Source organism: Mesorhizobium sp. M00.F.Ca.ET.216.01.1.1 (assembly GCF_004010325.2).
Taxonomy (GTDB): domain Bacteria; phylum Pseudomonadota; class Alphaproteobacteria; order Rhizobiales; family Rhizobiaceae; genus Mesorhizobium.
The window spans coordinates 56615-171957 of sequence record NZ_SADR02000004.1 but is presented as its reverse complement, the minus strand read 5'-3'; the positions used below and the strand labels follow the sequence as shown (position 1 = coordinate 171957).

Here is a 115343-nt window from a genome sequence, read left to right as displayed (position 1 = left end):
TGGCCTGGAACTCGTCGATGAACACAGTCGAGACGATGGCGATGCTGGCCGACGTTGATGACGCCGGAAACTACAAGATCCCCTTCATCATCTATTCCGACGCCTATTATTCCGAGACGGTGCCGTTCGCCGATCTCGTGCTGCCGGACACCACCTATCTCGAGCGGCATGACTGCATCAGCCTGCTCGACCGGCCGATCAGCCATGCCGACGGACCGGGCGACGCCATCCGCCATCCCGTCGTCGAGCCGGACCGCGATGTCCGGCCGTTCCAGTCGGTGCTGATCGAGCTCGGGGCGCGGCTCGGCCTGCCAGGCTTCGTCGACGACGACGGCTCTGCCAAGTACCGCGACTACGCCGACTACATCGTCAATCATGAGCGCACGCCGGGCGTCGGCCCGCTTGCCGGCTGGCGCGGCAAGGACGGAGCCTCGATCGGCAAGGGCGAGGTCAATCCCGACCAGCTACAGCGCTACATCGACAATGGCGGCTTCTGGCACCACGATTTCGCCGACGACCAGCGCTACTACAAGATGGCCAACCGCTCTTATCTCGACTTCGCCGAGAGCATGGGCTTCATTCCGAAAGCCGAGCCGATCGTCTTCCAGCTCTATTCTGAGCCGATCCAGCGCTTTCGCCTCGCGGCGCGCGGCCACGGCCGGGTGCTGCCGCCGGAAGCCGAGCGCAGCCGCATCGAGACCTATATGGACCCGCTGCCGTTCTGGTACGCGCCGTTCGAAGAGGCCGCTGTCGACCTCCATAAGTATCCGCTGCATGCGCTGACGCAGCGGCCGATGCACATGTATCATTCCTGGGGCTCGCAGAACGCCTGGCTGAGGCAGATCACCAGCCAGAACCGGCTGTTCGTGCACCACCAGACCGCCACCAGCCTCGGGCTCGTCGACGACGACTGGGTGTGGATCGAAAGCATCAACGGAAGGGTCAAGGGGCAGATCAAACTGGTCGACGGGGTCAACCCGGATACGGTGTGGACCTGGAACGCTATCGGCAAGCGACGCGGCAGCTGGGGGCTGAAGGACGACGCCGCCGAATCCAACCGCAGCTTCCTGCTCAACCATATCATCGGCGACCAGACCTCTGCCGATGCCAATGGCAAGCGCTATTCGAATTCTGATCCGGTGACCGGCCAGGCGGCATGGTTCGACCTGCGCGTCCGCATCGTCAAATGCGCGCCCGAGGAAGCCGGCTTCACCGAGCCGCAGTTCGAGCGCTTTCAGCAGCCGCCGCATTTCGAGCCGTCGCCCGGCAAGCTCAGCTTCGGCGCGGAATTTCGCCGCGAAAGAGAAGCCGCTGAATGACGTGTATCCCAGCCCAAACCGACAAGAAGCTCGGCCTGGTCATCGATCTCGACACCTGCGTCGGCTGCCAGGCTTGCGTCACCGCCTGCAAGGAATGGAACACCGGCGGCCATATGGCGCCGCTGACCGACATCGACCCCTATGGCGGCGATGTCGACGGGGTCTGGTTCAACCGCGTGCACAGCTACGAGCATATAACGGAGATGGGCGGACGCACCGTGAACTTCCCGCGTTCCTGCCTGCATTGCGAACAGCCGGCCTGTGTCACCGTCTGCCCGACCGGCGCCTCCTACAAGCGGGCCTCGGACGGCATCGTGCTGGTCGACGAGGACAAGTGCATCGGCTGCAAATTATGCAGCTGGGCCTGTCCTTATGGGGCGCGTGAGTTCGACACCGATGTCGGCGTGATGAAGAAATGCACGCTGTGCGTCGACCGCATCTATAACGACAATCTGGTTGGGGAAGACCGGGTGCCGGCCTGCGTCGCCGCCTGTCCGACCAGTGCGCGGCATTTCGGCGATCTTGGCGACCCGGCATCGGCGGTCTCGCAACTGGTGGCAAGCCGCGGCGGCGTCGACCTGATGCCAGAACTCGGCTATCAACCGACCAACAAATATCTACCACCACGCGCCCACACCACGCGCGCCGCATCGGTGCCGGCGCCGGCGCTTGAGCCGGTGCGGGCCGAAGGCGGCTTTCTTGGCTGGGTCGACCGCATGCTTTCGAACTGATCCGCACATCCATGCATCCAGCCTTCTCGGTCGTCTTTTTCACCACCGCCACGGGCGCCGGTTACGGTCTGCTGGCTCTGCTTGGCGTGCTCGCCGGACAGGGATTTGTTCCGCCAGATTTCTGGCTCGGGCTTGTCGGCACGGGATTGGCGCTTGGCCTGATCACGGCTGGACTCCTGTCGTCGGCCGGCCATCTCGGCCGACCCGAACGCGCCTGGCGCGCGTTCTCGCAATGGCGAAGCTCATGGCTGTCGCGTGAAGGCGTTGCGTCGGTCGCCACCTTCGTGCCGGCGGGGCTGTTCGCCATCGGCTGGGTGCTGCTTGGCCGCACGGACGGCTGGGTGGCCATCGCCGGGCTGTTTGCCGCCGTTGCCGCAATCGTCACCGTCTGCACCACAGGCATGATCTATGTGTCGCTGAAGCCGATCGCGCAATGGCACAGCCGCTTCACCTTGCCCGGCTACCTGATCTTTTCGGCGATGACCGGCAGCGTGCTTTTGAACGCTCTGCTGCAGGGTTTTGGCATCGGCTCGAACATTGTCCTGGCAGGCTGCGTGCTGCTGACCTTGCTCGGCTGGGGCTGGAAGCTGGCGACATGGCGGTACAACGACCGGCTGGAAATTCCGACAACCGCCAATACCGCGACCGGGCTTGCCGGCGGCACGGTGCGGTCGTTGGAATGGCCACATACCGAGGAAAATTTCCTCCTCAAGGAAATGGGCTTTCGCGTCGCCCGCAAGCACAGAGTGCGGTTGCGCCAAATCGCGCAGGCGCTGGCCTTCGCACTGCCCCTCGCGCTGCTGCTTGCTGCGTTCGCCTTGCCACGGCCCTTTGCGGCGGTGCTGTCGGCACTCGCCGCAATCGCCCAGTTCGCCGGCATGCTGGTCGAGCGTTGGCTGTTCTTCGCAGAGGCGAAGCACACCGTCACTCTTTACTACGGCAGATAGGTTTCAGCCCGGCCTCAGCATCGAGTGGGAAATGGCGAAGATGCGGTGAGTGCCAAGCATGTAGGCCATCAACGTTTCGCGGCGGAACAGTCCGGCATAGGCGCGGTCGAGCACGTTGAGCGAGCCGGTATAGGCACCAAAGGCCGGCATGATCATGCGGCCGCCGTCGCCGGCAAAGCAGCGCCGCCGCACCGAGCGACCGCGCTGCACGATGCGCGCACATGGGTGCAGATGGCCAGATATCTCGCCTTCGACGCGCACCTTCGACGGCTCGTGCCGGAACAGCAGGGAGCCAATGGCAAGTTCGCGAACCGTCTCGCCGGGCAGGTCGGCCGGCGCGTCCGGGTCATGATTGCCTGCGACCCAGAACCAGTCGCGGCCGGCCATCAGCCCTTCCAACCGCTCGCGAAAACTTGAGTGCATGCGCTCGGCACCACCGCCATCGTGAAAGCTGTCGCCGAGGCTGATGACGATCGCCGGCTGGTAGTCGGCTATTACCGCCTGCAGCCGCAGCAACGTCGCACCAGTATCGTATGGTGGGATCAGCGCGCCGCGCCTTGCCAGCGACGAGCCCTTTTCCAGATGCAGGTCGGACACCGTCAGAAGCCGAAGCTCGGGGAAATAGAGCACGCCACGCGGATCGCAGACGGCACGCTCGCCGGCAATGCCGACCGGATCGGCCTCGGCAATCAGTGATGTGCGCGCCAGCGAGAAGCTCATCGCAAACTAAAACTCATCTGTGGCCCATGGCCTCCTCGACCAGATCGGCGGCTTCCATCAGCAGCGTCTCGTTGGCGCCGCCATTCACCGATTCCTTGCCGATCTCCAGCATCACCGGCACGGCAAGCGGCGAAATCTGCTCAAGCTGCTTATGCATGATTCGACCGCGGACACGCGAGAGCATCTCGGCAAGTCTGCTGACATCGAGCAGGCCGGCCGAAGCATCCGTGCGCGTCGCCTGCAGCAGGATATGGTCAGGCTCGTGGCTGCGCAGCACGTCGTAGATCAGGTCGGCCGACACCGTCACCTGCCGGCCGCTCTTCTCCTGTCCGGGAAAGCGCTTTTCGATCAGCCCGGCGATCACCGCGCAGGTGCGGAAGGTGCGCTTCAGCATCCAGCTGTCGTTCAGCCAGGCTTCGAGATCGTCGCCCAGCATGTCCTCGTCGAACAACTCGCTGAGCGAAGGCTTCCCCGCCTTGAACAGCGCACCCATGTCGTCCAGCGCCCAGACCGCTAGCGAGTAGTCGGTGGCGACAAAGCCGAGCGGCCGGGCGCCCACCCGCTCCAGCCGCCGCGTCAGCAGCATGCCGAGCGTCTGATGCGCCAGCCTGCCCTCGAACGGATAGGCGACCATGTAATGCCGGTTGCCGCGCGGAAAGGTCTCGACCAGAAGGTCGCCGCGCTTTGGCAGCACTGATTTCTCCTTCTGCAGCCTCAGCCAGTCGGCCACCTGTTCGGGCAGCGCCTGCCAGCGGCTGGAATCGGCAAGCATGCCGCGCACCTGGTCGGCGAGATAGGTCGACAGCGGAAACTTGCCACCGGCGTAGGACGGCACGATGATGCGAGCGCCGGCGCCATTGGAGACGATGCACTCGTTCTCACGGATGCCCTCGAAGCGCAGGATCTTGCCGCCGAACATGAAATTGTCGCCGGGGCGCAGCGTCTCGGCGAAATACTCCTCGATCTTGCCGAGCACCGGCCCGCCGCGCCCGGCAAGACCGCGTCCCTGCCTGACATAGCGCACGTTGAGTTCCGGCATCTCGACGATCGTGCCGACATTCAGCCGATATTGCTGGGCGACGCGCGGATGCGAGACGCGCCAAAGCCCTTCCTTGGTTTTTCGGATGCGGGCATAGCGCTCGTAATTCTTCAGCGCGTAGCCGCCGGTGGCAACGAAATCAACGACGCGATCAAAGGTCTCGCGGGCCAGCCCGGCATAGGGTGCTGCGCCGCGCACCTCCTCGAACAGAAGGTCGGCATCGAAAGGCGCGCCGCAGGCCACGCCTAGCACATGTTGCGATAGTACATCGAGCGCGCCGTCGATCAGCGGCGGCGTGTCCTGCGCGCCGAGATAATTGGCGTCGAGTGCTGCCCGACATTCGAGCACCTCGAAGCGGTTGGCCGGGATCAGGATCGCCTTCGATGGCTCGTCCATGCGGTGATTGGCGCGGCCGATGCGCTGTGCCAGCCGGCTCGCACCCTTCGGCGCGCCAACATGCACGACCAGATCGACGTCGCCCCAGTCGATGCCAAGATCGAGCGTCGAGGTGGCGACGATGGCGCGCAGCGCATTCTCGCCCATCGCCTTCTCGACGCGCCGGCGCTGGCCGACATCGAGCGAACCGTGGTGGAGGGCAATCGGCAGCGAGTCCTCGTTTGCCCGCCACAGTTCCTGGAACAGAAGCTCGGCCTGACTGCGGGTGTTGACGAACAGAAGCGTCATGCGATGGCGCTTGATCGCCTCGTAGATTTCGGGAATGGCGTAGCGGGCCGAATGGCCGGACCATGGCACATGCTGTTCCGAATCGAGGATGGAGATGTCTGGCTTGGCTCCGCCGGCGACGGTGATCAGTCCCGCCATGGCCGGGCCTTTCGAACCTTTGGGTGGATTCTGGCCGACCAGCCAGCGCCGCAACTCGTCCGGTTCCGCCACTGTGGCGGAAAGCCCGATCGTCTGCAGGCCAGGTACAAGACTGCGCAGCCGCGCCAAGCCTAGCGCCAGCAAGTGTCCACGCTTGGAGATCACCAGCGAATGCAGTTCGTCGAGCACGACGTAGCGCAAATCCTCGAAGAAACGCCGGGCGTCGCTTGCCGCAATCAGCAGCGCCAGTTGCTCGGGCGTGGTCAGCAAGATATCAGGCGGCACCAGTTTCTGCCGCTGGCGCTTGTGCGAGGGCGTGTCGCCGGTGCGTGTCTCGATGGTGACAGGCAACCCGATCTCTTGCACCGGCTTGCCGAGATTGCGCTCGATGTCGACGGCAAGTGCCTTCAACGGCGAGATGTAGAGCGTGTGGATGCCGCGATGCGCCTGCCCCGGCCTTCTCCTGGGCCGGCCGGCCAGCTCGGTCAACGAGGGCAAAAAACCGGCCAGCGTCTTGCCGGCGCCGGTCGGCGCGATCAGCAGCAGCGACTGCCCGGCCTGCGCCCTTGCCAGCAGCTCGATCTGATGCGAGCGCGGCGACCAGCCTTTTTCCGCAAACCATTTGAGAAATGGCTCGGGCAGGACGACGGCGGCATTCTGTTCGGCAAGGCGCGGCTGCTCTGTCACGCGCCAGAGGTAGCGCGACGGCGCGCCATCGCCAAGAAGAATCAGAACAAAAGGTGATCGTTTTCTTCCTTCCCCCTTTTGTGGGGGAAGGGCTGGCGCTAAGGCCGGCGAAACCTTGTCGGGCCGCCATAGAGATAGCCGATGCGGGCGACGGCGTCCTTGAACCCTTCGCGCGACACCAGCATGGTGTGGCCGTTGGCGTGGATCATCGTCTCCGCATCGATCATGATCGCGACATGGCCTTTCCAGAACACCAGGTCGCTGCGCCCCAGCCCGGCAAAATCCGGCCCCGGATCGAGCGGCTCGCCGATGGTCGCCGCCTGCATGTCGGAATCGCGCAGAACGTTCTTGCCGGCCATGCGCATCGCCAGTTGCACGAGGCCGGAACAGTCGATGCCAAAGCCGGAGGCACCGCCCCACAGATAGGGTGTGCCGAGAAAGCTTTCTGCGACGGAAACGTAGTCGGCGGCCACCTCGCCGACAGGCCTGAGATGGCCTGCGATGATCGCCTGCCCGGACGGCAGCAGCGCATAATGCGTGCCGCGCGTTTCGGCTGAGCCCGTCACCGTCACTGCCGATCCCATCGACAGTTGACCGCTCACCGGGAAGCGCAGGTCAGGCCCCGGATAAAGGAAGGTGCGCGGCGCCGTGACCATATGAGTGGGCGCATGGTCCCGCGCTCCGAGCACCGTGTCGGCGACATAGCCGACATAGCCGTCGCGCTCGGCCTGGATCCAGGCCCAGCCTTCAGTATGCTCGAAGACGAGAATGTCGTCGCCGAACAGAAGCTGCGTGTTGACGCCGGCATCCGTGCGCGGCGCCTTGCGCACGTCGGCCACGGAGGCTGAAATCCGCGCCGGCCGGCCGGCGACAAAACGATCGGCCGCAACCTCACCCTTCAGCCGTGCATCGGCGAGATCGGAACGGAAGGCGTGAAGGCGGGCATCTCTGGCGGTCAAATCGGCAACTCGGTCAAATGGGCAATTCCTGGGCTTGAGCGATGATAACATCGCCGAAGCGCTCGACAAAGAGCGCGCCCTCGACGGTACGCCTGATCAGCACGTTGCGCTTGTCCAGTTCGTCGCGATGACGCGACACCAGCTTCAGTGCACCCATCGTGTCGAGCGCGCGCGTGATGACCGGCTTGGTGACATTGAGCCGGCCGGCGAGTCCACGCACCGTGTGCGGCGGCGGATCGAGATAGATGGTGAACAGAATCGCCGTCTGGCGCATAGTGAGGTCGGGCACGCCCTCGCGCACCTGAGACAGCATCACCTGCTGCCACAGTCGCAAAGCCTGGCTCGGGCGCAAGACAATCGACATCCAGCCAGAATGACCGCAAATTGTTTCGGTTCCGTTTCAGTCGCGGACCTTCGCAAAGTACCGGAAGCATCAGCCGTAACGTTTCGAGATGACCCGTTCCAGCGCGCGGATGCCTTGCGCCTCACCGCCGATGAGACCGTGCGGGCGGTCGGAAGGGTTCCAGGCGAAGATGTCGAGATGCGCCCAGCCGGTGGTCTTTTCGACGAAGCGCTTGAGGAACAGAGCCGCCGTGATCGAGCCGGCGAACCCATCCGACGTGACATTGTTGATGTCGGCGACCTTCGACGACAGCTTGGCGTCGTAGGGCCGCCACAGCGGCATGCGCCACAGCGGATCCTCGACCGCGACGGAAGCCGCCGCCAGTTCGGACGCCAGCGCTTCATTGCCGGTATAGAAGGGCGGCAGGTCGGGGCCGAGCGCGACACGCGCCGCTCCTGTCAGCGTCGCCATGTCGATCAGCAACTGCGGCTCCTCGTCGTCGGCCAGCGCCAAGGCGTCCGCCAGCACAAGCCGCCCCTCGGCGTCGGTGTTACCGATCTCGACGGTGATGCCCTTGCGGCTCACCAGCACGTCGCCGGGCCGGAAGGCGTTGCCGGCAATCGAATTCTCGACCGCCGGGATCAACACGCGCAGCCGGATCCTCAGCCCAGCGGCCATGATCATCGAAGCAAGGCCCAAGGTGTTGGCGGCGCCGCCCATGTCCTTCTTCATCAAGAGCATGCCCGACGACGGTTTGATGTCGAGACCGCCAGTGTCGAAGCAGACGCCCTTGCCGACCAGCGTCACCTTCGGAGCGTTATTCGGTCCCCATGTCATGTCGATCAGGCGCGGCGCGCCGGCCGATGCGCGGCCGACTGCATGGATCATCGGGAAATTCTGCTTCAGCAGATCGTCGCCCTTGATCACAGACACTTCGGCCTTGTGCGCCCCAGCCAAGGTTCGCGCCGCCTTTTCCAGCTCGTCTGGCCCCATATCGCTGGTCGGCGTGTTGACCAGATCGCGCGTCAGGAAGACGCCATCGGCAATACGGCGAACATAGGACGCATCGGCTTCGGACGGCAGTGCGAAGCGCAGCGTCTTGCTGGGCTTCTTGCCATAGCGGGTGAAGACATAGCCGCCGAGCGCCAGCGCAATGGCAGCGAGTTCCGGCTCGGCGGGTGCGGAGGCGAAATGCCAGTCGCCTTCCGGCAGAGATCTCGCTAGGGCTCCCACGGCAAGCATGCCCTCGCCGTCGCCGATGCCAAACAGCGCTCCAGCGAGCACTCCGTTTTCACCGGGTACGATCAGCGTCCTGCCGGCTTCACCGGAGAAGCCGTTGGCCCTGGCCCAGGCGATCGAGGATGGCGCTAGGCCCGCCACCTCCAGGCGACCTTTGGCGACCAAATGAACCGGCAAGGCTGTCTTCTGTTTTTTCTCGACGAGTTCGACGGGCATTCGATGGTCTCCGGCGGCTTCTGAGTCGGCGTTTCTTAACTGTCCGTTAGGGTTAACAGAATATTTCTGCGGGAGGGAAGACGGCCACGCAATGGCCGCGCGCAGACTGGAGGCTTGGGCCGATGCCGACCAACCGCACGATGGACGCCACGGGAAGACGGCTGATCACCACGGCGTTGATGGTGGCGCTCGCGGCCAGCGTCGCCGGTTGCGGAACCAGCAAGTTCACGACCAGTTCGATCTCCCGCTCAAGCAGCAAACCGCTGGAAACCATGTCGGCCGGCGAATTGCACAACGCGACCGCCGCGCTCGGCCAATCCTACGCCCGAAACCCCAACGACAAGCGAATCGCGACAAAATTTGCGGCAGCACTTCAGATGGATGGCGACGCCGACCAGTCGTTGGCGGTGATGCGCAAGCTGGCAATCGCTTTCCCCAAGGATCGCGACGTGCTCGCCGCCTACGGCAAGGCGCTCGCCGCCAACGGGCAATTTGAGCCGGCGCTCGATGCCGTACGCCGCGCGCAAACGCCGGAATATCCGGACTGGAGGCTGGTGTCGGCGGAAGCCGCCATTCTCGATCAACTCGGCCAAAAGGATGAAGCGCGCCAGGATTACCGCAAGGCGCTGGACCTCAAGCCGAACGAACCTTCGATCCTTTCCAATCTCGGCATGTCCTACGTGCTGGAAGGCGACCTGCGCACCGCCGAGACCTATATGCGCTCGGCCGCCCAGCAGCCGAATGCCGACAGCCGCGTCCGCCAGAACCTGGCGCTGGTCGTCGGCCTGCAGGGCCGCTTCGACGAAGCCGAGAAGATCGCCTCACAAGAGCTCTCGCCCGAGCAGGCGCAAGCAAACGTGGCCTACCTTCGTCAGATGCTCGCCCAGCAGAACGCCTGGAGCCAGCTGAAGGACCAGGACAAGGCGAAGCCTGCGACCAACTGACCGCACTACCTCGACCTCCAATCCAAGCCGCACTGCATCAGCAGTGCGGCTTTCGCATATCTGATTTTGCTGCGCTGACCTTCGGTTCGGAAAGGATCATGCACAGATCAAAAAGTGCTGCAGCGTCCCTTGAGCGTCCAAGGACGCGCGCCGCTGTAACTATAACGCTACTGACTACTGGACGAAGGCTGGTCGCCGAAGATGCCGCGCTGGCTAACCTGGATGCCGGCGGGTCCCAGAATGATGGCGAACAGCACCGGCAGGAAGAACAGGATCATCGGCACGGTGAGCTTCGGCGGCAAGGCCGCAGCCTTCTTCTCGGCAGCGTTCATGCGCATGTCGCGGCTTTCGCTGGCGAGCACGCGCAGCGCGTGCGCCACCGGCGTGCCGTAGCGCTCGGCCTGGACCAGTGCCTGGGTTACCGATTTGACCGATTCCAGGCCGGTGCGGCTGGCGAGATTCTCATAGGCAACCTTGCGTTCCTGCAAATAGGAGAGCTCGGCATTGGTCAGGACGAATTCTTCCGCCAGCGCCACCGATTGCGAGCCGATCTCGTCGGCAACTTTGCGAAGTGCCGCCTCCACCGACATGCCGGATTCGACGCAGATCAGCAGCAGGTCGAGCGCGTCGGGCCATGCCATCTGGATCGACTGCTTGCGCTTGGTGGCGCGGTTGTTGACATACAGTATCGGCGCGTAGAAGCCGGCATAGGCGACAAGAACGCAGACGAACAGCTTTATGAAAGGCGGCTGCTCCGGCAGCCCACCAAGCACAAACACGTATACGGCGGCCAGCGCGAAACCGACAAAAGGCAGGATCAGGCGGAAGAAAAGGAAGCGCGTTAGCGGATTCTGCCCGCGAAAGCCCGCCACCTTGAGCTTCTGCAACGTCCCCTCATCGGCCAGCGCGCGCCTCAGATCCAGCCGTTCGACGATGTTGCGCATGCCGATCGACTGTTCTTCGCGCAGGCCTTTGCGGCGGCGATCGGCCTCGCTGGCAAGCCGCGCGCGCTGTTTTGCGCGCAACTCGTCACGCTCCAGCGCCACGGATTTCATGCGCGCCTTGAGCTGGTTGCCGCCAAGGGCGGGCAGGAGCGTGAAGACAGTCGCAAACACTGCGATGCCGACCAGCAATGCGATCAGGAAGGCGGGATCGGTCAGGGATTTGACGACTTGGTCGGTCATGCGGAGATCCTGGAGCCTCTAGACATCGAAGTTCATCATCTTGCGCATCACCATGATGCCGATCGACATCCAGACTGCCGAACAGCCCAGGATCAGATTGCCGGTGCTGGTGGTGAACAGTGGCATGATGTAGTTCGGGCTGGACAGATAGACGAGAAAGGCGACGACGACAGGCAAGGAACCGATGATGACGGCGGACGCCTTTGCTTCCATGGACAGCGCCTGGACCTTGGCCTTCATTTTCTTGCGGTCGCGAAGCACGCGCGACAGATTGCCCAGCGCCTCGGAAAGATTGCCGCCGGCCTGGGATTGTATCTGGATGACAATGCCGAAGAAGCCTGCTTCGGTGCACGGCATGGTTTCGGACATGCGCATGGCGGCGTCGGGGATCGACAGGCCCATCTGCTGCGAGTCGACGATGCGGCGGAATTCGGTCTTGACCGGTTCCGGAGATTCGTTGGCGATCAGCCGGATAGCATCGTTCAGCGGCAGGCCGGATTTGACCGCCCGCACGATAATGTCGAGGGCGTTCGGAAATTCGTTGAGGAACGCCTTGACCCGGCGACCGCGGCGAAACGAAACGAACCAGCGCGGCAGTCCGAGGACGCCGGCCAGCAATGCCCCCGGCAGGATCAGCAATGGAGCGCCGGCAAGATATGCAAGAACCGTCAGGGCGATGCCGCAGACGGCCGAATAGAGATAGAAACGCTGCATGGAAACCTGCATGCCGGCCTGACGGATTTGGGCCTTCAGCGGCGGCTTCTTGACCATGCGATCGTTGGACTTCTGCTTTTCGTCGAGCGCCTTCAACGAATCCTGGACGGATTTGCGCCGCTTGACCGCTTCGGCGACACGATCGCGTGAGGCGTTGACGACGGAACGATCGGTTTCAGCGGTCTTAATGGTTTCGAGCCGCTTGCCGACCTGCTTGTCGCTGCTGATCCTGGTGAACAGAAAAGCATAGGCAACCGCGCCGGCGCTAAAGCCAGCGAGCACGACGAACGCCAGTACGGTGGTGTCAATTCCGAACATTGACCAGAACCCCCACGCCTCCATTTGCGTCAGTCAGCGCGTTTCTCCATCGACTCGAGCGCATTGGCGAGGCGCTGCTCCTCGCCATAGTAGCGGGCACGATCCCAGAAGTGCGGGCGGCCAATACCAGTCGAGACGTGCTCGCCCAGCAGCCTGCCGTTCGCGTCCTCGCCCTTGATGTTGTAGAGGACGATATCCTGAGTGATGATGACGTCGCCCTCCATTCCGATGACCTCGGTGATGTGAGTGATACGCCGCGACCCATCGCGCAGGCGGGCGGCCTGTATGATCACGTCGATGGAACCGACGACGATCTCGCGCACAGTTCTCTGTGGCAGCGAATAGCCGCCCATGGCGATCATCGACTCGATGCGGTTCAGGCATTCGCGCGGGCTGTTCGAGTGGATGGTTCCCATCGAGCCGTCGTGACCGGTGTTCATCGCCTGCAGCAGGTCGAAGACTTCCGGTCCGCGCACCTCGCCGACGATGATGCGCTCGGGCCGCATGCGCAGGCAGTTCTTGACCAGGTCGCGCATGGTGACCTCGCCCTCTCCCTCGAGATTGGGCGGGCGGGTTTCGAGGCGAACGACATGGGGTTGCTGCAGTTGCAACTCGGCGGAATCCTCGCAAGTGATGACGCGTTCCTCGCGATCGATATAGTTGGTCAGGCAATTGAGCAGCGTCGTCTTGCCCGAGCCAGTACCGCCCGAGATGACGATGTTGCAGCGGACACGGCCGATGATCTTGAGGATCTCGGCCCCTTGTGGCGAAATGGCGCCGAACTTGACCAGCTGGTCGAGCGTCAGCTTGTCCTTCTTGAACTTTCGGATGGTGAGTGCGGTGCCGTCGATGGAGAGTGGCGGCGCGATGACGTTGACACGCGAGCCGTCAGGAAGACGGGCGTCGCAGATCGGACTCGATTCATCGACGCGGCGGCCGACCTGGCTGACGATGCGCTGACAGATGTTGAGCAGCTGCTGGTTGTCGCGGAAGCGGATGCCGGTCTGCTCGACCTTGCCGTTGACTTCGATGTAGACGTTCTTGGAACCGTTGACCATGATGTCGGCGATATCGTCGCGGGCGAGCAATGGCTCCAGCGGCCCGTAGCCCAGCACGTCATTGCAGATGTCCTCGAGCAGTTCTTCCTGCTCGGCGATCGACATCGCGAAATTCTTGATCGCGATGATATCGTTGACGATATCGCGGATTTCCTCGCGCGCGCTCTCGGGATCGAGCTTGGCAAGCTGCGACAGATCGATCGTGTCGATAAGCGCGGAAAAGACCTGGCTCTTGGTGTCGTAATAGGCTTCGCTGCGCTCGCGCTGGACCCTTTTCGGCTCCGGCGCCAGTAGCGGCGCTTCGACCGCACGGCGGGCGGGCATTGCCGGAGCACCGGGCGGCGGCGGGATTGGCGTCGGCCGGCCAGGGACCGCCGTTTCCACGGTGTTTGCAGCCGGCGCTGAAGGTGCCGGTGCCGGCTGGCGGTACTCCGGGGTGAACCGGCTGCCGTCGTCGCTGCCTCTTTTACCAAACATGGTCGACTACCAATTCCGCTGCTGGAGCGTCACTTCTTGTTGCGCGAGAGCTTGCCGAGGAGGTTGCCGAGGCCTGCTTTCTTCTTCGCCTTGATTTCGCTGCGCCCGGTCAGCACATGTGCGATTTCGTTGATCGTGCCGACGACCGGGCTCTTGGCGTCCATCTCGCCAAGCATGCGGCCATTGTTGGCCGCGTTTCCGAACAGCAGCGGCTCGAAAGGGATGACCGACATCGGCGTAATGCCGAGCGGCTCGGCGAAGTCCGACGAAGCAATCTCGGGACGCTTTGGCACGCCCGCCTGATTGATGATCAGCTTCGGCGGCGGGTCGTTCGGGCGCAGCCTTTTCAGCATGTCGACCATGTTCTTGGTGTTACGCAGATTGGCCAGTTCCGGCGTCGCCGTGATCACGATGTCGTCGGCCCTGATCAGGGTGTTCTTGGTCCAGCCCGTCCAGACATGGGGGACATCGAGCACCAACAGCGGCACACTGCGCTGCGCCGTCTCGATAAGCTGCGCGAAGGCGTCGGGATCAAAATCGTAGACCCGTTCGAGCGTGGAGGGTGCCGCAAGCAGCGACAGGTGCTGGGCGCACTGGGCGAGCAGCCGGTCAAGATAGACCTCATCGACGCGTTCGGGCGAAAAGACTGCCTCGGCGATGCCCTGCGCCGGATCCTGATCGAAATTGATGTTGGCCGTACCGAAAGCGAGGTCGAGATCGGCGACGACCACTTCCGACTTGAACAGCGACGACATCGCCCAGGCCACATTGTGGGCAATGGTCGAGGAGCCGACACCGCCCTTGGCACCGATGAAGGCGATCGAGCGGCCGATCGGCTCGGCTTCCGGATCAACGAAGATCGAAGAAATCACGCTGACGATATCGGCCATCGACACCGGCGCAATGACATATTCGGAAATGCCGGAACGGATGAGCTCGCGATAAAGGCCGACATCGTTGTAGTGACCGATCACCACCACCTTCGATGTCGGATCGCAATATTCGGAGAGCTGAGCGAGTTGCTCCAGCAATTGTTTCGGCTCGCTTCGCGATTCGAGCAGGATCAGGTTCGGCGTTGGCGCCGACTGGTAGAATTCGATCGCGGTGGCGATACCCCCCATATGGACTTTCAGGTGAGCCTTTGCCATGCGGCGATCCTCACCCGCGCGCTCGACGGGATTGGCGACGCCTTCGGTCTCACAGAAAGCCTGGATCGAGATGCGCGGGATCGGCCGCAATGCCTGCATCGCGGCGATATCCTGCTGCGAAGTATCGCCATCTACAGGAGAGTCGTAGGCAAGATTGCTCATCGTCATGCTCTTTCCGTGACTGGCGGCTCAGTACGTCACTTCCGAATTGCCGAGGAACTCGTCCGAAATGCCTCTCTGGCGGTAGACGTCGATCACCGCGCCGCGATTTTCCGCGTCGATGTCGGAAGGCTTGCGCGGCCCGATCAGATCGGCCGGATTGGCCATCTGGGCGGCAAGGTTGTTCTGATACGAGCAGCCAAAATCGGCATAGTGCTTGTTTTCCGACGTCTCCAGCAGGTCTTCCGGCCAGCGTCCGCATTTGTCGGTCTGGGCTTTCACCGAAATGTACGCAACGCGGACAGGAGCCGAAGCTTCAGGAAAAGCCGACTGATAGGAGGTCATGGCGATCCGGTTCCGACTGATCCCGCTGGCGACTGCAAGTCGGGCGAAATCGCGCCCCGCCGCTGCCGCGGCGATCTCGTTGGCCGAGCCAACCGGGATTGCGATGGTCAGCACCGGGGCGGCGCTCTTGTCGTAGCCGTCCAGGAAACCCAGCAACGTGGCACGCTGGGACCTGGTCATGCCGCGATCGCCGGCACCGACCGGAAGGTCGATCTTCTCGTTCTTCTCTGCAATGACGATCGGATGCGTGGTGCGATAGTCGTCCGGGATCGCACCGACCGTGATGCTGTCCCGCTTGAGGTTGGCGCAACCGGCCAGCGACGCTGCGACCGCGATCGCGAGAATTGAAACCGCCGGCCGGCAAGTGCGCTCGCGGCTGGCGATCGTTATTGCCTTCGATGATGACTGAGACATATCCGCTTCCCCGCTCACTTGTAGATGAAGCCGACAACGCCGTGATAGCGGCCGTTGGGCCTGTCGGTCTGCATGGTGCCGTAGACGCGATTGACACGGCCAAGAAACATGCCGGCGCCGTCGCTGGGGGCATTGAAATTGTCGTCCGGCTTGGCCAGGTCGTTGCGCGCCACGGGCTTCACCAGGTAGGGCGTGATAATGATGACCAGCTCGGTCTCGTTGCGCACGAAATCCCTGCTGCGGAAAAGCGCGCCGAGCACCGGAATCTTTGTCAGCCCTGGCAAGCCGTTTACCGCCTGCCGGAGGTCGTCGCGGACAAGGCCGGCGATCATCATGGAGCCGCCGGAGGGCAGTTCCACCGTCGTGTCAGCCAGGCGCTTGCGGAGCGACAGGGCATTCATGCCGAGGCTATTTCCGCCGTTGGAAAAAGACGCGGACCCCTCCGTTGTCGGCTCCGAAACCGACGTCCTGACCTTCAGGCTGATGCGGCCGGGGGACAGCACCACCGGCTGGAACTCCAGGCCAATGCCGTATTCGATTTTCTCGACTGAGTAAGTTCTCAAACCGGTCTGGTTATCGCTGGATACGGCTGAGGAGACGCCGCTCACCATATTGTATTCGCCGCCGACCCTGAAGGTCGCCTTCTCGCCGGAGACGGCTGTCAGTGTTGGCTCGGCCAACGTTTTCATGACGCCGGTCTGCTCCATGGCGTTGATGTAGGCTTGCAGCGCCGAGGTGCCGATATTGAGGCCCGAGTTCGACAGCGGCTTGCCGAGGCCTGTAAAGTTGTCGCTCACCGCGCTCCAGCTGATGCCGTTGCTGCTGCCGTTACCCACCATGTTGACGCCGAGCTGCTTCATGACCGAGCGGCTCACCTCCGCCACCGTCACTTTCAGCGTCACCTGGTCGTCACCGATGATCTGCAGCAGGTTGACGATCTTGCTTGTACGGCGCTCGGAATCGGGATTGTCGATGTCGACCCCGCCGTTGGCCGAACCGCCGGCGGCGGTCTGCGAATATTGTCCGGTCGTCGCTTCACCGCCGGACACGAAGATGGTCGCCAGATCGACTGCGCGCTTGGCATCGAGCGGAGTGTCAACGGTCCCAGTGAGAACGACATTGTCGTTCAGCAATTCGACCTTGATGTCCGCTGTCGGGATGAACCGCCCGATATAGTCCTCCAGTCCGGCTACGTCGCGCTCGACTGCCAGATCCAGGCTGACGATCTGTTCGCCATTGGGCCCGAAGACAAAGATGTTGGTTTCGCCGACCGCCTTGCCGAACAGATAGATGCGCCTTGCGGTGCGAGTGACGGCATCGGCGACCGCCGGGTTGGCGACCAGGATGTCATAGGCGTCACTCGGCAGGTCGATGACCACCGATTTGTTGAGGCCCAGCTTGACACGCTGGGTGGCGGCTGAAGCCGTCACCTCGGCATTCCTGCCTGCGGCATTCGCCTCGACGACACCTTGCGCATTCGTTCCGAAGAAAAACAGGCCGATTGCCGTGATCATCGTGACCGGCAGTTTACCGTTTAGCCTCATTTCCTTGACCCCACTTCGGAAACTTCGCCCGACTTGATCAATCGTACCGTTCCGCGCCGCCCATTGCCGGAAACGAGATAGTCGGCCTCGCCAGAATTCTTTTCCTGGGCGTCCGCGATCGGACGCAGCGCCAGCGTCAGGCGATCCGCCATCTGCTGGGCGACCGTGATGATCTCGGCCTGCTGCGGCGTCAACTCGAGCGTGGCGGTCTGACCGACCCTGGTCTTCTTGCCTTCCTCGTCCTCCTGGATGGTCTGATCGATTGCCAGGACGCGGATGTTCTTAAGGATGGTCTCTGTAGTGAAACCGCTGCCGCCGCTTCCGGTGTCGGAACGGCGGGTCATGATGACGTCGACGAAATCATTGGGAAGAATGAAGCCGCCTGCCGACGTGTCGGCCGATATTGCGGTGGCGACGGCACGCATGCCAGACGGCAGGATCGACGACATGAAGCTCTGCCCCTCGCCAATCAGCTTGGAGCGCCGCAGTGGCTCGCCGGTGTACATCGCCACACGGGCGATGGAGCCCTTCAGCTTTTCCAGCGCTTCGGGTTCGGCGACGCGGGTGATGAAATTCGCATTGATGCCTTCGGCCGGCCAGGACTCCCAACTGATGTTGTTCTCAAGCGGGCTGCCCATCGGGACGTCGCCGGAGAGGACAAGCACATCCTGAAGCGCGATCGCCGGCGCCTGGGGAGAATCGATCGCGACCTGAGGCGGCGGAGTCGCCACCATGTTCTTCGCAACGTATCCTGCGCCACCTGCCGCGGCCACCGCCACGCTCAGAATGATCAATCGGGATGCTGGCATCTGTCCGAACCCTCGCCCTTTAGGCAAACCACCTAGCCAGGCCGGACTTTGCAGCGGCAATCGTCAAAACAAGGTTAATGTAATGCTTACGATCGTGATTAATTTAAGGTTTACATAAATTAGAGGGATCGGCTTCGGCAGCGCAAAAGCTGGCTGAGTCGTCTCATCCAAAGCCAAGCTGAAAAGCCAAATCAGGGAATGGAATCAGGCCGCCAACCTTGCAAGTGCCCACACCATCAGCGGCGAATCCGGATAGGTGAGCAACCCGCCAATGCCAAGCGCGATGCCGTAGGGAACGCCGGTCGCTTCGTCGGCGAAATGACGCAGGAACCGGTTGTGGCTCGTATAGGCGGCCAGCGATGATTTGCGATAGACGAGGATGGCGAGCGTCAGCAGGCCGCCGATGAGCGTAGAGGCCACGAAGTATTCGACAAGGTGAACATTGAGCCCCATCCAGATGGCAGTTGCAGCCAGCAGCTTGGCATCGCCGCCACCCATGCCGCCGAGCGCGAACAGGCCGAAGGTCACAGCCAGTACCAGGCCGCCGGCAGCGAAATGCCCGCCATAGGCTCCCCAGTCCATACCCGTCAACGGCGCTACCAGAGCGAAGACAGCAACAAGCAGCACAGGCACGCGGTTGGCGATCGTCATCGACAGCATATCGGAGATCGCGGCGAAGAGCATGCAGAACGGGAATACGACGAAGATCAGCGCCTCAAGCATTGGTCTCACGCATGTTCAAGAAGATCAATCGTGTCAGGCTAGGCTCATTCCGTTAAAGATCAGTGTGCCTTGTTTGTGCTCGGCCGTTACAAACGACAGGAGGGCCGCCAATCCAATGGCGGCCCTCCTGAGTCCGAGATTGCAACGATAACGCCAGATATCAGCTGGCGTTAACCGTGCTGGCGATGACGTTGAACTTCGAGCCCAGGCCTTTGCCGAGCGAGCCGGCGCCGGCAATGATGGCAAGCGCAATGAGAGCGGCGATCAGACCATATTCGATAGCGGTCGCGCCGGATTCGTCCTTCACAAAACGTGCAATGAGATTAGACATTCGAGAGCTCCTACTCCACGTGTTACAGCACTTCCGTCAACTTCTCTTGGCGGCTGATCGGATGCGACCAATCTAGAGAGAAGCCGTTTCGATCGGCTTAACAAATAGCCTTACCGATTCCTTTCCGGCATCGAACAGCTTGCGTAGTTAACCGCGAGCTAAAGTGCCGAATGCGGCTTGACCGCCTGAAAAGGGCTGGGAAAGGCATACTTCGGCGATCTCTCGAAGGATGCGGACTGAGTCGGACAGCGAGCAAGTCGATCTGATGATCATCGCGATGGCGATCGGCTTAACCGTTGGTTCACCAATCTCGTTCATGTTCCGTTGAACAGTTTGCTGTGGTGGAGCGCCTCGATGACCGGGTCGAAATCGTCATTTCTACTTGCCGCGCTTTTCGCAGCCACGGCTTTCGTCCTGCCGGCCGGAGCTGGAGCCGGCATCGAAGTCACCATGAACCAGGCGAAGATTGTCAAATTGTCGCGCGCCGCAGACACCATCGTCGTCGGCAATCCGGCGATCGCCGACGCTGCTGTCCAGGATGCATCGACAATCGTGCTAACCGGCAAGGGGTTCGGCGTCACCAACCTCGTTGTCCTCGACCAGGAGGGCAGCCCGATCGTCGACGAGCAGGTCACGGTCGTACGGCAGGATGCGTCATCGGTGCGCATCTACAGGCGCGCCGAAATACAAACCATGTCCTGCACGCCCTATTGCGAAAGCTCATACAAGAGCGATGCGGAAAAAGCCTCCGAAGCCGAGATGAGCGCCGGCCAGTAAGCCTTCCCTTGCCCTCCTCCCGAAAACCCAGCTTCCGTTAACGGCCGTTTAAAGCAATTCCGCCGAATTTAATGGTCATCCAAACCGGACCTCAATGGGTTTCCGCTAATATTCCTGCCGACACCGCATCAGGATCGGCAGGCATGAGCAAGGACCCCGAAACCGGCAAGGGCAAGGCAGGGCGGGCAAGATTTCCCCATTGCTTCCTCGGCGACCGGCGCGGCAGCACGGCGATCGAATTCGCCATGCTTGCCTGGCCGTTTGCACTCCTCGTCTTCGCCATCCTCGAGAGCTGCATTTCATTTGCCGGACAAGAAGTGATGGCCAACATCACGGACGATATCGCCCGTCAGTTGCGTACTGGCCAGCTAAGGCCGGCCGATGTGGCCGGGACCAAACTGCGGGACAGGATCTGCAGCAAATTGGAAATCATGGTCGCCAAGGAATGCCCCGGCCTGATGGTGGACCTTCGCGCGTTCACGACCTTTACCGATGCGGCCTCGGCGGGCTTCAAGATCGTGAACGGTGACATCGTGCTGACACAAGGCGCGAACTCACAGAGCTTTGCGGTGTCTCCGGGCCTGGCGGAGTCAAGGAACATGCTGCGGGTTTTCTACAAATGGCCCGTCATGACCGATTTCCTGGCCAAGTATATGGCCAATGTAGGTGGCGACACGCTGCATTTTGCGACGGTGACATGGCAGAACGAGCCGTTCGACAACTGAAATTTCATCTTCGCCTGAGCAAAAGGGATACGGGCATGTTGCGTGCGGGGCACATTCGATGATTTCAGCACTCTGGACGAGAGCGATGCGGTTTTGCTCCGATCGCCGCGGTGTTGCGGCCGTCGAGTTTGCCCTGATCGTGCCTCTCCTGCTGGTCATGTACTTCATCACCATGGAGGCTTCACAGGCCATCGAGACCAGCAAGAAGGTCGGCCGTGTCGCCAGCATGGTGGCGGACCTCGTCACGCAGCAGCCGATGGTCGTCAGGGCCGATCTCGAGGACATCATGAGGATCGGCAGCTCCACCCTTCGACCCTATAACCGTTCAGCCCCTGATATCATCGTTACCGCAATCCAGGTTACGAAAGACACGCCGCCCAAGGCGCTGGTGGCGTGGTCGTGGAAAATGGTCAATGGGGCCTATAGCGCCGACGCCGTCAAGGACAGCATCACGACGGTTCCTGCTACACTCAAGGTTGCGGACACTTTCCTCATTCGCGTCGAAACCAACCTCAAATACCGGCCGATCATCACTTGGTCGGCGGACGGCGCAAACCGCCTTGGACTGACCACGGCCTTCAACAACATAACGATGGACGAAACCTACTATCTCAGGCCCCGCCGCAGCCTGACAATCCCCTGCACAGGTTGCTGAAAACATTCAGCCGTGTTCGATGCCAACTATTGCCGATCGCTGTTGTCCGAGACCAGGCGCACGATGGCGACGGCCGTCGCATAATCCTTCGGACCGGCGATGGTGAAACCGCCGGAATGTCGTTTGGTTTCCGAATTGCCAATGGCGGTGCAGAACCCTATGTCTGGGCGGCACAGCAACAGTGAACCCCTTTGATGGCACGCGCTTTCCTCTTCGTTCTCGATTCCTTCGGCATCGGCGGCGCGGCCGATGCCGAACGCTATGGCGATGCCGGCGCCAACACGTTCGCACATGTCGCCCTGGCCTGCGCCGAAGGCCGTGGCGATCGCGACGGCCTGCGCAGCGGACCGCTTTTTGTGCCCAACATGCTCTCGCTGGGCCTCGGCCGCGCGGCAGAGACCGCGACCGGATTCCACTTCGACGGCAAGATTCCTCTCGTCTCGGCTTTTTATGGCGCGGCACAGGAGGTTTCGAGCGGCAAGGACACACCATCGGGTCACTGGGAAATAGCCGCCTTGCCGGTGCGTTTCGACTGGGGTTATTTCCCGAACACGGTGCCTGCCTTTCCGGCGGAGCTGACCGAAGCGATCATCCGTGAAGGAAAGGTGCCTGGCATTCTCGGCAACTGCCACGCGCCGGGGACCGAGATCATCGAACGGTTCGGCGAGGAGCACATCCGTACCGGCAAGCCGATCTGCTATACTTCGGTCGACTCTGTCCTGCAGGTCGCAGCTCATGAGGGTCTTTTCGGCCTGGAGCGGCTTTACGAATTCTGCAAGACGGTGCGCAGGCTGGTCGATCCGCTGAATATCGGACGCGTCATCGCACGGCCTTTCGTCGGGGAAACCGCTGCCACGTTCGAGCGGACGCACAACCGCCGTGACTATGCCGTACCGCCGCCGGAGCCGACGCTGCTCGACCGGCTGACAGAGCGCGGACGCCGGGTGATCGCCATCGGCAAGATCGGCGACATCTTTGCCCATCGTGGAATCTCGGAAGTGCGCAAGGCCGCCGGCAACATGGCAATGTTCGACAAGGCGCTGGGGGCAATGGACGACGCCGGCGACGGTGATCTGGTGTTCGCCAATTTCGTCGATTTCGACACCGAGTTCGGCCATCGGCGCGACGTTGCCGGCTACGCGGCGGCACTCGAAGCCTTCGACCTGCGCTTGCCCGAGGCACTTGCCAAACTGAAGCAAGGCGACCTTCTCGTTCTTACCGCGGACCATGGCAACGATCCGACCTGGCCTGGCACCGATCACACGCGCGAACGCATTCCGGTGATAGGCACCGGGCCAGGTTTCAGTGGCGGCGGCATTGGACTGAGAACGACCTTCGCCGACATCGGCGAAACCGTCGCCGAACATCTCGGGCTGTCGCGCGGTCGTCACGGCACGTCCTTCCATGCGGCGATAGGCGGCCATGCCCGAGTTGCCTGAGGTCGAAACGGTCCGGCGCGGGCTGCAACCGGTCCTGGAAGGGGCCCGCCTCGTCAGAGTCGAAGCACGGCGACCTGATCTGCGGTTTCCGTTTCCCGAAAAATTTTCGGAGAGGCTGACCGGCAAGACGATCACGGCGCTAGGCCGCCGGGCCAAGTATCTCACGATGTATCTGGAAGGCGGTCCGGTGCTGATCTGCCATCTCGGCATGTCGGGTTCGTTCCGCATCGAAACGTCTGACAGCAACGCTGTGCCGGGTGCATTCCATCACGAGCGCCCGAAGAGTTCCGCGCACGATCATGTCGTGTTCCACGTTATCTCTGCCGGAGGCTCCCGGTCCCGAGTGATCTTCAACGACCCACGCCGCTTCGGTTTCATGCTGTTTTCGGAGGGGGTGCCCGACACGCATCCGATGCTGGCCGGTCTGGGCGTCGAGCCGACAGGCAATGCACTGGACGGCGTCCTGCTGGCCTCGCTGCTGAAGGGCCGGAGGTCGCCGCTGAAGGCAGCGCTTCTCGACCAGCGGCTGATTGCCGGGCTTGGCAACATCTACGTGTCGGAGGCCCTGTGGCGCGCCGGCCTGTCGCCGTTGCGCGAGGCGGGCACGATCGCGAAGCCCGGCAAGAACGCGAAGGCGCAGAGCGAACGCCTGGCGGAGGCCATCCGTTCAGTCATTGCCGATGCGATCACCGCCGGCGGATCATCGTTACGCGACTATGTACAGACCGACGGATCGCTGGGCTATTTTCAGCATTCCTTCGCGGTTTACGACCGCGAAGGCGAGCCCTGCGCCAAGCCCGGCTGCAGCAGCCACATCGAGCGCGTCGTGCAAAGCGGGCGGTCGACCTTCTTTTGCCGGACCTGTCAGGTGTGAGGAGAAACAATCATGACCTATGAAACCATCATCGTGGAAACGCGCGGCAAGGTCGGGCTGATCACACTGAACCGGCCAAAAGCGCTCAACGCGCTGAATTCCCAGGTCCTGGCGGAGCTTGTCGCGGCCGTTCGCGGATTTGAAGCCGATGCCGAAATCGGCGCCATGGTCGTTACCGGTTCCGAAAAGGCCTTCGCGGCCGGCGCCGACATCAAGGAAATGCAGGCGATTTCCTTCGTCGATGCCTATGTGCAGGACTTCTTCGTCGGCTGGGAAGAGTTCACGCGCACGCGAAAGCCGATCGTGGCGGCGGTCGCTGGCTACGCGCTCGGCGGCGGCTGCGAACTGGCGATGATGTGCGATTTCATCATCGCCGCCGATACTGCCAGGTTTGGCCAGCCCGAGATCACACTCGGCGTCATGCCCGGTATGGGCGGATCGCAACGGCTCACCCGCTTCGTCGGCAAGTCGAAGGCGATGGACATGTGCCTGACCGGACGGATGATGGATGCGGCGGAGGCGGAGCGTTCCGGCCTGGTGTCGCGTGTCGTACCTGCCGGCGAGCTTCTAGAAGAAGCGCTGAAGGCAGCGGCCAAGATCGCTGATTTTTCGCTGCCGTCAGTGATGATGGCAAAAGAAGCCGTCAACCGCGCCTACGAGACGACCCTTGCCGAAGGGCTGCGCTTCGAACGTCGGCTGTTCCACTCGCTGTTTGCGCTCGACGATCAGAAGGAGGGCATGGCGGCCTTTGCCGAAAAGCGGAAGCCGAATTTCACCAACCGTTAGGATCAATGGACCTGCGTCGATCGGATGCTGACAGCGCTGGCCAAAAAGAAGGCGAAGCGGCGTTGACGCGCCGGAAAAGCTGAACTATAAGCCGCTCCAACCGAGGCGGCCCTGTGGCTGCCCGTTTGTTTTTTGCGCCCTGCGGCATCCCGCATGCGCCCACCAGATCAGAAGAGAGGCACCATGGCCAATACCTCCTCGGCCAAAAAGGCAACGCGCAAGATCGCCCGCCGTGCGGCGATCAACAAGAACCGTCGCTCGCGCGTCCGTACCTACGTCCGCCAGGTCGAAGAGGCGCTGGCCGCCGGCGACAAGGCAGCCGCGCAGGCTGCCTTCAAGGCCGCCGAGCCGGAATTGATGCGTGCCGCAACTAAGGGCGTGCTGCACAAGAATACGGCATCGCGCAAGGTGTCGCGGCTGGCCCACCGCCTCAAGGTACTGTCTGCCTGATATACCTTTGCTGAACTTGCGTTCTTCAAACCCGGCGAACCACGCCGGGTTTTTTCGTTTGCCGGCAAGTACTTAAAAAGGAACGCCCGCAAACAGCGCCTAGCCTGGATTTCAAAGTTCGGAATGCTTTGCCGGCATATACAAGCGCACTGATATTTGCGTCTGCATCAAGGGCCTGCACTCCAAATATTCTCTGCCACAAATTACCTAGATTTTTCATATACTTACAGACAGTGATCCACAGCTTGTTCACATGGCACGCAAGCGATGGGGGACAAGTAGCTGTCAAGCAAATTATTTCAGAAAATTTCGCGCCCGGCGGCCTTTTTCATATTCGCCGGAAAAGGGTTTGAATCACAATGGCTTTGTCAAAATATGCCGTTGCAGCATGAGGTCCGAACCCGCCTCCGCTAACCAGATTCCTTAAAAATCAGTTAGTCGTGGCCTTGCCCTATCCACAGCGATTTCGGTAATGTCTGTCCATCGAAGGGACGGGCTCTCAGCCCTCGACCAGCCTGAATCGGCCAGCAAAAAATGGCAGAATTCATGACGTGGATCAATTCCGCGAACGGGTTTGGTTTGTCTTTTCGGGGCGGTAGGGGACTGGCGTAATTGTACATGGCAAGTCAGCGGCGCGCCGGCGTTTACGCCGGATGGAGCTGTATTGTCCTGACGTGATCAGACGGACCGGCTTGCAAGAGCCGGTGCCAGTCCCTTGGTGACGAGGCGATACCATCTGCCGGCGGCGGCGATGGTGTCGCAGCAAAGACACGGTCGCCGGAAACATGGATGCAGGAGGCGCATCCCCGGCGGAAAACGAGTACAAAAAGACAAGGAACTCATTCATGCAGAGCGGCATCGAAAGGGAGCTAACAAGCGAACTCCCATTTCCAGGAACTCTTGTCGGAGGGGACGACATGGCGGCTTCCAACGACGCGGAGCAGAAGTTCGACCGGGTCAAGACCAAATTGAAGGCGCGTCTGGGGGCTGAGGTCTATTCGAGCTGGTTCGCCCGGATGAAGGTTGCCGAGGCATCCCGGGGCATTGTCCGCATCTCCGTACCCACCGCATTCCTGCGGTCGTGGATCAACGGCCATTATCTCGATCTCATCGCCGAGTTGTGGAAGCACGAGGATCCCGAAATCCTCAAGATCGAGATCGTCGTACGCACTGCTACACGCCAGGGGCGCAACAACGTTGAGCCCGAAGTTGCCCCTGCCCGTAAGATGACCAGACAGACGCAAACGGCGCTTGCCGCCGGCACTGCCGGGCCCGGCAGGGTGGAGCGGGCTCCGGCACCCCGCCCAGGCATGCCGATCGAAAGCGAATTCCGGCACAATGTCCTCGGTTCGCCGCTTGATCCGCGTTACACATTCGGATCCTTCATCGAGGGCCCGTCCAACCGGGTGGCATTCGCTGCGGCCAAGGCAGTGGCGGAATCGCAGTCGAGCGCGGTGCGTTTCAATCCGCTTTTTCTCCATGCGACCGTCGGACTCGGCAAGACGCACCTGTTGCAGGCGATCGCAGCCGAATCCCTGAAGCAAAATCCGAAGTCGCGCGTCGTCTATCTGACGGCGGAATATTTCATGTGGCGTTTCGCCACCGCCATCCGCGACAACAACGCACTGACGCTCAAAGAGCAGTTGCGCGACATCGACCTGTTGATCATCGACGACATGCAATTCCTGCAGGGCAAGTCGATCCAGCATGAATTCTGCCACCTGATCAACATGCTGCTCGACAGCGCCAAGCAAGTGGTGGTCGCCGCCGACCGGCCGCCGTCGGAGTTGGAATCGCTGGAGCCGCGTGTCCGCTCACGCCTGAACGGCGGCGTCGCGCTCGAGATGTCGGCGCCGGATTTCGCCATGCGCATCGGCATGCTTAAGCTGCGCCTCGCCACAGCCAAGATCGACGACGCGTCGCTCGATATTTCGGACGAGATCCTCAACCATGTCGCCCGCACGGTGACCGGCAGCGGGCGCGAACTCGAAGGCGCGTTCAATCAGCTTCTATTCCGCCACTCCTTCGAGCCGCAGATCAGCATCGACCGCATCGATGAGATCCTCGGTCATATCTATCGTTCGGGCGAACCGAAGCGGGTGCGCATTGAGGACATCCAGCGCATCGTCGCGCGTCACTACAACGTGTCGAAGACCGAGCTTTTGTCCAACCGGCGCACGCGCACCATCGTCAAGCCGCGGCAGGTCGCCATGTATCTGTCGAAGGTGATGACGCCACGCTCCCTGCCGGAGATCGGTCGGCGTTTCGGCGGCCGCGACCACACCACGGTGCTGCATGCGGTGCGCAAGATCGAGGATCTTTCCGGGGCCGACAACACGCTGGCGCAGGAACTCGAATTGCTGAGAAGGCTGATCAACGACCAGGCCTGACCGACACGAAAAACACCTGCTTGCAGACTTCGCCACCTTTATCCCCAGAAAGCCCGCGTAACCGACTCGAACCGGTGGCGCGGGCTTGCGCTTGCGGGCTTTTTCCTATCAGTTTATGCAGATTCTGAGCCTGTTCAGACCTTTCGCGGGGACGCCGCTTGCCGGGGACCCGCTCATTCATTCAAGCGAGCCTGTTTCGTCATGCGTGCTATCCTGGAACGGTCAAATCTCCTGAAGTCGCTCAACCATGTTCATCGCGTGGTCGAGCGGCGCAATACCATACCGATCCTGTCGAACGTGCTGCTCAGCGCCGAAGGCGCCAGCCTAGAAATGAAGGCGACCGACCTCGATCTGGAGGTGACCGAAGCCACGCCGGCGAAGGTCGAGCGCGGCGGAGCGACGACGGTGCCCGCGCATCTGCTCTACGACATCGTGCGCAAGCTCGCCGACGGGGCGGAGGTGATGCTGAAGACCGATGAGGACGGCAACGCCATGACGGTGACATCGGGCCGTTCGAGCTTCCGCCTCCAGTGCCTGCCGCAGTCCGATTTCCCGGAGCTTTCGGCCGGGTCCTTCTCGCATATCTTCCGGCTCGATTCGGTGGCGCTGAAGGGCCTGATCGAGAAAACGCAGTTCGCCATCTCGACCGAAGAGACACGCTACTACCTGAACGGCATCTACCTGCACACGCATGAAGCCGGCGGCAAGCTGAAGCTGCGCTCGGTCGCGACCGACGGCCATCGGCTGGCGCGTGCCGAGATCGATGCACCGGCCGGGTCCGAGGGCATGCCGGGCATCATCATCCCGCGCAAGACGGTGAGCGAGTTGCAGAAGCTGGTCGACGACCCGGACGTGGCGGTGACCACCGAACTGTCGGACACCAAGATCCGCTTCACCATCGGCAGCGTCATTTTGACCTCGAAGCTGATCGACGGCACCTTCCCGGACTATCAGCGGGTCATTCCGACCGGCAACGACAAGAAGCTGATCATCGACCGCCAGACTTTCGCTGCCGCCGTCGACCGCGTCTCGACCATCTCCTCCGAACGCGGCCGGGCGGTGAAGCTTTCGATCTCCGAGGGCCAGGTCACGCTGGCTGTCAACAATCCGGATTCGGGCAGCGCCACCGAAGAGCTGGCCGCGGACTACTCGTCCGACCCGATCGAGATCGGCTTCAATGCCAAATATCTGCTCGATGTTGCCGCCCAACTGACCGGCACAGAGGCAAAATTCATGCTGGCGGATGCTGGCTCGCCGACGCTGATCCACGACATGGCCGACGAAACCGCACTCTATGTGCTGATGCCGATGAGGGTGTAGGCCTCGAACGAGGCCAATGCTGTCGTGACCGCAGCTGCAAATCAGCAACAAACCTACATAAGTAAGCTTACACTTACGAATTTCCGTAACTATGCGGGGCTGTCGATCGACCTTGACCCTGGCGGGGTGGTCCTCTCCGGCGACAACGGCGCCGGCAAGACCAACCTCCTGGAGGCAATTTCCCTGCTGACGCCCGGTCGCGGCCTGCGCCGCGCGCCCTATGCCGACGTGGCGCGCGAAGGCGGTGACGGCGGCTTTGCACTGCACGCCCGGATCGAGGGGCCGGACGGCCAGGTCGAAATCGGCACTGGCATTGCGGGTGGCGAGGCCGCCGGCGAGGGTGGCAGGCGGGTACGGATCAACGGTGCGGCGGCGCGGTCGGCCGAGGATATGCTGGAATGGCTCAGAGTCGTCTGGCTGACGCCGGCGATGGACGGCCTGTTTCCTGGGCCAGCCGCCGACCGCCGCCGCTTTCTCGACCGGCTGGTGCTGGCGATCGATCCCGGCCACGGCCAGCGCGCGCTCGACTATGAAAAGGCGATGCGCGGACGCAACCGGCTGCTTGTCGAAGGGTCACGCGACGGGGCTTGGTTCGATGCCATCGAGACGCAGATGGCGGAAACAGGCGTGGCGATTGCCGCAGCACGTGCCGAACTGGTGCGCCTGCTCGCGGCGATGATCGACAGGCTGCCCGGCAGCGGTCCGTTTCCGCAAGCCGACATCAGCCTGTCAGGCGAACTGGAAGCCGAAGTCGCCAGCTTGCCGGCGGTCGATGTCGAGGAACGTTTCCGCCGCGCGCTTGCCGATGGCCGCGACCGCGACCGCGCCGCCGGACGCACGCTGGAGGGCCCGCACCGTTCGGATCTCCTGGTGCAGCACCGGCCCAAGGCAATGCCGGCTGAACTTTGCTCGACCGGAGAGCAGAAGGCGCTGCTGGTCGGCATCGTCCTGTCACATGCCAGGCTGACTGGCGAGATGTGCGGCATGACGCCGATCCTGCTGCTCGACGAGATCGCTGCGCACCTCGACAGCGGCCGGCGCGCTGCGTTGTTCTCCATCCTGGAGGAACTGAACTGTCAAGCGTTCATGACTGGAACCGATGCGGCGCTGTTCTCCAGTCTCCGGGGACGCGCGCAGTTCCTGACGGTCGATCACGGTACGGTTGGGCCAACCGAAGACCCCTGACAAGGCTTTTGAGCCGCTATAAGGTTCACCCGATGACCACTCTCACCGACGAAGAGCTCGAGCGCTATGCCCGCCACATCGTGCTGCCTGAAATCGGCGGCGCCGGCCAGCAGAGACTGAAGCGCGCGCGGGTCCTGATCATCGGCGCCGGCGGACTTGGAGCGCCTGTGCTCGAATATCTCGCCGCCGCTGGCGTCGGCACGCTCGGCATCGTCGACGACGACAACGTCTCGCTGTCCAACCTGCAAAGGCAGGTGATCCACGGCACCGATACTGTCGGCATGGCGAAAACCGACAGCGCCAGGGACGCGATCGCGCGCATCAATCCCAATGTTGCCGTGGAACTGCACAAGTTCAGGCTGACGGCAGACAACGCCCCTGCCCTCATTACCTGCTATGACATCGTCGTCGATGGCTCCGACAATTTCGAGACACGCTATGCGGTCGCCGATGCCTGCGCCGCGGGAAAGCGGCCGCTCGTGCACGCGGCCGTCGGCCGCTTCGACGGTTCTGTAACGGTGCTGAAGCCGTTCGAAACCGGCGCTGACGGCAAGCCGAACCCGAGCTATCGAGATCTCTTTCCCGAGGCGCCACCGCCGGGACTGGTGCCGTCCTGCGCCGTCGCCGGCATTGTCGGCGCGATCACCGGTGTCATCGGCACGCTGCAGGCGATGGAGACCATCAAGCTGATCACCGGCATCGGCGAACCGCTCATCGGCCGATTGCTGCTCTATGATGCGCTGGCCGCTCGCTTCGACATCATCCGCTACAAGAGAAACTGAACTCATGAACCAGTCCACGGGTGTTTCCATCATGCAGCTTCCGCTCGATTTCGAGCGCTGGGACGATGTGCTGGCGCTGATCAGGCGCGCCTTTGCCTCGATGGACGGCATCATCGACCCGCCGTCCTCGGCGCATCTTCTCACCGTCGAAAGCCTCAGGGACAAGGCCCGGCAAGAAACCGGATTCCTGGCAATGAAGGATGGCCGCATAGTCGGCTGCGTTTTCGTCCTGGAGAGGGCTGACGACCTCTATGTCGGAAAGCTTGCCGTTGAACCGGACTTTCAGGGGCAAGGCATCGGCAGGCGGCTCATGTGGGCTACCGAAAATTCGGCCCACAGCCGCAACAAGGCCGCCATCGAACTTCAGATGCGGATCGAACTGACCGGAAATCATGCGGCCTTTGCCCGTCTCGGCTTTCGCGAAGCCGAACGGACAGCGCACAAGGGCTATGACCGGCCGACCTCGATCACCATGCGCAAGGTGCTTTCGTGAGTCTCGCCCTCAGTCCCGAGGAACGTGCTATCGCCTCCGGCCGAGATGGTCCTGCGATGGCGATGCGCATTGTCGCCGAAAGCGCCCGCCTGCTTGGCGCGCCGCGGCTGATCCCGATCGCCTCGGCACATATCGACGGAGGGCTCTACCACGGCGATTCCGGTACGCTCTTTGCCGAGAGACTGGTCGAGGGCGGCGCCCAGGTCGCAGTGCGCTCGACGCTCAATGTCGGGGCGCTCGACCTCATGGGCTGCTCGCGCATCCGCCTCGAGGAGCCGGCGCGCGGCATGGCGCGGCGGATGATGGAGGCCTATCGCAAGCTTGGCTGCGAACAGAGCTGGACCTGCGCGCCCTATCAGGCCGGCCACCGGCCCGATCAAGGAAGCGATGTCGCCTGGGGCGAATCCAACGCCGTGGTGTTCTGCAATTCGGTGCTGGGCGCGCGCACCAACCGCTATGGCGATTTCCTCGACATCGCTTGCGCCGTCACCGGCCGCGCGCCGGACTACGGCTTGCATCGCGCCGAGAACCGTCGGGCGCGCCTGGTGTTCGATGTCTCCGGGCTCTCCGCACCATTTCTTGCTTCCGAGATCGCATGGCCGGTGCTGGGCAGTCTTTATGGCCGCGAGGTCGGCAACGCGGTCGGCGTGGTCACCGGCATGCCACGCCATCCCGGCGAGGATGCGCTGAAGGCCTTCGGTGCCGCGGCAGCATCGTCGGGAGCGGTCGGCCTGTTCCATATTGCGGGCGTAACGCGTGAGGCGCCCGACGCCGAGACCGTTCTGGCCGGCGCCGCGCCGGAGGCGGTCACCCGCGTCTCGCCTGAGATGATCGCATCGGCTCGCGCCGGTCTTTCGACGGCAGCCGCGCCAAAAGTCATCGATGCGGTTGCGATCGGCAGCCCGCATCTGTCGCCAGCCGAGTTCGACACGCTGGAGCGGCTGATTGCCGGGCGGCGGCTCGGCGTGCCGATCTACGCCTGCACCGGACGCCATGTGCTTGCGGGCCTCGAACAGAGCGGCCGACGAAAGGCGCTGGAAGCAACCGGCGTCGTCATCGTTGCTGACACCTGCGTGGTTGTGACGCCGATCCTGCCGGAGCTTGCCGGCGGCGTCCTGATGACGAACTCCGGGAAATTCGCCCATTACGCGCCAGGCAATACCGGCTATTCCGTGCTCTACGGATCACTAGCCGACTGCGTGGAAAGCGCTGTACTTGGTAAGCCAAGCTTTACAGATATTGCGGCATGAGCGCCGCTCCCGAAATCCTGGTGCCCGGCAGAGGCAGCGAAGGCGAGGCGCTGGTGCTGACCGCGCCGATCAGCTTCTGGGGCGGCGTCGACCCGAAGACGGGCCGCATCGCCGATGTCCGGCATCCGCAACACGGCGAAAACCTTTCCGGGCGTGTGCTGTTCCTGCCAGGCACGATCGGCTCATCCTCGGCGTCCGCAGTGCTGCTCGAACTCGTCCGCAACGGTCACGCGCCGGCGGCGCTCGTGCTGGATGAGCCGGATGCGATCCTGCTGCTCGGGCTGATCGTCGCCAGGGAAATGGGCTGGGAGACACCGATGGCGCTCAGGCTCGGACGTGATGTTTTTGCGAGCTATCGCGGGACCATCGTCAACGTAGCGGATGACGGCGCCCTGACAATCGCCGCCTGAGCAACTGACGACTAACTACGTCCGTAGCGGCAGCACGCGATCCGGCGGGCGATGGCCATCGAAGAAGGCGCGGATGTTGATGATCACCTTCTCGCCCATGTCGATGCGACCTTCGAGCGTTGCCGAACCCATATGCGGCAACAGCACGACCTTGCCCTTGTGGGCAAGCTTCAGCAATTTGCTGTTCAGCGCCGGCTCGTGCTCGTAGACGTCGAGGGCGGCGCCGGCGATCTTGCCGTCCTGGATGAGCTTGACCAGCGAATCCTCGTCGATGATGTCGCCGCGCGCCGTGTTGACGATGTAGGCGGACGGCTGCATCAGCGCCAGTCGCCGCGCTGACAGCAAATGGAAGGTTGCCGGTGTCGACGGGCAGTTGACCGAGATGATGTCCATGCGGGCCAGCATCTGGTCGAGGCTCTCCCAATAAGTCGCTTCCAGCTCATCCTCGACCGCCGGCAGCACACGGTGGCGATTATGGTAGTGGATCGAAAGACCAAAGGCCTTAGCCCGCCTGGCGACGGCAGTGCCTATGCGGCCCATGCCGACGATGCCGAGCCGTTTGCCCCAGATACGCCGGCCGAGCATCCAGGTCGGCGACCAGCCGGCCCATTTCTTGTCGCCAGTCAGCACATTGGCGCCTTCCGCCAGACGCCGCGGCACCGCCAGCATCAGCGCCATGGTCATGTCGGCAGTATCCTCGGTCAGCACGTTCGGCGTGTTGGTGACGGTGATGCCCTTCTTCGCGGCCGCAGCCACGTCGATCTTGTCGACGCCATTGCCGAAATTGGCGATCAGCTTGAAGTTGTCTCCGGCCTGGGCGATCAGCGCCGCGTCGATGTGGTCGGTGATGGTCGGCACCAGAACGTCGGCTTCCTTGACCGCCGCGACCAGTTCGGGCTGCGTCATCGGCCTGTCCTCGACATTCAGCCGGGCATCGAACAGTTCGCGCATGCGGGTCTCGACCAGATCGGGCAGCTTGCGCGTGATGACGACGAGAGGCCTTTTTTTGCCTGCCATTGTTTCCTCGTATCCGAGCTCGTTGAGACCTCTTTAACCAAGACAGGCGAAACTGGACGCCGGTCGCGGTGCCACTCACTCTGTAACAAGCGGTGCCGCCGAAGACAAAGAAAAAGGGGCGCGGTGCCGACGGGCAAGCGCCGAAAGGAAATGAAAGTGTCTGGTTTCGCGTCGCTTCGCCTGACCCTCAGCGCAGCACTTGTCGGCGCTCTCCTTTATTCCCCGCAAGCAGCGGCGCAAAGTGCGGCGGCACCGGCGCAGCATGTCACGCTCGGGCCGAGCGGCCTGCCGCTGCCGCGTTTCGTCAGCCTGAAATCGGGCCGCGTCAATTCCCGCGTCGGACCAGGGGTCAACTACTCCGTCGACTGGATGTACATGAAGGCCGGGCTGCCGATGGAAATTGTCCAGGAATTCGACACCTGGCGCCGCGTACGTGATGCCGACGGCTCCGAAGGCTGGATCAACCAGTCGCTGCTTTCAGGCCGCCGCACGGCGATCGTTGCCCCATGGCAGCGCGGCAAGGGCGGCCGAATCAACCTTCTCGACGATCCGGACAAGGATGCGAGCGTGATTGCCATCGTCGAGCCGGGGGTCATGGGCACGATCAAGTCCTGCGACGGGCAATGGTGCGAAATGACCTTCGACGGCCATACCGGCTGGCTCGCCCAGCCTCTGGTCTGGGGCGCCTATCCGGGCGAACGGGTCAAGAACTGAGCTCTTGTTTGACCACTAACGGCCGATGCGGCCGAGGTGGGTGTCCTGAAAACTGCTCGACAGCTTCAGTCCATAACCCAGGGCGCGATCAACGGCGATGTGGGCGATCCAGATCAGCGCGACCGCTGTCGCCGTTGCATCGCCGAAGACGCTTCCGGCAAGCATCAGGAGCAGCGGGAAGATCAGCATGTGCAGGGCGTTATAGGCGATGGCGCCGACGCGCGGCCCCGCGAGATAGGCCAGCATTGACAGGTCCGGCGCCAGGATGAGCAACGCGAACAGCCACCAGGAAACACCGGCCATTGCGTAAAAGACTACAGCCGCCACCGCAACAGCGGCCCATTCGAGTCGGATTGCCAGATCCAGGAATTTCATGCAGGGGCCGATCAAGCGCGGCGTTTCGGGCGCAGCCTCACCACGATGTCGACGTTTGCGACTTCCATGCCTTCCGGCGGCTCCGGCAGGTTGGAAACCGTCACCGGACCGCTGGCGATATCGAAGATCCTGTTTTCGCCTTCGATATAGAAATGATGGTGGTCGGAGGTGTTGGTATCGAAATAGGTCTTCGAGCCCTCGACAGCCAGGATGCGCAGAAGACCTGCCTGGGTGAACTGGTGAAGGGCGTTGTAGACGGTGGCCAGCGACACCGGCACGCCCGCGGCGATCGCCTCCTCATGCAGTTCCTCGGCCGAAAGATGGCGGTCGCCCTTGGCGAAAAGCAGGTCGGCCAGCGCAATGCGCTGGCGTGTCGGCCTCAGGCCGGCCTCGCGAACCCGCTTGTCCACAGCGACATTTTCCTTCCGGCTGCCCAAATCCATCTTTCGTCGAAGCTCACAGTTCCGCCTCAAGACGCGCCCAGAATGGCAAAAAACGCATATCGGCCTAAGCTGGACGCTCCCCGACATATATTCTGTCGGCCGAATACGATCAATAGCGCGCATTGACCCAGGCAGACGGGCAGGTTAAGCGCAAACGCCGGTTTCCGGCCTTAAACGGATTGTGTTAGGAAACCAACGACAAGGGCGCCCTACCGCCCGGGACGATTTACGGGGACGAGATTGATGGCGGGTTCGAAGTCCAGCTATGATTACGAGGAACTGCTTGCCTGCGCCCGCGGCGAGCTGTTCGGACCTGGAAACGCCCAGTTGCCCTATCCGCCGATGCTGATGTTCGACCGCATCACCGAGATCAGCGAAACCGGCGGCGCGTTCGACAAGGGCTTCATCCGCGCGGAATTCGACATCAAGCCGGACCTGTGGTTTTTCGCCTGCCATTTCATCGGCAATCCGATCATGCCCGGCTGCCTTGGCCTCGACGCCATGTGGCAGTTGACGGGCTTTTACCTCGGCTGGCTCGGTGAGCCGGGCAAGGGGATGGCGCTTTCGACCGGCGAGGTGAAGTTCAAGGGCATGGTGACGCCTTCGGTCAAGAAGGTGGAGTACGGCGTGGACTTCAAGCGCGTGATGCGCGGGCGGCTGGTGCTCGGCATCGCCGATGGCTGGCTGAAAGCGGACGGCGAGCCCATATACGCGGCAACGGATCTCAAGGTGGGTCTGTCAAAGCAATCGGCGGTCGCCTGATCGTCACCGGACACTCTGGAAGGAGCAGCCCATGAGACGGGTCGTAGTCACAGGCCTCGGCATCGTGTCGTCGATCGGCAACAATGCCAATGAGGTGCAGACCTCGCTGCATGATGCCAAATCCGGCATCAGCTTCTCGGATTCCTTCGCCGAGCACGGCTTCCGTTGCCAGGTCTGGGGAGCGCCGACGCTCGACCCGTCCGCCATGATAGACCGGCGCGCGATGCGTTTCCTGTCGCAGGGCGCGGCCTGGAACCATGTCGCCATGGAGCAGGCAATCGCGGATGCCGGCCTTGGCGAGAACGACATCACCAATGAGCGCACGGGCATCATCATGGGCTCGGGCGGACCATCCACCCGAACCATCGTCGAGGCGGCGGAAATAACGCTCAAGAACGGCAGCCCCAAGCGCATCGGTCCATTCGCGGTGCCGAAGGCGATGTCGTCGACCGCTTCGGCAACGCTCGCCACCTGGTTCAAGATCCACGGCGTCAACTATTCGATCTCTTCGGCCTGCTCGACCTCGGCCCATTGCATCGGCAATGGCTACGAACTGATCCAGTGGGGCAAGCAGGACATGGTCTTTGCCGGCGGCCACGAGGATCTCGACTGGACAATGTCGGACTTGTTCGACGCCATGGGCGCCATGTCCTCCAAGTTCAACGACAAGGCATCGATCGCCTCGCGCGCCTATGACGCCGATCGCGACGGGTTCGTCATCGCCGGCGGCGCCGGTGTGCTGGTCCTTGAAGAGCTCGAGCACGCCAAGGCGCGCGGCGCCAATATCTATGCCGAGATCGTCGGCTATGGCGCGACCTCCGACGGCTACGACATGGTGGCGCCCTCGGGCGAAGGCGCGATCCGCTGCATGCGGCAGGCGCTCGCGAGCATCTCTTCGCCGGTCGACTACATCAACACGCATGGCACCTCGACGCCGGTCGGCGACTCCCGGGAAATGGGCGCTATCCGCGAAGTGTTCGGCGAGAAATTGCCTTTCATCACCTCGACAAAATCGCTGACCGGCCATTCGCTGGGCGCCGCCGGCGTGCAGGAATCGATCTACTCGATCCTGATGATGCAAGGCGGCTTCATCGGCGAGAGCGCCCATATCGAACAACTTGATCCGGAATTCGAGGGCATGCCAATCGTACGAGAGCGCATCGACAACGCCAGGATCGACACTGTTTTGTCCAATTCGTTCGGCTTCGGTGGCACCAACGCAACGCTGATTTTCCAGCGCTATTCCGCATAAGGATTTGCCAGCCATGGACGGACTGATGAAGGGCAAGCGCGGGCTTGTCATGGGTGTTGCCAACGATCATTCGATCGCCTGGGGCATCGCCCGGAAGCTGTCCGAACATGGGGCGGAACTCGCCTTCACCTACCAGGGCGAGGCCTTCGGCCGGCGGGTCAAGCCGCTTGCCGACAAGCTTGGCGCTTCGCTGGTCGTTCCTTGCGATGTCGAGGACAGCGCGTCGGTCAGCGCCACCTTCGAGACCTTGGGCAAGGCCTGGGGCGGACTGGACTTCGTCGTCCATGCCATCGGCTTTTCGGACAAGAACGAGTTGAAAGGGCTTTACGCCGATACCAGCCGCGACAATTTCGTCCGCACCATGGTCATCTCCTGCTATTCCTTCACCGAAATCGCCCGCAACGCCGCCGCACTGATGAAGGACGGCGGCTCGATGATCACGCTGACCTATGCCGGTTCCGTCCGCGTCATGCCTAACTACAACGTCATGGGTGTCGCCAAGGCCGGGCTCGAGGCAAGCGTGCGCTACCTCGCCAACGACTACGGTCCTCGCGGCATCAGGGTGAACGGCATATCGGCGGGACCGGTGCGGACGCTGGCCGGCGCCGGGATTTCGGACGCCCGCCATATGTTTTCCTACCAGCAGCGCAACGCGCCGCTGCGCCGTACCGTCACCATCGACGAGGTCGGCGGTTCGGCGCTCTATCTCCTGTCCGACCTCTCGTCCGGTGTCACCGGCGAGATACACTACGTCGATTCCGGCTATCACATCGTTTCGATGCCGACGCTCGAGGAATTGAAGCAGACCGACAACGGACGCGATTAGTCCGGTCCAGTAAAACGAGATCGTTCGGTCCAGTAAAATTAGATGCATCGGCGGAAACTCATTTTAAGGAGATGTCCGCTAGAAGGTCCCTACCTTGGGGACTCCGCAATGCCCGTCGTCAGCAACCCGAAGCGAACGCCGATGTTCCGGCTGCTCACCGTCGCCAGCTCGGGCATGGGCAGTTTCATTCTTGGGCTCTGGGGCCTGAAGTCCGGTTTAGGCGACGGCTTTGCCGGGACGCCGGCCGAGGTGATGGTCGGCATCATGGCCGCACTTTGCGCGCTGGCTGCCGCGGGAGCCGCCCTGTCCTTCTTCGCCGGCGTCGATGAATCGGCGGAGTACGTCTTCGAAGAAACCCATTTCGACAAGCTGACTGGCCTGCTGGCACGCCCGGCCATGGTCGGCAAGATCGCCGACGCGGCGTCCGCAACGATCAGGACCGGCGAGCCGATGTTTCTGATCGACATCGACATCGACCGCTTCAAGCAGATCAACGATGCCATCGGCTATAGCCATGGCGACGAGCTGATCCGCGCCTTCACCAAGCGGTTGAAGACCTGCCTGCCCGAGCGCACAGTGATAGGGCGCATCGGCGCCGGTGAATTCGCGGTGCTGCTCCCGGACCATGAGATGGGAGGATCGGTTGAAAGGATCGTCGAGAAGCTCATAGACGAGATGATGGAACCCTACCAGCTCAGTTCGCACCTGCAATCGGTCAGCCTGTCGGTGGGCATCGTGGCGATGCCCAAGGATGGCGTCGATCCCGTCCTCATCTTGCGCCGTTCCAACTTGGCGCTGCAGAATGCGCGCGCCGGTGGGGTCGGCAACTGGTCGGTCTTTCATTCCGACATGGGCCGGGTCGCCGACTATCGCCAATGGGTTGAGTCCGAACTGCACATTGCATTCGAGCGCGGTGATTTCGACCTCCATTACCAGCCGCAACTCGACCTGCCGAGCGGCCGCATCATCGGCTACGAAGCGCTCATTCGCTGGAAGCACCCGGAACGCGGCATGATCCCGCCGATGGAATTCATTCCGATCGCGGAAGAAACCGGCATGATCGGACCGATTGGCCAATGGGTACTGCGCAAGGCCTGCAGCGATGCCCGCCATCTGCCCGATGACTGCTTCGTTGCCGTCAACATCTCGCCCGTGCAGTTCATGACCAAGGATTTCATTGGCATCGTGCGCGATACGATGGCTAGCACTGGCATCAAGCCGTCGCGGCTGGAACTGGAAGTGACCGAAACGGCGATGATGCAGGACCGTGACCGCGCCGCCGCAATCCTGCAGCAGCTTGCCGACATGGGCATCTCGGTGGCCGTCGATGATTTCGGCACCGGCTACTCAAATCTGAGCTATCTGATCGATTTTTCCTTCGGCAAGCTGAAGATCGACCGTTCTTTCGTCAGCCGCATCGACACCGATACCAGCTCCGGCGCGATGATCTCGACAATCGTCGGGTTATCTCACGCGCTCGGCGTCAGCATCATCGCCGAAGGCGTCGAAACCGAAAACCAGGCGACGCTGCTCAGGGCTGCCGGTTGTGAGGTGGTGCAAGGCTACCTGTTCGGCCGGCCGGCGCCGCTCAAGATCAAGCCCGGCGAAATCCGCGCAGCCGCCGGCATTCGCGAGCCGCTGGTCGCCAATCTGCACTGACGCCGGACAGCCGTCCTTCGCTTCAGCGCCGCGCCGCGAAAATCTTGAACATGCCGTCGCGGGCGATCTCGGCATGGCTGGAAAAGGCGGCCGCCAGCACCGCCTCATAGGGAAGCTGGCGGTTCGCCACCATGACCAGCCGCCCGCCCGGCTTCAGTGCCCTGGCTGCGGCGCGGATCATGCCCGCGCCGATCTCCGGTTCAGCCGCCCGGCTGCGGTGAAAGGGCGGATTCATGACGACCGTGTCATAGCGCCGCTCGACCGGCTCGTTCAGCAGATCCGTCCAGAAGAAACGCGGTTCCGCCGCCGCGTTGCCGATATTGCCCTTCGCCGCCTCGAGCGCGTCGAACTGCGCCTCGTAGAGATCGATGCCCGAAATGCCGGGGGAACGCGCTGCGACCTCGGCCGCGACATAGCCCCAGCCGGCGCAGAAATCGGCAACGCTGCCGCGCAGGTCGCCTGGCAGGTTTTCCACCAGCAATTTCGAACCCGCATCGACCTTGTCGAAGGAGAACATGCCCGGCGCGGTATGGAAACGGCCCTCGACCACAATGCCGGGGTTCGCGGCGCGAAGCGCTGCCGCAGCCCCGGTATCGTCCGGGCGGCGAAACCAGAAGGCGATGCCGTGATGTTTCGGCAGATGGCCGTCGAGCGGCACAAGCTCATCGATATGCTTGCGCAGGCTGGCGATGCCATCGTCCTTGTCGCCGGCAACGACGATCAATCCTCCCGGCGCCACACGCTCGACCGCCTCGGCGATGCGCAGTTCGTTTCGTCCGCGATGACGGCCGGCAAGCACAAGTGCGGCATCAAACCCGGCGTCTTCCGCTTGCGCTCTAACAGTGAAGCCCGCTGCCTGCAGCGCGCGAAAATGCGGCCGGAAGCCTTGCACGAGGTGAAGCGCGGCGCCGAAGCCTTCCGGCAGACGGAAACCCGGCTCGGCGCCGAGAAAGAGGACGCGCTCGCCTTTTCGCGGCAGGGAGAGAGCCTCTGCTTCGAACGGATGGAAAAGCGTTTTCAAAGGCTCGGCGAACATTCTTCTCGATCATGTCTGAAAATGAAACGGGCGCGACCTTCCGGCGCGCCCGCTTCGATTGCGTTGCGAACATTCAAAGCCTTGGAGCGCCGTGCGTCCAGTTGGACCGCACGTCGCTCCAAAAACCGTTCAGGCGGCGTCTTCTTCGCCTTCGGACTTCTTGTCGCGAGCGATTTCCTTGCCGGTGGCCTGGTCGACGACCTTCATCGACAGGCGAACCTTGCCGCGCTCGTCGAAGCCCATCAGCTTGACCCAGACCTTGTCGCCTTCCTTGACGACGTCGGAGGTCTTGGCGACGCGATCGTTGGCGAGTTGCGAGATGTGGACGAGGCCGTCACGTGGACCGAAGAAGTTGACGAAAGCGCCGAAGTCGGCGGTCTTGACGACCGTGCCTTCGTAGATCTCGCCGACTTCCGGCTCGGCAACGATGGTGTGGATCCACTTCTTGGCCGCCTCGATCTCCTTGGCGTTGGACGAAGCGATCTTGACCGTGCCGTCATCCTCGATGTTGATCTTGGCGCCGGTCTTTTCGACGATCTCGCGGATGACCTTGCCGCCCGAACCGATAACGTCGCGGATCTTGTCGGTCGGGATGTGCATGACCTCGATGCGCGGCGCAAACTCGCCGAGCTCGGCACGCGCGCCGGAGAGCGCATGGGCCATTTCGCCGAGGATATGCTGGCGGCCGTCCTTGGCCTGGTCGAGCGCGACCTTCATGATCTCCTCGGTGATGCCCTCGATCTTGATGTCCATCTGCAGCGAGGTGATGCCGTTGGCGGTGCCGGCAACCTTGAAGTCCATGTCGCCGAGGTGATCCTCGTCGCCAAGGATGTCGGAGAGCACCGCGAAGCGCTCGCCTTCCTTGATCAGGCCCATGGCAATGCCGGCCACCGGCTTGGCCAGCGGCACGCCGGCATCCATCAGCGCCAGCGAGGTGCCGCAGACCGTGGCCATCGACGACGAGCCGTTGGACTCGGTGATCTCCGACACGACGCGCAGCGTGTAGGGGAACTGGTCGGCGGTCGGCAGCATCGGGCGAATGGCGCGCCAGGCGAGCTTGCCGTGGCCGATTTCGCGGCGGCCTGGCGAACCCATGCGGCCGGTTTCACCGACCGAATAGGGCGGGAAGTTGTAGTGCAGGAGGAACTTCTCCTTGTACATGCCGGTCAGCGAATCGACATACTGCTCGTCCTCGCCGGTGCCGAGCGTGGCAACGACCAGCGCCTGGGTCTCGCCGCGGGTGAACAGCGCCGAGCCGTGCGTGCGCGGCAGGACGCCGACTTCGGAAACGATGTTGCGGACCGTCTTCAGGTCGCGGCCGTCGATGCGCGAGCCGGTGTCGAGGATATTCCAGCGCACGACCTTGGCCTGGAGCTCCTTGAAGACGGCGCCGATCTGCTCGGACGTGTACTTGGGCTCTTCGCCTTCGGCAGGCACGAACGCTGCCTTGACCTTGGCCTTGACGGCGTCGACGGCGGCATAGCGCTTCTGCTTGTCGGTGATCTTGTAGGCCTCGCGAAGGTCGCCTTCGACGATCTTCAGCATCTCGGCTTCAAGGGCGGAATAATCCGGCGGGGTGAAGTCGCGCGGATCCTTGGCGGCGACTTCGGCCAGCTTGATGATCGCATCGATCACCGGCTGGAAGCCCTTGTGGCCAAACATGACGGCGCCGAGCATCAAATCCTCGCCGAGTTCCTTGGCTTCGGACTCGACCATCAGCACGGCGTCGGCGGTGCCGGCGACGACGAGGTCAAGCTTCGATTCCTGCATCTCGTCGACATGCGGGTTGAGTACGTATTCGCCGTTGATGTAGCCGACGCGGGCGCCGCCGATCGGGCCCATGAAGGGAACACCGGACAGCGTCAGCGCCGCCGAGGTTGCGACGATCGAGAGGATGTCCGGATCGTTCTCGAGATCGTGCTGGACGACCGTGACGACGATCTGCGTGTCGTTCTTGTAGCCTTCGGCAAAGAGCGGGCGGATCGGGCGGTCGATCAGGCGGGAAACCAGCGTTTCCTTTTCGCTCGGACGGCCTTCGCGCTTGAAATAGCCACCCGGGATCTTGCCGGCGGCATAGGTCTTTTCCTGATAGTTGACGGTCAGCGGGAAGAAATCGAGGCCTGGCTTCGGCTCCTTCATCGAAACGACGGTGGCGAGAACCTTGGTCTCGCCGTAGGTGGCCAGCACAGCGCCGTCAGCCTGACGCGCGATCTTGCCGGTTTCCAGAACGAGCGGACGACCGCCCCATTCGATTTCCACTTTGTGGTGATTGAACATATCTTGTCCTTTGTATGCGGAAAGGGCCGCGCCGTTTCACCGTGCGCGGATGCCCCTTTCCCTGGCTTCATTTCTCGGGCAGCCACGGGCAAGACAGCGGGAAGCTCGGGTCGATCCGGCATAGTTGCCGCACGAGCGTCCTGCAATCCTGCCCCATGACCGTCCATGGGCGGCTCCGAGGGCCTTTTTGCACTCTCGAAACCGGTTCTGGCCAATCGATCCGACCGGCCTTGCGCACAACCCCGAAAACCACTGCTTCCCGGAAAGCGTCACGCGCAAATTCAAACTTTCAGAGCGTCCTTTGCGCGTCCAGGGGGACACACGGCGCTCTACTTCCTTCGCTGAAGCACCGGATTGATCCGATGCTCCAATGCGCGACCGGCGGGCCCTCCGAAGAAAGCCCGCCGGTCAATTCGTCAACGACGCAGACCGAGCTTCTCGATCAGCGTCTGATAGCGCGCGTCGTCCTTGCGCTTGAGATAATCAAGCAGGCTGCGGCGCTGGGAGACGAGAGCGAGCAGACCACGGCGGGAATGGTTATCCTTCTTGTGGTCCTTGAAGTGGTCGGTCAGGTTCTTGATGCGCTCGGAAAGGATGGCCACCTGGACTTCCGGAGACCCGGTATCGCCCTTGGCGGTTGCGAATTCACCCATCAATTCCTTTTTGCGCTCGGCAGTAATCGACATCGTGTTTTTCCTTATCTGTTTGAGGAAACGGGACGCCCTCAGCCGGGATGTCGTCCAGCAGGGGCCGGTGCAAGCGACGCGTCAGGGCGCGAAGCTGCGGCGCATATAGTGCAATTCCAGCAAAAACACCAGCCCAATTCACAAGCCGGCTTTTTGCGGCACGAATGAAGACTTATACCGCCAGAGCGGTGGAAGTCGAATCATGCCGTCGCTCTATCTTTTTGTTTGAGCACCGGATTTTCCCAACCCTTCTCCACTTTGGGTCCGATGCTCTAAAGCCACTTCTTCCATTTGAAGAAGACAACCAGGCCGACCGCGACAACAGCCATGAACAAAAGTGACAGGGGATAGCCGTAATAGGCTTTTAGCTCCGGCATGTTCCAAGGCGAGGTTTCGGGATCGAAGTTCATGCCCCAGACGCCGACGAGGAAGGTGAGCGGCATGAAGATCACCGAGACGATGGTCAGGTAGCTGATGACATCGTTGGTTCGCGCCTGGCTCAGCGACAGATGCATCTCGATCAGGCCGGTCAGCATGTCGCGCTGGGTTTCGACCAGTTCGATCAGCCTGAGCGAATGATCGAGCGTATCGTTCAGGAAAACCTTGGTCTCGGCCTTCACATAAGGCACGTCGTTGCGGATCAGCGTCGCCAGCGCATCGCGCATCGGCCAAAGCACGCCCTTTAGCACGTTGGCATCGCGCCGCAACTCGTGGAGCTGCCGCGTCTGATGTTTTTGCGGCGTGTGCAGCATCTCGTCCTCGATGCTGTCGACCAGTTCGCCGGCAATCTCGACCGATGGGAAATAGCTGTCGACGATGGCATCGATGAGTGCGTAAGCGAGGTAATCGGCGCCGCGTGCGCGCAACCGGTTGGGCATCGAGCTTGCGATGCGCTTGCGCACGGGATCGAATGGATCGCCTTCGCGCTCCTGGAAGGTGACGACGAAGTTGCTGCCGAAGAAGACCGAAATCTGCTCGTAGCGGTGGGCCGTGATGTCGTCGATCATCCTGAGGACGACGAAAGCATGATCCTCGAAGAAATCCACCTTCGGTCGCTGGCCGGTATTGACGACATCTTCCAACGCCAATGGATGCAGGCCGAAAATGCGGCCGATCTCCTCGATCAGCGGGATGTTGGCAAGGCCGGTGCAATCGAGCCAGATGACTGGCCATCTGTCGCAATGGGCATTGACGTCGTTGATACTGGCATTTTCGATGGTCTTGAACTTTTCGGGCGAGATCAACGTCAGCCGCAGTTCGGACCAACGCGCCGCTGGATCGGCGATCAGCGTTCCCGGCGAAGCGCCAACCGGCGGCCGCCGAATTTTCACGGACGCCCGCTTCTTGACCGTCTCAGCCTTTGCCATATGCCCCTCGGGTGTAAACGTCGAGCTGAGACTAGATGAGAGCCGTCACCCGGCAAAGACCCGCTTCGGCTTGAACATGCCCTGCTCGATGGCGCCGATGGCGACCAGCTTGCCGCGCGCCGTGGCGCAGGCTTCCTCGGCTTCCACCGGCGCGTCGCGGCCGCGGATGATGACTGGATTGCCGAGCCGGATCTTGGTCGCCGCATCGTCGCTGATCGCGATCTGCGGCAGGCAATCGAGCGCCACGGCGGTGTCGACCAGAAGCGCGTCGATCGCATCGAAATCGATCGGGGCATCGGCTGAGCCAGCGTCCGCCTGCTCGCCGAAGCGGGCGGCTTCCAGTTCGGCAATGGTGACAAAGTCTTCCTGCGTGAACGGCTCGACCTCGATCCTGCGAAGCTCGGCAATGTGGCCGAAACAGCCGAGATCGCGGCCCATGTCGCGGGCCAGCGAACGCACATAGGTGCCCTTGCCGCATTCGACCTCGAAGATGGTGCAATCGGCGGTGTGCTCGACCAGATCGAGACGGCCGATCTCGACCTCGCGCGCCGGAATGTCGACCGTGGCGCCGTCGCGAGCCAGGTCGTAGGCGCGCTCGCCTGATATCTTGATGGCCGAAAACTGCGGCGGCGTCTGCATGATGACGCCGGTGTATTTGGGCAGCAGCGCCAGCACATCGGCCTCGGCCGGACGCTGGTCTGAACTTTTGCTCACCGGGCCTTCGAGGTCGTCGGTCGAACGCTCCTCACCCCAGGCCACGGTGAAGCGGTAGATCTTGGCGCCGTCCTGCACGTAAGGCACGGTCTTTGTCGCCTCGCCGAGCGCGATCGGCAGCATGCCGGAGGCGAGCGGGTCGAGCGTGCCGGCATGACCGGCCTTCTCCGCCTGGAACAGCCACTTGACCTTGGAGACGGCTTCGGTCGAGCCCATGCCGACGGGCTTGTCCAGCACCAGCCAGCCGGAGACCGGCCGGCCCTTCTTCTTGCCGCGACGCGCCACTATTCGGTATCCTTGTCATAGTCGCTATCATTGTCGCTGCCGAGGTCGCGCGCCACTTCGGGCGATTTCAGCAGATCGTTGATCCTGGCGAAATTGTCGAAGGACGTGTCGAGCCGGAAGCGGAATTCCGGCATGTACTTCATCTGCCGGAGCGCGCCGGAGACACGGCCACGCACGAATTTCGCGTGCTTGTTGAGCGCCTCGACCACGGCAGCGGCGTCCGCGGCGCCGAGCGGCGAGACGAAGGCTGTGGCGATCTTCAGATCGGGCGACATGCGCACTTCGGACACCGAAACCACCGTGTTTTCGATCAGCGGATCGATGATCTCGCCGCGCTGCAAGGTTTCGGACAGCGCATGGCGCACCTGCTCGCCGACGCGAAGCATGCGCTGGGATGGGCCTGACGTGGTTGATCGGGGCATTTTCCTTGGTCCTGAAATCGTGTAGCGCGGGATGGGACCGCGCCGCATGTCTCATATGCTTTGGGCGGCGGCCTTTCGACCACCGCCCGGTTTTCGACGACGGAATGCTCGAACTCAGAGCGTCCTGGTCACCATCTCGACGCGGAAGCACTCGATGATGTCGCCGACGCGCATGTCCTCGTAGTTCTGGAAAGCCATGCCGCATTCCTGGCCGCCCGGAACTTCCGCAACTTCGTCCTTGAAGCGCTTCAGCGTCTTCAGCGTGCCTTCGTGGATGACGACGTTGTCGCGAATCAGGCGCACGCCCGCCCCACGCTCGACCTTGCCCTCGGTGACACGGCAGCCGGCGATCTTGCCGACCTTGGTGATGTCGAAGATCTCGAGGATCTCCGCGTTGCCGATGAAGGTCTCGCGACGCTCCGGCGACAGCAGGCCAGAGAGCGCCGCCTTCACGTCATCCACGAGATTGTAAATGATCGAGTAGTAGCGGATCTCGATGCCCGCGGCCGCGGCGGCGGCGCGCGCCTGCGCGTTGGCGCGGACGTTGAAGCCGATGATCGCGGCACCAGAGGTCTCAGCCAGCGATACGTCGCTTTCGGTGATGCCGCCGGCGCCGGCATGGACGATGCGCGCACGCACCTCGTCGGTGCCGAGCTTGTCGAGCGCCGCGTTGATCGCCTCGATCGAGCCTTGCACGTCGCCCTTGATGACCAGCGGGAATTCCTTCAGCCCGCTCGTCTGCAACTGCGACATCATCTGTTCGAGCGAGCCGCGCTGGCCGGCATGCCTGGCCACTGCCTTCTCGCGCGCCAGGCGCTGGCGATATTCGGTGATCTCGCGGGCGCGGGCCTCGTTGTTGACCACGGCGAAGCGGTCGCCGGCCAGCGGCGTGCCCTGAAGGCCAAGCACCTCGACCGGCATTGCCGGCGGCGCTTCCTTGACCTGCTCGCCGCGATCGTTGACCAGCGCGCGCACCCGGCCCCATTCGTTGCCGGCGACGAGGATGTCGCCCGGCATCAGTGTGCCGGTCTGCACCAGCACGGTGGCTACCGGGCCGCGGCCCTTGTCGAGCTGGGCCTCGATGACGACGCCTTCGGCGGTGCGATCCGGATTGGCCTTCAGGTCGAGGATTTCGGCCTGGAGCAGGATCGCTTCGAGCAGCTTGTCGAGATTGGTGCCCTTGGTCGCCGACACTTCGACGTCCAGCACCTCGCCGCCCATCGATTCGACGAAGACCTCATGACGCAGCAGCTCCGAGCGCACCTTCTGCGGGTCGGCATCATGTTTGTCGATCTTGTTGATCGCCACGATGATCGGAACGCCGGCCGCCTTGGCGTGGTTGATCGATTCGATCGTCTGCGGCATCACGCTGTCGTCGGCTGCCACCACGAGGATGGCAATATCGGTCGCCTGGGCGCCGCGTGCACGCATCGCCGTGAAGGCGGCGTGGCCAGGTGTGTCGATGAAGGTGATCTTTTGACCGTTCTTCTCGACCTGATAGGCGCCGATGTGCTGGGTGATGCCGCCGGCTTCGCCGGAGACGACATTGGCGTTGCGGATGGCGTCGAGCAGCGAGGTCTTGCCGTGATCGACATGGCCCATGATGGTCACCACCGGCGGACGCGACCGGAGGTCTTCCGGACGGTCGGCGATGTTGAACAGGCCTTCCTCGATATCGGACTCAGCGACGCGGCGGACGGTGTGGCCAAATTCGGTGGCGACCAGCTCCGCCGTGTCGGCGTCGATGACGTCGCCCGGCTTCAGGATCTGGCCCTGCTTCATGAAGAACTTGACCACGTCGACCGCACGCTCGGACATGCGCTGCGCCAGTTCCTGGATGGTGATGGTTTCGGGCAGGATCACTTCACGCATGACTTTCTCGCGCGGCTCGTTATGCAGCGCGCGCTTGAACTTCTCTTGACGGCGACGCATCGACGACAGCGAGCGGGCACGCGCATCTTCATCGGAGAGCGCAGAATTCAGCGTCAGCTTGCCGCGGCGGCGGTCTTCCTCGCCCTTGGTCGGCTTGGCCGGACGCGCCACTTCGGGCGTGGCCAGGCGGCGCACGGGCGCGCCGGCTCCGGCACGCTTCGGCTTGGTGTCTTCTTCGTCATCGACCGTCGCAAGCTCAGCGGCCAGCGGCGCGCGACGGCGCGCCTCTTCCTCGGCACGGCGGCGGGACTCGGCCTCGGCCTGCAGCCGCGCTTCTTCCTCGGCCTGGCGGCGCGCGGATTCCTCGCGCTCGCGGCGGCGGCGCTCTTCATCCTCGGCACGGCGCTTGGCCTCTTCGATGGCGCGCTGGCGATCCTCGACGTCGCGCACCTTCGAACCCTCGAGGGCCCGGCGGCGCGCCTCCATTTCATTGCGCGACAATTCGTTCAGCACCATGCCGCCGCGTTCGGCCGGCGGCGGCGGCGCCTTGGGCGCTTCCTGCACAACAGATGCTGCCGCCACAGGCGGCTTCGGCGTGAACACGGGAGCGGCAGCCGGCTCCGGCTTGTCGCCGGGCAGCGAGAACTTGCGCTTCTTGGTCTCGACCACGACCGCCTTGGTGCGGCCATGCGAGAAGTTCTGGCGCACCGTGCCCTGTTCCATGCCAGGGCGCTTCAGCGTCAAAGTCTTCTTCGGCGTCACACTCAACGTCTTGTCGTCGCCTGATTTCGTATCGCTCATTCCATATCCTCTGCGGCATCATCTTCGTCAGCAACGGCCGCAAGCATTGCCAGATCGTCCGGGGAACCGCCCCGATACCGGTCGAGCGCAACCATGCGCTTCTGGACCGCCCTGCCCGCGTCTTCCGCGAGAACGGCAGCATGTATCACATTTGTACCCCCCAATGCCAAGCTCAACTCGGCCTCGGAGAAAAGTTTGTAGGCAGGGATGGCGGGGCCGCCGAGATGGACGGTCGCCCGCCGCGCCTGGCTGATCTTGCGCACGCCATCATCCGACGCTTGGGTCGCATGCAGCACGAAAAGCGCCAGTCCGCTACGCACCGCGCTCTCGACCTTGGTGGCGCCAAGAGCGATCACGCCAGCCTTGCGGGCAAGACCCAGCATGCCCAGAGCGGATCTGGAAAGCAGCCCCTCGACCATGCCACCGAGATCGGGCGGTACGGTCACCTTTGCCTCAAACGCGCGGGCAAACAGGTTCTTCGCCGCCGCCTTGTCAACATGTAGGCGGTCGGCGGTCACCCAGCAACCACGGCCGGGCAAGTTTCTCTTGATATCCGGAACGACGGCCGAATCCGGGCCGACGACGAAACGGATCAGTTCACCCGGTTCGGCCTGTCTGCGCGTGACGATGCAGGTGCGATCGTTCATCTCGTCCAAGGGCAGGTTCGGTGCGATGCGGTTTCACCTCACGCACCAACGGTTTCATCAGCCGGCGCTTCCTGCGCCGCAAGCTCGTCTTCGGTGATCCAGCCGGCCTTGAGGCGGGCAGCCAGAACCATCTGCTCGGCATCGGCGCGCGAAACGCCGTGATTGGCAAGCACCCCGGGGAACACCTTGGTTTCGCCCTCCTTGCGTTCCTTCCAGCCGGTCAGGTCGTCGGCGGCATAACCTGCAAAATCCTCGATCGTCTTCACGCCATCTTCGCCGAGCGTCACCATCATGGCGGTGGTGATGCCGGGAATCTCGCGCAATTCGTCCTTCACGCCCAGCGCCTTGCGCTTCTCGTCGTGCTCGGCTTCGACCTTCTCCAGATATTCGCGAGCGCGGGCCTGGATTTCCGAAGCGGTGTCCTCGTCGAAGCCGTCGATCGAAGCGATCTCGTCGGCATCGACATAGGCGACTTCCTCGACGCTGGTGAAGCCTTCGGAGGCAAGCACCTGGCCGACCATCTCGTCGACGTTCAGCGCATCCATGAACAGCGCCGAGCGCTCGACAAACTCCTTCTGGCGGCGCTCGCTCTCTTCCTGCTCGGTCAGGATATCGATATCCCAGCCGGTGAGCTGCGAGGCAAGCCGGACGTTCTGGCCGCGACGGCCGATGGCCAGCGACAGCTGGTCGTCCGGCACCACGACTTCGATGCGCTCGGCATCCTCGTCGAGCACCACCTTGGCGACTTCCGCCGGCTGCAACGCATTAACGATGAATGACGCGGCCGAAGGCGACCACGGAATGATATCGATCTTCTCGCCTTGCAACTCGCCGACGACCGCCTGGACGCGGCTGCCGCGCATACCGACGCAGGCGCCGACCGGATCGATGGAACTGTCACGCGAGATGACGGCGATCTTGGCGCGCGAGCCCGGATCGCGGGCGACCGACTTGATCTCGATGATGCCGTCATAGATTTCCGGCACTTCCATGGTGAACAGTTTCGCCATGAACTGCGGATGGGTGCGCGACAGGAAGATCTGCGGGCCGCGCTGCTCGCGGCGCACGTCGTAGACATAGGCGCGGACGCGATCGCCATATTTGTAGTTCTCGCGTGGGATCAACTCGTCACGACGGATGATCGCCTCGCCGCGGCCGAGATCGACGATGACGTTGCCATATTCGACGCGCTTGACAGTGCCGTTGACGATTTCGCCGATGCGGTCCTTGTATTCGTCATACTGGCGATCGCGCTCGGCCTCGCGCACCTTCTGCACGATGACCTGCTTGGCCGACTGGGCAGCGATGCGGCCGAAATCCATCGGCGGCAGCTGTTCGGCGATGAAGTCGCCGAGCTGAGCGTCGGGATTCCGCTCACGCGCCGAGGAAATGGCGATCTGCGTCGCATAATCGTCGACCTTCTCGACCACTTCCATCAGCCGCTGCAGCTTCATCTCGCCGGTGTTGGGATTGATGTCGGCGCGGATGTTGGTCTCCTGGCCGTAGCGCGAGCGCGCCGCCTTCTGGATCGCATCGGCCATGGCGGCGATGACGATCGACTTGTCGATCGACTTTTCACGCGCTACCGCGTCGGCGATCTGCAGCAGTTCAAGTCTGTTGGCGCTTACAACCATCTTTTTTCTCCCGAGCCTGTCGCCGAGCCTTTTGCGCCCGGCAGCTCAATCACATTTCCTGTTTGGTTTCGTTTTCCGCGTCTTCGGGCGCATCGTCCGGTTCGCCGCGGCGTTTCTTCGCTTCCTTGCGCGCCCTATTGTCCTTCGACAACGCGTCGCGGATGAGGTCGTCAGTCAGGATCAGCCGCGCGTCGGCAATCGCGTCATAGGGAATGCGCACCGTCGGCTCCTCGCCATAGGCCGCCTTGTCGCGCTCGATCAGCACGCCGTCCGCATCGCTCTCGGCGATCGTGCCCTTGAAGCGCTTGCGGTCGGCGACGAGGACCGACGTCTCCATCTTGATCAGATGGCCTGTCCACGCCGCGAAGTCCGATTTGCGGACCAGCGGCCGATCGATGCCCGGCGACGACACTTCGAGATGATACGCCTTCTCGATCGGATCATCGACATCGAGGGCAGGCGACACCGCCCGGCTGACCTCTTCGCAATCCTCGACGGTCATGGTGCCGTCCTCGCGCTCGGCCATGATCTGCAGCGTGAGCCCGTTCTGGCCCGACAGATGCACCCGCACGAGGCGGAAGCCGATGGCCCGCAGCACCGGCTGCACGATCAGCGCGATGCGCGCATCGATACCGCTTTCGCGGATGATACGATCGTCGGCTTCGCTTGCCGTCACTGTCATTCGATCCCTGTCGCTGGTTTCGTGGCTGGCCGGCAGGAAATAAAAAAGAGCGGGACCGGGTGGACCCACTCTTCGTCATACCGACCAAGAATTTGAGCTTTATATAGACGATCCGGACCAGCGTTTCAAGTCTGGCGTGCCGCTGTGTCGTAAGCAGATGAGTTGTCCGTTTTTCTCAGCGCCAGCCTTGCGTCAGGCGCATGGCGCCTATGCGGCAAGCTGCTGTGATATCAGGCGATGCGCGCCTATCTATGTTGCATTGCACAAGCAGGATTGCGCTTGGGTAGGATCACGCATCGCATGAAAGGTCAAAACCATGAGCAGCCGTAGGTTATTTTCTGCTATCGGCGATATCTTCACCACGTTCGGCAGCGCCGTGGCCGTATCGCGGGCCGTCGAAATCGGCCGCAAGCCACGTGCGAGCGACCTGCGCAAGCTCGGCATCGAACCGACCGCCTTCGACAAGATCGGCCGCTTCTGAAAACAGATGACCGCCTGGCGCGCGGAGCTTCGGTTCCCGCCAGCGCTTATTTCCGGACGAAGGTTAGATAGGCCGGCCGCCGGCCCTCGCGAATGGCCTTCGCCTCGTAGCGCGTGCCCGGCCAGCCGTCATAGGGCCGATGCCAGTCCGCTGCCTCACTTGCCTGCCACGCGAGCGCGCCATGCGCCCGGCAGTGCAAGAGCGTCCAATTCACATAGCTATCGATGTCGGACGCGAAGCGGAATTTTCCGCCGGGCTTCAAGACGCGGGCGAAGCGGTCGAGATTGACCGGGCTGACGAAGCGCCGCTTCCAGTGTTTCTTCTTCGGCCAGGGGTCGGGATAGAGAAGGTCGATGCCATCGAGCGAGGCTTGCGGAAGCCAGTCGAGCAGGCGCGTGGCGTCGTCATCATAGACCCGAAGATTGGCGAGCGGCCGTTCCCGGATCGCCATCATCAACTTGGCCATGCCGTTGACGAACGGCTCGACGCCGATAAAGCCGGTCGCGGGAGCCGTCGTCGCCCGATGCAGCAGGTGCTCGCCGCCGCCGAAGCCGATTTCCAGGCAGATCGCTGAAACGTTCGCCTTGAACAGGGCGCGCAAATCAGCCGGCGCCTCAGTCGTCAAGTCGAGCTTGTATGCCCTGAGGCCGCTTTCCAGCGCCGCCGCCTGCTGCGGGCGAACAGTCTTGCCGCGCCGCCGGCCGAAAAACGCTTCGGTCGCGCGGCTTGGCCTGTCTTCAGCGTTCATGGTCAGGCGGCGACCGCGTCCTTGGCCGCGAGGGCGTCCCTGAGCGCCTTGGCGAGATCGGTCCTCTCCCAGGAGAAGGAACCGTCGCGGCCGGCCTTGCGGCCGAAATGGCCGTAGGACGACGTCTTGGCGTAGATCGGCCGGTTGAGGTCGAGGTGACGGCGAATGCCGGATGGCGACAGGTCCATCACGGTGCGCAGCGCATCTTCGAGCTTGGCCTCGTCGACCTTGCCGGTGCCGTGCAGGTCGACATAGACCGACAGCGGCTGAGCGACGCCGATGGCATAGGAAAGCTGGATGGTGCAGCGGTCGGCGAGCTTCGCCGCCACCACGTTCTTGGCGAGGTAACGCGCCGCGTAGGCCGCGGAACGGTCGACCTTGGTGGTGTCCTTGCCGGAGAAGGCGCCGCCGCCATGGGGTGCTGCACCACCATAGGTATCGACGATGATCTTGCGGCCGGTCAGACCGGCGTCGCCGTCCGGACCGCCGATGACGAACTTGCCGGTCGGGTTGATGTACCAGTTGCAGTTGTCGGCGATCTTCAAGTCGCCAAGCGCTTCACGAATGTAGGGTTCGACGACCTTGCGGACCTTCTTCGAATCCCAACTCGCATCAAGATGCTGGGTCGACAGCACGATCTGCGTCGCCTCCGCAGCCTTGCCGTCGATGTAGCGGACGGTGACCTGGCTCTTGGCATCCGGCCCGAGCTTAGCGGCTTCGCCGATGCCCTGGTGGCGCGCGGCGGCCAGCAGTTCGAGAATCTTGTGGCTGTAGTAGATCGGCGCCGGCATCAGGTCAGGCGTTTCGCGGCAGGCGTAGCCGAACATTATGCCCTGGTCGCCGGCGCCTTCCTCGCCCTGCCGGTCGGAGGCGCTGTCGACGCCTTGGCCGATGTCTGGCGACTGGCCGTGCAGCAGAACCTCGATCTTTGCCGTCTTCCAATGGAAGCCGGCCTGCTCGTAGCCGATTTCGCGGATCGCCTTTCGGGCAACCGACTTGAACTTTGCCGGGTTGACGACCGGATGACCGGCGCCGTCCATCAGGATGTTGCCAGCCTTGTCCTTTTTCAGCAGCGTCTCGGGGACGCGAACCTCGCCGGCAATGACGACGCGATTCGTGGTCGCCAGCGTCTCGCAGGCGACACGAACCTTCCAGGGATCCATGCCGGTCTTCCTGGCCTCGCGATAGACCAGGTCGACGATCTCGTCGGAGATACGATCACAAACCTTGTCGGGGTGACCCTCGGCAACAGATTCCGAGGTGAAGAAGTAGTTCTGCCGCGTCACGGGTGTCCCCTCTTGAAAAAACGATCGGCAGGCTGCCGATTTTGGCGCGCCACGTGTTAGCGGTGCCGGGCGCCGTTCGTCAAGCGGTGCAGCAGGTTTGGCATGAATGTCAGCACAGTTGCCTTGTGCCACCGGCGGCAAGACGCCACCGCTGGCCCATGATTTTGGATCAGTCGGCATCGTCCGTCGAAAGGGTTTTCACGAGTTCTATGATCTTGCGGCGCACCTTCACGTCGGCGATCTTGACGAAGGCGCGATTGAGCTGAAGCCCTTCCGGGCTGCCGCAGAATTCGATGGCGAAGGCCATCGACGCATCCTCGGCAAATCCGCGATTGCCCGCGGCCTCCTGACCCGGCGCATCCTCGAAAAAGAAGGCGACGGGTACACTGAGTATCGAGGCTATCGCCTGCAGGCGGCTGGCGCCGACGCGATTCGTACCCTTTTCATACTTCTGGATCTGTTGAAACGTGATACCGAGATTCTCACCCAGCTTTTCCTGGCTCATTCCAAGCATATTGCGACGAAGCCTGATGCGACTCCCGACATGGATGTCGATCGGATTCGGCTTTTTCTTGTTTTCTTCTGTCATTGTTTCCTCGCCGAATTTTTCCGGCTTTTTTCTATTTTTCTTGCCCAAACGAAGCCGGAGCCCACGGCCCCAACCCAAAACGACGACCGACTTCGAGAAATTTTAGGCGCTTACAGTATGAGTTTCTAATGTGTCGACTGTCAATTCGCCGGTAGCCGTTGCCTTACATTCAATGTGAAGGCGGCCAGGGCAAACAGGAACATAATCAGCATTCCGTTAATGCGCCGTTGGCCGGCGGAGACAAGGGCGTGCCCGGAAACAGGCACCCGTACATCGATGGCTCCGCGTGCGTCGACCGCAAGAGCGTCGACAACATGTCCGCGCGGGTCGACAACGGCGGAGATGCCATTGTTGGCCGCACGCAACAAAGGCAATCCGTTCTCCACCGCGCGAATCTGAGCCTGCCTGAAATGCTGGTACGGACCTGGCGTGTCGCCGAACCACGCATCGTTCGTGACGTTCACAATAAGCTCGGCTGACGCAACGTCAACTGCCGCCAGATCAGGAAAGATGACTTCATAGCAAATGAACGGAAGGGCGCGGACGCCGCCCGCCACCGTGATCGGATGCCGTTCATTGCCTGCCGTAAAGGTCATCGGGCCGGCGACGAGCTGTTCGATCCCGAAGCGGCCGAGCAGGTCGGCGAAAGGCAGGTATTCGCCAAAAGGCACCAGATGAACCTTGTCGACGGCATCGACCATTTCACCTTTGTCGTCGATTGCGACCACGGAATTGTAGTACCGGCTGCCGGCATTGGCTGCCGAACCGCCTTCCTCCCTCACGACGCCGGCGATCAGCATCTGGCCAGGCCCAAGCATGTCGCCCAATGCGGTCAACGCATCCGGGCGCTCGGTAAAGAGAAACGGCACCGACGTCTCCGGCCACAGAATCAGTTGCGGCTTGTCTTGGCCGGGGTCTGGCGCCTTGGCCGACAGCCCCATCATGGTGGCGAAGATGCGGTCGCGCACCGCGGCATCCCACTTCTCGCTGAGATCGACGGCCGGCTGAACGATACGGACATTGATTGCGCGGCTTGCCGACTCGACCGGAGCGGTAAGCCTGACATAGCCGAAGCCGACATGGGCGGCGACGAGTACGGCAAGTAAGGCCCCACCGAGGCTGACATGCCGGCGCGCCGCAACGAGAGCCGGCAGCGCGAAGACGAAGACCGCCAGCGTGTTCATGCCGATCATGCCGGTCACCGACACGCTCTGCATCAGCAAGGGCACCGGCATTGCCGCGTAACCGACGGCATTCCAGGGAAAGCCGGTGAACAGGAAGCCGCGCAGCCATTCCGCCAGGCCAAAACCGAAGGCTAGTGCGGCGATGCGGCCGATGTCGTTGCTCCACAGCAGCCGGGCGACGAGCGTGGCGAAACCGTAGAAGAAGGCGAGCGCGAAGGGGATTCCGATCACGGCGAACGGCAAGGCCCAGGCGAAACTGTCGGCCTCGACCAGGAGCGCTGAACCGATCCACCACAGGCCGGCAAGAAAATAGCCGAAGCCGAACCACCAGCCGACGGCGAAGGCCGGCCGCAAACGCCTGAGCCAGCCATCGGAGGCTTCGCCGGTCGCGCCGTCGAGAAGCCAGACGAGCAGCGGAAACGAGACAAAACAGACAGCGAAGAAATCGTAAGGCGCCTGGGCAAGAACCGCCAGCGCCCCAGCAAGAAACGCCACCAGCGCGCGCCGCCAGCCCCAAAGCAGAATTATCCGGCCGGTAAGGCGCTGCATCGATGCTTCCGACTCGTGCGAATCACGGCAGCAGATTTATCAGGCTGCGGTTCGCGTTCCAAACCCGATCCCAGCGCTATCGGTGCCAGCCGTCAATCCGCAGGCCGCTCAGTTGCTCAGCCTCCTCGCGTGAGGCGGGGCGCAGGGTCTGCGTGAAGGTCCAGACATGGCCTTCGGGATGGCGCGCCCGGTACAGCCGTTCGCCGTAGAACTGGTCGGCAGGTTGCTGGACGATCTCGGCTCCCGCCGCCCTGGCATGCTCGCAATGGGCGTCCAGGCCGTCCTTGAGGCGCACATAGGCCGATTGCGTGTTCTTGCCGCCGAGCGAGGCCGGGCTGGCGACATGGTCGGCCCATTCGGAATCGACGATGATATAGGCATCACCGAACCGCATCTCGGAATGGACGAGCCTGCCATCGGCGTCGCTGACCACCATGCTCGGCTCGAAGCCGAACGCCGCCTCAAGCCAGGCCAACGCAGCCCGCGGATCCTTGTAGAAAATACCGGAGCCCAGGGTCGAGTGCTTGAACGGGTCGTCGATCGGCATCGGTCTGGCTGCGGCTCTCAAGCCTGCTCGGTGCGGGCGGCGCGCCGGCGGCGTTCGCCCTTCAGGATCTGCACGATGCGCACGCGCTTGACCCGGCGCGGATCGGCGTCGAGCACGTGGAACTCGAAGCCGGGTATCGCCTGCACCACTTCGCCGCGGGCCGGAACACGGCCAAGCGTGTTGAAGATCATGCCACCGATCGTATCGACATACTCGCCATGTTCACCGGCGGCAAAGTCGCCGCCGATCATCTTGGCAACGTCGTCGATCTCGGCCTTGCCGTCGACGAGGAAGACACCGTCGCCGGTCTGCGTGACCAACGGCTCGTCGTCATCATGCTCGTCCTCGATGTCGCCGACCACCATCTCGACGATGTCTTCCAGCGAGACCAGGCCATCGGTGCCGCCATATTCGTCGATGACCAGCGCCATCTGAGTGCGTGTCGTCTGCATCCGCCCCATGAGATCGGAGGCGAGCATCGACGGCGGCACGAAAAGCACCGGTCGGATCAGGCTCAACTCGCCGATGGTGCGCGCAAGATCGACCTTGGCAAGATCGAGCAGTGTGCTGACGGGTGCCTTTCTGCTCGTCCTGCCCTTCCTGACGCGGGCGATCTTGGTAATGTGAGCCAGCACATCGCGGATGTGGACCATGCCGCGCGGGTCGTCGAGCGTCTCGGAATAGACCGGCATGCGGGAATGGCCGGCCTGCTCGAACAGGCCGAGAAGATCGCCCAGCGTCGTCGTGATCTCGACAGCCTCGATGTCGGCACGCGGCACCATGACGTCCTCTACGCGCACCTCGCGCAGCCGCAGGATGTTGTTGAGCATGGCCCGCTCGCCGGGCGAGAAGGATTCGGCATCGCTGGCCGCTTCGGCCAGCGCGCCGGCGATCTCCTCGCGCAGGCTGGTGCCGTTGCGCTGCCTGAACAGGCCGAGCACACGATCGAACAGGGAAGGACCGGCAGGCGATGGCTCGCTGGCGATGCTGCCGGTCGTGGTACTCGGACTTGAGCCCTCTTCCGTCTTTTCGGAAGGCTTGGTCGCACTGCCGGCGTCGGGGCGGGCGGCAGTCTCTGGTTTGTCGTTCATTGTCGTCCGGTCAATTGATCTTTTGTAGTTACGCGTAGGGATCGGGAATGGCAAGCCTCGCAAGCGCGGCGCGCTCGATCGCTTCCATCGCCTCTGCCTCGGCGTCGGTCTCGTGATCGTAGCCCAGCAAATGCAGCAGGCCGTGGATGACGAGATGGATGATATGGTTCTCGACGGGCTTGTCTTCCAGTGCCGCTTCGCGCGCGATCGTCTCGGCGGCCAGCACGATGTCGCCCAGCATCGGCGGCAGCGGGCCGCCCTTGGCGAGCGGAAAAGCTGGGAAAGACAGGACGTTGGTCGGCTTGTCCTTGCCGCGCCAGCCGGCATTGAGGGTGCGGATATGGACATCGTCGGAAAAAACGACGCTGAGCTCGGAACGGCCGGCCATGCCGGTTTCGGCAAAGGCGGCCGAGACGGCACGGTCGACAAGGCGCGTCAGCGCTGCCTCGTCAGGCCAGTCGCCCGCCTCGACCGATATATCGATATCGACGGACGGAGCGGCGCCGACAGGCTTCCTGCCTTCAGCCATGAGGCCGCATCGTCAGATCAGCTTTCGGCACCCAAACCCCTGGCCAGCTTGCCGTCGCGATCGTAGGCCTTGACGATCTCGGCGACCAGCGGGTGCCTGACGACGTCGCCTTCGTTGAAGCGGACCGTCACCATGCCGGTGACGCCATCGAGGATCCTGAGCGCCTCGACCAGGCCGGACTTGGTGTTCGGCGGCAGGTCGATCTGGCTCGGATCGCCGGTGACGATCATGCGCGAGTTCTCGCCAAGACGGGTCAGGAACATCTTCATCTGCATCGGCGTGGTGTTCTGCGCCTCATCGAGGATGACGGCGGCATGCGCCAGCGTGCGGCCGCGCATGAAGGCCAGTGGCGCGATCTCGATCACCTCGGCGGCAATGGCGCGTTCGACCTTGTCGGCCGGCATCATGTCGTAAAGCGCGTCATAGAGCGGCCGCAGATAGGGATCGACCTTCTCCTTCATGTCGCCAGGCAGGAAGCCGAGGCGCTCGCCGGCCTCGACAGCGGGCCGCGACAGCACGATGCGCTCGACCATGCCACGTTCGAGCAGCATTGCCGCATGCGCCACCGCCAGGAAGGTTTTTCCCGTGCCGGCGGGGCCGATGCCGAAGACGAGTTCGGACCGCTCCAGCGCACGCATATAGGCGTCCTGGTTGAGCGAACGGGCATAGATCGTCTTCTTGCGCGTGGCGATCTGGGCGGCGGACACCTTGCCCTTGCGCTCCAGCGTCGGCAGCGTCAGCTGGTCGTCGGCGGCGATCGCCATGCGCACGGCGCCGTCGACGTCCGACTGGCTGATGTCGGTGCCTTTCTGAAGAATGCCGTAGAGATTATCGAGGGCGCGCCGCGCCTGCTCGGCTGCCGAGGCGGTGCCCTTGATGGTCAGCTGATTGCCGCGCGAGCGGATGTCGACGCCGAGCTTCTGCTCGAGCCGGGCCAGATTTTCGTCGAACTGGCCGTAAAGGGCGCTGGCAAGCTTGTTGTTGTCGAAAGTCAGAACGATGTGCGCCATATCCGAGGCCCCGGATGATTGGTTCGGGGGCAGGTTCTTCAGTTCCGCAGCGCTCAACCGTCTCTCCTCATCTGCCGAGGCCTTCAGGCCAATTCGGCGAACAGGCTATTGTAGCCTGTCTTCGTGATTCGTACCTGGATAATGTCACCGATTTCGCCGGCCTTTTCATCAACAATAACCGGTTGCAGCCACGGCGAGCGACCAACCTTCTGGCCAGCCTGGCGGCCCGGCTTCTCGATCAGCGTATCGATGGTGCTGCCGACCAGGCTCGCGCCGAAATCCTGCTGCTGCTTCAGCAACAGGGCCTGCAGCCGCTGCAGGCGCTCGTCCTTGGCGGCTTCCGGCACCTGATCGGTCATCTCGGCGCCCGGCGTGCCGGGACGCGGCGAATATTTGAACGAGAAGGCCGAGGCATAGTTTACCTGCCGGATCAGCTGCATCGTCGCCTCGAAATCCGCTTCCGTCTCGCCGGGGAAGCCGACGATGAAGTCGCCCGAGAGCGCGATGTCGCTCCGCGCGGCGCGGATACGCTCGATCAATGTCAAATAATCCCTTGCCGTATGCCTGCGGTTCATCGCCTTGAGAATGCGGTCGGAGCCGGATTGCACAGGCAAATGCAGATAGGGCATCAGCGCTCCCAGGTCACGGTGCGCGGCGATCAACTCGTCGTCCATGTCGCGCGGATGGCTGGTGGTGTAGCGCAGCCGCGCCAGCCCGGGAATCTCGGCCAGCCGGGTGAGCAGGCGACCAAGGCCCCATTCCTCGGTCTCACCCCCCTTGGTCTCGCCCTTGCCATGCCAGGCGTTGACGTTCTGGCCCAGCAGCGTCACCTCGCGCACGCCGGCATCCGCCAGGCGCTCGGCTTCGGCGACTATCTGCGCCACCGGCCGCGAAACTTCCGAGCCGCGCGTATAGGGCACGACGCAGAAGGTGCAGAACTTGTCGCAGCCTTCCTGCACGGTCAGGAACGCGGTCACGCCGCGCTTGATGAGCTCGGCGCGCTTCGGCTGCGGCAGATGCTCGAACTTGTCCTCGATGGCGTAGTCGGTCTCGACGATCTTCTCGCCGCCGCGCACCCTTGCCAGGACGTCGGGCAGCCGGTGATAGGTCTGCGGGCCGATGACCAGATCGACGGCCGGCGAGCGGCGGATGATCTCCGCCCCTTCGGCCTGCGCCACGCAACCGGCGACGCCGATCAGCATTTCGCGGCCGGCTTCGGCTCGTTCGGCCTTCATCTCGCGGATGCGGCCGAGCTCGGAATAGACCTTCTCCGCCGCTTTTTCGCGGATATGGCAGGTATTGAGCAGCACCAGATCGGCCTCGCCGATGGCATCGGTCGCCACATAGCCATCCGCGGCCAGCGCATCGGTCATACGCTGTGAATCGTAGACGTTCATCTGGCAGCCATAGGTCTTGACGAAGACCTTCTTGGCTGCGGCGGACGGCACAGCGGCGTTTTCGGCCGCAATGTCGATGTCGTCGCGCTCTATCGTATTCAGTTCCATCTGGCGGCTTCTAACGCCTTTCGATGACAAAAAACAGGGCGTTTTTATCGGCTCGGGCGCGGATCGGCGAGCGCCGTTCGCACCATCTCGCGCACCTGGGTTTCCATCAATCTTGCCGTTTCCTTGCGGTTCGAGCCCTTGGAGAAGGCAATCGGCTCGCCGAAGTGCACCTCGACATCGAGGGCGCCGTCCGCCAGCAAGACCTTGAGATGCGGCATCAAATCCTCGTCGCCGATCCAGGCAGCAATCGGCCGGTGCCGGCGGCCGAGCGGCACGCCATGCAGGCGGGTATAGACGATCGCCACTGGCTGGATGAACACTTGCTCCGCCGCCCCTTCGGAGATCGCCATCGAGGCGGCGCCGAACAGCGTGCTCTTGAACGGCAGGATCATGTTGCCGTCACCCGTCGAGCCCTCAGCAAACAGCACCATGGCGTCGCCCTTGGCCATCCGGCTGGCGATCTCACTCGCCTGGTGGCCCGACGAGCGCTTGCGCTCGCGCTCGATGAAGACGGTGCGCTGCAGCTTCGACAGCATGCCGATCAGCGGCCAGTTTGCCATATCGGCACGGGCGATGAACGTCACGTCGACCATGGAGCCCAGCACCATAATGTCGGTCCAGGAGACATGATTGGATGCAACCAGCAATGGCCGCTCGCTGGACAGCGTTCCCTTGACGTGGATGCGCATGCCCAGCGCCCTGACGATAAGCCGATGCCAGAGCTTGAGGATGAACGTCTCGGGCCAGAGTCTGGTCTTCATCGACAGTATCTGCAGCGGCACAAGGACCAGCGAGCCGACGGCAACGAAGCCCAGCGCCAGGAAAGTCCTGATTTTTCCGATCATCGCTGCACCCCGAGTTTGGCTAGCGGAGATCGCGGCGCATGACGAGCGCGCCGGTCGGGCCGTGTTCCGGCGATCTGTAGTAGTTGGCGCGCTTGCCGACTTCGCGGAAGCCGAGCCGCCGGTAGAGCGCGATCGCGGCGACATTGGTCTCGTCGACCTCGAGGAAAAGTGCTTCAGCGCGCTGCGCGTGCAGCTCGCGCAAGACAGCATCCATCAATTGCCAGCCGAGCCCCTGACGGCGATGTGAACGCGCCACCGCGACGGTCAGGATCTCGCCTTCCCCTGCCGCCAGGCGCGCCAGCACGAAGCCGACCGGGGGCTTGGCGCCCTGTCCGGTCTCGCGCGCGGCAAAACCGAAAACCGTGTCCTGCTCAAGCAGTGCGGCAAATTCGCCGTCGGTCCACGGCCGCACGAAATCCTCGCGATGCAGCGTCGAAATGGCCGGACTGTCGGCAATCGTCAGCGGCTCGAGCGCGTAGTCCCTGCGGCGCGGCTTGAGGAAGGGAATGCGCATCAGGACTTGTTTTCCTTCGGACCATGATCTTTACCGGAAACCAGTTCCCGCTTTGCGGGATCATGGTCTTGCCTCGATAGGATAAAGCCCGCCTGCGGCTTTGCGTCGGCGCTGCGCAGGTAGAGCGGCTTCGGCTTTTCGCCGGCGCCCTTGGTGGCGGCCAGCCGGGCGTAGACGGCGATGTCGGCGGTGGCCGTTGTCGGGCCGATGTCGAAGGCGCGCCCGGCCGACGCGGCGATTTGCATGGCCGCGGTGCCGGCAATGACGGCAGAGATGTCCGCAGCCATGGCGGCGGCCTCAGAAAGCGTGGTCACGGCCGGACCATAAATCAACACCGAGGTTTCATCGTAAAGTGCGGCATGGATCTCCTCGCGGCCGGCGTCGAGCGCGGCCAGCACGGCGCGGCCGGGAAATGTTGCTGTCGCCCCTGCCGCCAGCGCTTCCAGCGTCGTCACCCCGATCGCCGGGATTTTTAACGCCAGCGCCAGTCCACGCGCCGCCGAGACGCCGACGCGCAGACCAGTGAAGGAGCCCGGACCGGTGGAGACAGCAATGGCGCCGAGGCCGGCATAGTCGGTTGCACCGGCTTTCAAGGCCCCATCGATGACGGCCATCAGATGCTCGGCATGGCCTTTGCCGAGATCGAGCACCGAGCGGCCAAGCTCTTTCCCGGCCGCCGTGTCATAGACGCAAGCGGCGCAGAGATTGGCGACACAGTCGATGGCGAGCAACTTCATGAGGCGGCCGGTTGGAGCACAGGGTTCGAGAAACAGTTCCCTGTGCCTGCCACGGCTCGTCGCCGCAAGAGGATAATGCATAAATTGTCAGGCGGCTTTGCTTCGACTTGGTCGCAACACCCTGATTTTTTGAAGCAACTTGCCGGAGGCGTCGCCTGAAGCACGTCACGTTCAAAGGGATTCATGCGGCGCGCTTCAAGCCTCTGTCTTTGTGCATGTCGTGTCCCAAAACCGCTGCGCACTTCTGGGCGACATGCATTATCTAACCTGTTCGATGCGCAGCATGTGATTGTCCCAGACATAGTCCGGCTCGGAACGTGTCGCGCCACCCGCCTCGACGATTTCGCCGGCACCCGTCGTCACCATGAAGCTGGTTCCGTCGGGCGCCACGCCGCAGACCTCGACCAGCGCCTTGGTGGTGACGACGCGGCCGCTGGCCGCGTCGATCACGGCAAGCGAATTGCCCTCCGGCGAGGACACGGCGATGGTGCCGGCGGCGGGGTTGGCGGCGACCGAGCCGATATAGTTCCTGAAGCCGGAGAGCACATCCTGCGGCATATCAAGCAGGTACAGATCCTTGCCGCGCGCGGCGCGGCCGACCAGCAGCGGACGATCGCTGCCCGGCCCTCGGTACTGGCAGCCGAACCAGACCGTGCCGGATCGATCGGCGTCCATGTGACGGATCGACAGCTGGTGCAGCGCCGGCGGCAATTCATGCTTTTCGATGAGATCGCCAGTAAGGCGGTCGACCAGCACGTAGGACGGCTTCATCGTCGCGATGTTGAGCTCGGCGCGGCCGAAATCCGGATGCGTCTCGATGCCGCCATTGGCTACGGCAATCGTCCTGTTGTCGGAGAGCAACAGAAGCTCGTGCGGACCCGTGCCGTAGGTCGGGAATTCGCCGACCCGGTTGAACTTGGCGCGCGCGTCATAGATGCCGACGACGCCGGCGGCATTGTCGAAATCGTTCTCGGTGGCATAGAGCAGCGCACCGTCGGCCGAAAACACGCCATGGCCGAAGAAATGCCGGCCGGTGATGCTGGCGATGGCCAGCGGCTCATCGCGGCCGGTGTGGTCGAAGACGACGGCGAAGGTGCCGGGCTGCCTGGCGAAGACCACCGAGCGCCTTGATACCGGATCGAAGGTGACGTCGTGGCCGCGATCAGGCAGATCGATCGCGTGCAGCAGCTTGCCGGCCTCGGACAGGATGGCAGCGCCATAGCTGCCGTCGCGCTTGACGAAAGCGGTGGCAAAGACAGCGTCGGCATCAAGCGTCTTCGCCCAGGCAGACGGCGCCATTGCCGCCAGGAAGCCGGCCCCGGCAGCCCGGAGGAAATGGCGACGGTCGATCAGCGGCGTGCGCATGATTAGTCGCCGTCCAATGACGAAAAGCCGGCGCTCAGGCCGAATTCGGCCGTCAGCCTGGTGCCGATCAGGGTCGTCAGGCTGGACGTCACCAACGAGAAATAGTCGAGCTTCTGGCGCAGCGCCGGATCGGCAAGCGCCTTGTCGATCGGGCCTCTGATGGCCTTGGCGGCTTCAGCTCCGTTGGCGAACTGGATGTGGGCCGACTCCGCCATCCAGCGCGCATCGGGCGACAGCGCATCGCCAAGTTGCGAGGCCTGGAACAGCGCATCCATGCCGGAAAGGTTCCCGGTCAGCGAGCGCGCCGTGTTTTGCGAACGCCAATAGATCGCCTGCTTCGGCTTGTCCGCCCCAGGGCTGGCGCCCAGGAATCCCTTCAGGCGCACGTCGCGGACCATTTCCAACTCGTTGATCAAAACACCCACCAGTTCGGTCACTGCTTCGGTGCCGTCGCGGTAGAGCGCGTTCTGCGGCCCAGGATTGGCCCAGAGCGCGGCAAACCCGCCGGGCTTGTTCCAGGCGTCGCTGACATCGGCGGCAATCGCCTCAACATTGCCGGCGATGGCTGCGCCATAGGCGCAGCGATAGGGATCATCCTTGCCGGCCAGCGTTTCGGCACCATCGCCATAAAGCACGAATTCCAGTGCACCGAGGCCTTGCATGGCGACGCTTTTTCCCGCCAGCTGGACGGGATTGGCGGCGGCCGGATCCTTGTTGGCCAGCGCCGCCTGCACCTGTTTCAGGCCGATGCTCTTGCGGTCCGGCCAGAACAGCATGCGCTCCAGCCGGTTTTCCTCGGCGATCGGCCCGAAGCGGATGATTTCGGCGACCGACCAGGCATCCACTGTGGCGGAGAATTCGGCACGCGCCGCATCGAGATCCTCTTGCGAGGGGGATTGGCAAAGCGCGTGCATTGCCTCGGTCAAGCTGTCGGCATGATCATGCAGCCTGGCATAGGCCGGGCGGACAAAGCCGTCGATCGCACGCTGGATCACGTCCGAGGCCTTCACCACCGCGGATGCCGGCAACGCAGCGGCGAGGACCAGCGGCAGGGCGAGCGCAAATGCAGAACGCTTCGGCATCAAAGCGACTCCAGAAACTTGACCAGCGCGTCGCGATCGGCCGCGTCGGCGGCGGCGAAGCGGTCGCGCGCCTTCTGTCCCTCGCCGCCATGCCACAGGATCGCCTCGGTCAGGGTGCGCGCCCGCCCGTCATGCAGGAAGAAGGTGTTGCCGTTGACGGTCTGGGTAAGACCGACGCCCCACAGCGGCTGCGTGCGCCATTCGTTGCCGGTGGCCTCGCCCACGGCTTGTCCATCGGATAGGTCTGGCCCCATGTCGTGCAGCAGGAAGTCGGAATAGGGCCAGATCAGCTGGAAGGCCTGCGCCTTGTTGGGCGTGCCGCGGCGGGTGACGAATTTCGGGGTGTGGCAGGAAATGCAGCCCATGTCGTAAAATAGCTTCTTGCCGGCAAGCACGTCCGGCTTGTCGAGGTCGCGCCGTGCCGGCACGGCAAGGTTTTGCGAATAGAAGGTGACAAGGTCCATGACCGGCGGCGGCGCCTCGACCGGGCCAAGCCGCTGCTGCACGCCGTTAGGCATGGCAAGGCATGTCTTTTCGACCGCGGAGCAATCCCCCCAATGTTTCGGCACCTCCGGTGTCGAGATGCCGATGTCGCCGGCGAAAGCGTCGGCCGCCTGCTCGCGGATCGACGGTGTCTGCGCCTTCCAGCCCAGGCGGCCAAGCGTCAGATCGCCGCTCTGGCCGTCGCGCACGATGTTCGGCCTGCCGGAAATGCCGTCGCCATCACGGTCGTCCGGATCGGCATGGGCGAGGATGTCGGCCGGTGCGATCTGCTCGACAAGGCCGAGGCCGATCATCGGCGGCGTCATGCGCGGCGAAAGTGTGGTGTGCGGATCGAGTGGTCCGTAAGCAAGGTTATCGACCGAATAGCTGGGTTTGCGCAGCGAAACCACGGTGCCGTCGCCGAGCGTTACCTTCTGCTCCTGATAGTCGACATGCATCCGGCCTTCGCCCTGCAGGCCGGGAACGGCCAGATCCTGCAGCTGCGAGCCGTAGACCGGATCGGGGAAATTGAGCGCCTTGTGCTCGGCGATCGCGGCCTTTTCTTCCTCGGTGCTCGCCTGCCGCGCCAACCGCAGGAACATCGAGGTGGTGCCGGTGTCGCCTTGCGGCGGATGGCCGCGACCGTCCTTCAAATGGCAATTTTGGCAGGCCCGCTCGTTGAACAGCGGACCAAGCCCGTCCGATGCTTGCGTCGAGGATGGCGCCGACACCCAGTTCTTGCGGAAAATGGCATTGCCGAGCTTGAAGGTGCTCTCTTCCTCGAAGGTGATGTTGGCCGAGGATTGCGAGAAGGAGTCGTGGTTGACGTCCTTCTTCGAGGTGCCTGCGCCGCCCTGCATCAGCTCGAATTGCTCGGGCTTGGAAAAATCGCTGGTCGGCCGGGTGACGGCGATGACGCGTGCCAGATCCTTCGGCGTCAGATCGGTGCGGCTGGTGGCAAGGCCCGCCGGCTCCGGCGTACCGGCCAGCGACGAGGCCGCAAGCGCGACCAAGGCGGCAAGTGAAACGCCGCGAAGCGGCAATCTCCGTCGCGGCTGTTCGTCTGACGGCAGGCCGTGCTTCTCGGCCCGCCGCGCGCGGCGCAAGAAATCTAAGAGGCGCCGCATTCCCGCATATCCTTTATTCCGTCTCGTTGGCCGATGCCGCGTTGAGCTGGCCATACTTTTCCTCGCCGATCGAGGCCAGCAGGTCGAGTTGCGTTTCGAGGAAGTCGATGTGACCTTCCTCGTCAGACAGCAGATCCTCGAACAGTTTCATCGTCACGTAGTCGCCTGCTTCTTCGCAAATCTCGCGCGAACGCTTGTAGGCGGTGCGCGCGTCGTATTCGCCTGCAAGATCGGATTCGAGCACTTCCTTCACATTCTGACCGATGCGCAGCGGCGCCACCGACTGCAGGTTCGGATGCCCCTCAAGGAAGATGATGCGGGCCACGAGCCGGTCGGCGTGGTGCATTTCCTCGATCGATTCCGCGCGTTCCTTCTTTGCCAGCTTGGCGTATCCCCAGTCCTCCAGCAGCCGGAAATGCACCCAGTATTGATTGACCGCTCCGAGCTCCAGAAACAGCGCCTCGTTAAGCCGCTCGATGATCTGCGTTTCGCCTTTCATGGGTTCTGCTCCCGTATTGGACGCGCAGGCCTCTGACGCGATCCAGGTGTGAAACGATGTCCACGCCGCTCGCCTCCGAACGGTCATGATAATTTTCGGTGACCCGAATGATCGTTTCCACCACATTTGGGAAGCAGCCGCAACAGCGACCGCGTTTCTGCATGGCATGATAGACTTTGGCCGGCACGATGAGTTGCCAGGGATCCTCATCCAGCAGCCCGACGATCGTCTGCTCTATCTCCTTCTCGGTGATGATGTTGCAATGGCAGATCAGCATTCATTTGCTCTGGCTGGCGGCGCTTTCTCGGTGCCGCGTGGCTGGTACTTGGCTGGGCTGGCGCCTTACTGGAACACCTTGTCGGGTGAATCGAGACTGTCTGAGCCCTCGAAGGCGATGGCATTGAGCTTCAGCGAACCGACGGCGCGTTCAATCGACTTGGTCTGGTCAATCAGCGCGTCGATCGCCGCCTGCACGGTGGCATTGCCTTCAGTATTGCCCTCGGCGATCTGCTGGTCATAGGCCTCGCCGGCAAGCGCCCGCGCCTTGATGGCTTCCATCCTGGCGACAGTGACGGCCAGCTTGTCCGACAGCTCCTTGTCGGCTGCCGGATCGGCTTCTTTCACCATATCCGCCACCGAAGGCCCTTCGACGACGGTGCCGTCGAGGCGCGTGTAGCTGCCATGGTAGGCGGCGCGGATGCCGACGGCATCATAGAGATGCGAGTTGTGGGTGTTGTCGGAGAAGCAGTCGTGCTCCTCTTCCGGGTCGTGCAGCAGCAGGCCGAGCTTCATGCGCTCGCCGGCGAGTTCGCCATAGGACAGCGAGCCCATGCCGGTGAAGATGGTCGAGATGCCGGTTTTCGGCTCGCCGTCGACAAGGTTCTCGCGGGCGGCGCCGCCTTCCTTCCAGTCGTTGACCATGTCCTTGAGATCGGAAACCAGCAGGTCGCTCGCCGACTTCAGGTACTGCGCGCGCCTGTCGCAATTGCCGCCGGTGCAATTGGCTAGGTCGTAGTCGGTATAGGGCCGCTCGCCGGCGCCCGGGCCGGTGCCATGCAGGTCCTGGCCCCAGAGCAGGAATTCGATGGCGTGATAGCCGGTCGCCACATTGGCCTCGATGCCGCCGGCCTCCTGCAGCGTGCCGGAGAGGAACTCAGGCGCCAGGTTCGAGGCGTCGACCTTCTTGCCGTTGATCTCGATCGACTTGTTGGCAATCACATTGGCCGTGTAGAGCGCATTTGCGTCCGACTCGGTGCCGTAGCCCTTGGCGACATAGTCGATCAGGCCTTCGTCCAGCGGCCAGGAGTTCACCTTGCCCTCCCAGTCGTCGACGATGGCGTTGCCGAAGCGGTAGACCTCGGTCTGCTGATAAGGAACGCGCGATGCCTTCCAGGCTTCGCGGGCGGCATTCAACGTTTCCGCCGACGGCTTGGCGAGCAGCGCATCGACAGCCTTGTCGAGCGCCTCAGCGGTGATCAGCGAATCCTCGTATTTGGCGAGCGCGATGTCGGAATAGGTCTTGATGACCGCCTTGGCATCGGTTTCCGCCTTGGCTGGCAGCACGAACACCGCCGCCGTCAGCGCCGCCGTCGCGCCGATCGCCGCCAGCCTGCCACCATATCGTGCCGTGATCATCGCTCTCATGACTGTCGTCTCCTCGGGAATTCAGTGAAATGCCGGCGCCGAAGGCGCGGCAACAGGCGATCGGCGCCGCGGCAGGCACCTGCCATCGGGCAAAAAACAGACCGCGCCATCGCACGGTTCGCGGAAGAAAGACACCGAAATGCCTCCAATCGAAAGGGTTCAAGGCCCAGACATCAAAGGGATGCGCTTGACGCGCGAGCCTCCATAAAGCGATGAAGGCGCCGGAAGTCAACTGGCGTCGGAGAGAAAATTCAATTGAAACAACAGTTTAGAATTATTCTAAACTGCGACTGTCAACTTTTAAGCGGCGCTACCGCCAAACGTCACGATTGACAGGCGGCCGTCCCGGGTGCGACCCGGACCGGCGTTCTTGCGGCGGCGGTAGACAATCGCCACTTGGCGAGACGTCCTAGATTTGATTGAGGAATTGGGCTGCGATGAAGAACGGGGTGGTCATTGTCGGTGCGGGTCACGCGGGCGTGCAAGCGGCCGCCAGCCTGCGCGAAGAGGGCTATGACGGGCCGGTCATCCTGGTCGGCGACGAGAATGAACTGCCCTACCACAAGCCACCGCTGTCGAAGACCTTCATCAAGGATCAGGAGGCAAAACCACAGCCGCTGCGCGGCGAGGCCTTTTATACGGGCAGCGCCATCGACTATCGGCCGGGCATCAGGATCGACGCCATCGATACCGGCGGCCGCAGGCTGGAGATCGCCGGCGGCGGCGTGCTGCCCTTCGACCGGCTTATCCTGGCGACCGGTTCGCGGCCGCGCATTCTGCCACTGCCGGGTTCCGACCTTCCGGGCGTGGTGTCGCTGCGCTCGCTCGCCGATGCGCGCCTGATCCGGGAACTGAGCACGCAAAGCGAAGACGTCGTCATCCTCGGCGGCGGCTTCATCGGGCTGGAGATCGCCGCAACGCTCACGGCGGCCGGGCGCAAAGTCACCGTGGTCGAGGCGGTCGACCGGCTGCTCGGCCGGGCGGTGGCACCGGTCATCGCCAGCCATGTGCGGCAGCGGCTGGAAGCAATCGGCGTGCGCATCCTGACCGGCACCACCATTGCGCGGCTTGAGGGCGAGAACGGCCATGTCTCGGCTGCGGTAACCTTGAGCGGCGAGCGGCTGCCGGCGCAGATGGTCATCATCGGCATCGGAGTGGTGCCGAATGTCGAACTGGCTGCGACCGCGGGCATCACCATCGCCAACGGCATTCGCGTCGACCAGCAAATGCGCACGTCGGTTCCGGAAATCCTCGCCATCGGCGACGCTGCCTCCTACCGGCACTGGCTCACCGGCGGCGACGTGCGGCTGGAATCGGTGCAGAATGCCACCGACCAGGCGCGGCTTGCCGCGCGCACGGTCGTTGATCATGCGGATATCTATTCGGCGGTGCCATGGTTCTGGTCCGACATCGGCGACATGAAGCTGCAGATGGTCGGCCTGACCTCGGGCGGCGACAGCCATGTCGCGTTGGGCGACCTGACCGAGAACAAATTCTCGATCTACCACTACGCTGGAAACCGGCTGCTCGGCATCGAATCGGTCAACCGGCCCGGCGACCATATGCTTGGCCGCAAGATGCTCGGCGCCGGCTTTTCGCCGACGCCGCAGACTGTCGCGACGGGACCCGACGGATTGAAAGCGGCGCTCGCCGCCTTCCAGCAAGAAGAGCCTGCCCGGGCCGCGGAATAGAGTATGTGCATGACCCGGAAAATCGGGTTTCGATTTTCGCTGGGATCATGCGGAAAATCAAAGTTTTACAGCGTCCTTTGCGCGTCCCAAAGGACGCAGCGCTGTGAGGCCACTCAGCCGGCGCGGACCTCGCGGATCGAGCTTTCCAGAATGTCGAGCGCTTCGTTCATGACGCCGTCCTGGATGGTGATCGGCGCCAGGAAGCGGATGACGTTGCCATAGACGCCGCAAGTGAGCAGGATCAGCCCCTTGTCGAGTGCCTTGAGCCGGACCGCATTGGCGATTTCCGCCGACGGCAAGCCCTTCTTGATATCGTTGAATTCGACCGCGTTCATGAAGCCGGGGCCGCGGATGTCGACGATCTCGGGTGCTTCGTCGCGGATCAACTGCAGCCGCTGCTTCAGCCGTGCGCCGAGCGTGTTGGCGCGGTCGCAAAGCTTTTCCTCGTCGATCACGTCGAGCACCGCATGCGCCGCGGCAACGCCGATCGGGCTGCCGCCATAGGTGCCGCCAAGCCCGCCAGGGTTCGGCGCATCCATGATCTCGGCGCGCCCGGTGACCGCGGCCAGCGGAAAGCCGCCGGCCAGGCTCTTGGCCATCGTGGTGATGTCCGCGGCGACCTCGTGATGATCCATGGCGAACATCTTTCCGGTGCGGGCAAAGCCGGTCTGCACCTCGTCAGCGATCAGCAGCATGCCGTGTTGGTCGCAGATCTTGCGCAGCACGGTCATGAAGTCGCGCGGCGCCTCGTAGAAGCCGCCCTCGCCCTGCACCGGCTCGACGATGATGGCGGCGACACGGGCCGGATCGACATCGGCCTTGAACAGCCGGTCGAGCGCAGCCAGCGAATCGGCGACGGAAACACCGTGCAGCGCGACAGGGAACGGCGCGTGGAAGACATCGGCCGGCATGGCGCCGAAGCCGACCTTGTAAGGCACTACCTTGCCGGTCAGCGCCATGCCCATGAAGGTGCGGCCGTGGAAGCCGCCGGAGAAGGCGATGACCGCTGGGCGGCCGGTGGCGTTGCGGGCGATCTTGACGGCATTCTCCACCGCCTCGGCGCCGGTGGTGACGAAAATCGTCTTCTTGTCGAACTTGCCGGGCAGCATGCCGTTAAGCCGTTCGGCCAGCCGCACGTAGCTCTCGTAGGGCACCACCTGGTGGCAGGTGTGGGTGAAGCGATCGAGCTGCGCCTTGACGGCCTCGATCACCTTCGGATGGCGGTGGCCGGTGTTGACGACAGCGATGCCGGAAGAGAAGTCGATGTAGCGGCGGCCTTCGACGTCCCAGATCTCCGAATTCTCGGCGCGGTCGGCATAGATTTGCGTGGTCATGCCGACGCCGCGCGAAATCGACTGGTTCTTGCGTTCGGAAATGGCTGAATTCTTCATTTCGTCCCTCTCCGGGCGGGCGCCCGTTCTCGTTCTGGTGGCTACCAGGAAATCTTCTGATCTTATTTCATGTTTTCCTCAAGTCGGCACCGTCGTCGGGCGATTGGGCCTGCCCTCCAGCGTTGCCTTAACCAATCGGCCGATACGTTCGAGACCCGTTCCCTTTTCCTCGGGATCGATTATCCTCGCAATCGCCTGGGGCGTGTCGCCGTGAGGAGCGACTGACGCCGGCGGGGGAATCCATGAGCAGCAACGCGACACCGTCCGCCCCGCAGGCACAGGTCTTCAGCCTTTCGCCGTTTTCAGCCGCTCCCGCCATCCTGGCCTGTGCGATGATGCCGTTCCTTCTGGCCGGCTGCCAGAGGCAGGAGGCGGCCGCCAAGAAACTGCCCATCATGGTGCGCACCGAGACGGTGGCGATCGCCGACTATGCGCCGAGGACCTCGCTGACTGGTGTGATCGCCGCGCGCACGCTGAACAACCTGTCCTTCCGTGTCGGCGGCCGGGTTGCCGAACGCCTCGTCGAGATCGGCCAGCATGTCGACAAGGACGCAGTGCTTGCCCGCATCGATCCACAGGAACAGGAATCCGACCTGCGCTCGGCGCAGGCTGATCTCGACGCAGCGCAGGCGCAGGTCACACAGGCCGCAGCAGCCTTCCAACGGCAAAAGACGCTGCTTTTGCAGGGCTATACGACAAGGCGCGACTTTGACGCCGCCGACCAGACGCTGAAAGTGGCGCAAGGCAGCGTCGATGCTGCACAAAGCGCGCTCGCCAACGCCAAGGAGAACCTCTCCTTCACCGAGCTCAGGGCCGGTGCGGCTGGCATCATCACCGCCCGCCAGGTTGAAGCCGGGCAAGTGGTGGAAGCGGCACAGACCGTCTTCACCGTCGCTGAGGACGGCGATCGCGATGCGGTCTTCAACGTCCACGAAACGCTGGTTGCCCAGATGCCGGCGCCGCCGCCGGTCACGATCACGCTGCAGTCCGACCCGCAGGTCAAGGCGATCGGCAAGGTGCGCGAAATCTCGCCGGCGGTTGACCCGGCCTCGGGCTCGATCCGGGTCAAGGTCGCCATTCCCGACACACCCTCCGGCATGCCGCTGGGTGCGGCCGTGATCGGCTCGGCCAGCGCCAGGCCGGTAAAGGCCGTCCTGCTGCCCTGGCAGGCGTTGACCTCGAGCGACGGCAAGCCGGCAGTCTGGGTTGTCGATCAAGGGACCAAGGTGGTGGCGACGACGCCGGTTGAGGTGCTGGCCTTCGATTCTGGCGTGGTCGTCATCGACAAGGGGCTGGCGGAAGGGCAAAGCGTCGTCACCGCCGGCGTGCAATTGCTGAGCCCCGGACAGACCGTCGAGATAGCGGGGGCGGGACAATGAGCCGGCTGCCGCGCACCCCTGTCCTGCTTATCGTTGTCCTGCTTGTGCTTTCGTCGCTCGCCGCCTGCTCGCAATCGGAAGAGAAGGCGCCCGAGATCATCCGGCCGGTGCTGTCGGTAGTAGTCGAGCCGCGCACCAATGACACCTTCGGCTTCGCCGGCTCGGTCGAGCCGCAATTCAGCGCCGAGCTCGCCTTCCGCCTGCTTGGCCGGGTTGTCTCCCGCGACGTCAAGGTCGGCGACGTCGTCAGCAGGGGAACAACGATCGCCGCGCTCGACCCGACGGCGCTTGAGCTTGCCGTGCAGGCGGCGAAGGCGGAACTCTCCAATGCCCAGGCGCAATTTGCCAATGCCTCCGCGAGCGAGGAACGCCAGCGCCAGCTGCTCGCCGCCGCCAACACCTCGCAGGCCGTCCTCGATGCGGCGCAGCAGGCCAGGCAAGCAGCGGCGGCCGGTGTCGAACGGGCCGCCGCCGCACTTGCCAAGTCGCAAGAGCAGCTCGGCTATGCCAGGTTGTTTTCCGACTTCGACGGCGTCGTCACGGCCGTCGGCGCCGAGGTCGGCCAGACGGTCTCGCCCGGCCAGACCGTCGTCACCGTGGCGCGCTCCAATCCGCGCGAGGCGGTGGTCGATATTCCCGATCGGCTGACCGGCGATCTTGCCGTCGGGGCGCCCTTCGAGATCACCCTGCAATCGCTGCCGACGATAAAGACGGAGGCCAAGCTGCGCGAGATCGCACCGCAGGCCGAAGGCTCGACCCGCACCCGCCGCGTCAGGCTGACGCTCATCGATCCGCCAACGGCATTCCGGCTCGGTTCGACGGTGACAGCAACACGCATGGCAAAAGTTGCGCCGACAATCGAGCTGCCGCTGTCGGCGCTGCTGCAGAAGAACGGCGCCGACAAGGTGTGGATCGTCGATGTGCAGACGTCGAGCGTCAGTGCGCGCGATATCAAGATCGCCGCCAAGGGCTCCGCCACATTCACAGTCGCCGAAGGCCTGGACGCCGGCATGCGTGTCGTCACCGCCGGCGTGCACAGCCTGGTGGAAGGCCAGAAGGTCAGGATTCCCGGCGAAGGGGCCACATGAAGGGCTTCAACCTCTCCGACTGGGCGCTCGGCCATCGTTCGCTGGTCTGGTACTTCATGCTGGTCTTCGTCGTCGCCGGCGTCTTTGCCTATCTTAATCTCGGTCGCGAGGAAGATCCCGCCTTCACCATCAAGACCATGGTCATCCAGGCCAACTGGCCCGGTGCTTCGGTCAACGAGACGCTGCGGCAAGTGACCGACCGCATCGAGAAGAAGCTCGAAGAGCTGGACAGCCTCGATTTCACCCGCTCGGTCACCACCGCAGGCAAGACCGTCATCTTCGTCAACCTGAAGCCGACCACCAAGGCACGCGATGTCGTGCCGACCTGGCTGCAGGTGCGCAACATGGTCAACGACATCTGGTCGCAGTTCCCGCAAGGCATGCAGGGGCCATTCTTCAACGACCGCTTCGGCGACGTCTTCGGCAATATCTATGCCTTCACCGCTGACGGGCTGACGCTTCGCCAGCTGCGCGACTATGTCGAGGAGGCGCGGACAAAGATCCTGACCGTGCCTAACGCCGGCAAAGTCGACCTTGTCGGCGCCCAGGACGAGGCGATTTATCTCGAATTCTCGACCCGCCAGATCGCCTCACTCGGCCTCAATCAGCAGGCGATCGTGGCGAGCCTGCAGGCGCAGAACGCCATCACGCCGTCCGGCGTCATCCAGTCCGGGCCGGAGCGCATCAGCGTGCGCGTCGGCGGCCAGTTCACCTCGGAGGAAAGCCTTCGCGCCATCAACCTGCGCGTCAACGACCGGTTCTTCCGGCTGAGCGACGTGGCGACAATCCGGCGTGGCTATGCCGATCCGCCGACGGCATTGTTCCGCTTCAATGGGCAGGACGCGATCGGGCTCGCCATCGGCATGAAGCCCAACGCCAATCTGCTCAAATTCGGCGAGGCCTTGCACGAAGAGATGAACAAGGTGCTGGCCGACCTGCCGGTGGGCGTCGGCGTGCATCTGGTGGCCGACCAGCCGGTCATCGTTGAGGAGGCCGTATCAGGCTTCACCCGCGCGCTGTTCGAGGCGGTCGCCATCGTGCTCGCCGTGTCCTTCATCAGCCTCGGCATGCGCGCCGGCTTCGTGGTGGCGCTATCGATCCCGCTGGTGCTGGCCATTACCTTCACGGTCATGGCCTATCTCGGCATCTCGCTGCAGCGCATTTCACTCGGCGCGCTGATCATCGCGCTCGGCCTTCTGGTCGACGACGCCATGATCGCGGTGGAAATGATGGTGGCGCGGCTGGAGATCGGCGACAATCTGCGCAAGGCGGCGACGTATGTCTACACCTCGACTGCCTTTCCAATGCTGACCGGCACGCTGGTGACGGTCGCCGGCTTCATTCCGATCGGCCTCAATAACAGCGCCGCCGGCGAATACACTTTCACGCTGTTCGTCGTCATTGCGGTGTCGCTGCTGGTGTCGTGGATCGTGGCGGTGCTGTTTGCACCGCTGCTCGGCGTCACCATCCTGCCGGCGGAGATGAAGCAAAAGCATCACGAGCAGCCCAGCCGTTTCACTTCGCTGTTCCGGCGTATCCTTGTCGGCTCGGTGCGCAATCACTGGCTGACGATCATCGCCACCGTGCTTTTGTTCGCCGCCTCACTGGCAGGCTTTGGCCTCGTCCAGCAGCAATTCTTTCCGCCGTCCGACCGTCCGGAACTGATCATCGACTGGAACCTGCCACAGAACTCGTCGATCGCCGAGACACGGGACCAGATAGAGCGATTCGAGCAGCGGGCCCTGGTCGGCAATCCCGACATCGACCATTTCAGCTCCTATATCGGCCAGGGCGCGGTGCGCTTCGTGCTCGCCTATGACGTACAGCCGGCCAATCCCTATTTCGGCCAGACCGTCATCGTCACCAAGAGCATCGAGGCGCGCAACCGGGTCAAGCCGGCGCTGGAAAAGCTGCTGCGCGAGGAGTTCGTCGGCACCGACGCCTTCGTCAAGCTGCTCGAACTCGGGCCGCCGGTCGGGCGCCCGGTGCAATATCGCGTCGGCGGCCCTGACATCCAGACGGTGCGAGAGCTGGCGCAGGCGTTCGCCGGCGTCATTTCCGCCAACCCGAAACTGGCAGCACCGACCTTCGACTGGAACGAGCCGCAGCGGGTGCTGAGGGTCGACGTGCTGCAGGACAAGGCGCGCCAGCTCGGCATCACCTCCACCGACATTGCCAGCACGCTGAACAGCACTGTCGGCGGCTCGGCCATCACCCAGGTACGCGACGCCACCTATCTGATCAACGTGGTAGCCCGCTCACGCGAGGCCGAGCGGGGCTCGATCAACACGCTGCAAAACATGCAGCTGCCGACCGGCACCGGCGAGGCGATCCCGCTCGCGGCGGTGGCGAACTTCCGCTACGAGCTCGAACAGCCGGCGGTATGGCGCCGCGACCGTATCCCGACCATCACGGTTCGCGCCGGGCTGGTCGGCGACGTACTGCCCGCCACCGTCGTCAACGAACTGAAGCCCTCGGTCGACGCCTTCATCGCCAAGCTGCCACCGGGCTATACAATCGCCACTGCCGGCTCGGTCGAGGAAAGCGCCAATAGCCAGGGGCCGATCGCCGCCGTAGTGCCGCTAATGCTGTTCATCATGGCGACCATCCTGATGGTGCAGCTGCAGAGCTTCCAGCGCCTGTTCCTGGTCGTCGCGGTTGCACCGCTCGGGCTGATCGGCGTGGTCGCGGCACTGGTGCCGAGCGGCGCACCGCTCGGCTTCGTCGCCATCCTAGGCGTGCTGGCGCTGATCGGCATCCTGATCCGCAACTCCGTCATCCTGATCGTGCAGATCGAAGATCTGGTCGCCGAGGGCAAGGATCGCTGGGCGGCCGTCATCGAGGCGACCGAGCACCGCATGCGGCCGATTGCACTGACGGCGGCCGCCGCCAGCCTGGCGCTGATCCCGATCGCACGCGAAGTGTTCTGGGGGCCGATGGCCTATGCCATGATGGGCGGCATCATCGCCGGCACGGCGATCACCCTGCTGTTCCTGCCGGCGCTGTACGTCACGTGGTTCCGCATCAAGGAGCCGAAAAGGACGCCGGGAGGCGAACCCGTACCAGATGAAGTCGTAGCGAAAAGCGGCTCGGCCTGAGGGCAAGGTGCGAATTGCCTCGCGTTATGTCCTCACAAACCCCTCGCTGGCCCTCAGCAAATTGCGCGTATAATCCTTCGTCACCTGCCGCTGGACAAGATCGTCCGCGGTGAGATCCTCGACCGCCTCGCCGTTCTGCATCACCATCAGCCGCTCGCACATATGGGTGATGATGGCGAGGTCGTGGCTGACCATCAGGAAGGTCAGCTTGCGCCGCCGCCGGATCTCTTCCAGCAGGTTGAGCACTTCTGCCTGCACGGAAGCGTCGAGCGCCGAAGTCGGTTCGTCGAGCAGCAGGATCGACGGCTCGAGGATCAGGGCGCGCGCGATCGCGACGCGCTGGCGCTGGCCACCGGACAATTGATGCGAATAGCGGAAGCGGAAGCCGCTTCCGAGGCCGACTTCGTCTAGCGCCCGCTGGATGCGCTTCTCGCCATCGGCGAAGCCGTGGATGGCGAGCGGCTCCTGCAGCAGGCGGTCGACGGTCTGGCGCGGGTGCAGCGAGCCGTACGGGTCCTGGAAGACCATCTGCACTTCGCGGTAGAAGGCCTTGTCGCGACGCGTGCCAAGCCTCTTGCCATTGACGGTGATGGTGCCCGAAGCGGCCGGCGCGAGGCCGGCGATCGCTCTCAGCAGCGTCGATTTGCCGGAGCCGGATTCGCCGACCAGACCGAAGGATTCGCCGGATTGCACTTCGAGGCTGACGCCCTTCAGCGCGCGAAAGCGGTCGAAGACCACCTCCAGCCTGTCGACGGAAAGAGCCAACGTCATGCCGCCCACTCCGGCTTGCGGTCGAGCACCGGCAGCGGGTGTCGGTCGGCGCCAATCTTCGGCATGCAGTTGAGCAGGCCGCGGGTATAGGGATGCTGGGCGCGGCCGAGTTCGGACGCCGCCAGCTGCTCGATCACCTTGCCGGCATACATGACGATGACGCGGTCGCAGAAAGACGAGACCAGGCGCAGATCGTGCGAGATGAAGATCAGCCCCATGCCGCGCTCGCTGACCAGCCTGTCGAGGATGCCGAGCACGTCGAGCTGCACGGTGACGTCGAGCGCCGAGGTCGGCTCGTCGGCGATCATCATCTCCGGTCCCGCGATCAGCATCATGGCGATCATGGCGCGCTGGCCCATGCCGCCGGAAACCTCATGCGGATGCAGGTCGAAGACGCGGGCCGGGTCGCGGATCTGCACCGCCTCCAGCATGGCAAGCGCGCGGTCGCGGGCTTCGGCCTGGCCGACCTTCTCATGCGTGCGCAGCGTCTCGACGATCTGGCGGCCGATGCTCATCACCGGATCAAGCGAATATTTCGGGTCCTGCAGGATCATGGCGATGCGCTTGCCGCGCAGCGCCCGGCGATCGCGCGGCGATGCCGCCAACAGGTCGATGCCGTCGAAGGCAAGCTTCTTCGCCGTGACTTCGGCCTGCGGCGGGGTCAGGCCCATGATGGCGCGGCCGGTCTGCGACTTGCCCGACCCGGATTCGCCGACGATGCCGAGCCGCTCGCGGCCGAGCGAGAAGGAGACACCGCGCACCGCCTGGATCAGGCCGGTACGCGTCGGGAAGGTGACGCGCAGGTCGTCGACGTCGAGAAGCGTGCTCATTGGTCGCCACTCCGGGGATCGAGCGCATCGCGCAGGCCGTCGCCGAGCAGGTTGAAGCCGAGGCTGACGATGAGGATTGCGGCACCCGGCGCGCCGGCTACCCACCACTGGTCGAGCACGAAGCGGCGGCCCGACGCGATCATCGCGCCCCATTCGGGCAACGGCGGCTGCGCGCCGAGGCCGAGGAAGCCGAGACCGGCGGCGGTCAGGATGATGCCGGCCATGTCGAGCGTCACCCTGATGATCAGCGAGGAGATGCAGAGCGGCATGATATGGCGAAGCACGATGCGGAACGGCGAGGCGCCCATTAGTTGCACCGCCTTGATGTAATCCGAATTGCGCACGGTCAGAGTTTCGGCGCGGGCGATGCGCGCGTAAGGTGGCCATGAGGTGATGGCGATGGCGAGCACCGCATTCTCGATGCCGGGGCCGAGTGCGGCGACGAAGGCCAATGCCAGGATCAGCTTCGGAAAGGCGAGGAAGATATCGGTGATGCGCATCAGGATCGCATCGGTCCAGCCGCCTGCATAACCGGCGACGGTGCCGACCAGCAGGCCGATCGGAGCAGCGATGATGGCGACGAGAATGACGACGTAGAGCGTCCATCGGGATCCGAAGATGATGCGCGAAAGGATGTCGCGGCCGAGGTCATCGGTGCCGAACCAGTGCTCGGCGCTCGGTACCAGAAGCCGGGAACCTTTCAGGTCGCCGAATGTCGGCGAATAGGGGGCCAGGACGCCGGCAAGGGCGGCGACGACCAGCAGGGCGAGGATGATGAGCAGACCGAGAAACGCCAGCCGGTTGGCGGAAAAGCGCCGCCACGCCACATAGGCGCGGCCGAGCCTTGCCTGCATGCGCGACGCCGGCCGCTCGCTGAGCAGCCAGTCTCGACGGCTCTGAATCGCAAGATCGCTCATCCTGCTTTGGTCCTCGGATCGAGCACCCGGTAGAGCAGGTCGGACAGAAGATTGATGCCGATGAAAACCGAGCCGATGATGATGGTGCCGCCGAGCACCGCGTTCATGTCGGCGTTCTGCAGCGAATTGGTGATATAAAGGCCGATTCCCGGCCACGAGAATACCGTCTCGGTCAGCACCGAACCTTCGAGCAGCCCGGCATAGGAAAGCGCAATCACGGTGACCATCGGCACCGCAGCGTTGCGCAGCGCATGGCCCCAGATGATGCGTGTTTCCGACAGACCCTTGGCGCGCGCCGCGACGATATATTCCTGGGCAAGCTCGTTGAGCATGAACGAGCGCGTCATGCGGCTGACATAAGCGAGCGAGAAATAGCCGAGCAGCGAAGCCGGCAGGATGATGTGGCGGAAGGCATCATAAAAAACGTCCCACTGCCGCTGCCACAGCGAATCCAGCAGAAAGAAGCCGGTAATCGGCGTGAACGTGTATTCGTAGACGACGTCGAGGCGGCCGGGAAAGGCGACCCATTGCAGCTTGGCGTAGAACAGCACCAGCGCCAGCAGCCCCAGCCAGAAGATCGGCACGGAGTAACCTACCAGGCCGATGATCCGCACGACCTGGTCGATGATGCTGCCGCGCCTGACTGCAGCCAGCACGCCGAGCGGCACGCCGATGACGGAACCGATCAATGTTCCCAGCGTCGCCAGTTCGATCGTCGCGGGAAAAGCACGACGGATGTCGGTCATCACCGGATTGGTGGTCAGCACCGAGGTGCCGAAATCGCCGTTCAGCGCGTTTTTCACATAGATGTAGAACTGCTCGACCAGCGGCAAGTCGAGCCCCATCTCGCGGCGCGTGCGCTCGACGACATTGGCCGGCGCCCGGTCGCCGAGCACCGCAAGCACCGGGTCTATGGGGATAACGCGGCCGATGAAGAAGGTCACCGCGAGAAGACCGATATAGGTCGTTATCGCGATGACCAGGAAACGGGCAATCGATGACGCGACAGCGACAGCACGGGCGCCGCCGCGCCCTGCTTCCGCTTCTCTTCTTTCAACTACGCTCATGCGGCGCTTCCGCCGGCATCACTCCTTCGAAATCGTGCCGACAAAATTGGTGTCGAAGCTCGGGCCAAGCGCAAAGCCCTTGAGGTTCTTGCGCAGGCCAGCCACCTCCAGCTGCTGGTGAATGACGATGAAGGGGCTGGTGTCGAGGATCTTCTTCTGCAGATCCTGGTACATTGCAGCACGCTTGGCGGAATCCTTCTCAAGCAGGGCCGCCTCGGTTTGCTTGGTCAAATCCGGAATATCCCAGGCATTGCGCCAGGCAAGAGTCTTGGTCTTGCCTTCATCCGAATTGTCGGGATTGCTGGCAAAGGTCTGGGCATTGGAGTTCGGATCGAAATAATCCTGGCCCCACTGGCCGATATAGATGTCGTGGTTGCGGGCGCGGTATTTGGTCAGCGTCTGCTTGCCGTCGCCGGGGATGATCTCCAGCTTGATGCCGGCCTGCCCCACCGTCTGCTGGAACGATTCCGCCATGCCCGTCACCGGCTGGGTGCTGCGTACGTCCATGGTTACGCTGAAGCCGTCGGGCAAGCCAGCCTTGGCGAGCAGTTCCTTGGCCTTGGCGACATCGAGCTTGAACGGGTTCTCGTCGATTGCGCCCAGATCGCCCTTGGGGAGGAAAGATTGGTGGATCTCGCCGATGCCCTTGAGGATGGTGGAGCCCAGCGCGTCATAGTCGACCAGATATTTGAAGGCCTGGCGAACCTCGGGCTTGGCGAGGTTCGGGTTCTTCTGGTTGAGGCTGATGTAGTAGACCGTGCCCTTCGGGGCGCTGGTGGTGGTTAGGTCGGCGTTCTTGGCAATGGCGTCGAGGTCGTTCGGCTCGAGGTTGCGGGCAACGTCGATGTCGCCTGCTTCCAGCGCCAGGCGCTGGCCCGAGCTTTCCTTCATGTTGCGATAGATGACGCGGGCAAGCTTGGCCTTTTCGCCGTAGTAGTTGTCGTTGCGCTCCAGCACGACGGCCTCGTTGGCGCGCCATTCGCGCAGCTTGAAGGCGCCGGAGCCGGCATAGCCGGTCTTCAGCCAGGCGTTGCCGAAATCGTTGTCGTATTTGTAGTCGGCGCTCGGCGTCACCGGAGCGATATGTTCCTTGACCAGCTTGCTGTCGACGACCGAGGCAACCGTCGCAGACAGACAGTTCAGGACGAAGCTCGGCGCATAGGCCTTGTCGACGGTGAACTGGAATGTCGTGTCGTCGACAGCCTTGGCCTTGTCGGCAACATCGTCGCCGCTGATGCCGAACTGATTGATGATGAAGGCCGGGCTCTTGTCCAGCTTGACGGCGCGCTCGAACGAGTAGGCGACATCCGCCGCGGTGATCGGATTGCCGGAGGCGAATTTCAGGCCGGGCTTGAGCTTGAAAGTGTAGGTCAGGCCATCGTCTGAGACGCTCCAGCTTTCGGCGAGGTCACCCTTGACCTTGGAGGTATCGCTGAGGTCGAGGCGCACGAGAAGATCATAGGTATTACCGGTGACCTCCGCCGTCGACAGCTCGAATGCCTCGCCCGGATCCATGGTGATGATGTCGTCGATCGCGAAACCTTCGACCAGCGTATCGGCGGGCGTAACCGCAAAGGCAGGCGCGCCGGCCAGAAGCAGCGCCGACATGGCCGCGCCCGCAAGCAAGAAGCGGGAGCGAAGAGCAAACTTTTCCATCATCATCGTCATTGTTCCCTGTTTTGTTGACCTGAGTTCCCGGCTCAGGGTTCGGCATTTCTTGCCGGATCGAATGAGGCCCCTGAACCGGTTGTCTTGGCATTTTTTGTCCAGTTCGGCCTCACCATATCCGGCGGTTTCGAGCGCGGCAACGAGCATTTGCAGTGTGGTTGGTTGGGCCAGACCGGCTGCGGCGATCGGTCGGCAGCAACAACCCGTTTTGCAGCTACTTCAACGCCGAGACCAGATCGGCATCGGGAAAACAGGTGGCGACGCGGCCGGTGCTGGCCTGCCACTTGCCGATCGAGCGGCGCGTCTTGAAACCGGGCAGGCCGTCGGCGCTGCCGACATCGTAGCCCTTGGCCTCCAGCGTCCGCTGCAGGGCGGCGATATCGGACCGGTACAGTCCACCGACCGCGCCCCAGCTGCCGGAAAAATTGCTGTCGCCATGGGCGATGCGGTCGGCGCCGTGGCCGATGAACAGGGCGTAGAGGTCGCTGGTATTGTATTGTTTCAGCACGTAGAAATTGGGGGTGACGATGAAGGCCGGACCGCTGCGCCCGGCCGGCATCAGCAGAAAGCCTTCGGCCTTCAATTCGCTGACCGGAAACGGCCTTGCCGCGACGCGCTTGATGCCCATCGCCGCCCATTCGGAAATTGTCCTGCCCTGGTCCGGGCCTTCGAGCGAGCATGAGACGCTCTCCGGCACAGACACCTCAAAACCCCAGCCGCGGCCCCTCACCCAACCATAGTGGACAAGATAATTGGCGATCGAGGCCAGAATGTCGGGCGTCGAATTCCAGATGTCGACCCTGCCGTCGCCATCGAAATCGACGGCATGTTTCAGGAAGGATGTCGGCATGAATTGCGGCTGGCCAAGCGCGCCTGCCCAGGACGATTTCATCGCGCCGACAGGCGCCAGGCGACGCTCGACGATGTCGAGCGCCGCCAGCACCTCGGTGCGAAAGAACTCTTTCTTTGTCGACATGAACGCCTTGGTGCCCAACACCTCGAAGGCGTCGTAAGGTATTTTCGCTGCGCCGAAGCCGGTCTCGCGGCCCCAGATCGCCAGCAGCACCTCGCCCGGCACGCCGTAGCGTTTCTCGACCGCGGCCAGCGTCCTGGCATTGGCCGCCTCGCGCGTCCGCCCGCCGGCGGCCACAGCACGCACCGTCTTTTCGGCGAAATAGGCGCCGGGCGAGCCGAACTCGGCCTGATGCTGCTTCTGCGGCGTCGTCGCCTGCTGGCCCGGCATCACCAGGTCGGGCAGCTTGAGGTTTGGCTTCACGCCGTGGAAGGCGGCATCGAAAGTGTTCTTGGAGATGCCTTCGGCCTTGGCTTCGGGCCAGAGGTCATTGCCGAGCCAGGCGCGGAACTGGTCGTCGATTGTCGTGGCAGAGGCGGGGGTGGCGATGATGAGAGCGATAAGCGCTGCTAGGAAAGAGATGGCGGCCAATCTGTAAAGTTCGCGTTCCTTCGCAATCACATCAGGAAAACCGCTCACCACAGATTCCTTCATCGCAACCGTCTCAAAACTCCGTCCGCGAGCGCAGCGCGGCAGCCAGCGTGCCTTCGTCGAGATAGTCGAGCTCGCCGCCGACCGGGACGCCATGCGCCAGCCGCGTCACCTTGACCTCGAAACCGGACAGCTGATCGGTGAGGTAATGCGCGGTGGTCTGGCCCTCGACGGTGGCGTTGACGGCAAGGATTACCTCCTTCACCTCGCCGCCGGCGATGCGGTCGACCAGCGAGCGGATGTTGAGCTGTTCGGGGCCAATGCCGTCGAGCGGCGACAGCGTGCCGCCCAGCACATGGTAGCGCACGTTCATGGCGGCCGCCCGCTCCAGTGCCCAGAGATCGGAGACATCCTCGACGACGATGAGCGTGGCGGGGTCGCGGCGCGGATCGGTGCAGATCATGCAGGGATCGGACGTGTCGACATTGCCGCAGGTCGAGCAGATGCGCACCTTGTCGACCGCCTCGGCCATGGCGTTGGCGAGCGGCGACAGCAACTGCTCCTTCTTCTTGATGAGATGCAGTGCGGCGCGCCTAGCCGAACGCGGACCGAGCCCCGGCACCTTGGCCAGCAACTGGATCAGGCGTTCGATCTCGGGACCGGCGATTCGCTTGGACATCGCATCGGTTTAGGATTTTTCCGCGCGCTTTGGAACACCAGCGCTGCGCGCTGTCTTTAGTATGCTTCCAGCGGACGGCTCTGGCTGGCGATCATCGCGCCGATGGCGTCGGTATTCTCGGGCGTCGATTCAAATGCCATCGCCGGCTGTGCCGGCGCGTCCGGGAACGAGGTGACGACCTGCGCGGTTGCAGGTCCGCCGAAGCGGGCAGCATCCGGTTCCTGCATAGGCTCCTGCATCGCCACCAGAGTCGGCTTCACAGTGGGTACTCTCATCGACTTCGCCGGTTGCGATGCGACGGCAGTCACAAACGTTACCTCGGCGGGGGTTGCCTTGGTGGGCGCCAGCTTGGCGGACGCGGCAGTCTGTGCCGGCTCCGCGGAAGCCACCTGCGTTGCCGGCGCGGCAGGCGCCGGCAACGCTCGAGGCGTCGCGGACGCCATGGCGACCGTGGGCTCGTCTGGCAGCGGCTTCCAGTTGCGGCCACGCTTTTCATAGAAGGCGTTGCCGCCGGCCAACATGGTGTAGTGCATATTCTTGTAAGGAAAGCGCAGGCCGGCAGTGTGGAAATACATCGTGTTTTTCAGCTTGCCCTTGCGCTCACCCTTGAGCACGGCCTCGGCGGCTTCCTCGACATCGGGCATCGCCTTCGAATTCATCGGCCGCGTCATGACGCCAGGGGCGAACTGGCCGCGCTCGCCGACGACCTCGCAGATGGTGTTGCCATGCTGGCCCGAGCGCAGCCGGTTCATGACGACGGTGCCGACGGCGATCATGCCGTCACGGCTCGACCTGTTGGACTCGAAGAACATCGCCCGCTCCAGGCATTCCTTGTCCTTCGCCGTGTGACGGTAGGAACGGGACAGGAAGCTCGGCGTGATGGCGTCGGTCAGGCTGGCGACCGACATGCCGTGCGTGGTGGTCTGACTGCAACCGGCCAGAAACAGCGGAGAGGTGACGATGCCGAATAGCAGCAGCGGCGTCTTCCATCGCGTCGCGATCAACAAAAGTGCCTCATTTTTCAGCTGCCAGCCCGCCCCGAGATGTGGCAAGAATGAGACTCTTTCCGGCAAAAAGATGGCTAAAGGGTTAGCATTCCATCGGCATGGGTAAAACTTTATGAATGGCTGGAAATAGCCGCGTGAACACTCGCGAGAAAACCGTTAACAACACGGTTCGCGATCAATTTCCTTTCATAATCAATTAACTGGTCGCAGTCGGCTCAGAATGGCAGTTTCATTCCCGGCGGGATCGGCAAACCTGCCGTCAGCGCCTTGGTCTTCTCCTGCATGATCTGCTCGACCTTATTTTTGGCATCATTGTGAGCCGCAAGAAGCAGATCTTCGAGGATCTCGATCTCGGCCTCCTTGAACAGCGAAGGATCGATCTTCAGCGACTTCATCTCGAATTTGCCGGTCAGCGTCACGCTGACCAGGCCGCCGCCGGCCTGCCCGGTGGCTTCCAGCGTGGCGATCTCGTCCTGCATGGCCTGGAACTTGGCCTGCATTTCCTTCGCCTTGCCCATCAGGCCGAGAAGATCTTTCATCGTGGGGTCCTCTACGATTGATAATTCTTTGTCTGAGCGGGATCTTCTCCGAAAATCGGCTCCCACTTTTCGGGATCATGCTTCAGGTTTCGTCGTCGTCCGCCGCCGGCTCGACCGGCAAATCGGCTTCGACGGTCTCGGCTTCCGGCGCGTCGGGAATGCGCACGTCGATGATTTTGGCGCCGGGAAAGCGTGCCAGGATTGCGGCAACGGTCGGATCGCTCCTGGCATCGAGGAAGGCATTTTCGCGCTTGGTCGATTCCATCTCGGCCAGGGTCTGGCCACCCGCTTCCTTCGACAGCGACACCAGCCAGTTGCGGCCGGTCCATGCGCGCAGCTTGGCGGTCAGGTCGTTGAGCAGCATCTTCGGTGCATCGTCGGTCAGGCTGACGTCGATGCGGCCGGGCTCGATGCGCACCGCGCGCACGCAGCGCTTCACCAGCACCTTGAAGGCCATGTCGCGATGAGTGTCGGCAAGGGCGGCGATGTCGGCCAGCGACTTCACCGGTACCGGCGGCACCTCGACGGCGGGCTCCGGCGCCGCCACGAAAGCGGGAGGCATCGGTTCGGCCTCGACCAGCCGCATCGTCTGCGCGCCGCCGCCGGTCGTCGGCATCCGCGTCTGCGCCACCGGGCTGACGCCACCGCCATTGCTAGGGCTCGCAGGCGCACCGTTCGAACGTGGCGCACCACCGGGGACTGGCGTACCACTTGAGACTGGCACTCCGGCCTCCAGCGATTTCAGCGCCTCGTCCAGCGTCGGCAGGTCGGCGGCATGCGTCAGCCGGATCAGCACCATCTCGGCAGCGCTTACCGGCCGGTTGGAAGACTGCACCTCGGGAATGCCTTTCAACAGCATCTGCCATGTCCGCGACAGCACCCTGAGCGACAGCGCCTTGGCGAAGTCGGCGCCGCGCCGGCGTTCGTCCTCGGACAGCGAGGCATCCTCGATGGCCGCCGGTACGAAGCGCAAGCGGGTGACGAGATGGTTGAATTCGGCAAGGTCTGTCAGCACCGCGGCCGGATCGGCGCCGGTGTCGTACTGGTTGCGGAATTCGGCCAGTGCGGCCGCCACGTCGCCCTTCATCACATGCTCGAACAGGTCGACGATGCGGGCACGATCGGCGAGCCCGAGCATGGCACGCACGGCCTCGGCACTGACAACGCCGCTGCCGTGGGCGATCGCCTGGTCGAGAATGGACTGGGCGTCGCGCATCGACCCTTCAGCCGCCCGCGCGATCATTGCCAGCGCGTCGCTTTCGACCTCGATGCCTTCCAGTCCCGCTATTCTGGCAAGGTCGCTCTTGATCACCGCCGAATCGATGCGCCTGAGATCGAAGCGCTGGCAGCGCGACAACACGGTGATTGGCACCTTGCGGATTTCGGTAGTGGCAAAGATGAATTTGACGTGCGGCGGCGGCTCTTCCAGCGTCTTCAACAGGCCGTTGAAGGCCTGGGTGGAAAGCATGTGCACTTCGTCGATGATGTAGACCTTGTAGCGGGCCGAGACCGGCGCATAGCGCACACGGTCGATGATGTCGCGGATGTCGTCGATGCCGGTGTGGGAGGCGGCGTCCATCTCGATGACATCGACATGGCGGCCTTCCATGATCGCCCGGCAGTGCTCACCCAACTCGGTAAGCTCGACCGAAGGCTGATCGACGGTGGCGGTCTTGTAGTTGAGCGCCCGCGCCAGGATACGCGCCGTCGTCGTCTTGCCGACACCGCGCACACCGGTCAGCATCCAGGCCTGGGCGATGCGGCCGCTGGCAAAGGCATTGGTCAGCGTGCGGACCATCGGCTCCTGGCCGATCAGCTCGGAGAAATTCGTAGGGCGGTATTTGCGCGCCAGCACGCGATAGACGCCGGCCTTGTCCGTCCCAAAATTTCCGGCTTCGCTCATTCGCCGTTAAAGCTCCAAGGACCGCAACGCATGGCGGCCGATTCCTGCGCATAGTTTCGCTCGCACGGCTTGGCGCCGTCAATGTCGCGAGGGAAAGGCGAAGAGGCGGGAGGCTGGAACAATGACCCGTTCCGGGCTCGTTAGGGCTGCTTCCTTCCGGACCTGACCCGGTTGGCGAGTGGACCGTCCACCACCAACCTCCCGCGTTCCATATCGGCAATTCGGCGATGAAATGCAAGGGTGGACGAGAATCCGGCCAATGATTCGCTTGCAGCCCTCCTGCAGCCGCTCTAGCGTTCAGAAATCTGGGAAAAAGCTACAAAACCGTAGGAAACGCCAAATGCTGCCGGGCCTCAAGGCCGGATTCACGCTTGACTCCAGGTTGGAGGCTGACAGCGAGCAGTTGATGTGGCTCGGGCTGTGCGAATTGCGCGTGATGAACGACCGTCGCTGGCCGTGGCTGCTTCTGGTGCCGCAGCGGCCGGGTGTGGAGGAAATCCATGACATGACGCCGCTCGACCAGGCGATGCTAACCTTCGAGACCAACATGGTGGCGCAGGCGCTGAAGCAGACGACCGGCTGCACCAAGATCAACACGGGCGCGCTGGGCAATATCGTGCGCCAGCTGCATATCCATGTCATCGCGCGCTCGGAAGGTGATCCCGGCTGGCCGGGCCCGGTGTGGGGACACGGCATGCGCGAGCCTTACCAGCGCTCCGATATGCGCCGGTTTGCGCAACAGATAAAGGCGGCGCTATAAGCCTGACCGTGCCAATCCTAGCCGAGTCCCTCCATGACGTTCCGCCTGTTTGACGCACCTTTGCGCGAGCCGAGCCAGTTCGTCGGCTTCGCCGGCAACACGATCGACCGGCAGTCGGAGAACCGCGCCGACGATTCCGTCGAAAAGGCGCTCGCCGACCCCTCGGCAAGGCTTTTGCTTGTGCATGGCGGCCGGCTTTATCTGAAGCTCAGCGATGGCGTCTTCGACCCCTGGTTCAATATAGATGGAGGCCAGCCGCTGCGGGCGTTGCTCGAACAGGGCGTGCTGCTCGGCTTTTCCGAAAATGGCCCGGTGCTTGCCGTGCCGGCCGGCGTTGAGCCCGAGCAGCTTCCCGAAACCATCAAGGCCATCGACTATCGCTCGGTCTATATGCAGGGGCTGATCGACGAAGCGGCGGCCGGCGCGCTGGCACAAGGGGCAGCGTTGCTCGCCTGGCATGTCAGCCATCGTTTCTGCAGCAAATGCGGCACCGAATCGCAGATGCGGGCCGGCGGCTACAGGCGGCGCTGTCCGGCCTGCGGCACCGAGCATTTTCCGCGCACAGATCCGGTAGCGATCATGCTGACGGTGACAGCGGAAAAGTGCTTGCTCGGCCGCGGCCGGCATTTTGCGCCGGGCATGTATTCGGCGCTTGCCGGCTTCATCGAGCCGGGTGAGACGATCGAGGCGGCGGTGCGCCGCGAAACGCTGGAGGAGGCCGGCATCAGGCTTGGCCGCGTCGTCTACCACGCAAGCCAGCCGTGGCCGTTCCCCTATTCGCTGATGATCGGCTGCTTCGGCGAACCGCTCAACGACGACATCCAGGCCGACCTCAACGAGCTCGAAGACTGCCGCTGGTTCTTTCGCGACGAGGTGCGCTCGATGCTGGTCCGCGAGCATCCGGACGGCCTGGTCACGCCGCCGAAAGGGGCGATTGCGCATCACCTCATCCGCGCCTGGGCCGACAGCGCATAACCGTTACAGGGGGGAGAAAAATGATCCATCACACGGTGGTATTCAGGCTGAAGCACAAGGAAAGCTCGGCCGACGAGGCAAAATTCCTTGCCGACGCGAAACAGCTCGCGGCGATACCCGGCGTCGAAAGATTCGAGCAGTTGCGGCAGGTCAGCCCGAAGAACGACTATCGCTTCGGCTTCTCGATGGAGTTCAGGGACCAGGCCGCTTACTCCCGCTACAACGACCATCCCGACCACGTCGCCTTCGTCCGCGACCGCTGGATCCCGGAGGTCGAGGCCTTTCTCGAGATCGACTACGAACCGCTGACCTAGTCTGCCACCTTCCATTGCTCGCGCGATGCGCTGGCCGGATAGACGCCAAGGATCCGCACCTCGCGCGAGAAGAAGCGCAGCTCGTCAAGCGCAAGCTTCACCAGCGGATCGTCGGGATGACCTTCGATATCGGCGTAGAATAGCGTCGCGGTGAACGCGCCGAGCTGATAGCTCTCCAGCTTGGTCATGTTGATGCCGTTGGTGGCGAAACCGCCCATCGCCTTGTAGAGCGCAGCCGGCACGTTGCGGACGCGGAAGATGAACGTCGTCATCATCTTGGCGACGGCGGAGGGGCGCTCGGCCCATTGCCTGCTCTTGGTCAGCACGACGAAGCGCGTGACGTTGCTGTCGGTGTCCTCGACATTCTCCTCGATGATGTCGAGACCGTAGAGCGTCGAGGCCAGTGCCGGCGCCAGGGCCGCCATGGTCCGGTCCTTCATCTCGGCAACCAGCTTGGCGGCGCCCGCCGTGTCGCCGGCGACTATCGGCTTCCAGCCATTCTTGCGGATGTATTTGCGGCATTGGCCGAGCGCATGGATGTGGCTGTGGACCGTGCGGATTTCTTCCCGTTTCACGTCCGGCAAGACCATCAGCTGGAAATGGATCGGCAGGAAATATTCGCCGACGATGTGCAGCTTCGATTCGGGCAAGAGATGGTGGATGTCGGCAACGCGACCGGCAATCGTGTTCTCGATCGGGATCATGGCGAGGTCGGCCTTGCCGGTCTCGACCGCGTTGAACGCATCCTCGAAGGTCGGGCACGGCAACGGTTGCATCGACGGGAACATGTTGCGGCATGCGGTGTCGGAATTGGCGCCCGGCTCGCCCTGGAAGGATATTCTGTTGGTCTTTTCAGGCATTGTCCAAAATTTCTCGAAGGGCTTCTCAGGTTGAAAGGATGGTTCTGGCGCGTTCGAGGTCTGCCGGCGTGTCGACGCCGAGCGGCGGCGAGCGCACGATCTCGGCGTCGATGCGCATGCCTGCCTCCAGCGCCCGCAACTGCTCCAGCCGTTCGCGCCGTTCCAGCGGCGACGGCTTCAGCTCGACGAAGCGCTCAAGCGCCGAACGGCGATAGGCATAGAGGCCGATATGGTGGTAGAGCGGCCCCTCGCCCCAGGGCGCGGTGGCGCGGGTGAAATAGAGCGCCCTCAGCCGTGTCTCCGACAGCGGCGAACCGACGATCTTGACGACATTCGGATTGGTCTTTTCCTCGTCGCGGACGATCTCGACGCCGAGTGTGGCGATGTCCACCGCCGCATCCTCGAAAGGCTTCAGCGCGGCACCGATGATATCGGGATCGATGGTCGGCAGGTCGCCCTGCACATTGACGATCGTTTCAACCTTGCGCCCGGGGTCGAGCGCCGTCAGCGCCTCGAAGATGCGGTCCGAGCCAGATTCGTGGTCCGGCCGCGTCATTGCCGCCTCGAAACCATGCGCGCGCACCGCTTCGGCCACGCTCTCAGCATCGGTGGCGACCACCACCCGGCCGAGCCCGGACTCGGCGGCGCGGCGGGCGACGTGGACGATCATCGGGGCACCGGCAATGTCGGCCAGTGGCTTGCCCGGCAGGCGGGTAGAGGCCAAGCGGGCCGGGATCAGGATCAGGGTCGACATGAGGACGAAAGGCGTTCGAAAAAGAGGGCGGGAAAAGTGGCAAAAGGTCTCACTGGAAGCGCCCTTATAGGTGTTGCAACGCCTGAGCAAAAGACCTAGTTTCCGCCCCGATTTGATCGGCCCCGCGGGCCCGGTCACGATACCGACGGACGGAGTGGACGGATCGGTCCGCCGGAAAAGGAGCTGGGGCGTATGGACTCTTTCGAAATCAACAAGCTGCTCGCTGGATTTCTTGGAACTGTTTTCATCGTCTTCTCGGTCGGCATCGTGTCCGATGCGCTGTTCCACTCCGCGCAGCCTGAGAAACCCGGTTTCGCCATCGAGGCGGCTGAGGAATCCGCCGAAGGAGGTCCGGCGGCCCCCGCTGCAGAAGCCAAGCCGATCGCCGATCTCCTGGCCAAGGCCAACGTCGAGGCAGGTGCCGCCATCTTCAAGAAATGCCAGGCCTGCCATTCCGGCGAAAAGGGCGGGCCGAACAAGGTCGGCCCCGATCTGTGGGACCTTATCGACCGTCCGGTGGCTGAGCATGAGGGCTTTGCCTATTCGGCCGGCATGAAGGATTTTTCCAAGGGCGGCAGCGAGAAGTGGACCTATGACAATATCAACCAGTTCATCACCTCGCCGAAGAAGTTCGTGAAGGGCACCGCGATGGGCTTCGCTGGTCTGCCGAAGGACGAGGACCGCGCCAACGTCATCGCCTATCTGCGCACGCTGTCGGACAACCCGAAGCCGCTGCCGGCTCCCGGCGCCTCAGCGAGCAATGCGCCGGCCAAGCCGGCCGAGGGTGCGGCGCCAGCCAAATAACGCGATTGTCATGCAAGCACCCCTAAAAAAGCCGGGTTCAGCCCGGCTTTTTTGTTAGGAAAAACGCATATGCGGCGACAAAGCCGATCTGTCGCGGTTTTCACTGGCCTCAAATGATCTAGATTGTCTGCTGACAGCTATTGCGAAGAGGAGAACGCATGACGGTTGGCCGAACGTTTCTCAGGTCGGTGCTGGTTGTGACCGCTCTCGCGGGCGGCGTGGGGTCAGCCTCCGCGGACGAATGGCGCACCACCTCTTCGCTTATCGGCGACTCCAAATACGGCGACAACTTCCAGCACTACGACTATGTCAATCCCAATGCGCCGAAGGGCGGCAGCCTGAACTCGGTGCAACTCGGCACCTTCGACAGCTTCAATCCCTATATCGTGCAGGGATCGCCGGCCGCCGGCTTCACGCCTTTCGGTGGCAGCCTGCTCTACGACACGCTGATGGAGCAGGCGACCGACGAGGGCAGCGTCAGCCATCCACTGATCGCCGACGCCTACAAATATCCGGCCGACTATTCCTCGGCGACCTACCGCCTCGACCCGCGGGCGAAGTGGCATGACGGCCAGCCAATCACCACCGGCGACGTGATCTGGTCGTTCCAGGTGCTGAAGGCCAACAGCCCGATGTACAGCCGCTATTTTGAGAACGTCACCGATGCGGTCGCCATTTCCGACCGCGAGGTCGAGTTCCATTTCAACCAGAAAGGCAACCGGGAGCTACCTAAGATCATCGGCGATCTCGTGGTGCTGCCGAAGCATTGGTGGGAAGGCACCGACGCCAACGGCAAGAAGCGCGACGTGACCAGGCCGACGCTGGAGCCGCCATTGGGCTCCGCCGCCTATAAAATTGCCCGCTTCAAACCGGGTTCGGAAATCGTCTGGCAGCGCGTGCCCGATTACTGGGCAGCCAAGCTGCCGGTGAAGATTGGCCGCGAGAATTTCGACACGCAGCGATTCACCTATATCCTCGACGACAATGCTGCCTGGCAGGCCTTCACCAAGGGCGGGCTGGACGACATCAAGCCGGAGAACAGTTCGAGGCGCTGGAACACGGCCTATGATTTCCCGGCAGTCAAGGCCGGCGACGTCGTCAAGAAGGAATTCAAGACCGCGTCGCCCGAACCGATGCAGGCCTTCATGCTCAACCTTAGGCGCCCGCTGTTCCAGGATCGCCTGGTGCGCGCCGCGCTGACCTTCCCGTTCGACTTCGAGACGATGAACCGAACCCTGTTCTTCGGTTCCAACACCCGGACCAGCAGCTATTTCCAGGGCACTGAACTGGCATCAAGCGGTCTGCCGCAGGGCAAGGAACTGGAAATCCTCGAGCAGTATCGCGACAAGCTGCCGCCCGAACTGTTCACCCAGCAGTTCAAGCTGCCGGTCTACGATTCGCCGCAGGCGGAGCGGAAATTTCTCAAGACGGCAGTCGAGCTCTTTGCCAAGGCCGGCTGGGTGATCAAGGGCGGCAAGATGGTCAATGCCAAGACGGGCGAGCCGTTCAGGTTCGAGATCCTTGGTTGGAACGACACCGACCAGGTCATCGCCAGCCCCTACATCGCCAACCTGCGCAAGATCGGTGTCGAGGCCACACTGCGCCTGATCGACCAGACGCAGTACGTCAACCGCGTCAACAACTTCGATTACGACGTCATTATATCGCAGCTCGGGCAATCGGATTCGCCTGGCAACGAGCAGCGTGACTTCTGGAGCTCGAAGGCCGCCGACACGCCGGGATCGCGCAACTACGCCGGCATCAAGAATCCGGTCGTTGATGCCTTGGTCGACCGCATCATTTTCGCCACCGACCGCGACGATCTTGTCGCCGCAACCCATGCGCTTGACCGGGTGCTGTTGTGGAATTTCTACGTCGTGCCGCAATACTATCGGGCGGTGGTCTGGCTGGCCTACTGGAACAAGTTCGGCATGCCGGAAAAGCAACCGACCTATAGCGGCGTCGATCAGAATTCCTGGTGGATCGACCCGGCTAAGGAAAAGACGCTGGCCGCAAAATACAAGGGGAGCAATTGATGGCGGCACTGCCCCGCCGCGACTTCCTCGCCATCAGCGCGGCGGCGACCGCCGCCGCGCTGATGCCGGGCCAGGCTTTTGCCACCATTCTGACCGGTGAGAAACTGCATGGCCTGTCGGCCTTCGGCGATCTCAGATACGGTCCGGATTTTACGCATTTCGACTATGTCAACGTCGATGCACCAAACGGCGGCAGCTTCAATTTCGCTCCACCCAACTGGGGCTACAATCAGAATCCGCTGACCTTCAACACGCTGAACTCCTTCACGTCCAAGGGCGATGCGCCACCGCGCATGGAGATGTGCTTCGACGCGCTGATGGTCAGGGCGCTGGACGAGCCGGACGCCGTCTACGGCCAGCTCGCCGATGGCGTTACCATTTCGGACGACCGCAATAGTTTTGAGTTCTCGCTGCGGCCGCAAGCACGCTTTCATGACGGCACGCCGCTAACGGCCGAGGACGCCGCCTTCACCTTCAAGCTGTTCAAGGAAAAGGGCCATCCCGACTTCTCGCTGTCCCTGACGCATCTGGACGATGCGGTCGCGGTCGATGCGCGCACGCTGCGACTGAGCTATTCCGGCAAGCAGTCCGCCCGCACCATCCTCAACATCGTCCAGTTCCCGATCGTGTCGAAGGCCTTCTACGAAGCCAATCCGTTCGACTCCTCGCAATTGAACCCACCGCTCGGTTCCGGCCCCTACAAGGTCGGGCGGGTGTCGGCGGGAGCGTGGATCGAATATGAGCGCGTGCCCGATTATTGGGGTCGCGATCTGCCCGTCAATCGCGGCCAGTACAATTTCGAGCGCATCCGCATCGAGTTCTACCAGGACCGTGCGGCCGCCTTCGAAGCCTTCAAGAAAGGTGAGATCGTCTACCGGGAGGAAGCCACCTCGCGCGTCTGGGCGACGGCCTACAACTTTCCGGCGTTCACCGCCGGCAAGGTGGTCAAGCACGAATTCCCCAGCGAGAAATTACCTTCCATGCAAGCCACGGCCGTCAACCAGCGGCGCGAGCACTTTCGCGACGCACGGGTGCGGCAGGCGATCGCGCTCTGCTTCGACTTCGAATGGACGCAGCGCAATTTCTTCTATGGTTCCTATGAGCGCTCGCACTCGTGCTTCGAAAAATCGGACTTTCGCGCCGAAGGGATGCCTTCGCCGGAAGAACTCACCCTGCTGGAGCCGCTGCGCGACCAGCTGCCGGCGGAAGCCTTCGGCAAAGCGGTGGTGCAGCCGGCGTCAGACGGCTCCGGCCGCGACCGCAAACTGCTTGGCAGGGCGGCAAAGCTTCTTAACGAGGTGGGCTGGAAACGGACCGGCGATTTCGCCGTCAACGACAAGGGCGAGCGGCTGTCGGCCGAATTCCTGGTCGACGACGATACGTTCGTGCAGGTCTATTCGCCCTGGGTCGCCAACATGAGGGCCGTCGGTATCGACGCCACCATCCGCCTGGTCGATTCGGCGCAATACCAGCTGCGGCAGTCGACATTCGATTTCGACCTGATATCGGCTGCTTTCTCGTTTTCCGCGACGCCGACCCGCGACGATCTCGAGATCTTCTTCCACTCACACACCGCGACGGTGTCCGGCTCCCGCAACCTGCCGGGGATATCGAACCCCGCCATCGACGCACTGCTCGATGCCGTGGGCGCCGCCAAGGACCGCGAAAGCCTGACCGTTGCGATGCGGGCGCTCGATCGGGCCTTGCGCGCACGGCGCGATTGGATTCCTAGTTGGTTCCTGGCGAATCACCGAAGCGCCTATTGGGACATGTTCGGCTTTCCCGAGCAGAAGCCCGATTTCGGCTTTCCGGTCGAAGCGCTGTGGTGGTTCGACAAGGGCAAGGCGGCAAAAATTGGCAGGGCCTGAAATTATCATTTTCGCAGGGAAGAAGGGCTGATGGGCGCCTATATCCTGCGTCGCATCCTGTTGATGATCCCGACCCTGTTCGGCATCATGGCGATATCTTTCGCCGTCATCCAGTTCGCGCCAGGCGGGCCGGTCGAGCAAGTTATCGCCAAGCTGACAAACCAGAGTGGCAGCGATCGCCTGGGCGGCGGCGGAGGCGATGCCGGCGGCAGCAATCTCGATGTGGCCGGCGACGTCAGTTCGAAGTACCGCGGCGCGCAAGGGCTCGATCCCGAATTCATCAAAAAGCTGGAGAAGCAGTTCGGCTTCGACAAGCCGCCGCTCGAACGCTTCGGCATGATGCTGTGGAACTATAGCCGGTTCGATTTCGGCAACAGCTATTTCCGTGACATCTCGGTGCTCGACCTGATCCTGGAAAAGATGCCGGTGTCGATCTCGATCGGGCTGTGGATCACGCTTCTGTCCTATCTGATCTCGATCCCGCTGGGCATCCGCAAGGCGGTCAAGGACGGCTCGGCATTTGATGTTTGGACCAGCGGCGTCGTCATTGTCGGCTACGCCATTCCGGGCTTCCTATTCGGCATATTGCTGATGATCCTGTTTGCCGGTGGATCATTCTACGACTGGTTTCCGCTGCGCGGCCTCACCTCCGACAATTGGGACCAACTGTCCTGGCTGGCACGGATCGTCGACTATTTCTGGCACATGACCTTGCCGCTGACGGCACTGGTGCTGTCGGCCTTCGCCACCACGACGCTTTTGACCAAGAATTCGTTCCTCGAGGAAATCCGCAAGCAATATGTGGTGACCGCGCGCGCCAAGGGCCTGTCGGAACGGCAGGTGCTTTATGGCCACGTCTTCCGCAACGCCATGCTGATCGTCATCGCCGGCTTTCCCGGCGCCTTCATCTCGGCCTTCTTCACCGGCTCGCTGCTGATCGAGAACATCTTTTCGCTCGACGGCCTCGGCCTGCTCGGCTTCCGGTCGGTGGTCGAGCGCGATTATCCGGTGGTCTTTGCCAATCTCTACATCTTCTCGCTGCTTGGCCTGTTCGTCGGCCTGTTGTCCGACCTGATCTACACCTGGGTCGACCCGCGCATCGACTTCGAGCGGAGAGACGTCTGATGGCGCAGGCCGCGGTCGAAACGCCGGCTCGGATCGCCCGGCCATGGCTGTCGCCGCTCAACCAGCGCCGGCTGCAGAATTTCAGGTCAAACCGTCGCGGCTACTGGTCGTTATGGATCTTCCTTTTCCTGTTCGTGCTGTCGCTGTTTTCCGAACTGATCGCCAACGACAAGCCGATCATCGCCTCCTACAAGGGCGAGATCCTGTTTCCGGTGCTGGTTGCCTATCCGGAGGAGAAGTTCGGCGGCTTCTATGCGGTCACCGACTATCGCGACCCGGTCATCCAGGACGAGATCAACGCCAATGGCTGGATGATCTGGCCGCCGATCCGCTACTCATACCAGACGGTCAACAACGCCATTCCCGAGGCCGCCCCGACCAAGCCGTCCTGGCTCTATGACAAGAAGACCCGCTGCAACCAGTATCCGCAAAAGGAGGCCGATCCCAACTGCATCGTCGGCAACTGGAACTGGCTGGGCACCGACGACCAGGCGCGCGACGTGCTGGCGCGCGTCATCTACGGGTTCAGGATCTCGGTGCTGTTCGGCCTGATCCTTACCGCCGGCTCGGCACTGATCGGCGTCACCGCAGGCGCATTGCAGGGCTATTTCGGCGGCTGGACCGACCTTCTGTTCCAGCGTTTCATCGAGATCTGGTCGGCGATCCCGGTGCTCTATCTTTTGTTGATCATCGCCGCCATCTTGCCGCCGGGCTTCTTCATCCTGCTCGGGCTGATGCTGTTGTTCTCCTGGGTGGCGCTGGTCGGCGTGGTCAGGGCCGAGTTCCTGCGCGCCCGCAACTTCGAATATGTCAACGCCGCCCGCGCGCTGGGCGTGCCCAACCGCACCATCATGTTCCGGCACCTCTTGCCCAACGCCATGGTGGCGACGCTGACCTTCATGCCCTTCCTGCTCAGCGGCTCGATCTCGACGCTGACCTCGCTCGATTATCTCGGCTTTGGCCTGCCGCCCGGCTCGGCGTCGCTCGGTGAACTCCTGAAGCAGGCCCAGCGCAACCTCAACGCGCCGTGGCTTGGCATTTCCGGCTTCGTCGTCATCTCGCTGATGCTGTCCCTGCTGGTCTTCGTCGGCGAGGCAACCCGCGACGCCTTCGATCCGCGCAAGACGTTCAGATGAGCCAAACCCCTCTCCTTTCCGTCCGCGATCTCAGCGTCGCCTTCGCGCAAGGCGGCAGCCAGTCGATGGCCGTCGACCACATCTCCTTCGACCTCGCCAAGGGCGAGACGGTGGCGCTGGTCGGCGAATCCGGCTCCGGCAAGTCGGTCACGGCGCTGTCAGTGCTGAAGCTGTTGCCCTATCCGACCGCCAGCCACCCGTCGGGAAAGATCCTGTTCCAGGGCGCCGACCTGCTGGCCACGGATGAGAAGCAATTGCGCCGCGTGCGCGGCAACAACATCACCATGATCTTCCAGGAGCCGATGACCTCGCTCAATCCGCTGCACACGATCGAGCAGCAGATCGTCGAGGTGCTGAAGCTGCACCAGGGCATGGGTGATCGAAAGGCACGCGCTCGGACGCTGGAATTGCTCAACGAGGTCGGCATCCGCGAGCCGCAGAAACGTCTCGACGCCTATCCGCACCAGCTTTCCGGCGGCCAGCGCCAGCGCGTCATGATCGCCATGGCGCTGGCCAACGAGCCGGACCTGCTGATCGCCGACGAGCCGACTACGGCGCTCGACGTCACCGTGCAGGCGCAGATCCTCGAACTGCTCGCGGGCTTGAAGAGCAGCAAGAACATGTCGATGCTGTTCATCACCCACGATCTCGGCATCGTCAGGAAGATCGCCGACCGGGTCTGCGTGATGACCAAGGGCAAGATCGTCGAGACCGGTGCGACCAGGGACATCTTCGCCAATCCGCAGCATGCCTATACGCGGCATCTGCTGGCCGCCGAACCGAAGGGCAAGCCGCCAGCCGCCAACGCTGCCGCCAAGCCTGTCATGACCGGCCGGGACATAAAGGTCTGGTTTCCGATCAAGAAGGGGTTTTTCCGGCGCACGGTCGACAATGTGAAGGCCGTCGACGGCCTCGACGTCACCGTGCGCGCCGGCCAGACGCTCGGCGTCGTCGGCGAATCCGGCTCGGGCAAGACGACGCTCGGCCTGGCGCTGGCCAGGATGATCTCGTCGACCGGAACCATTCAGTTCAACGGACGCGACATCAACCAGCTCTCCTTCAACGCCATGCGGCCGTTGCGGCGCGAGTTGCAGATCGTCTTCCAGGATCCGTTCGGATCACTCAGCCCGCGCATGTCGGTGTCGGAGATCATCGAGGAAGGGCTGAAGATCCACGAGCCGAAGCTGTCGCCCGACCAGCGTGACGAGCGCGTCGTCGACGTCTTGAAGGAGGTCGGGCTCGATCCCACGACGCGCAACCGCTATCCGCACGAATTCTCCGGCGGCCAGCGGCAGCGCATCGCCATCGCACGCGCCATGGTGCTCAATCCGCGCTTCGTCATGCTGGACGAACCCACCTCGGCGCTCGACATGAGCGTGCAGGCACAGGTTGTCGACCTGTTACGCAGCCTGCAGGCGAAGCATGACCTCGCTTATCTGTTCATCAGCCATGACCTGAAAGTCATCCGCGCACTTGCCAATGACGTTATCGTCATGCGCAATGGCAAGATCGTCGAAGCCGGCCCTTCCGAACAGATTTTTGCCAGCCCGCAAACCGACTATACTCGGGCGCTGATCTCGGCAGCCTTCAAGATCGAGACGGCACCGGTCGGCATCGTCAGCGAATAACAATAAGCCGCAATGACAAGGCCTCGAACAACAGGTCCGGAATAACAGGGAAGAAGAATCCGCAATGGAAAAAGGCCGCATCCTGCTCGCCGTCACGGGCTTTCATCCGCAACGCTGGCGCGAACTGCTGTCGGCGGAGCGGGAGGTGGTGCTCGAGCCTGACAGCGCCAGCGATCCGTCGATCACCTACGCGGTGGTGTGGAAGCAGCGGCCGAACCTTCTGTCGTCGCTACCCAATCTGCGCGCCATCTTTTCGATTGGCGCCGGCGTCGATCATATCTTCGCCGATCCCGGCCTGCCCGACGTGCCGATCGTCAAGGTCGTCGCCGACAATCTCACTCAGTACATGACCGAATATGTCGTCTGGCGGGTGCTCGATCACCATCGCCAGGGCATGCTCTACCGGGCGCAACAGCAAAAGAAGATCTGGCACGAGCCGCAGCAACGGCCGGCAGGCGACATCTCCGTCGGCATCATGGGCCTCGGCAACCTCGGCCGCGCGGCGACGTCTGTGCTGTTGGCGCTCGGCTTTCCGGTCAATGGCTGGTCACGCACCGACCGGCCGATGAAAGGTGTTTCCACCTATTCGGGAGAGGCCGGCCTGGTCCCGTTCCTCAATGCCACCGACATCCTTGTGGTACTTTTGCCGCTCACCCCCGAGACGCACGGCATCATCAATTATGGTGTGCTTAAGCAACTGCGGAAGCGCAACGGCCTTGGCGGCTCGGTGCTGATCAATGCCGGGCGCGGCCGCCTGCAGAAGGATGCCGACATCGTGCGTGCACTGAAAGACGGCACGCTGAAGGAGGCGAGCCTCGACGTGTTCGAGGTCGAGCCGCTGCCGAAGACCAGCCCGCTGTGGGGCCATCCGAAGGTGTTCGTGACACCGCACGCGGCGGCAACCTCGGATCCGGTTCATCTGGTGCCGATAATGCTTCGGCAGATGGACGCCTACGAGCGCGGCGAGAAGCTTGAGAACCTGGTTGACCGCAAGGCAGGTTATTAACTGGGCAGAGCAAGCTTGTTCTGCTTGGCCGGCTTGCCGCATTCGCGGCGGGTAATGGACCGGTTCATGGCGTCTATCTTGCCGCTTGCCTGATCGGCATCGCGCTTGGCCTTGGAGCGCATGTCGGGCGTGAACGGGCCGAATCCCATCGCCGGGTTGGAGAAGGACGGCTTGGCGTCCACCGACAAATGGTATTGCTGCGCCAGTCCGTTTCGTTGCGCCAGCAATTGATCGCAAGGCACGCTGTCGTATTGCAGGGAGGACTGGACGTTCGCGTCCTGCTGTTCGGACATCGAGTTGCCGACGCAACCCGCCACTGCCAGGCAGGATGCCAAAACCATCAGGTCCCAGCGCATGGGACATGCTCCATGTCGTTGCCCAGCCTTTGCCAAATGACACCAGTCGAGCATGCGAAATTCTCCGAAAACCGGTTTCCACTTTTCGGGATGATGGTCTAGTCACATTCTCGAACAGTCGGAGACGTCAAGTGTTGGAAGACAGGCTTGCCACCACAACCAGCCCTTCGACAGGCTGATGACGATCCTGCCGGATAACACTCGTTTCCAATGACAGGATCGAAAAGCCGTTGGCGGCCAGGACGCGCCTGATGTAGCTTTGCGAATGCGCATAGCGGCGTGACGGCTGCAGCGCGAAGTCACCGCTGCCGGCCAACTCTCCAGCAGCCAACTTCTCGGCGGAAAACGCAAACAGGCCGTCGCCGGCAAGCATCCCGGCAACCGTCCTCACCACGGCTTCGAGCGCGCCGACATAGATGAACACGTCGGCCATCGTCACCAGATCGGCTTTGCGGCCGGCATAGGCAAGGTCCTGCAGGTCCGCCTTGACGAGGAGATCGTAGACGCCTTTGGCCCGCGCCTTTCTCAGCATGCTGGCCGAGATGTCGTAGCCCTCCAGCCGATCGGCGATCGGCCGCAACCTTTGCCCCATCAGGCCAGTGCCGCAGCCGAGATCGAGCACAAGGGGAAAGCGGCCCGGCCTTGCCGCTCGAATGGCCTGATCGAGAAATTCAGGCAAGCGGTAGCCGAGCTTGTCGACCAGCGATTGCTCGAAGCTCTCGGCATAGTGGTCGAACAGCGTCTCGACGAAGGCGCTTGGCGGTGCAGCGGCAACCGGTGCCTTGCCGATCAATTGCAGCTTCAGCGCAGCGCCAAGCCGATCCGCCGATCCAGCTTCAACACCGTCCTCCAGGCCTGCGCCGCCAGATCCGGCGCGCCCGCCGCCTCCTGCATCTCGCCGACACGGAACCAGCCCGTCGCCCACTGCGGCGCCAGTTCCAGCGCGCCAAGCAGCAACTCCGCCGCGGCCGCATGATCGCCAAAGGCATGCAGCATTTCGGCATAGTCGGCACGGCGGTCGGCGTTCAAATCGCCGGACGAGGCCTGAAGCGGTTTCATGGTGATTGTCCTGCCAGCGTATGCAGCCGGCATCCCTTGTCTATGCTGGAGTCAGCAGTCACTTGCAACAGGCTTCCCGCGCCGCAATTAGCGACTATCTTGGAGCGATGCGCGCCAGCGACCTGCTCCATCCCCGCCCGGAGGGCCTCTACTGCCCACCCGGCGATTTCTTCATCGACCCGGTACGGCCGGTCAGCCGGGCGCTGATCACGCACGGTCATTCCGACCATGCCCGTTCCGGCCATCGCTCGGTGTTGGCCACCCAGCAGACGCTTGATATCATGGGGCTGCGCTATGGCGAGGGCTTTGCCGGCACGACGCAGGCGGCAGTGCTTGGCGAAGCGATTGCGCTGAACGGCGTCTCCGTCACCTTTCATCCTGCCGGGCATGTGCTGGGCTCGGCGCAGATCGCCGTCGAGCATCAGGGCACGTGCATTGTTGCGTCCGGCGACTACAAGCGCCAGGGGGATGCCACTTGCGAGCCGTTCGAACCGATCAAATGCGACGTGTTCATCACCGAGGCGACCTTCGGCCTGCCGGTGTTCCGCCATCCACCCGACACCGAAGAGATCGGTCGCCTGCTGAAATCCGCCGCCCAGTTTCCTGAGCGCTCGCATCTGATCGGCGCCTATGCGCTCGGCAAGGCGCAGCGGGTTATGCGCCTGCTGCGCGATGCCGGCTACGACAGACCGATCTACATCCATGGCGCGCTGGCCAAGCTCAGCGACTACTACCAGAGCCAGGGCATTGACCTCGGGATGCTCGAACCGGCGACAGTCGAGAGCAGCGGCAAGGACGACTTCACCGGCGCCATCGTCGTCGGCCCACCATCTGCCTTCGCCGACCGCTGGGCGCGGCGCTTTCCCGATCCGATCTCGTGCTTCGCGTCAGGCTGGATGCGTATCCGCCAGCGCGCCAAGCAAGGCGGTGTCGAGCTGCCGCTGATCATTTCCGACCACGCCGACTGGGATGAGCTGACCGCCACGATCAAAGAGACCGGCGCTGAAGAAATCTGGGTGACGCATGGCCGCGAGGAAGCGCTGGTGCGCTGGTGCGAGCTCGAAGGCATTGCCGCGCGACCGCTGCACCTCGTCGGCTATGAGGACGAGGGCGATTGAGGATGATGGCGATCTTCGACATAGCGCTCCACGGCGCCTCCCTCTGGCCTGCCGGGACAGAGGGGGGCACGACGAAACGCAAGCCCGCGCGGCTCGCACCGTCATGAACCGTTTCGCCGAGCTTCTCGACCGCCTGGTGCTGACGCCGTCGCGCAACGGCAAGCTGACGCTCTTAACCGACTATTTTCGCAGCGTCGAGGATCCGGATCGCGGCCTGGCGCTGGCCGCCATCACCGGCGACCTTTCCATCGCGGCGGTCAAGCCGGCGATGCTGCGCACGCTGGTCATCGAGCGCATGGACCCGGTGCTGTTCCGCTATTCCTACGACTATGTCGGCGACCTGGCGGAAACCGTGTCGCTGGTCTGGCCACAATCTTCGGCGGATATCCCGAACCATGCGCCGACACTCGCCGAGGTGGTGGCAAAACTGCAGGCGGCGAGCCGTTCCGACGGGCCGAAAGTGCTGGCCAGGCTGCTCGACAGCGCCAGCATCTCGGCGCGTTTCGCCATCATCAAGCTAGTCACCGGCGGCCTGCGCATCGGCGTCTCGGCACGGCTGGCCAAGCAGGCGCTGGCCGACCTCGGCGGGGTCGACATAACCGAGATCGAGGAGCTGTGGCACGGGCTGGCGCCACCATATACCGAGCTGTTCGCCTGGCTGGAAGGCAAGGCCGAGAAACCCAGAAAGACGGCGTTGGCGCTGTTCCGGCCTGTGATGCTGTCGACCCCGGTCGGTGACGGCGATCTCGAAAAGCTCGATCCGGCAGATTACGCAGCCGAGTGGAAATGGGACGGCATCCGCGTCCAGGCGGTTTGCGAAGGCGGCGTTCGCCGGCTCTATTCGCGCACCGGCGACGACGTCTCCGGCGCCTTTCCCGACTTCGGCGAAGCGATGAATTTTTCCGCCACCCTCGACGGCGAGCTTCTGGTCGGCGATCCCTTGCAGGCGACCGGCACGTTCTCGGACCTGCAGCAACGGCTGAACCGCAAGAGCGTGACGCCGAAGATCCAGCAGCAATACCCGGCGTTCATGCGCTGCTACGATGTGCTGCAGATCGGCGACGAGGACTTGCGGCCGCTCTGCTTCCGCGAGCGGCGCGGCCGCCTCGAAGCCTTCGTGAAGAGCCTCGACCCGAGCCGCTTCGATCTTTCGCCGCTGGTCGAGTTCACCGACTGGCAGGCGCTGGAGGAATTGCGCCGCAAGCCGCTGCATCCGGTCATCGAAGGCGTGATGCTGAAGCGCTGGGATTCGCCCTATCTTGCCGGCCGGCCGAAAGGCCCATGGTTCAAGTGGAAGCGCGATCCGCATACGGTCGACGCCGTGCTGATGTATGCCCAGCGCGGCCACGGCAAGCGCTCGAGCTTCTATTCGGACTACACGTTTGGCGTCTGGTCAGGCCCGGAAGGCTCCGAGGAACTGGTGCCGGTCGGAAAGGCCTATTTCGGCTTCACCGATGAGGAACTCAGGCAGATCGACAAATATGTCCGCGACAACACAATCGAGCGTTTCGGCCCGGTCCGCTCGGTACGGGCCGATCGCGAGGCCGGGCTGGTGCTGGAGGTGGCGTTCGAAGGGCTCAACCGCTCGACACGGCACAAATCGGGCGTTGCCATGCGCTTTCCGCGTATTTCGCGGCTGCGCTGGGACAAGCCGGCAGCCGAAGCCGACCGCATCGAGACGCTGCAGGCGCTGCTCGACAGCTAGATATCGGCACGAGATATTACTGGATTATCGCGAGGTATTACTGGGCGATCGAGACGCGGATTTCGTAGATGTCGACCGACTTACCCTGCTTGTCGAAGTCGGAATTGATGGCGATGGTGCCAGCAGCACCCGGATGCTTGTCCGGAAACTGCACGTCGAACAAATATTCGTTGTGCTCATGGCCGACCGCATAGCGCTTGCGGCCGCAATCGCCGAGTTCGCCGAAATTGCAGTCGACCGAAATCTGCGTCTCCTTGCCCTCCTCGGAGCGGGCGACAATGTCGAACACGGCATGTTTGCCGGCAAGCTTCTCAAGCACGCCTTGCCCGACATCGAAGGCGATGGCCGAGCCGGAAGCGCCGGAGCGGATGCGCAGGAACGACCCGGTGTCGTCTTGCATCACGTCGGCCTTGGCATCGGAGGGCGTACTGACATGCGTCGGGTCGCTCGGCGCAAACACGTTGATCCAGTCACGTTCGGCCTCGCCGGGCTTTAGCGGCGAGGCCGTGTCATCGGGCGGCGAGAAGTCGTCATCATCGACCGCTGGAGGCGTTTGCGGTGGGGACGTATCGAGCTGCGCCGGCGACTTGAAGACGCCGGTTTGCTTGGCGAAATACAGGCCGATGCCGGCAGCGGCGAGCAGCGTCACGCCAAGGAAGATCGCGGTCAACGGCAGCCGCCGCCCTCTCACCCGCCTTTCGTCGCGGTCGGGCGTCACCTCGTCGTCGTTGCCACCCGTCGAGGCGGAAGCCGGCATGTCGATGGGCGGTGCACCGGGAAGAACCGCCTCGGGCATGATGTCGGGGACGACCGGCAGCACGCGTGACCGGGGCGCATCGAATGACTTGTCGGATTCAGGTCGCTGCGCCGGCCTGTCGACCTCGAGCGACGGAGTGGTTTCCTCAGGCGGATTTGTCGGGTGCTCGACCGCAGGCGCCGCGGCGACCTCGGGCGACGGCGCGGTTTCCTCAGGTGTCGGGTGCTCCACCGCTGGCGCCGTGGCGACATTGTCCGTCTGCGGCGCAGCGTCGGGAACCGCGGGCAGGAATTCGGATTCGATTTCCGCGATCTTCGCCTGCACTGCCTTGCGGCGCTTGATGGCGACTTCGACCGTCACGTTCGGATTGGCCTGGAGCACACGGTCCAGCGCGGCGAAGGCCGATCGATAGACCCGCTCGCGAAACGCGCGGTCGTCGGCATTGCCCTTCTCGAAGGCGTTCCGGATCGCTTTTTCGATCGCGTCCAAAGCGAATTCCCTCTGCACGTGCGCTCACATTGACATGATCGTTAGCCGTAGGCGACCAATCAATCAACGGGCGGGCAGCCGCATTCTGCCCTGCCGACGCCTCCAGAGCTCATTTCGGAGGTTTTTCTACAAGGAAATCAATATATTTTGCGGGTTTTCCCGGCTGCGATCACGAGCGCCGTGCCCAGGCAGTCACCCGCGCGACCGAAGGGCGGGTCGGTGCAGCGGCCATTTTGGGCTGGCAATTGGGCGCCGATACGAATTGACAAGCGCTATCTTGAATTCACGGCTGGCCATCTTGAATTCGTAACGGGTTGAGGCTATCACCCAGCGCATCTTGGAGGCTCCGGCTTCCCGGGCCGCTTTAGCTCAGTTGGTAGAGCACATCATTCGTAATGATGGGGTCAGGTGTTCGAGTCACCTAAGCGGCACCAGCTATTTTCACCGATCAGCGTGATGAACTTGATGAAACAGCGCTGTCGCCCAGCGTCGCCACAGTCTTCAGCGCGCCGTCCAGCATGTCGCCGTTCTCGTCCTTGAGCGCCGCTTCGCGCAGGCGCCTGATCCAGTCGGCGGCGTCGTCGCGGCCCTTGAGCAGATCGAGCGCCGACAACACCCTGTCGAATTTCGACTGCGCGCGGGCGTGGGTGTCGCTGTAGCCCCTGATCAGGCGGCCTTCTTCTTCGCCAGCCTTGCCTTGATGCTGGCGACGTCGGCGCGCGGCGTCGCTGCGAACAGCGTCTTGGTATAGCTGTGCTTGGGGTCGGCAAAGACCTCATCACGCGAGCCGTATTCGACCGCCTCGCCGAAATACATCACCATCACGTCGTCGGCGATGTAGCGCACCACCGACAGATCGTGGCTGATGAAGACATAGGTCAGTTTGAACTCGTCCTGCAGGTCGGCCAGCAGGTTGAGCACCTGCGCCTGCACCGAGAGATCGAGTGCCGAGACCGGCTCGTCCAGCACCAGCAGGCTCGGATTGAGCATCAGCGCGCGGGCGATGGCGATGCGCTGGCGCTGGCCGCCCGAGAACATGTGCGGGTAGCGGTTGTAGTGCTCCGGTCCGAGTCCGACCTTCTTCAGCATCTTCATTGCGAGGTCGCGCCGTTCGTCGGCCGGCCTGTCGGTATTGATCAGCAGCGGCTCACCCAGCACGTCGCCGATCTTCTGGCGCGGGTTGAGCGAACCATAGGGATTCTGGAAGACGATCTGCACCTTGCGGCGCATCTCCTTCGACAGCCCATGCTTGGCGATGTCGACCTTGTGACCGTCGATGAAAAGCTCGCCGGAAGTAGCCGGGTCGATCAGGGTGATGATGCGGGCGAGCGTTGACTTGCCGCAGCCGCTTTCGCCGACGATGGCCAGCGTCTTGCCTTTCTCGACGCTGAACGAGACGCCCTTGACCGCATGCACGGTGCGGGAGGGACGAAACAGGCCGCCGCCGACATGGTAGTCGCGAACGATGTTCTTGCCTTCGAGAACCGCAGGACTCATGACGTGGCTCCCGATGCAGACCCGATTCCTGTTGCAGAGGGGGCCGGTTCGAACAGCATGTCGGAGACGGTCGGCAGCCGGTCGCCGACGGCGTTTTCCGGCAGCGCCGACAGGAGCGCGCGCGTGTAGTTGCTCTTCGGCGATTCAAACAGCGACAGGACGTCGGCCTCTTCCATCTTGCGGCCCTTGTACTGGACGATGACGCGGTCGGCGGTCTCGGCCACCACGCCCATATTGTGGGTGATCATGATCAGCCCCATGCCGTATTTGGCCTGCAGGGAGACCAGCAGGTCAAGGATCTGCTTCTGGATGGTGACGTCGAGCGCGGTGGTCGGCTCGTCGGCGATCAAAAGCTTCGGATTGCAGGCTATGGCGATGGCGATCATGACGCGCTGGCACTGGCCGCCCGACATCTGGTGCGGGAATGAGTTCAGCCGCTCTTCCGGGTCGGCAATGCCGACCAGCGTCATCAGTTCGATGGCGCGGGCCCGGCGCTGGGCGCGGTCCATCCCCATATGGAAGCGCAGCACCTCCTCGATCTGGAAGCCGGCGGTGAAGCAGGGATTGAGGCTGGCGATCGGCTCCTGGAAGATCATCGAGATGTCCTTGCCGACGATCTTGCGCCGCTCGGACGGGCCGAGCTTCAAGAGGTCGATGCCGTCGAAGGCCATGCGGTCGGCCTTCACCGTTGCCGTGTTGGGCAAAAGCCCCATCACAGCCAGCATCGCCACCGATTTGCCGGAGCCGGATTCGCCGACGATGGCCAGCACCTCGCGCGGCTCGATCGACAGGTCGATGCCTTGCACGGCCATGAACGGTCCGGCCGCGGTGTCGAAGGAAACGGTAAGGTTCCTGATCTCGAGCAGAGGCATGACTCAAGACCTCTTCAGCTTGGGGTCGAAGGCGTCGCGAAGGCCATCGCCGATCAGGTTGATGGCAAGCACCGTGATCAGGATGGCAAGGCCGGGGAAGGTCACCACCCATGGCGCGCGCAAGATGAATTCGCGCGCCGTAGCGAGCATGGTGCCCCATTCCGGCGTCGGCGGCTGTGCGCCGACGCCGAGGAAGCCGAGAGCCGCCGCCTCGAGAATGGCATTGGAGAAGGACAGCGTCGCCTGCACGATCAGCGGCGCCACGCAATTGGGCAAGATCGTCACCAGCATCAGCCTGATGTGGCTGGCACCGGCAACCTTGGCCGAGATCACATATTCACGGTTCTTTTCCGCCATTACCGCCGCGCGGGTGAGCCGCGCGAAATGCGGCTGCAGCACCAGCGCAATCGCCAGCATGGCGTTGAACAGGCCGGGTCCCAGGATCGCCACCAGCACCAGCGCCAGCAGCAGCGACGGGAAGGCCAGGATGATGTCCATGACGCGCATGATCAGCGTATCGAGCCAGCCGCGGAAATAGCCGGCGAGCACGCCGAGGACGATGCCGCTGGTCAGCGAGAAAACGACAACGACCAGGCCGATGAACAGCGAAAAACGCGCCCCGAAAATCAGCCGCGAAAGCATGTCGCGACCGACCGCGTCGGTGCCCAGCAGGAACATCGATTTGCCACCCTCCTGCCAGGCCGGGGGCGCCAGCAGCGCATCGCGAAACTGTTCGTCTGGCGAATGCGGCGCCACCAGCGGCGCGAAAATCGCCACCAGCACCAAGGCCAAGAACACAAGCAGGCCGATGACGGCGCCGGTGTTCATCGAGTAGTAGTGCCAGAATTCAGCAACGGCCCGTTGCCGGCCGCCGGTCGGAATGGATGCGGCGGTGGCTTCGGCAGTGGTTTGGTCGGTCATCTCACTGCGCCCGGATGCGTGGGTTGATGACGGCATAGAGTACGTCGACGATCAGGTTCACCGCCATGACGATCAGCGCGATAATCAGCAACCCGCTCTGGACGACGACATAGTCGCGCTTGCCGATCGCATCGATCATCCATTTGCCGATACCGGGCCAGGAAAAGATCGTTTCGGTGAGGATGGCGCCCGCCATCAGTGTGCCGACTTGCAGACCAATGGTGGTGACGACGGGGATCAGCGCGTTGCGAAAGGCGTGGAGCCCGATGACGCGGCGCGGCGCCAGACCCTTGGCGCGCGCGGTGCGCACATAGTCCTCGCCCAGCACCTCCAGCATCGCTGACCGCGTCTGGCGCGCTATGACGGCGAGCGGGATCGTCGCCAGCACGATCGCCGGCAGGATCAGATGGCTGGCGGCAGACCTGAAAGCACCGCTCTTGCCGGAGATCAGGCTGTCGATCAGCATGAACCCGGTCGTCGGCCTGAAGAAATATTGAAGGCCGATGCGGCCGGAAACGGGCGTCCAGCCGAGATAGCCGGAGAAAAAGATGATGAGCAGCAACCCCCACCAGAAGATCGGCATCGAATAGCCGGTCAGCGCCACGCCCATCGTCGCCTGGTCGAACCATGATCCGCGCTTGACCGCGGCGAAGATGCCGGCGGGAATGCCGATCAGGACGGCGATGATCAATGCGATCGTGGCCAGTTCCAACGTCGCCGGAAACAGTGCCTGGAATTCGCCGAACACCGGCCGCTTGGTGGCGATCGATATGCCGAAGTCGCCGGTCAGGACCCTGCCGATATACTCCAGATACTGGATGACATAAGGCCGGTTGTAGCCAAATTGCTCGATAAGCTGCGCGTAGCGCTCGGGGCTGACGCCGCGCTCTCCGGCCAATGCCAGGATCGGATCGCCCGGCAGAAGCCGAACGAAAGCGAACGCCGCCAGCGATATGCCGAATACGGTCGGGATGATCAGTGCGAGCTTGTGGAGGAGATAGCGGAGCATCTTACTTAATAGAACGGCGGCGCTGGAAGTCCAGCGCCGCCGCTCGATTTCGCTGACTTATTCGGTAACGTCGACGCCGTCAAACCGATGAATGCCGAGCGGGTCCATGACGAAGCCCACAACCTTCTTGTTCATCGGCATGAAGACCTTGGAGTGGGCGATGGTCAGCCACGGAGCCTCACGCTTGAACACGACCTGGGCTTCCTCGTAGATCTTGGTGCGCTCAGCCACATCCGTGGTCGCCTTGCCTTTCTTCAGCAGGTCCTCGAACTCCTTGTTGCACCAGATCGCATAGTTGGACTGGCCGATGGCATCGCAGCCGAGCAGGAAGAGGAAGTTGTCCGGATCGCCGTTGTCACCGGTCCAGCCCAGCTGGAAGGCGCCGTCGCGGTCCTTGGCCTTGCCGCGGGTGCGGTACTCGGTCCATTCGTAGCTGACGATCTCGGCCTTGACGCCGACGGCGGCGTAGTCGGCCTGGATCAACTCGGCGACGCGCTGGGCGTTCGGGTTGTATGGACGGCTGACGGGCATTGCCCAGATCTTCATCGACAGGTCCTTGACGCCCGCTTCAGCCAGCATCTTCTTGGCTGCCTCGGGATCATAGGGGTCGTCCTTGATGTCCTTGTTATAGGACCACATGGTCGGCGGGATCGGGTTGATCGCCACCTGGCCCGCGCCCTGATAGACCGCGTCGATGATCGCCTTCTTGTTGACCGCCATGTTGAGGGCCTTGCGGACCTCGACCTTGTCGAAGGGCGGCTGGGTCGTGTTGTAGGCCAGGTAGCCGATGTTCAGGCCTTCCTGCTCGTCGACCTTGAGGTTGGTGTCGGCCTGCAGGCCGGCAATGTCGGCCGGCGCCGGATACGACATGATATCGCACTCGCCTGCCTTCAGCTTCTGCGCGCGCACGGCCGGATCGGGCGTGATTGCGAAGATCAGGTCGTCGATCTTCTGGCGGCCGCCATAGTAGCCGTCCCATGCCGCATAGCGGATGACCGCGTCGACCTGGTAGTCGACGAACTGGTACGGACCAGTGCCGATCGGCTTCTGGGTAAACTGCTGCCTGGTGCCAGCCTTGTCGAGCTGCTCGGCATATTCCTTGGAGACGATCGACGAGAAATCCATGCCGAGGTCCGGCAGGAAAGCGACTTCAGGCTTGTTGAGCACGAATTTCACCGTCAGGTCGTCGACCTTGACGATTTCCTTCAGAAGATCAGGGAAGCCCATGCCGGTGAAATATTCCCAGCCGGTGCCTTCCAGATAGCTGAACCACGGGTTTTCCTTCTTCCACTGGCGTTCGAAGGAAAAGATCACGTCGTCGGCGTTGAGATCGCGCGTCGGGGTGAAATAGTCGGTGGTCTGGAATTTCACGCCCGGCCGAAGCTTGAACGTATATTCGAGACCGTCGTCGGAAACCGTCCAGCTCTCGGCCAGGCCGGGCGAGATGGTGGTCTTGCCATGCTCGAACTCGACCAGACGCGAATAGATGGTGCGCGCCGAGGCGTCAAAGTCGTTGCCACCGCTCCACGGCGACGGGTCGAAGCCGGCCGGCGACGCCTCCGAGCAATAGACCAGTTGCTTCGCATTGGCCATGCCGCCGAGGACGCTTGCAGCCAGCAACGCGGCTGCAAAAGTCAGTTTCTTTTTCATTGAGCACTCCCTGATGTTCTTCCAAGCCCCTCTATCAGGCTCGCGAAGCGCGCATATAAGCACCGTTTTTCTGGCTTTGGAACACCTCGTTTGCCTACCCCATGGTAAGCAGAAAAAAATTCCACCATACGATAAATCATAGAAAAAACTGGCAGATTCCGCCGATCACGACATTATTAACGAGCTTATTTTTTTATTGATTAGGATAGGGCCAACAGCGGCGAATAGCGACTTTCGGTTCGCCGCAAGCGCCGAGGGACGCCGGCCCGGACGTGCCGCGACACGAACGAATTTTGGCGGCAGATCTTTCCCGTTCTGCCGCAGGAGCAAGACTTGCACGGCCGCCGATAGTCGCAATACATAGACGGCAAGCTGGATTTCTTGGGGATCCGCGACGTAGCGGCGGAGGACGCCTCCGGCATTCGGAGGCGACGCGGCACGAGACGTGCAAAGACAATAAGAACGACCAAGGGAGGGACAGATGGCAAAAGCAGCAAAGACAACGGCCTCGGCGAAGGCAAAAGCCAGGACCGCTTCAAAACCGGCCGCCGGCAAGCCAAAAGCACCGTCCGTCAAAGTCGCTGCCGCGGCCAAGCCGAAGGCCACCGCGCTCACGAAGGCAAGTGCAAAGCCCGCAGCGAAAGCTGCGGTCAAACCCGCGGCTGGAAAGGCTGCCAAGCCTGCGGCCGGAAAGACAGCGCCCGTCGCAAAGTCCGCCGCTGCCAAGCCAGCGCTTGCCACCGGACAGCCGCAAAAGCCATGGCTCAAGAGCTACCCGAAAGTCGTTCCGGCCGAGATCGGCGCCCTGCCCTACAATTCCATCGGCGACTTTCTTATCGCCGCCTGCCAGAAGTTTGCCGGCCAGCCGGCCTTCATCTGCATGGGCAAGTCGATCACCTACGCCGAGCTCGAGCGGCAATCGGCGGCCTTCGGCGCCTATCTTCAATCGAAGGGGCTGCAGAAGGGCGCACGTGTCGCGCTGATGATGCCGAACGTGCTGCAATATCCGGTGGCGATGATGGCCATCTTGCGCGCCGGTTATACGGTGGTGAACATCAACCCGCTCTACACGCCGCGCGAGCTGGAGCACCAACTCAAGGATTCCGGCGCGCAGGCAATCGTCATCCTTGAAAATTTCGCCAACACGCTGCAGGCGGCGA

The 115343-nt window shown here is 62.9% G+C and carries 106 protein-coding genes, 1 tRNA gene, 1 other RNA gene and 2 pseudogenes (2 of these 110 running past the window's edge); 42 read left to right on the top strand and 68 right to left on the bottom strand.

Annotation, left to right across the window (positions count from 1 at the left end; translation table 11 throughout):
• The 3 genes in view from EN859_RS07610 to EN859_RS07600 are tightly spaced (at most 11 nt apart) and all read left to right on the top strand, a layout consistent with a single transcriptional unit that may run on beyond the window.
• Window positions 1-1319 carry the 3' end of a molybdopterin oxidoreductase family protein gene (locus EN859_RS07610; protein WP_127852727.1) on the top strand. The gene continues 1612 nt to the left of window position 1, outside the view, so only the last 1319 of its 2931 coding nucleotides appear in the window; its start codon lies off the left edge, out of view; the stop codon is at window positions 1317-1319.
• Entirely contained in the window at window positions 1316-2050 is a 735-nt protein-coding gene (locus EN859_RS07605; RefSeq protein ID WP_127852728.1) for a 4Fe-4S dicluster domain-containing protein, read from the top strand. The genes EN859_RS07610 and EN859_RS07605 overlap by 4 nt, the downstream gene beginning before the upstream one ends.
• Before the next feature lie 11 nt (window positions 2051-2061).
• Window positions 2062-2997: a DmsC/YnfH family molybdoenzyme membrane anchor subunit gene (locus tag EN859_RS07600; RefSeq protein ID WP_127852729.1), complete on the top strand. Its 936-nt coding sequence runs from the start codon at window positions 2062-2064 to the stop codon at window positions 2995-2997.
• Between the two features lie 3 nt (window positions 2998-3000).
• On the opposite strand, the gene pdeM is transcribed toward EN859_RS07600, so the two are convergent.
• From pdeM to EN859_RS07575, 5 genes are all read right to left on the bottom strand, one after another.
• On the bottom strand, window positions 3001-3717 hold the full coding sequence (gene pdeM / locus EN859_RS07595) for a ligase-associated DNA damage response endonuclease PdeM (protein WP_127852730.1): 717 nt from the start codon (window positions 3715-3717) through the stop codon (window positions 3001-3003).
• A 13-nt stretch (window positions 3718-3730) separates the two neighbouring features.
• Window positions 3731-6265, bottom strand: coding sequence for a ligase-associated DNA damage response DEXH box helicase (locus EN859_RS07590; protein WP_127852731.1), 2535 nt, complete (start codon window positions 6263-6265; stop codon window positions 3731-3733).
• Window positions 6266-6363: 98 nt separating this feature from the next.
• Window positions 6364-7224, bottom strand: coding sequence for an NlpC/P60 family protein (locus EN859_RS07585; RefSeq protein WP_189501754.1), 861 nt, complete (start codon window positions 7222-7224; stop codon window positions 6364-6366).
• Window positions 7225-7237: 13 nt separating this feature from the next.
• Window positions 7238-7588: a MarR family winged helix-turn-helix transcriptional regulator gene (locus EN859_RS07580; RefSeq protein ID WP_127852733.1), complete on the bottom strand. Its 351-nt coding sequence runs from the start codon at window positions 7586-7588 to the stop codon at window positions 7238-7240.
• A 69-nt stretch (window positions 7589-7657) separates the two neighbouring features.
• Window positions 7658-9022, bottom strand: coding sequence for a leucyl aminopeptidase family protein (locus tag EN859_RS07575; RefSeq protein WP_127852734.1), 1365 nt, complete (start codon window positions 9020-9022; stop codon window positions 7658-7660).
• A 122-nt stretch (window positions 9023-9144) separates the two neighbouring features.
• Between EN859_RS07575 and EN859_RS07570 the strand changes: the two genes are divergently transcribed.
• A complete protein-coding gene (locus tag EN859_RS07570) occupies window positions 9145-9966 on the top strand; it encodes a tetratricopeptide repeat protein (RefSeq protein ID WP_127852735.1) in 822 nt (273 codons plus the stop codon).
• Window positions 9967-10133: 167 nt separating this feature from the next.
• On the opposite strand, the gene EN859_RS07565 is transcribed toward EN859_RS07570, so the two are convergent.
• The 9 genes from EN859_RS07565 to EN859_RS07525 form a co-directional block, all read right to left on the bottom strand.
• Window positions 10134-11150: a type II secretion system F family protein gene (locus tag EN859_RS07565; RefSeq protein ID WP_127852736.1), complete on the bottom strand. Its 1017-nt coding sequence runs from the start codon at window positions 11148-11150 to the stop codon at window positions 10134-10136.
• An 18-nt stretch (window positions 11151-11168) separates the two neighbouring features.
• Entirely contained in the window at window positions 11169-12182 is a 1014-nt protein-coding gene (locus EN859_RS07560) for a type II secretion system F family protein (RefSeq protein ID WP_127852737.1), read from the bottom strand.
• 29 nt (window positions 12183-12211) lie between these two features.
• A complete protein-coding gene (locus tag EN859_RS07555) occupies window positions 12212-13717 on the bottom strand; it encodes a CpaF family protein (RefSeq protein WP_127852738.1) in 1506 nt (501 codons plus the stop codon).
• Between the two features lie 29 nt (window positions 13718-13746).
• Window positions 13747-15027 (bottom strand): CpaE family protein, encoded by a 1281-nt coding sequence (locus tag EN859_RS07550; RefSeq protein WP_189501766.1) that lies wholly within the window; start codon window positions 15025-15027, stop codon window positions 13747-13749.
• Between the two features lie 27 nt (window positions 15028-15054).
• Complete coding sequence (locus EN859_RS07545; RefSeq protein ID WP_127852740.1) at window positions 15055-15783, bottom strand: CpaD family pilus assembly protein; 729 nt, start codon at window positions 15781-15783, stop codon at window positions 15055-15057.
• A gap of 14 nt (window positions 15784-15797) precedes the next feature.
• Window positions 15798-17327 (bottom strand): type II and III secretion system protein family protein, encoded by a 1530-nt coding sequence (locus tag EN859_RS07540; protein ID WP_127852741.1) that lies wholly within the window; start codon window positions 17325-17327, stop codon window positions 15798-15800.
• Window positions 17324-18136 carry a Flp pilus assembly protein CpaB gene (gene cpaB, locus EN859_RS07535; RefSeq protein WP_127852742.1) on the bottom strand — a complete coding sequence of 271 codons (813 nt, stop codon included), beginning with the start codon at window positions 18134-18136 and terminating at the stop codon, window positions 17324-17326. The genes EN859_RS07540 and cpaB overlap by 4 nt, the downstream gene beginning before the upstream one ends.
• 204 nt (window positions 18137-18340) lie before the next feature.
• Window positions 18341-18859, bottom strand: coding sequence for a prepilin peptidase (locus tag EN859_RS07530; protein ID WP_127852880.1), 519 nt, complete (start codon window positions 18857-18859; stop codon window positions 18341-18343).
• A 160-nt stretch (window positions 18860-19019) separates the two neighbouring features.
• Window positions 19020-19190 (bottom strand): Flp family type IVb pilin, encoded by a 171-nt coding sequence (locus EN859_RS07525; RefSeq protein ID WP_127852743.1) that lies wholly within the window; start codon window positions 19188-19190, stop codon window positions 19020-19022.
• Between the two features lie 354 nt (window positions 19191-19544).
• Here EN859_RS07525 and EN859_RS07520 point away from each other — a divergent pair, with 354 nt between their 5' ends.
• The 14 genes from EN859_RS07520 to EN859_RS07455 all read left to right on the top strand — a co-directional run bounded on the left by EN859_RS07520 (window position 19545) and on the right by EN859_RS07455 (window position 32726).
• A complete protein-coding gene (locus EN859_RS07520; protein ID WP_127852744.1) occupies window positions 19545-19967 on the top strand; it encodes a pilus assembly protein N-terminal domain-containing protein in 423 nt (140 codons plus the stop codon).
• Window positions 19968-20110: 143 nt separating this feature from the next.
• Entirely contained in the window at window positions 20111-20692 is a 582-nt protein-coding gene (locus EN859_RS07515; RefSeq protein WP_127852881.1) for a TadE/TadG family type IV pilus assembly protein, read from the top strand.
• Between the two features lie 85 nt (window positions 20693-20777).
• A complete protein-coding gene (locus EN859_RS07510) occupies window positions 20778-21347 on the top strand; it encodes a TadE/TadG family type IV pilus assembly protein (protein ID WP_127852745.1) in 570 nt (189 codons plus the stop codon).
• A 194-nt stretch (window positions 21348-21541) separates the two neighbouring features.
• The gene (locus EN859_RS07505) at window positions 21542-22786 is read left to right on the top strand and encodes a phosphopentomutase (protein ID WP_127852746.1); all 1245 of its coding nucleotides are present in this window, start codon (window positions 21542-21544) and stop codon (window positions 22784-22786) included.
• A complete protein-coding gene (mutM, locus tag EN859_RS07500; RefSeq protein WP_127852747.1) occupies window positions 22770-23660 on the top strand; it encodes a bifunctional DNA-formamidopyrimidine glycosylase/DNA-(apurinic or apyrimidinic site) lyase in 891 nt (296 codons plus the stop codon). The genes EN859_RS07505 and mutM overlap by 17 nt, the downstream gene beginning before the upstream one ends.
• Window positions 23661-23672: 12 nt before the next feature.
• Complete coding sequence (locus tag EN859_RS07495; RefSeq protein WP_127852748.1) at window positions 23673-24446, top strand: enoyl-CoA hydratase; 774 nt, start codon at window positions 23673-23675, stop codon at window positions 24444-24446.
• Between the two features lie 183 nt (window positions 24447-24629).
• A complete protein-coding gene (gene rpsT / locus EN859_RS07490; RefSeq protein ID WP_127852749.1) occupies window positions 24630-24896 on the top strand; it encodes a 30S ribosomal protein S20 in 267 nt (88 codons plus the stop codon).
• Between the two features lie 845 nt (window positions 24897-25741).
• A complete protein-coding gene (gene dnaA / locus EN859_RS07485; RefSeq protein ID WP_127852750.1) occupies window positions 25742-27286 on the top strand; it encodes a chromosomal replication initiator protein DnaA in 1545 nt (514 codons plus the stop codon).
• Window positions 27287-27487: 201 nt separating this feature from the next.
• On the top strand, window positions 27488-28606 hold the full coding sequence (gene dnaN / locus EN859_RS07480; RefSeq protein WP_127852751.1) for a DNA polymerase III subunit beta: 1119 nt from the start codon (window positions 27488-27490) through the stop codon (window positions 28604-28606).
• A gap of 24 nt (window positions 28607-28630) precedes the next feature.
• On the top strand, window positions 28631-29791 hold the full coding sequence (recF, locus tag EN859_RS07475) for a DNA replication/repair protein RecF (RefSeq protein WP_127852752.1): 1161 nt from the start codon (window positions 28631-28633) through the stop codon (window positions 29789-29791).
• 32 nt (window positions 29792-29823) lie between these two features.
• Window positions 29824-30573 carry a molybdopterin-synthase adenylyltransferase MoeB gene (locus tag EN859_RS07470; protein ID WP_127852753.1) on the top strand — a complete coding sequence of 250 codons (750 nt, stop codon included), beginning with the start codon at window positions 29824-29826 and terminating at the stop codon, window positions 30571-30573.
• A 4-nt stretch (window positions 30574-30577) separates the two neighbouring features.
• Window positions 30578-31066: a GNAT family N-acetyltransferase gene (locus tag EN859_RS07465; protein WP_127852754.1), complete on the top strand. Its 489-nt coding sequence runs from the start codon at window positions 30578-30580 to the stop codon at window positions 31064-31066.
• Complete coding sequence (locus EN859_RS07460) at window positions 31063-32316, top strand: aconitase X catalytic domain-containing protein (RefSeq protein ID WP_127852755.1); 1254 nt, start codon at window positions 31063-31065, stop codon at window positions 32314-32316. Before EN859_RS07465 ends, EN859_RS07460 begins: the two co-directional genes overlap by 4 nt.
• Window positions 32313-32726 carry a DUF126 domain-containing protein gene (locus tag EN859_RS07455; protein ID WP_127852756.1) on the top strand — a complete coding sequence of 138 codons (414 nt, stop codon included), beginning with the start codon at window positions 32313-32315 and terminating at the stop codon, window positions 32724-32726. Before EN859_RS07460 ends, EN859_RS07455 begins: the two co-directional genes overlap by 4 nt.
• 15 nt (window positions 32727-32741) lie before the next feature.
• On the opposite strand, the gene EN859_RS07450 is transcribed toward EN859_RS07455, so the two are convergent.
• Window positions 32742-33743 (bottom strand): D-glycerate dehydrogenase, encoded by a 1002-nt coding sequence (locus EN859_RS07450; protein WP_127852757.1) that lies wholly within the window; start codon window positions 33741-33743, stop codon window positions 32742-32744.
• Window positions 33744-33899: 156 nt separating this feature from the next.
• Here EN859_RS07450 and EN859_RS07445 point away from each other — a divergent pair, with 156 nt between their 5' ends.
• Window positions 33900-34457, top strand: coding sequence for an SH3 domain-containing protein (locus EN859_RS07445; RefSeq protein ID WP_127852758.1), 558 nt, complete (start codon window positions 33900-33902; stop codon window positions 34455-34457).
• A gap of 15 nt (window positions 34458-34472) precedes the next feature.
• Here the strand turns inward: EN859_RS07445 and EN859_RS07440 are convergent, their stop codons facing one another.
• On the bottom strand, window positions 34473-34832 hold the full coding sequence (locus tag EN859_RS07440) for a DUF4260 domain-containing protein (protein ID WP_127852759.1): 360 nt from the start codon (window positions 34830-34832) through the stop codon (window positions 34473-34475).
• Between the two features lie 11 nt (window positions 34833-34843).
• Entirely contained in the window at window positions 34844-35275 is a 432-nt protein-coding gene (irrA, locus tag EN859_RS07435) for an iron response transcriptional regulator IrrA (protein ID WP_127852760.1), read from the bottom strand.
• 243 nt (window positions 35276-35518) lie between these two features.
• Between irrA and fabA the strand changes: the two genes are divergently transcribed.
• The 4 genes from fabA to EN859_RS07415 all read left to right on the top strand — a co-directional run bounded on the left by fabA (window position 35519) and on the right by EN859_RS07415 (window position 39774).
• Window positions 35519-36037, top strand: coding sequence for a 3-hydroxyacyl-[acyl-carrier-protein] dehydratase FabA (fabA, locus tag EN859_RS07430; RefSeq protein ID WP_127852761.1), 519 nt, complete (start codon window positions 35519-35521; stop codon window positions 36035-36037).
• A gap of 31 nt (window positions 36038-36068) precedes the next feature.
• On the top strand, window positions 36069-37289 hold the full coding sequence (gene fabB, locus EN859_RS07425) for a beta-ketoacyl-ACP synthase I (RefSeq protein ID WP_127852762.1): 1221 nt from the start codon (window positions 36069-36071) through the stop codon (window positions 37287-37289).
• A 13-nt stretch (window positions 37290-37302) separates the two neighbouring features.
• Window positions 37303-38115, top strand: a complete 813-nt coding sequence (gene fabI / locus EN859_RS07420; protein WP_127852763.1) for an enoyl-ACP reductase FabI — start codon at window positions 37303-37305, stop codon at window positions 38113-38115.
• A gap of 108 nt (window positions 38116-38223) precedes the next feature.
• Window positions 38224-39774, top strand: a complete 1551-nt coding sequence (locus tag EN859_RS07415; protein WP_127852764.1) for a bifunctional diguanylate cyclase/phosphodiesterase — start codon at window positions 38224-38226, stop codon at window positions 39772-39774.
• A 22-nt stretch (window positions 39775-39796) separates the two neighbouring features.
• On the opposite strand, the gene EN859_RS07410 is transcribed toward EN859_RS07415, so the two are convergent.
• From EN859_RS07410 to rimP, 10 genes are all read right to left on the bottom strand, one after another.
• Window positions 39797-40810 (bottom strand): class I SAM-dependent methyltransferase, encoded by a 1014-nt coding sequence (locus tag EN859_RS07410; RefSeq protein WP_127852765.1) that lies wholly within the window; start codon window positions 40808-40810, stop codon window positions 39797-39799.
• Window positions 40811-40939: 129 nt separating this feature from the next.
• Window positions 40940-43087 carry a polyribonucleotide nucleotidyltransferase gene (gene pnp / locus EN859_RS07405; protein ID WP_127852766.1) on the bottom strand — a complete coding sequence of 716 codons (2148 nt, stop codon included), beginning with the start codon at window positions 43085-43087 and terminating at the stop codon, window positions 40940-40942.
• Window positions 43088-43503: 416 nt separating this feature from the next.
• Entirely contained in the window at window positions 43504-43815 is a 312-nt protein-coding gene (gene rpsO, locus EN859_RS07400) for a 30S ribosomal protein S15 (protein WP_280953385.1), read from the bottom strand.
• 230 nt (window positions 43816-44045) lie between these two features.
• The gene (corA, locus tag EN859_RS07395) at window positions 44046-45140 is read right to left on the bottom strand and encodes a magnesium/cobalt transporter CorA (protein ID WP_127852767.1); all 1095 of its coding nucleotides are present in this window, start codon (window positions 45138-45140) and stop codon (window positions 44046-44048) included.
• Between the two features lie 45 nt (window positions 45141-45185).
• Window positions 45186-46139, bottom strand: coding sequence for a tRNA pseudouridine(55) synthase TruB (gene truB, locus EN859_RS07390; protein ID WP_127852768.1), 954 nt, complete (start codon window positions 46137-46139; stop codon window positions 45186-45188).
• Window positions 46139-46561: a 30S ribosome-binding factor RbfA gene (gene rbfA / locus EN859_RS07385; RefSeq protein ID WP_127852769.1), complete on the bottom strand. Its 423-nt coding sequence runs from the start codon at window positions 46559-46561 to the stop codon at window positions 46139-46141. Before rbfA ends, truB begins: the two co-directional genes overlap by 1 nt.
• Window positions 46562-46675: 114 nt before the next feature.
• Complete coding sequence (gene infB / locus EN859_RS07380) at window positions 46676-49234, bottom strand: translation initiation factor IF-2 (RefSeq protein WP_127852770.1); 2559 nt, start codon at window positions 49232-49234, stop codon at window positions 46676-46678.
• A complete protein-coding gene (locus tag EN859_RS07375; RefSeq protein WP_127852771.1) occupies window positions 49231-49881 on the bottom strand; it encodes an RNA-binding protein in 651 nt (216 codons plus the stop codon). Before EN859_RS07375 ends, infB begins: the two co-directional genes overlap by 4 nt.
• 38 nt (window positions 49882-49919) lie before the next feature.
• Entirely contained in the window at window positions 49920-51515 is a 1596-nt protein-coding gene (nusA, locus tag EN859_RS07370) for a transcription termination factor NusA (protein ID WP_127852772.1), read from the bottom strand.
• A gap of 49 nt (window positions 51516-51564) precedes the next feature.
• Entirely contained in the window at window positions 51565-52197 is a 633-nt protein-coding gene (rimP, locus tag EN859_RS07365; protein WP_127852773.1) for a ribosome maturation factor RimP, read from the bottom strand.
• Window positions 52198-52513: 316 nt separating this feature from the next.
• On the opposite strand from rimP, the gene EN859_RS07360 reads away from it, so the two are divergent.
• The gene (locus tag EN859_RS07360; RefSeq protein WP_127852774.1) at window positions 52514-52678 is read left to right on the top strand and encodes a hypothetical protein; all 165 of its coding nucleotides are present in this window, start codon (window positions 52514-52516) and stop codon (window positions 52676-52678) included.
• A gap of 46 nt (window positions 52679-52724) precedes the next feature.
• On the opposite strand, the gene EN859_RS07355 is transcribed toward EN859_RS07360, so the two are convergent.
• The 18 genes from EN859_RS07355 to EN859_RS07270 all read right to left on the bottom strand — a co-directional run bounded on the left by EN859_RS07355 (window position 52725) and on the right by EN859_RS07270 (window position 70003).
• The gene (locus EN859_RS07355) at window positions 52725-53426 is read right to left on the bottom strand and encodes a tRNA (guanosine(46)-N(7))-methyltransferase TrmB (RefSeq protein ID WP_127852775.1); all 702 of its coding nucleotides are present in this window, start codon (window positions 53424-53426) and stop codon (window positions 52725-52727) included.
• 2 nt (window positions 53427-53428) lie between these two features.
• Window positions 53429-54712 (bottom strand): methionine adenosyltransferase, encoded by a 1284-nt coding sequence (gene metK, locus EN859_RS07350; protein ID WP_127852776.1) that lies wholly within the window; start codon window positions 54710-54712, stop codon window positions 53429-53431.
• Window positions 54713-54881: 169 nt separating this feature from the next.
• Window positions 54882-55301, bottom strand: a complete 420-nt coding sequence (locus EN859_RS07345) for a helix-turn-helix transcriptional regulator (protein ID WP_127852777.1) — start codon at window positions 55299-55301, stop codon at window positions 54882-54884.
• 140 nt (window positions 55302-55441) lie between these two features.
• Window positions 55442-57034, bottom strand: coding sequence for an apolipoprotein N-acyltransferase (gene lnt, locus EN859_RS07340; protein ID WP_127852778.1), 1593 nt, complete (start codon window positions 57032-57034; stop codon window positions 55442-55444).
• Window positions 57035-57110: 76 nt separating this feature from the next.
• Window positions 57111-57581, bottom strand: coding sequence for a VOC family protein (locus EN859_RS07335; RefSeq protein ID WP_127852779.1), 471 nt, complete (start codon window positions 57579-57581; stop codon window positions 57111-57113).
• A gap of 17 nt (window positions 57582-57598) precedes the next feature.
• Window positions 57599-58672, bottom strand: coding sequence for a hemolysin family protein (locus tag EN859_RS07330; RefSeq protein ID WP_127852780.1), 1074 nt, complete (start codon window positions 58670-58672; stop codon window positions 57599-57601).
• Between the two features lie 28 nt (window positions 58673-58700).
• The gene (gene ybeY / locus EN859_RS07325; protein ID WP_127852781.1) at window positions 58701-59201 is read right to left on the bottom strand and encodes an rRNA maturation RNase YbeY; all 501 of its coding nucleotides are present in this window, start codon (window positions 59199-59201) and stop codon (window positions 58701-58703) included.
• A gap of 17 nt (window positions 59202-59218) precedes the next feature.
• Window positions 59219-60268: a PhoH family protein gene (locus EN859_RS07320; protein WP_127852782.1), complete on the bottom strand. Its 1050-nt coding sequence runs from the start codon at window positions 60266-60268 to the stop codon at window positions 59219-59221.
• A 26-nt stretch (window positions 60269-60294) separates the two neighbouring features.
• A complete protein-coding gene (gene miaB / locus EN859_RS07315; protein WP_127852783.1) occupies window positions 60295-61716 on the bottom strand; it encodes a tRNA (N6-isopentenyl adenosine(37)-C2)-methylthiotransferase MiaB in 1422 nt (473 codons plus the stop codon).
• Window positions 61717-61760: 44 nt separating this feature from the next.
• Entirely contained in the window at window positions 61761-62561 is an 801-nt protein-coding gene (locus EN859_RS07310; protein ID WP_127852784.1) for a 1-acyl-sn-glycerol-3-phosphate acyltransferase, read from the bottom strand.
• A gap of 19 nt (window positions 62562-62580) precedes the next feature.
• Window positions 62581-63075 (bottom strand): ribosomal protein S18-alanine N-acetyltransferase, encoded by a 495-nt coding sequence (gene rimI, locus EN859_RS07305; RefSeq protein ID WP_127852785.1) that lies wholly within the window; start codon window positions 63073-63075, stop codon window positions 62581-62583.
• Window positions 63075-63812, bottom strand: a complete 738-nt coding sequence (tsaB, locus tag EN859_RS07300; RefSeq protein ID WP_127852786.1) for a tRNA (adenosine(37)-N6)-threonylcarbamoyltransferase complex dimerization subunit type 1 TsaB — start codon at window positions 63810-63812, stop codon at window positions 63075-63077. The genes rimI and tsaB overlap by 1 nt, the downstream gene beginning before the upstream one ends.
• A 258-nt stretch (window positions 63813-64070) precedes the next feature.
• Window positions 64071-65177, bottom strand: a complete 1107-nt coding sequence (locus EN859_RS07295) for a DUF1513 domain-containing protein (protein WP_127852787.1) — start codon at window positions 65175-65177, stop codon at window positions 64071-64073.
• A gap of 2 nt (window positions 65178-65179) precedes the next feature.
• Window positions 65180-66259 carry an imelysin family protein gene (locus EN859_RS07290; protein ID WP_127852788.1) on the bottom strand — a complete coding sequence of 360 codons (1080 nt, stop codon included), beginning with the start codon at window positions 66257-66259 and terminating at the stop codon, window positions 65180-65182.
• Window positions 66259-67869: a di-heme oxidoredictase family protein gene (locus EN859_RS07285; protein ID WP_127852789.1), complete on the bottom strand. Its 1611-nt coding sequence runs from the start codon at window positions 67867-67869 to the stop codon at window positions 66259-66261. Before EN859_RS07285 ends, EN859_RS07290 begins: the two co-directional genes overlap by 1 nt.
• Window positions 67870-67882: 13 nt before the next feature.
• Window positions 67883-68368 (bottom strand): bacterioferritin, encoded by a 486-nt coding sequence (bfr, locus tag EN859_RS07280; RefSeq protein WP_127852790.1) that lies wholly within the window; start codon window positions 68366-68368, stop codon window positions 67883-67885.
• Window positions 68334-68645, bottom strand: coding sequence for a (2Fe-2S)-binding protein (locus EN859_RS07275; protein WP_127852791.1), 312 nt, complete (start codon window positions 68643-68645; stop codon window positions 68334-68336). Before EN859_RS07275 ends, bfr begins: the two co-directional genes overlap by 35 nt.
• Before the next feature lie 65 nt (window positions 68646-68710).
• Window positions 68711-70003, bottom strand: coding sequence for an imelysin family protein (locus EN859_RS07270; RefSeq protein WP_189501764.1), 1293 nt, complete (start codon window positions 70001-70003; stop codon window positions 68711-68713).
• A 446-nt stretch (window positions 70004-70449) separates the two neighbouring features.
• Between EN859_RS07270 and EN859_RS07265 the strand changes: the two genes are divergently transcribed.
• A complete protein-coding gene (locus tag EN859_RS07265; RefSeq protein WP_127852792.1) occupies window positions 70450-71703 on the top strand; it encodes an FAD-dependent oxidoreductase in 1254 nt (417 codons plus the stop codon).
• A gap of 113 nt (window positions 71704-71816) precedes the next feature.
• Here EN859_RS07265 and EN859_RS07260 read toward each other — a convergent pair whose 3' ends face one another.
• On the bottom strand, window positions 71817-73094 hold the full coding sequence (locus EN859_RS07260; protein WP_127852793.1) for a 4-aminobutyrate--2-oxoglutarate transaminase: 1278 nt from the start codon (window positions 73092-73094) through the stop codon (window positions 71817-71819).
• A gap of 242 nt (window positions 73095-73336) precedes the next feature.
• On the opposite strand from EN859_RS07260, the gene EN859_RS07255 reads away from it, so the two are divergent.
• The 3 genes from EN859_RS07255 to EN859_RS07245 are packed head-to-tail and all read left to right on the top strand — an operon-like array spanning window position 73337 to window position 78659.
• The gene (locus EN859_RS07255; RefSeq protein WP_127852794.1) at window positions 73337-74473 is read left to right on the top strand and encodes an efflux RND transporter periplasmic adaptor subunit; all 1137 of its coding nucleotides are present in this window, start codon (window positions 73337-73339) and stop codon (window positions 74471-74473) included.
• Window positions 74470-75561: an efflux RND transporter periplasmic adaptor subunit gene (locus EN859_RS07250; protein WP_127852795.1), complete on the top strand. Its 1092-nt coding sequence runs from the start codon at window positions 74470-74472 to the stop codon at window positions 75559-75561. Before EN859_RS07255 ends, EN859_RS07250 begins: the two co-directional genes overlap by 4 nt.
• Window positions 75558-78659 (top strand): efflux RND transporter permease subunit, encoded by a 3102-nt coding sequence (locus EN859_RS07245; protein WP_127852796.1) that lies wholly within the window; start codon window positions 75558-75560, stop codon window positions 78657-78659. Before EN859_RS07250 ends, EN859_RS07245 begins: the two co-directional genes overlap by 4 nt.
• 24 nt (window positions 78660-78683) lie before the next feature.
• Here EN859_RS07245 and EN859_RS07240 read toward each other — a convergent pair whose 3' ends face one another.
• From EN859_RS07240 to ffs, 11 genes are all read right to left on the bottom strand, one after another.
• Window positions 78684-79430 (bottom strand): ABC transporter ATP-binding protein, encoded by a 747-nt coding sequence (locus EN859_RS07240; protein ID WP_127852797.1) that lies wholly within the window; start codon window positions 79428-79430, stop codon window positions 78684-78686.
• The gene (locus EN859_RS07235; RefSeq protein WP_127852798.1) at window positions 79427-80260 is read right to left on the bottom strand and encodes an ABC transporter ATP-binding protein; all 834 of its coding nucleotides are present in this window, start codon (window positions 80258-80260) and stop codon (window positions 79427-79429) included. The genes EN859_RS07240 and EN859_RS07235 overlap by 4 nt, the downstream gene beginning before the upstream one ends.
• Window positions 80257-81177, bottom strand: a complete 921-nt coding sequence (gene nikC / locus EN859_RS07230; RefSeq protein WP_127852799.1) for a nickel transporter permease — start codon at window positions 81175-81177, stop codon at window positions 80257-80259. Before nikC ends, EN859_RS07235 begins: the two co-directional genes overlap by 4 nt.
• Entirely contained in the window at window positions 81174-82244 is a 1071-nt protein-coding gene (locus tag EN859_RS07225) for an ABC transporter permease (protein ID WP_127852800.1), read from the bottom strand. Before EN859_RS07225 ends, nikC begins: the two co-directional genes overlap by 4 nt.
• An 18-nt stretch (window positions 82245-82262) precedes the next feature.
• Window positions 82263-83903: an ABC transporter substrate-binding protein gene (locus EN859_RS07220; RefSeq protein WP_189501762.1), complete on the bottom strand. Its 1641-nt coding sequence runs from the start codon at window positions 83901-83903 to the stop codon at window positions 82263-82265.
• A 223-nt stretch (window positions 83904-84126) separates the two neighbouring features.
• On the bottom strand, window positions 84127-85404 hold the full coding sequence (locus EN859_RS07215) for a lytic murein transglycosylase (protein ID WP_245525502.1): 1278 nt from the start codon (window positions 85402-85404) through the stop codon (window positions 84127-84129).
• 25 nt (window positions 85405-85429) lie between these two features.
• Complete coding sequence (gene recR, locus EN859_RS07210) at window positions 85430-86035, bottom strand: recombination mediator RecR (protein WP_127852803.1); 606 nt, start codon at window positions 86033-86035, stop codon at window positions 85430-85432.
• Window positions 86036-86091: 56 nt separating this feature from the next.
• On the bottom strand, window positions 86092-87039 hold the full coding sequence (locus EN859_RS07205; protein WP_127852804.1) for a cell wall hydrolase: 948 nt from the start codon (window positions 87037-87039) through the stop codon (window positions 86092-86094).
• 218 nt (window positions 87040-87257) lie between these two features.
• The gene (locus EN859_RS07200) at window positions 87258-87581 is read right to left on the bottom strand and encodes a YbaB/EbfC family nucleoid-associated protein (RefSeq protein WP_127852805.1); all 324 of its coding nucleotides are present in this window, start codon (window positions 87579-87581) and stop codon (window positions 87258-87260) included.
• Window positions 87582-87663: 82 nt separating this feature from the next.
• On the bottom strand, window positions 87664-89484 hold the full coding sequence (locus EN859_RS07195; RefSeq protein WP_127852806.1) for a DNA polymerase III subunit gamma/tau: 1821 nt from the start codon (window positions 89482-89484) through the stop codon (window positions 87664-87666).
• Window positions 89485-89589: 105 nt separating this feature from the next.
• An RNA gene (gene ffs / locus EN859_RS07190) (signal recognition particle sRNA small type) lies at window positions 89590-89686 on the bottom strand.
• A gap of 138 nt (window positions 89687-89824) precedes the next feature.
• Here ffs and EN859_RS07185 point away from each other — a divergent pair.
• The 3 genes from EN859_RS07185 to EN859_RS07175 are packed head-to-tail and all read left to right on the top strand — an operon-like array spanning window position 89825 to window position 91533.
• Window positions 89825-90244, top strand: a complete 420-nt coding sequence (locus tag EN859_RS07185; RefSeq protein WP_127852807.1) for an HIT family protein — start codon at window positions 89825-89827, stop codon at window positions 90242-90244.
• 33 nt (window positions 90245-90277) lie between these two features.
• Entirely contained in the window at window positions 90278-91219 is a 942-nt protein-coding gene (gene nudC, locus EN859_RS07180; RefSeq protein WP_127852808.1) for an NAD(+) diphosphatase, read from the top strand.
• A gap of 20 nt (window positions 91220-91239) precedes the next feature.
• Complete coding sequence (locus tag EN859_RS07175) at window positions 91240-91533, top strand: Dabb family protein (protein WP_127852809.1); 294 nt, start codon at window positions 91240-91242, stop codon at window positions 91531-91533.
• On the opposite strand, the gene EN859_RS07170 is transcribed toward EN859_RS07175, so the two are convergent.
• Entirely contained in the window at window positions 91530-92393 is an 864-nt protein-coding gene (locus tag EN859_RS07170) for a prephenate dehydratase (protein ID WP_127852810.1), read from the bottom strand. The two genes, EN859_RS07175 and EN859_RS07170, sit on opposite strands and share 4 nt — an antisense overlap.
• Before the next feature lie 25 nt (window positions 92394-92418).
• Window positions 92419-93147: a 3-deoxy-manno-octulosonate cytidylyltransferase gene (locus EN859_RS07165; RefSeq protein ID WP_127852811.1), complete on the bottom strand. Its 729-nt coding sequence runs from the start codon at window positions 93145-93147 to the stop codon at window positions 92419-92421.
• Between the two features lie 192 nt (window positions 93148-93339).
• On the opposite strand from EN859_RS07165, the gene EN859_RS07160 reads away from it, so the two are divergent.
• The 7 genes from EN859_RS07160 (at window position 93340) to EN859_RS07130 (ending at window position 102750) form a co-directional block, all read left to right on the top strand.
• Window positions 93340-93951 (top strand): cytochrome c family protein, encoded by a 612-nt coding sequence (locus EN859_RS07160; RefSeq protein WP_127852812.1) that lies wholly within the window; start codon window positions 93340-93342, stop codon window positions 93949-93951.
• A gap of 158 nt (window positions 93952-94109) precedes the next feature.
• Entirely contained in the window at window positions 94110-95987 is a 1878-nt protein-coding gene (locus EN859_RS07155) for an extracellular solute-binding protein (RefSeq protein WP_127852813.1), read from the top strand.
• A complete protein-coding gene (locus EN859_RS07150; RefSeq protein ID WP_127852814.1) occupies window positions 95987-97855 on the top strand; it encodes an extracellular solute-binding protein in 1869 nt (622 codons plus the stop codon). Before EN859_RS07155 ends, EN859_RS07150 begins: the two co-directional genes overlap by 1 nt.
• Window positions 97856-97885: 30 nt before the next feature.
• Window positions 97886-98980, top strand: a complete 1095-nt coding sequence (locus EN859_RS07145; RefSeq protein WP_127852815.1) for a microcin C ABC transporter permease YejB — start codon at window positions 97886-97888, stop codon at window positions 98978-98980.
• The gene (locus tag EN859_RS07140) at window positions 98980-100116 is read left to right on the top strand and encodes an ABC transporter permease (protein WP_127852816.1); all 1137 of its coding nucleotides are present in this window, start codon (window positions 98980-98982) and stop codon (window positions 100114-100116) included. Before EN859_RS07145 ends, EN859_RS07140 begins: the two co-directional genes overlap by 1 nt.
• Window positions 100113-101744 (top strand): ABC transporter ATP-binding protein, encoded by a 1632-nt coding sequence (locus EN859_RS07135; RefSeq protein ID WP_127852817.1) that lies wholly within the window; start codon window positions 100113-100115, stop codon window positions 101742-101744. The genes EN859_RS07140 and EN859_RS07135 overlap by 4 nt, the downstream gene beginning before the upstream one ends.
• Window positions 101745-101808: 64 nt before the next feature.
• Window positions 101809-102750: a glyoxylate/hydroxypyruvate reductase A gene (locus EN859_RS07130; protein ID WP_127852818.1), complete on the top strand. Its 942-nt coding sequence runs from the start codon at window positions 101809-101811 to the stop codon at window positions 102748-102750.
• Here the strand turns inward: EN859_RS07130 and EN859_RS07125 are convergent.
• Window positions 102747-103106 carry a hypothetical protein gene (locus EN859_RS07125; protein WP_127852819.1) on the bottom strand — a complete coding sequence of 120 codons (360 nt, stop codon included), beginning with the start codon at window positions 103104-103106 and terminating at the stop codon, window positions 102747-102749. The two genes, EN859_RS07130 and EN859_RS07125, sit on opposite strands and share 4 nt — an antisense overlap.
• 127 nt (window positions 103107-103233) lie before the next feature.
• Window positions 103234-104165, bottom strand: a pseudogene (locus EN859_RS07120) (methyltransferase domain-containing protein).
• 107 nt (window positions 104166-104272) lie between these two features.
• Here EN859_RS07120 and EN859_RS07115 point away from each other — a divergent pair.
• Window positions 104273-105283, top strand: a complete 1011-nt coding sequence (locus EN859_RS07115; protein WP_127852883.1) for a ligase-associated DNA damage response exonuclease — start codon at window positions 104273-104275, stop codon at window positions 105281-105283.
• 103 nt (window positions 105284-105386) lie between these two features.
• The gene (locus tag EN859_RS07110; RefSeq protein ID WP_127852820.1) at window positions 105387-106988 is read left to right on the top strand and encodes a cisplatin damage response ATP-dependent DNA ligase; all 1602 of its coding nucleotides are present in this window, start codon (window positions 105387-105389) and stop codon (window positions 106986-106988) included.
• Between the two features lie 37 nt (window positions 106989-107025).
• Here the strand turns inward: EN859_RS07110 and EN859_RS07105 are convergent, their stop codons facing one another.
• On the bottom strand, window positions 107026-108234 hold the full coding sequence (locus tag EN859_RS07105) for a hypothetical protein (RefSeq protein ID WP_127852821.1): 1209 nt from the start codon (window positions 108232-108234) through the stop codon (window positions 107026-107028).
• A 358-nt stretch (window positions 108235-108592) separates the two neighbouring features.
• Between EN859_RS07105 and EN859_RS07100 the strand changes: the two genes are divergently transcribed.
• A tRNA-Thr gene (locus tag EN859_RS07100) sits at window positions 108593-108668 on the top strand.
• 14 nt (window positions 108669-108682) lie between these two features.
• Here the strand turns inward: EN859_RS07100 and EN859_RS07095 are convergent.
• The 6 genes and pseudogenes from EN859_RS07095 to EN859_RS07070 form a co-directional block, all read right to left on the bottom strand.
• Window positions 108683-108907: pseudogene (locus EN859_RS07095) on the bottom strand (hypothetical protein); the annotation flags it as partial.
• Window positions 108901-109731, bottom strand: a complete 831-nt coding sequence (locus EN859_RS07090) for a dipeptide ABC transporter ATP-binding protein (RefSeq protein WP_127852822.1) — start codon at window positions 109729-109731, stop codon at window positions 108901-108903. The pseudogene EN859_RS07095 and the gene EN859_RS07090, both read right to left, overlap by 7 nt.
• Window positions 109728-110603, bottom strand: coding sequence for an ABC transporter ATP-binding protein (locus tag EN859_RS07085; RefSeq protein WP_127852823.1), 876 nt, complete (start codon window positions 110601-110603; stop codon window positions 109728-109730). The genes EN859_RS07090 and EN859_RS07085 overlap by 4 nt, the downstream gene beginning before the upstream one ends.
• Window positions 110604-110606: 3 nt before the next feature.
• Entirely contained in the window at window positions 110607-111524 is a 918-nt protein-coding gene (locus EN859_RS07080; protein WP_127852824.1) for an ABC transporter permease subunit, read from the bottom strand.
• Window position 111525: 1 nt separating this feature from the next.
• Window positions 111526-112533 carry an ABC transporter permease subunit gene (locus EN859_RS07075; protein ID WP_127852825.1) on the bottom strand — a complete coding sequence of 336 codons (1008 nt, stop codon included), beginning with the start codon at window positions 112531-112533 and terminating at the stop codon, window positions 111526-111528.
• A 57-nt stretch (window positions 112534-112590) separates the two neighbouring features.
• A complete protein-coding gene (locus EN859_RS07070; protein WP_127852826.1) occupies window positions 112591-114183 on the bottom strand; it encodes an ABC transporter substrate-binding protein in 1593 nt (530 codons plus the stop codon).
• Between the two features lie 481 nt (window positions 114184-114664).
• Here EN859_RS07070 and EN859_RS07065 point away from each other — a divergent pair, with 481 nt between their 5' ends.
• A protein-coding gene (locus tag EN859_RS07065) for a long-chain fatty acid--CoA ligase (protein ID WP_127852827.1) crosses the window boundary here: on the top strand, window positions 114665-115343 show its beginning. The gene runs 1256 nt beyond the window's last position; only the first 679 of its 1935 coding nucleotides appear in the window; its start codon is at window positions 114665-114667; its stop codon lies off the right edge, out of view.

Coding starts and splice junctions, on each gene's coding strand:
- EN859_RS07495 (WP_127852748.1), top strand. CDS start 23,673: ATGACCTATGAAACCATCATCGTGGAAACGCGCGGCAAGGTCGGGCTG.
- EN859_RS07575 (WP_127852734.1), bottom strand. CDS start 9,022: ATGCCCGTCGAACTCGTCGAGAAAAAACAGAAGACAGCCTTGCCGGTT.
- EN859_RS07080 (WP_127852824.1), bottom strand. CDS start 111,524: ATGACCGACCAAACCACTGCCGAAGCCACCGCCGCATCCATTCCGACC.
- EN859_RS07170 (WP_127852810.1), bottom strand. CDS start 92,393: ATGCCTGAAAAGACCAACAGAATATCCTTCCAGGGCGAGCCGGGCGCC.
- fabI (WP_127852763.1), top strand. CDS start 37,303: ATGGACGGACTGATGAAGGGCAAGCGCGGGCTTGTCATGGGTGTTGCC.
- nudC (WP_127852808.1), top strand. CDS start 90,278: ATGACGTTCCGCCTGTTTGACGCACCTTTGCGCGAGCCGAGCCAGTTC.
- EN859_RS07250 (WP_127852795.1), top strand. CDS start 74,470: ATGAGCCGGCTGCCGCGCACCCCTGTCCTGCTTATCGTTGTCCTGCTT.
- EN859_RS07160 (WP_127852812.1), top strand. CDS start 93,340: ATGGACTCTTTCGAAATCAACAAGCTGCTCGCTGGATTTCTTGGAACT.
- rimI (WP_127852785.1), bottom strand. CDS start 63,075: ATGCGCATTCCCTTCCTCAAGCCGCGCCGCAGGGACTACGCGCTCGAG.
- EN859_RS07240 (WP_127852797.1), bottom strand. CDS start 79,430: ATGACGTTGGCTCTTTCCGTCGACAGGCTGGAGGTGGTCTTCGACCGC.
- EN859_RS07550 (WP_189501766.1), bottom strand. CDS start 15,027: ATGAGCAATCTTGCCTACGACTCTCCTGTAGATGGCGATACTTCGCAG.
- EN859_RS07355 (WP_127852775.1), bottom strand. CDS start 53,426: ATGAACGCTGAAGACAGGCCAAGCCGCGCGACCGAAGCGTTTTTCGGC.
- EN859_RS07245 (WP_127852796.1), top strand. CDS start 75,558: ATGAAGGGCTTCAACCTCTCCGACTGGGCGCTCGGCCATCGTTCGCTG.
- EN859_RS07295 (WP_127852787.1), bottom strand. CDS start 65,177: ATGCGCACGCCGCTGATCGACCGTCGCCATTTCCTCCGGGCTGCCGGG.
- EN859_RS07450 (WP_127852757.1), bottom strand. CDS start 33,743: ATGGCAGGCAAAAAAAGGCCTCTCGTCGTCATCACGCGCAAGCTGCCC.
- fabA (WP_127852761.1), top strand. CDS start 35,519: ATGGCGGGTTCGAAGTCCAGCTATGATTACGAGGAACTGCTTGCCTGC.
- cpaB (WP_127852742.1), bottom strand. CDS start 18,136: ATGCCAGCATCCCGATTGATCATTCTGAGCGTGGCGGTGGCCGCGGCA.
- fabB (WP_127852762.1), top strand. CDS start 36,069: ATGAGACGGGTCGTAGTCACAGGCCTCGGCATCGTGTCGTCGATCGGC.
- EN859_RS07255 (WP_127852794.1), top strand. CDS start 73,337: ATGAGCAGCAACGCGACACCGTCCGCCCCGCAGGCACAGGTCTTCAGC.
- EN859_RS07155 (WP_127852813.1), top strand. CDS start 94,110: ATGACGGTTGGCCGAACGTTTCTCAGGTCGGTGCTGGTTGTGACCGCT.
- EN859_RS07515 (WP_127852881.1), top strand. CDS start 20,111: ATGAGCAAGGACCCCGAAACCGGCAAGGGCAAGGCAGGGCGGGCAAGA.
- EN859_RS07580 (WP_127852733.1), bottom strand. CDS start 7,588: ATGTCGATTGTCTTGCGCCCGAGCCAGGCTTTGCGACTGTGGCAGCAG.
- EN859_RS07410 (WP_127852765.1), bottom strand. CDS start 40,810: ATGTTCGCCGAGCCTTTGAAAACGCTTTTCCATCCGTTCGAAGCAGAG.
- EN859_RS07150 (WP_127852814.1), top strand. CDS start 95,987: ATGGCGGCACTGCCCCGCCGCGACTTCCTCGCCATCAGCGCGGCGGCG.
- EN859_RS07260 (WP_127852793.1), bottom strand. CDS start 73,094: ATGAAGAATTCAGCCATTTCCGAACGCAAGAACCAGTCGATTTCGCGC.
- EN859_RS07335 (WP_127852779.1), bottom strand. CDS start 57,581: ATGCCGATCGACGACCCGTTCAAGCACTCGACCCTGGGCTCCGGTATT.
- recR (WP_127852803.1), bottom strand. CDS start 86,035: ATGTCCAAGCGAATCGCCGGTCCCGAGATCGAACGCCTGATCCAGTTG.
- EN859_RS07375 (WP_127852771.1), bottom strand. CDS start 49,881: ATGAACGATCGCACCTGCATCGTCACGCGCAGACAGGCCGAACCGGGT.
- EN859_RS07605 (WP_127852728.1), top strand. CDS start 1,316: ATGACGTGTATCCCAGCCCAAACCGACAAGAAGCTCGGCCTGGTCATC.
- rpsT (WP_127852749.1), top strand. CDS start 24,630: ATGGCCAATACCTCCTCGGCCAAAAAGGCAACGCGCAAGATCGCCCGC.
- EN859_RS07440 (WP_127852759.1), bottom strand. CDS start 34,832: ATGAAATTCCTGGATCTGGCAATCCGACTCGAATGGGCCGCTGTTGCG.
- EN859_RS07570 (WP_127852735.1), top strand. CDS start 9,145: ATGCCGACCAACCGCACGATGGACGCCACGGGAAGACGGCTGATCACC.
- miaB (WP_127852783.1), bottom strand. CDS start 61,716: ATGGAACTGAATACGATAGAGCGCGACGACATCGACATTGCGGCCGAA.
- EN859_RS07090 (WP_127852822.1), bottom strand. CDS start 109,731: ATGAGTCCTGCGGTTCTCGAAGGCAAGAACATCGTTCGCGACTACCAT.
- EN859_RS07145 (WP_127852815.1), top strand. CDS start 97,886: ATGGGCGCCTATATCCTGCGTCGCATCCTGTTGATGATCCCGACCCTG.
- EN859_RS07110 (WP_127852820.1), top strand. CDS start 105,387: ATGAACCGTTTCGCCGAGCTTCTCGACCGCCTGGTGCTGACGCCGTCG.
- lnt (WP_127852778.1), bottom strand. CDS start 57,034: ATGCAGCGCCTTACCGGCCGGATAATTCTGCTTTGGGGCTGGCGGCGC.
- EN859_RS07135 (WP_127852817.1), top strand. CDS start 100,113: ATGAGCCAAACCCCTCTCCTTTCCGTCCGCGATCTCAGCGTCGCCTTC.
- EN859_RS07415 (WP_127852764.1), top strand. CDS start 38,224: ATGCCCGTCGTCAGCAACCCGAAGCGAACGCCGATGTTCCGGCTGCTC.
- pdeM (WP_127852730.1), bottom strand. CDS start 3,717: ATGAGCTTCTCGCTGGCGCGCACATCACTGATTGCCGAGGCCGATCCG.
- rimP (WP_127852773.1), bottom strand. CDS start 52,197: ATGACAGTGACGGCAAGCGAAGCCGACGATCGTATCATCCGCGAAAGC.
- EN859_RS07465 (WP_127852754.1), top strand. CDS start 30,578: ATGAACCAGTCCACGGGTGTTTCCATCATGCAGCTTCCGCTCGATTTC.
- pnp (WP_127852766.1), bottom strand. CDS start 43,087: ATGTTCAATCACCACAAAGTGGAAATCGAATGGGGCGGTCGTCCGCTC.
- EN859_RS07175 (WP_127852809.1), top strand. CDS start 91,240: ATGATCCATCACACGGTGGTATTCAGGCTGAAGCACAAGGAAAGCTCG.
- infB (WP_127852770.1), bottom strand. CDS start 49,234: ATGAGCGATACGAAATCAGGCGACGACAAGACGTTGAGTGTGACGCCG.
- EN859_RS07600 (WP_127852729.1), top strand. CDS start 2,062: ATGCATCCAGCCTTCTCGGTCGTCTTTTTCACCACCGCCACGGGCGCC.
- dnaN (WP_127852751.1), top strand. CDS start 27,488: ATGCGTGCTATCCTGGAACGGTCAAATCTCCTGAAGTCGCTCAACCAT.
- EN859_RS07310 (WP_127852784.1), bottom strand. CDS start 62,561: ATGATCGGAAAAATCAGGACTTTCCTGGCGCTGGGCTTCGTTGCCGTC.
- mutM (WP_127852747.1), top strand. CDS start 22,770: ATGCCCGAGTTGCCTGAGGTCGAAACGGTCCGGCGCGGGCTGCAACCG.
- EN859_RS07565 (WP_127852736.1), bottom strand. CDS start 11,150: ATGACCGACCAAGTCGTCAAATCCCTGACCGATCCCGCCTTCCTGATC.
- EN859_RS07070 (WP_127852826.1), bottom strand. CDS start 114,183: ATGAAAAAGAAACTGACTTTTGCAGCCGCGTTGCTGGCTGCAAGCGTC.
- EN859_RS07345 (WP_127852777.1), bottom strand. CDS start 55,301: ATGACAGAAGAAAACAAGAAAAAGCCGAATCCGATCGACATCCATGTC.
- EN859_RS07075 (WP_127852825.1), bottom strand. CDS start 112,533: ATGCTCCGCTATCTCCTCCACAAGCTCGCACTGATCATCCCGACCGTA.
- EN859_RS07185 (WP_127852807.1), top strand. CDS start 89,825: ATGCTGCCGGGCCTCAAGGCCGGATTCACGCTTGACTCCAGGTTGGAG.
- irrA (WP_127852760.1), bottom strand. CDS start 35,275: ATGGATTTGGGCAGCCGGAAGGAAAATGTCGCTGTGGACAAGCGGGTT.
- EN859_RS07270 (WP_189501764.1), bottom strand. CDS start 70,003: ATGATCACGGCACGATATGGTGGCAGGCTGGCGGCGATCGGCGCGACG.
- nusA (WP_127852772.1), bottom strand. CDS start 51,515: ATGGTTGTAAGCGCCAACAGACTTGAACTGCTGCAGATCGCCGACGCG.
- EN859_RS07530 (WP_127852880.1), bottom strand. CDS start 18,859: ATGCTTGAGGCGCTGATCTTCGTCGTATTCCCGTTCTGCATGCTCTTC.
- EN859_RS07195 (WP_127852806.1), bottom strand. CDS start 89,484: ATGAGCGAAGCCGGAAATTTTGGGACGGACAAGGCCGGCGTCTATCGC.
- EN859_RS07555 (WP_127852738.1), bottom strand. CDS start 13,717: ATGTTTGGTAAAAGAGGCAGCGACGACGGCAGCCGGTTCACCCCGGAG.
- EN859_RS07540 (WP_127852741.1), bottom strand. CDS start 17,327: ATGAGGCTAAACGGTAAACTGCCGGTCACGATGATCACGGCAATCGGC.
- EN859_RS07165 (WP_127852811.1), bottom strand. CDS start 93,147: ATGTCGACCCTGATCCTGATCCCGGCCCGCTTGGCCTCTACCCGCCTG.
- bfr (WP_127852790.1), bottom strand. CDS start 68,368: ATGAAAGGCGAAACGCAGATCATCGAGCGGCTTAACGAGGCGCTGTTT.
- EN859_RS07115 (WP_127852883.1), top strand. CDS start 104,273: ATGCGCGCCAGCGACCTGCTCCATCCCCGCCCGGAGGGCCTCTACTGC.
- ybeY (WP_127852781.1), bottom strand. CDS start 59,201: ATGGCTGAAGGCAGGAAGCCTGTCGGCGCCGCTCCGTCCGTCGATATC.
- EN859_RS07125 (WP_127852819.1), bottom strand. CDS start 103,106: ATGCGCTGGGACCTGATGGTTTTGGCATCCTGCCTGGCAGTGGCGGGT.
- EN859_RS07275 (WP_127852791.1), bottom strand. CDS start 68,645: ATGCTGATCTGCCATTGCAACATCATCACCGAGAAGGAGATAGAGCAG.
- nikC (WP_127852799.1), bottom strand. CDS start 81,177: ATGAGCGATCTTGCGATTCAGAGCCGTCGAGACTGGCTGCTCAGCGAG.
- EN859_RS07290 (WP_127852788.1), bottom strand. CDS start 66,259: ATGCCGAAGCGTTCTGCATTTGCGCTCGCCCTGCCGCTGGTCCTCGCC.
- tsaB (WP_127852786.1), bottom strand. CDS start 63,812: ATGAAGTTGCTCGCCATCGACTGTGTCGCCAATCTCTGCGCCGCTTGC.
- rbfA (WP_127852769.1), bottom strand. CDS start 46,561: ATGCCCCGATCAACCACGTCAGGCCCATCCCAGCGCATGCTTCGCGTC.
- EN859_RS07360 (WP_127852774.1), top strand. CDS start 52,514: ATGAGCAGCCGTAGGTTATTTTCTGCTATCGGCGATATCTTCACCACG.
- EN859_RS07085 (WP_127852823.1), bottom strand. CDS start 110,603: ATGCCTCTGCTCGAGATCAGGAACCTTACCGTTTCCTTCGACACCGCG.
- EN859_RS07510 (WP_127852745.1), top strand. CDS start 20,778: ATGCGGTTTTGCTCCGATCGCCGCGGTGTTGCGGCCGTCGAGTTTGCC.
- EN859_RS07520 (WP_127852744.1), top strand. CDS start 19,545: ATGACCGGGTCGAAATCGTCATTTCTACTTGCCGCGCTTTTCGCAGCC.
- EN859_RS07455 (WP_127852756.1), top strand. CDS start 32,313: ATGAGCGCCGCTCCCGAAATCCTGGTGCCCGGCAGAGGCAGCGAAGGC.
- EN859_RS07545 (WP_127852740.1), bottom strand. CDS start 15,783: ATGTCTCAGTCATCATCGAAGGCAATAACGATCGCCAGCCGCGAGCGC.
- EN859_RS07330 (WP_127852780.1), bottom strand. CDS start 58,672: ATGAACGACAAACCAGAGACTGCCGCCCGCCCCGACGCCGGCAGTGCG.
- corA (WP_127852767.1), bottom strand. CDS start 45,140: ATGGCAAAGGCTGAGACGGTCAAGAAGCGGGCGTCCGTGAAAATTCGG.
- dnaA (WP_127852750.1), top strand. CDS start 25,742: ATGCAGAGCGGCATCGAAAGGGAGCTAACAAGCGAACTCCCATTTCCA.
- EN859_RS07140 (WP_127852816.1), top strand. CDS start 98,980: ATGGCGCAGGCCGCGGTCGAAACGCCGGCTCGGATCGCCCGGCCATGG.
- EN859_RS07285 (WP_127852789.1), bottom strand. CDS start 67,869: ATGCGGCGCCTCTTAGATTTCTTGCGCCGCGCGCGGCGGGCCGAGAAG.
- EN859_RS07235 (WP_127852798.1), bottom strand. CDS start 80,260: ATGAGCACGCTTCTCGACGTCGACGACCTGCGCGTCACCTTCCCGACG.
- EN859_RS07265 (WP_127852792.1), top strand. CDS start 70,450: ATGAAGAACGGGGTGGTCATTGTCGGTGCGGGTCACGCGGGCGTGCAA.
- EN859_RS07200 (WP_127852805.1), bottom strand. CDS start 87,581: ATGAAAGATCTTCTCGGCCTGATGGGCAAGGCGAAGGAAATGCAGGCC.
- EN859_RS07220 (WP_189501762.1), bottom strand. CDS start 83,903: ATGATGGAAAAGTTTGCTCTTCGCTCCCGCTTCTTGCTTGCGGGCGCG.
- EN859_RS07505 (WP_127852746.1), top strand. CDS start 21,542: ATGGCACGCGCTTTCCTCTTCGTTCTCGATTCCTTCGGCATCGGCGGC.
- EN859_RS07525 (WP_127852743.1), bottom strand. CDS start 19,190: ATGTCTAATCTCATTGCACGTTTTGTGAAGGACGAATCCGGCGCGACC.
- EN859_RS07470 (WP_127852753.1), top strand. CDS start 29,824: ATGACCACTCTCACCGACGAAGAGCTCGAGCGCTATGCCCGCCACATC.
- EN859_RS07560 (WP_127852737.1), bottom strand. CDS start 12,182: ATGTTCGGAATTGACACCACCGTACTGGCGTTCGTCGTGCTCGCTGGC.
- EN859_RS07225 (WP_127852800.1), bottom strand. CDS start 82,244: ATGAGCGTAGTTGAAAGAAGAGAAGCGGAAGCAGGGCGCGGCGGCGCC.
- EN859_RS07130 (WP_127852818.1), top strand. CDS start 101,809: ATGGAAAAAGGCCGCATCCTGCTCGCCGTCACGGGCTTTCATCCGCAA.